Annotated in this window: 115 protein-coding genes, 1 other RNA gene and 1 riboswitch (1 of these 117 cut by a window edge); of the genes, 101 read left to right on the top strand and 15 right to left on the bottom strand. The window is 46.6% G+C overall.

Annotated features, from left to right (window positions below):
* The first annotated feature begins 197 nt into the window (after positions 1-197).
* The 12 genes from MST20_RS07290 (at position 198) to fni (ending at position 12,075) form a co-directional block, all read left to right on the top strand.
* Entirely contained in the window at positions 198-983 is a 786-nt protein-coding gene (locus tag MST20_RS07290) for a metallophosphoesterase (protein WP_243941107.1), read from the top strand.
* 153 nt (positions 984-1,136) lie between these two features.
* Positions 1,137-1,721, top strand: a complete 585-nt coding sequence (locus MST20_RS07285; protein WP_020451981.1) for a genetic competence negative regulator — start codon at positions 1,137-1,139, stop codon at positions 1,719-1,721.
* Between the two features lie 195 nt (positions 1,722-1,916).
* The gene (locus tag MST20_RS07280) at positions 1,917-3,191 is read left to right on the top strand and encodes a Glu/Leu/Phe/Val family dehydrogenase (RefSeq protein WP_243941105.1); all 1,275 of its coding nucleotides are present in this window, start codon (positions 1,917-1,919) and stop codon (positions 3,189-3,191) included.
* An 89-nt stretch (positions 3,192-3,280) separates the two neighbouring features.
* Positions 3,281-4,246 carry a YpdA family putative bacillithiol disulfide reductase gene (locus MST20_RS07275; RefSeq protein ID WP_048350049.1) on the top strand — a complete coding sequence of 322 codons (966 nt, stop codon included), beginning with the start codon at positions 3,281-3,283 and terminating at the stop codon, positions 4,244-4,246.
* A gap of 109 nt (positions 4,247-4,355) precedes the next feature.
* Positions 4,356-5,324, top strand: coding sequence for an asparaginase (locus MST20_RS07270; RefSeq protein ID WP_243941103.1), 969 nt, complete (start codon positions 4,356-4,358; stop codon positions 5,322-5,324).
* A gap of 79 nt (positions 5,325-5,403) precedes the next feature.
* Positions 5,404-6,072, top strand: a complete 669-nt coding sequence (gene prsW, locus MST20_RS07265; protein WP_243941101.1) for a glutamic-type intramembrane protease PrsW — start codon at positions 5,404-5,406, stop codon at positions 6,070-6,072.
* Between the two features lie 185 nt (positions 6,073-6,257).
* Positions 6,258-7,175: a spore cortex-lytic enzyme gene (gene sleB / locus MST20_RS07260; protein WP_481747891.1), complete on the top strand. Its 918-nt coding sequence runs from the start codon at positions 6,258-6,260 to the stop codon at positions 7,173-7,175.
* Positions 7,176-7,191: 16 nt separating this feature from the next.
* Positions 7,192-8,544, top strand: coding sequence for a germination protein YpeB (gene ypeB, locus MST20_RS07255; RefSeq protein WP_243941097.1), 1,353 nt, complete (start codon positions 7,192-7,194; stop codon positions 8,542-8,544).
* A 163-nt stretch (positions 8,545-8,707) separates the two neighbouring features.
* The gene (locus MST20_RS07250) at positions 8,708-8,884 is read left to right on the top strand and encodes a YpfB family protein (protein ID WP_020451974.1); all 177 of its coding nucleotides are present in this window, start codon (positions 8,708-8,710) and stop codon (positions 8,882-8,884) included.
* Between the two features lie 79 nt (positions 8,885-8,963).
* Complete coding sequence (cmk, locus tag MST20_RS07245) at positions 8,964-9,644, top strand: (d)CMP kinase (RefSeq protein WP_165427427.1); 681 nt, start codon at positions 8,964-8,966, stop codon at positions 9,642-9,644.
* A 217-nt stretch (positions 9,645-9,861) separates the two neighbouring features.
* Positions 9,862-11,010: a 30S ribosomal protein S1 gene (rpsA, locus tag MST20_RS07240; protein ID WP_165427426.1), complete on the top strand. Its 1,149-nt coding sequence runs from the start codon at positions 9,862-9,864 to the stop codon at positions 11,008-11,010.
* Between the two features lie 15 nt (positions 11,011-11,025).
* Positions 11,026-12,075 carry a type 2 isopentenyl-diphosphate Delta-isomerase gene (fni, locus tag MST20_RS07235; RefSeq protein ID WP_243941095.1) on the top strand — a complete coding sequence of 350 codons (1,050 nt, stop codon included), beginning with the start codon at positions 11,026-11,028 and terminating at the stop codon, positions 12,073-12,075.
* Positions 12,076-12,103: 28 nt separating this feature from the next.
* On the opposite strand, the gene MST20_RS07230 is transcribed toward fni, so the two are convergent.
* On the bottom strand, positions 12,104-12,235 hold the full coding sequence (locus MST20_RS07230; RefSeq protein WP_003183025.1) for a YpzI family protein: 132 nt from the start codon (positions 12,233-12,235) through the stop codon (positions 12,104-12,106).
* Between the two features lie 72 nt (positions 12,236-12,307).
* Here MST20_RS07230 and MST20_RS07225 point away from each other — a divergent pair, with 72 nt between their 5' ends.
* From MST20_RS07225 to ypjB, 37 genes are all read left to right on the top strand, one after another.
* Positions 12,308-12,910 (top strand): YphA family membrane protein, encoded by a 603-nt coding sequence (locus tag MST20_RS07225; protein WP_243941093.1) that lies wholly within the window; start codon positions 12,308-12,310, stop codon positions 12,908-12,910.
* The gene (locus MST20_RS07220) at positions 12,907-13,806 is read left to right on the top strand and encodes a YIEGIA family protein (RefSeq protein ID WP_243941092.1); all 900 of its coding nucleotides are present in this window, start codon (positions 12,907-12,909) and stop codon (positions 13,804-13,806) included. Before MST20_RS07225 ends, MST20_RS07220 begins: the two co-directional genes overlap by 4 nt.
* Positions 13,803-13,997 (top strand): capping complex subunit for YIEGIA, encoded by a 195-nt coding sequence (locus MST20_RS07215; RefSeq protein WP_243941090.1) that lies wholly within the window; start codon positions 13,803-13,805, stop codon positions 13,995-13,997. The genes MST20_RS07220 and MST20_RS07215 overlap by 4 nt, the downstream gene beginning before the upstream one ends.
* A gap of 163 nt (positions 13,998-14,160) precedes the next feature.
* Entirely contained in the window at positions 14,161-15,471 is a 1,311-nt protein-coding gene (gene der / locus MST20_RS07210; protein ID WP_243941088.1) for a ribosome biogenesis GTPase Der, read from the top strand.
* Positions 15,472-15,486: 15 nt separating this feature from the next.
* Entirely contained in the window at positions 15,487-16,527 is a 1,041-nt protein-coding gene (locus MST20_RS07205; RefSeq protein WP_165427421.1) for an NAD(P)H-dependent glycerol-3-phosphate dehydrogenase, read from the top strand.
* A gap of 322 nt (positions 16,528-16,849) precedes the next feature.
* Entirely contained in the window at positions 16,850-17,053 is a 204-nt protein-coding gene (locus MST20_RS07200; RefSeq protein ID WP_243941086.1) for a DUF2768 domain-containing protein, read from the top strand.
* A 22-nt stretch (positions 17,054-17,075) separates the two neighbouring features.
* Complete coding sequence (locus MST20_RS07195; RefSeq protein WP_165427420.1) at positions 17,076-17,792, top strand: hypothetical protein; 717 nt, start codon at positions 17,076-17,078, stop codon at positions 17,790-17,792.
* A gap of 200 nt (positions 17,793-17,992) precedes the next feature.
* Entirely contained in the window at positions 17,993-19,471 is a 1,479-nt protein-coding gene (gene spoIVA / locus MST20_RS07190) for a stage IV sporulation protein A (RefSeq protein ID WP_020451964.1), read from the top strand.
* Positions 19,472-19,888: 417 nt separating this feature from the next.
* A complete protein-coding gene (hbs, locus tag MST20_RS07185; protein ID WP_003183006.1) occupies positions 19,889-20,167 on the top strand; it encodes a non-specific DNA-binding protein Hbs in 279 nt (92 codons plus the stop codon).
* A gap of 209 nt (positions 20,168-20,376) precedes the next feature.
* Complete coding sequence (gene folE, locus MST20_RS07180) at positions 20,377-20,946, top strand: GTP cyclohydrolase I FolE (protein ID WP_020451963.1); 570 nt, start codon at positions 20,377-20,379, stop codon at positions 20,944-20,946.
* A 27-nt stretch (positions 20,947-20,973) separates the two neighbouring features.
* Positions 20,974-21,204 (top strand): trp RNA-binding attenuation protein MtrB, encoded by a 231-nt coding sequence (mtrB, locus tag MST20_RS07175; RefSeq protein ID WP_023857455.1) that lies wholly within the window; start codon positions 20,974-20,976, stop codon positions 21,202-21,204.
* 144 nt (positions 21,205-21,348) lie between these two features.
* On the top strand, positions 21,349-22,125 hold the full coding sequence (locus tag MST20_RS07170) for a heptaprenyl diphosphate synthase component 1 (protein ID WP_243941083.1): 777 nt from the start codon (positions 21,349-21,351) through the stop codon (positions 22,123-22,125).
* Between the two features lie 2 nt (positions 22,126-22,127).
* Positions 22,128-22,826 (top strand): demethylmenaquinone methyltransferase, encoded by a 699-nt coding sequence (locus tag MST20_RS07165; RefSeq protein WP_165427417.1) that lies wholly within the window; start codon positions 22,128-22,130, stop codon positions 22,824-22,826.
* A gap of 29 nt (positions 22,827-22,855) precedes the next feature.
* On the top strand, positions 22,856-23,818 hold the full coding sequence (gene hepT / locus MST20_RS07160; RefSeq protein WP_243941081.1) for a heptaprenyl diphosphate synthase component II: 963 nt from the start codon (positions 22,856-22,858) through the stop codon (positions 23,816-23,818).
* 124 nt (positions 23,819-23,942) lie between these two features.
* On the top strand, positions 23,943-24,389 hold the full coding sequence (gene ndk / locus MST20_RS07155; RefSeq protein ID WP_243941079.1) for a nucleoside-diphosphate kinase: 447 nt from the start codon (positions 23,943-23,945) through the stop codon (positions 24,387-24,389).
* A 140-nt stretch (positions 24,390-24,529) separates the two neighbouring features.
* Complete coding sequence (locus MST20_RS07150; protein ID WP_165427414.1) at positions 24,530-25,297, top strand: CheR family methyltransferase; 768 nt, start codon at positions 24,530-24,532, stop codon at positions 25,295-25,297.
* A gap of 71 nt (positions 25,298-25,368) precedes the next feature.
* A complete protein-coding gene (gene aroC / locus MST20_RS07145; RefSeq protein ID WP_243941077.1) occupies positions 25,369-26,541 on the top strand; it encodes a chorismate synthase in 1,173 nt (390 codons plus the stop codon).
* Positions 26,541-27,629 carry a 3-dehydroquinate synthase gene (gene aroB / locus MST20_RS07140; protein ID WP_243941076.1) on the top strand — a complete coding sequence of 363 codons (1,089 nt, stop codon included), beginning with the start codon at positions 26,541-26,543 and terminating at the stop codon, positions 27,627-27,629. Before aroC ends, aroB begins: the two co-directional genes overlap by 1 nt.
* Positions 27,626-28,009 carry a chorismate mutase gene (gene aroH / locus MST20_RS07135; RefSeq protein ID WP_165427411.1) on the top strand — a complete coding sequence of 128 codons (384 nt, stop codon included), beginning with the start codon at positions 27,626-27,628 and terminating at the stop codon, positions 28,007-28,009. Before aroB ends, aroH begins: the two co-directional genes overlap by 4 nt.
* Before the next feature lie 246 nt (positions 28,010-28,255).
* Positions 28,256-29,803, top strand: coding sequence for an anthranilate synthase component I (gene trpE, locus MST20_RS07130; protein WP_243941074.1), 1,548 nt, complete (start codon positions 28,256-28,258; stop codon positions 29,801-29,803).
* On the top strand, positions 29,775-30,791 hold the full coding sequence (gene trpD, locus MST20_RS07125; protein WP_243941072.1) for an anthranilate phosphoribosyltransferase: 1,017 nt from the start codon (positions 29,775-29,777) through the stop codon (positions 30,789-30,791). The genes trpE and trpD overlap by 29 nt, the downstream gene beginning before the upstream one ends.
* On the top strand, positions 30,784-31,542 hold the full coding sequence (gene trpC, locus MST20_RS07120; protein WP_243941070.1) for an indole-3-glycerol phosphate synthase TrpC: 759 nt from the start codon (positions 30,784-30,786) through the stop codon (positions 31,540-31,542). Before trpD ends, trpC begins: the two co-directional genes overlap by 8 nt.
* Positions 31,542-32,198, top strand: coding sequence for a phosphoribosylanthranilate isomerase (locus MST20_RS07115; RefSeq protein WP_243941068.1), 657 nt, complete (start codon positions 31,542-31,544; stop codon positions 32,196-32,198). Before trpC ends, MST20_RS07115 begins: the two co-directional genes overlap by 1 nt.
* Positions 32,179-33,405: a tryptophan synthase subunit beta gene (gene trpB, locus MST20_RS07110; RefSeq protein WP_243941066.1), complete on the top strand. Its 1,227-nt coding sequence runs from the start codon at positions 32,179-32,181 to the stop codon at positions 33,403-33,405. Before MST20_RS07115 ends, trpB begins: the two co-directional genes overlap by 20 nt.
* Entirely contained in the window at positions 33,374-34,177 is an 804-nt protein-coding gene (trpA, locus tag MST20_RS07105) for a tryptophan synthase subunit alpha (protein WP_243941064.1), read from the top strand. Before trpB ends, trpA begins: the two co-directional genes overlap by 32 nt.
* A gap of 12 nt (positions 34,178-34,189) precedes the next feature.
* Positions 34,190-35,272 (top strand): histidinol-phosphate transaminase, encoded by a 1,083-nt coding sequence (gene hisC / locus MST20_RS07100; protein ID WP_243941205.1) that lies wholly within the window; start codon positions 34,190-34,192, stop codon positions 35,270-35,272.
* Positions 35,273-35,325: 53 nt separating this feature from the next.
* Complete coding sequence (locus MST20_RS07095; protein WP_243941062.1) at positions 35,326-36,441, top strand: prephenate dehydrogenase; 1,116 nt, start codon at positions 35,326-35,328, stop codon at positions 36,439-36,441.
* 10 nt (positions 36,442-36,451) lie between these two features.
* Positions 36,452-37,738 (top strand): 3-phosphoshikimate 1-carboxyvinyltransferase, encoded by a 1,287-nt coding sequence (gene aroA / locus MST20_RS07090; RefSeq protein WP_243941060.1) that lies wholly within the window; start codon positions 36,452-36,454, stop codon positions 37,736-37,738.
* A gap of 232 nt (positions 37,739-37,970) precedes the next feature.
* Positions 37,971-39,245 (top strand): tetratricopeptide repeat protein, encoded by a 1,275-nt coding sequence (locus tag MST20_RS07085; protein WP_243941058.1) that lies wholly within the window; start codon positions 37,971-37,973, stop codon positions 39,243-39,245.
* A 68-nt stretch (positions 39,246-39,313) separates the two neighbouring features.
* Positions 39,314-39,853, top strand: coding sequence for a ReoY family proteolytic degradation factor (locus MST20_RS07080; RefSeq protein WP_020451944.1), 540 nt, complete (start codon positions 39,314-39,316; stop codon positions 39,851-39,853).
* Positions 39,854-39,935: 82 nt separating this feature from the next.
* The gene (locus tag MST20_RS07075; protein ID WP_165427401.1) at positions 39,936-40,382 is read left to right on the top strand and encodes a YpiF family protein; all 447 of its coding nucleotides are present in this window, start codon (positions 39,936-39,938) and stop codon (positions 40,380-40,382) included.
* A 146-nt stretch (positions 40,383-40,528) separates the two neighbouring features.
* Positions 40,529-41,035, top strand: a complete 507-nt coding sequence (locus MST20_RS07070) for a QcrA and Rieske domain-containing protein (RefSeq protein WP_003182954.1) — start codon at positions 40,529-40,531, stop codon at positions 41,033-41,035.
* Positions 41,036-41,037: 2 nt separating this feature from the next.
* Positions 41,038-41,712 carry a menaquinol-cytochrome c reductase cytochrome b subunit gene (qcrB, locus tag MST20_RS07065; RefSeq protein WP_003182952.1) on the top strand — a complete coding sequence of 225 codons (675 nt, stop codon included), beginning with the start codon at positions 41,038-41,040 and terminating at the stop codon, positions 41,710-41,712.
* A gap of 32 nt (positions 41,713-41,744) precedes the next feature.
* Positions 41,745-42,512: a menaquinol-cytochrome c reductase cytochrome b/c subunit gene (locus tag MST20_RS07060; RefSeq protein WP_165427400.1), complete on the top strand. Its 768-nt coding sequence runs from the start codon at positions 41,745-41,747 to the stop codon at positions 42,510-42,512.
* A 35-nt stretch (positions 42,513-42,547) separates the two neighbouring features.
* Entirely contained in the window at positions 42,548-42,697 is a 150-nt protein-coding gene (locus MST20_RS07055; protein WP_165427399.1) for a hypothetical protein, read from the top strand.
* A gap of 52 nt (positions 42,698-42,749) precedes the next feature.
* On the top strand, positions 42,750-43,334 hold the full coding sequence (lhaT, locus tag MST20_RS07050) for a lipoprotein heptaprenylglyceryl N-acetyltransferase LhaT (RefSeq protein ID WP_243941203.1): 585 nt from the start codon (positions 42,750-42,752) through the stop codon (positions 43,332-43,334).
* Between the two features lie 74 nt (positions 43,335-43,408).
* Positions 43,409-44,209, top strand: coding sequence for a sporulation protein YpjB (gene ypjB, locus MST20_RS07045; protein WP_243941056.1), 801 nt, complete (start codon positions 43,409-43,411; stop codon positions 44,207-44,209).
* A 43-nt stretch (positions 44,210-44,252) separates the two neighbouring features.
* Here ypjB and MST20_RS07040 read toward each other — a convergent pair whose 3' ends face one another.
* Positions 44,253-45,125, bottom strand: coding sequence for a YitT family protein (locus MST20_RS07040; RefSeq protein WP_243941054.1), 873 nt, complete (start codon positions 45,123-45,125; stop codon positions 44,253-44,255).
* Between the two features lie 137 nt (positions 45,126-45,262).
* Here MST20_RS07040 and MST20_RS07035 point away from each other — a divergent pair, with 137 nt between their 5' ends.
* The 18 genes from MST20_RS07035 (at position 45,263) to MST20_RS06950 (ending at position 61,501) form a co-directional block, all read left to right on the top strand.
* Positions 45,263-45,601: a nucleotide pyrophosphohydrolase gene (locus tag MST20_RS07035; protein WP_243941052.1), complete on the top strand. Its 339-nt coding sequence runs from the start codon at positions 45,263-45,265 to the stop codon at positions 45,599-45,601.
* Between the two features lie 12 nt (positions 45,602-45,613).
* Positions 45,614-46,417 (top strand): 4-hydroxy-tetrahydrodipicolinate reductase, encoded by an 804-nt coding sequence (gene dapB / locus MST20_RS07030; RefSeq protein ID WP_243941050.1) that lies wholly within the window; start codon positions 45,614-45,616, stop codon positions 46,415-46,417.
* Between the two features lie 19 nt (positions 46,418-46,436).
* Positions 46,437-46,850, top strand: coding sequence for a methylglyoxal synthase (mgsA, locus tag MST20_RS07025; protein WP_243941048.1), 414 nt, complete (start codon positions 46,437-46,439; stop codon positions 46,848-46,850).
* Positions 46,843-47,544 carry a bacillithiol biosynthesis deacetylase BshB1 gene (bshB1, locus tag MST20_RS07020; protein ID WP_243941201.1) on the top strand — a complete coding sequence of 234 codons (702 nt, stop codon included), beginning with the start codon at positions 46,843-46,845 and terminating at the stop codon, positions 47,542-47,544. Before mgsA ends, bshB1 begins: the two co-directional genes overlap by 8 nt.
* Entirely contained in the window at positions 47,544-48,725 is a 1,182-nt protein-coding gene (bshA, locus tag MST20_RS07015; RefSeq protein WP_243941046.1) for an N-acetyl-alpha-D-glucosaminyl L-malate synthase BshA, read from the top strand. Before bshB1 ends, bshA begins: the two co-directional genes overlap by 1 nt.
* Entirely contained in the window at positions 48,685-49,878 is a 1,194-nt protein-coding gene (locus MST20_RS07010; RefSeq protein WP_243941044.1) for a CCA tRNA nucleotidyltransferase, read from the top strand. Before bshA ends, MST20_RS07010 begins: the two co-directional genes overlap by 41 nt.
* Complete coding sequence (locus MST20_RS07005) at positions 49,863-50,846, top strand: biotin--[acetyl-CoA-carboxylase] ligase (protein WP_243941042.1); 984 nt, start codon at positions 49,863-49,865, stop codon at positions 50,844-50,846. Before MST20_RS07010 ends, MST20_RS07005 begins: the two co-directional genes overlap by 16 nt.
* 249 nt (positions 50,847-51,095) lie before the next feature.
* Positions 51,096-51,929 carry a 3-methyl-2-oxobutanoate hydroxymethyltransferase gene (panB, locus tag MST20_RS07000; RefSeq protein WP_243941040.1) on the top strand — a complete coding sequence of 278 codons (834 nt, stop codon included), beginning with the start codon at positions 51,096-51,098 and terminating at the stop codon, positions 51,927-51,929.
* Positions 51,930-51,931: 2 nt separating this feature from the next.
* Positions 51,932-52,798 carry a pantoate--beta-alanine ligase gene (gene panC / locus MST20_RS06995; protein ID WP_165427391.1) on the top strand — a complete coding sequence of 289 codons (867 nt, stop codon included), beginning with the start codon at positions 51,932-51,934 and terminating at the stop codon, positions 52,796-52,798.
* On the top strand, positions 52,798-53,181 hold the full coding sequence (panD, locus tag MST20_RS06990; RefSeq protein ID WP_003182918.1) for an aspartate 1-decarboxylase: 384 nt from the start codon (positions 52,798-52,800) through the stop codon (positions 53,179-53,181). The genes panC and panD overlap by 1 nt, the downstream gene beginning before the upstream one ends.
* Before the next feature lie 124 nt (positions 53,182-53,305).
* Positions 53,306-56,098, top strand: coding sequence for an ATP-dependent DNA helicase DinG (dinG, locus tag MST20_RS06985; RefSeq protein WP_243941038.1), 2,793 nt, complete (start codon positions 53,306-53,308; stop codon positions 56,096-56,098).
* A gap of 138 nt (positions 56,099-56,236) precedes the next feature.
* Positions 56,237-56,407 carry a YpmA family protein gene (locus tag MST20_RS06980; protein ID WP_003182913.1) on the top strand — a complete coding sequence of 57 codons (171 nt, stop codon included), beginning with the start codon at positions 56,237-56,239 and terminating at the stop codon, positions 56,405-56,407.
* 9 nt (positions 56,408-56,416) lie between these two features.
* Positions 56,417-56,902 carry a cell wall elongation/penicillin-binding protein regulator TseB gene (gene tseB / locus MST20_RS06975; RefSeq protein WP_243941035.1) on the top strand — a complete coding sequence of 162 codons (486 nt, stop codon included), beginning with the start codon at positions 56,417-56,419 and terminating at the stop codon, positions 56,900-56,902.
* 21 nt (positions 56,903-56,923) lie between these two features.
* Positions 56,924-58,108 carry a pyridoxal phosphate-dependent aminotransferase gene (locus tag MST20_RS06970; protein ID WP_243941033.1) on the top strand — a complete coding sequence of 395 codons (1,185 nt, stop codon included), beginning with the start codon at positions 56,924-56,926 and terminating at the stop codon, positions 58,106-58,108.
* Between the two features lie 148 nt (positions 58,109-58,256).
* Positions 58,257-59,549, top strand: a complete 1,293-nt coding sequence (asnS, locus tag MST20_RS06965; protein WP_165427387.1) for an asparagine--tRNA ligase — start codon at positions 58,257-58,259, stop codon at positions 59,547-59,549.
* A 74-nt stretch (positions 59,550-59,623) separates the two neighbouring features.
* The gene (locus MST20_RS06960; RefSeq protein WP_243941031.1) at positions 59,624-60,322 is read left to right on the top strand and encodes a DnaD domain-containing protein; all 699 of its coding nucleotides are present in this window, start codon (positions 59,624-59,626) and stop codon (positions 60,320-60,322) included.
* Between the two features lie 16 nt (positions 60,323-60,338).
* Positions 60,339-61,001, top strand: coding sequence for an endonuclease III (gene nth / locus MST20_RS06955; protein ID WP_243941029.1), 663 nt, complete (start codon positions 60,339-60,341; stop codon positions 60,999-61,001).
* Positions 60,998-61,501 (top strand): YpoC family protein, encoded by a 504-nt coding sequence (locus MST20_RS06950; RefSeq protein ID WP_165427384.1) that lies wholly within the window; start codon positions 60,998-61,000, stop codon positions 61,499-61,501. The genes nth and MST20_RS06950 overlap by 4 nt, the downstream gene beginning before the upstream one ends.
* A 20-nt stretch (positions 61,502-61,521) precedes the next feature.
* Here MST20_RS06950 and MST20_RS06945 read toward each other — a convergent pair whose 3' ends face one another.
* A complete protein-coding gene (locus MST20_RS06945) occupies positions 61,522-64,191 on the bottom strand; it encodes a PBP1A family penicillin-binding protein (RefSeq protein WP_243941027.1) in 2,670 nt (889 codons plus the stop codon).
* 58 nt (positions 64,192-64,249) lie between these two features.
* On the bottom strand, positions 64,250-64,846 hold the full coding sequence (recU, locus tag MST20_RS06940) for a Holliday junction resolvase RecU (RefSeq protein ID WP_003182896.1): 597 nt from the start codon (positions 64,844-64,846) through the stop codon (positions 64,250-64,252).
* Between the two features lie 53 nt (positions 64,847-64,899).
* Here recU and MST20_RS06935 point away from each other — a divergent pair, with 53 nt between their 5' ends.
* On the top strand, positions 64,900-65,859 hold the full coding sequence (locus tag MST20_RS06935; protein ID WP_481747888.1) for a DUF2515 domain-containing protein: 960 nt from the start codon (positions 64,900-64,902) through the stop codon (positions 65,857-65,859).
* 31 nt (positions 65,860-65,890) lie between these two features.
* Here MST20_RS06935 and sspM read toward each other — a convergent pair whose 3' ends face one another.
* Positions 65,891-65,995 carry an acid-soluble spore protein SspM gene (gene sspM, locus MST20_RS06930; RefSeq protein WP_025811234.1) on the bottom strand — a complete coding sequence of 35 codons (105 nt, stop codon included), beginning with the start codon at positions 65,993-65,995 and terminating at the stop codon, positions 65,891-65,893.
* A gap of 199 nt (positions 65,996-66,194) precedes the next feature.
* On the opposite strand from sspM, the gene MST20_RS06925 reads away from it, so the two are divergent.
* Together MST20_RS06925 and MST20_RS06920 are read left to right on the top strand one after the other, a co-directional pair.
* On the top strand, positions 66,195-66,422 hold the full coding sequence (locus tag MST20_RS06925; protein ID WP_243941025.1) for a YppD family protein: 228 nt from the start codon (positions 66,195-66,197) through the stop codon (positions 66,420-66,422).
* Between the two features lie 57 nt (positions 66,423-66,479).
* Positions 66,480-66,851: a YppE family protein gene (locus MST20_RS06920; RefSeq protein WP_243941023.1), complete on the top strand. Its 372-nt coding sequence runs from the start codon at positions 66,480-66,482 to the stop codon at positions 66,849-66,851.
* 234 nt (positions 66,852-67,085) lie between these two features.
* Here MST20_RS06920 and MST20_RS06915 read toward each other — a convergent pair whose 3' ends face one another.
* Entirely contained in the window at positions 67,086-67,286 is a 201-nt protein-coding gene (locus MST20_RS06915) for a YppF family protein (RefSeq protein WP_011198064.1), read from the bottom strand.
* Between the two features lie 178 nt (positions 67,287-67,464).
* Here MST20_RS06915 and MST20_RS06910 point away from each other — a divergent pair, with 178 nt between their 5' ends.
* Complete coding sequence (locus MST20_RS06910; protein ID WP_243941021.1) at positions 67,465-67,911, top strand: YppG family protein; 447 nt, start codon at positions 67,465-67,467, stop codon at positions 67,909-67,911.
* 18 nt (positions 67,912-67,929) lie between these two features.
* Here MST20_RS06910 and MST20_RS06905 read toward each other — a convergent pair whose 3' ends face one another.
* On the bottom strand, positions 67,930-68,349 hold the full coding sequence (locus MST20_RS06905; RefSeq protein WP_243941019.1) for an Hsp20/alpha crystallin family protein: 420 nt from the start codon (positions 68,347-68,349) through the stop codon (positions 67,930-67,932).
* 176 nt (positions 68,350-68,525) lie between these two features.
* Between MST20_RS06905 and MST20_RS06900 the strand changes: the two genes are divergently transcribed.
* The 8 genes from MST20_RS06900 to MST20_RS06865 all read left to right on the top strand — a co-directional run bounded on the left by MST20_RS06900 (position 68,526) and on the right by MST20_RS06865 (position 75,968).
* Entirely contained in the window at positions 68,526-69,032 is a 507-nt protein-coding gene (locus MST20_RS06900; RefSeq protein WP_243941017.1) for a PTS sugar transporter subunit IIA, read from the top strand.
* Between the two features lie 132 nt (positions 69,033-69,164).
* A complete protein-coding gene (locus tag MST20_RS06895) occupies positions 69,165-71,408 on the top strand; it encodes a DEAD/DEAH box helicase (RefSeq protein WP_243941197.1) in 2,244 nt (747 codons plus the stop codon).
* Positions 71,409-71,413: 5 nt separating this feature from the next.
* Positions 71,414-72,727: a ribonuclease H-like domain-containing protein gene (locus tag MST20_RS06890; protein ID WP_243941015.1), complete on the top strand. Its 1,314-nt coding sequence runs from the start codon at positions 71,414-71,416 to the stop codon at positions 72,725-72,727.
* Positions 72,728-72,968: 241 nt separating this feature from the next.
* On the top strand, positions 72,969-73,238 hold the full coding sequence (locus MST20_RS06885) for a CotD family spore coat protein (RefSeq protein ID WP_020451911.1): 270 nt from the start codon (positions 72,969-72,971) through the stop codon (positions 73,236-73,238).
* Between the two features lie 116 nt (positions 73,239-73,354).
* Entirely contained in the window at positions 73,355-73,906 is a 552-nt protein-coding gene (locus MST20_RS06880; protein WP_152847185.1) for an SLOG family protein, read from the top strand.
* Between the two features lie 80 nt (positions 73,907-73,986).
* A complete protein-coding gene (gpsB, locus tag MST20_RS06875) occupies positions 73,987-74,283 on the top strand; it encodes a cell division regulator GpsB (protein WP_003182873.1) in 297 nt (98 codons plus the stop codon).
* Positions 74,284-74,335: 52 nt separating this feature from the next.
* Positions 74,336-74,722, top strand: an RNA gene (rnpB, locus tag MST20_RS06870) — RNase P RNA component class B.
* A gap of 94 nt (positions 74,723-74,816) precedes the next feature.
* Entirely contained in the window at positions 74,817-75,968 is a 1,152-nt protein-coding gene (locus MST20_RS06865) for a THUMP domain-containing class I SAM-dependent RNA methyltransferase (RefSeq protein ID WP_243941013.1), read from the top strand.
* A gap of 128 nt (positions 75,969-76,096) precedes the next feature.
* Here the strand turns inward: MST20_RS06865 and MST20_RS06860 are convergent, their stop codons facing one another.
* Positions 76,097-76,558 carry a hypothetical protein gene (locus MST20_RS06860; RefSeq protein WP_243941011.1) on the bottom strand — a complete coding sequence of 154 codons (462 nt, stop codon included), beginning with the start codon at positions 76,556-76,558 and terminating at the stop codon, positions 76,097-76,099.
* Between the two features lie 515 nt (positions 76,559-77,073).
* On the opposite strand from MST20_RS06860, the gene MST20_RS06855 reads away from it, so the two are divergent.
* The 14 genes from MST20_RS06855 (at position 77,074) to MST20_RS06790 (ending at position 91,395) form a co-directional block, all read left to right on the top strand.
* Positions 77,074-77,436 carry a hypothetical protein gene (locus MST20_RS06855; RefSeq protein ID WP_243941009.1) on the top strand — a complete coding sequence of 121 codons (363 nt, stop codon included), beginning with the start codon at positions 77,074-77,076 and terminating at the stop codon, positions 77,434-77,436.
* Between the two features lie 202 nt (positions 77,437-77,638).
* The gene (locus tag MST20_RS06850) at positions 77,639-77,815 is read left to right on the top strand and encodes a hypothetical protein (protein WP_165427288.1); all 177 of its coding nucleotides are present in this window, start codon (positions 77,639-77,641) and stop codon (positions 77,813-77,815) included.
* 108 nt (positions 77,816-77,923) lie between these two features.
* Positions 77,924-79,837, top strand: coding sequence for an ATP-dependent DNA helicase (locus MST20_RS06845; protein ID WP_243941007.1), 1,914 nt, complete (start codon positions 77,924-77,926; stop codon positions 79,835-79,837).
* 115 nt (positions 79,838-79,952) lie between these two features.
* Positions 79,953-81,455, top strand: a complete 1,503-nt coding sequence (locus tag MST20_RS06840; protein WP_243941005.1) for a carboxypeptidase M32 — start codon at positions 79,953-79,955, stop codon at positions 81,453-81,455.
* Between the two features lie 139 nt (positions 81,456-81,594).
* Positions 81,595-81,694, top strand: a riboswitch (purine riboswitch).
* Between the two features lie 117 nt (positions 81,695-81,811).
* Complete coding sequence (gene xpt / locus MST20_RS06835; protein ID WP_243941003.1) at positions 81,812-82,396, top strand: xanthine phosphoribosyltransferase; 585 nt, start codon at positions 81,812-81,814, stop codon at positions 82,394-82,396.
* Positions 82,393-83,709, top strand: a complete 1,317-nt coding sequence (gene pbuX / locus MST20_RS06830; protein ID WP_243941000.1) for a xanthine permease PbuX — start codon at positions 82,393-82,395, stop codon at positions 83,707-83,709. Before xpt ends, pbuX begins: the two co-directional genes overlap by 4 nt.
* A 73-nt stretch (positions 83,710-83,782) precedes the next feature.
* Complete coding sequence (locus MST20_RS06825) at positions 83,783-84,334, top strand: GNAT family N-acetyltransferase (RefSeq protein ID WP_243940998.1); 552 nt, start codon at positions 83,783-83,785, stop codon at positions 84,332-84,334.
* Between the two features lie 41 nt (positions 84,335-84,375).
* Positions 84,376-85,473, top strand: a complete 1,098-nt coding sequence (locus tag MST20_RS06820) for a type III polyketide synthase (protein WP_243940996.1) — start codon at positions 84,376-84,378, stop codon at positions 85,471-85,473.
* A 7-nt stretch (positions 85,474-85,480) separates the two neighbouring features.
* The gene (locus MST20_RS06815) at positions 85,481-85,984 is read left to right on the top strand and encodes an isoprenylcysteine carboxyl methyltransferase family protein (RefSeq protein ID WP_243940994.1); all 504 of its coding nucleotides are present in this window, start codon (positions 85,481-85,483) and stop codon (positions 85,982-85,984) included.
* A gap of 63 nt (positions 85,985-86,047) precedes the next feature.
* Entirely contained in the window at positions 86,048-86,143 is a 96-nt protein-coding gene (gene fbpC, locus MST20_RS06810) for a Fur-regulated basic protein FbpC (RefSeq protein ID WP_003182857.1), read from the top strand.
* A 144-nt stretch (positions 86,144-86,287) separates the two neighbouring features.
* Positions 86,288-89,851 carry a dynamin GTPase gene (dynA, locus tag MST20_RS06805; RefSeq protein ID WP_243940993.1) on the top strand — a complete coding sequence of 1,188 codons (3,564 nt, stop codon included), beginning with the start codon at positions 86,288-86,290 and terminating at the stop codon, positions 89,849-89,851.
* A gap of 74 nt (positions 89,852-89,925) precedes the next feature.
* Positions 89,926-90,195 (top strand): YpbS family protein, encoded by a 270-nt coding sequence (locus MST20_RS06800; protein ID WP_243941195.1) that lies wholly within the window; start codon positions 89,926-89,928, stop codon positions 90,193-90,195.
* Between the two features lie 78 nt (positions 90,196-90,273).
* Positions 90,274-90,423 carry a hypothetical protein gene (locus MST20_RS06795; protein ID WP_003182852.1) on the top strand — a complete coding sequence of 50 codons (150 nt, stop codon included), beginning with the start codon at positions 90,274-90,276 and terminating at the stop codon, positions 90,421-90,423.
* A gap of 84 nt (positions 90,424-90,507) precedes the next feature.
* Positions 90,508-91,395: a 5'-3' exonuclease gene (locus MST20_RS06790; RefSeq protein ID WP_279599916.1), complete on the top strand. Its 888-nt coding sequence runs from the start codon at positions 90,508-90,510 to the stop codon at positions 91,393-91,395.
* A gap of 179 nt (positions 91,396-91,574) precedes the next feature.
* Here the strand turns inward: MST20_RS06790 and sspL are convergent, their stop codons facing one another.
* From sspL to MST20_RS06775, 3 genes are read right to left on the bottom strand one after another with little or no spacing between them, the layout of a single operon-like run.
* Positions 91,575-91,721, bottom strand: a complete 147-nt coding sequence (gene sspL / locus MST20_RS06785; protein ID WP_003182847.1) for a small, acid-soluble spore protein L — start codon at positions 91,719-91,721, stop codon at positions 91,575-91,577.
* A 42-nt stretch (positions 91,722-91,763) separates the two neighbouring features.
* Positions 91,764-92,162 (bottom strand): reverse transcriptase-like protein, encoded by a 399-nt coding sequence (locus MST20_RS06780; RefSeq protein ID WP_243940991.1) that lies wholly within the window; start codon positions 92,160-92,162, stop codon positions 91,764-91,766.
* Positions 92,152-92,853: a queuosine precursor transporter gene (locus MST20_RS06775; RefSeq protein ID WP_243940989.1), complete on the bottom strand. Its 702-nt coding sequence runs from the start codon at positions 92,851-92,853 to the stop codon at positions 92,152-92,154. The genes MST20_RS06780 and MST20_RS06775 overlap by 11 nt, the downstream gene beginning before the upstream one ends.
* A 93-nt stretch (positions 92,854-92,946) precedes the next feature.
* Here MST20_RS06775 and MST20_RS06770 point away from each other — a divergent pair, with 93 nt between their 5' ends.
* On the top strand, positions 92,947-93,588 hold the full coding sequence (locus MST20_RS06770) for a reverse transcriptase-like protein (RefSeq protein WP_243940987.1): 642 nt from the start codon (positions 92,947-92,949) through the stop codon (positions 93,586-93,588).
* A 14-nt stretch (positions 93,589-93,602) separates the two neighbouring features.
* Positions 93,603-93,788: a zinc-finger domain-containing protein gene (locus MST20_RS06765; protein WP_003182841.1), complete on the top strand. Its 186-nt coding sequence runs from the start codon at positions 93,603-93,605 to the stop codon at positions 93,786-93,788.
* A 69-nt stretch (positions 93,789-93,857) separates the two neighbouring features.
* Here MST20_RS06765 and MST20_RS06760 read toward each other — a convergent pair whose 3' ends face one another.
* Positions 93,858-94,124: a DUF2564 family protein gene (locus MST20_RS06760; protein WP_243940986.1), complete on the bottom strand. Its 267-nt coding sequence runs from the start codon at positions 94,122-94,124 to the stop codon at positions 93,858-93,860.
* A 160-nt stretch (positions 94,125-94,284) separates the two neighbouring features.
* Here MST20_RS06760 and MST20_RS06755 point away from each other — a divergent pair, with 160 nt between their 5' ends.
* Entirely contained in the window at positions 94,285-94,467 is a 183-nt protein-coding gene (locus MST20_RS06755) for a hypothetical protein (protein WP_003182837.1), read from the top strand.
* Between the two features lie 54 nt (positions 94,468-94,521).
* Here MST20_RS06755 and cspD read toward each other — a convergent pair whose 3' ends face one another.
* Positions 94,522-94,722, bottom strand: coding sequence for a cold-shock protein CspD (gene cspD / locus MST20_RS06750; protein ID WP_003230776.1), 201 nt, complete (start codon positions 94,720-94,722; stop codon positions 94,522-94,524).
* 283 nt (positions 94,723-95,005) lie between these two features.
* On the opposite strand from cspD, the gene MST20_RS06745 reads away from it, so the two are divergent.
* A complete protein-coding gene (locus tag MST20_RS06745; RefSeq protein ID WP_065643813.1) occupies positions 95,006-95,695 on the top strand; it encodes an AIM24 family protein in 690 nt (229 codons plus the stop codon).
* Between the two features lie 52 nt (positions 95,696-95,747).
* Here the strand turns inward: MST20_RS06745 and MST20_RS06740 are convergent, their stop codons facing one another.
* Together MST20_RS06740 and metA are read right to left on the bottom strand one after the other, a co-directional pair.
* Positions 95,748-96,899 carry a diglucosyl diacylglycerol synthase gene (locus MST20_RS06740; RefSeq protein WP_243940984.1) on the bottom strand — a complete coding sequence of 384 codons (1,152 nt, stop codon included), beginning with the start codon at positions 96,897-96,899 and terminating at the stop codon, positions 95,748-95,750.
* Positions 96,900-97,169: 270 nt separating this feature from the next.
* Positions 97,170-98,078 carry a homoserine O-acetyltransferase MetA gene (gene metA, locus MST20_RS06735; protein WP_020451889.1) on the bottom strand — a complete coding sequence of 303 codons (909 nt, stop codon included), beginning with the start codon at positions 98,076-98,078 and terminating at the stop codon, positions 97,170-97,172.
* A gap of 151 nt (positions 98,079-98,229) precedes the next feature.
* On the opposite strand from metA, the gene MST20_RS06730 reads away from it, so the two are divergent.
* The 4 genes in view from MST20_RS06730 to MST20_RS06715 are tightly spaced (at most 30 nt apart) and all read left to right on the top strand, a layout consistent with a single transcriptional unit that may run on beyond the window.
* Entirely contained in the window at positions 98,230-99,909 is a 1,680-nt protein-coding gene (locus MST20_RS06730) for a formate--tetrahydrofolate ligase (protein WP_243940983.1), read from the top strand.
* 15 nt (positions 99,910-99,924) lie between these two features.
* Entirely contained in the window at positions 99,925-100,404 is a 480-nt protein-coding gene (locus MST20_RS06725; RefSeq protein WP_243940981.1) for a glutathione peroxidase, read from the top strand.
* Positions 100,392-101,063, top strand: a complete 672-nt coding sequence (locus MST20_RS06720) for an HD domain-containing protein (protein ID WP_243940979.1) — start codon at positions 100,392-100,394, stop codon at positions 101,061-101,063. The genes MST20_RS06725 and MST20_RS06720 overlap by 13 nt, the downstream gene beginning before the upstream one ends.
* A gap of 30 nt (positions 101,064-101,093) precedes the next feature.
* A protein-coding gene (locus MST20_RS06715; protein ID WP_243940977.1) for a conserved virulence factor C family protein crosses the window boundary here: on the top strand, positions 101,094-102,132 show its 5' portion. 98 nt of this gene lie beyond the right edge of the window; the window shows 1,039 of its 1,137 coding nt (coding positions 1-1,039); the start codon lies at positions 101,094-101,096; the stop codon falls past the right edge of the window.

Genomic DNA, 102,132 nt, shown 5'->3' with positions numbered 1-102,132 from the left:
GCGCTGATCTTTAGAGTGCTTAGACAACATGGAAAAACCTCCAAAAACTAGATTTCACTCACATTTTAACAAAAAAAGCTTGTCGATCAAGCCACTTTTTATGGCTTTGTCGACAAGCTGAGACGTTTTCTTATTAAAAGAAACGTCTTTTTGTATAAAGCCGTCTTATGATAAACAAAACAGATTGGAGAATGCACATGATCTATTGGCTCAGTCTGGCTTCGGCCGCTTTCATCGGTTTTGCTGCTTTATTGTGGAAAATGTCAGCCGTCGCCCGCGAAAACCGGGTGTTGAAAACCGAGTTTTCGCTCAGACGCCTGAATAACGAATTAACCGTCTTTTTTATTTCAGATATTCATAGGCGGACAGTCAGTGAAGACATGATTCGTGAAGTGAAAGAACACGGGGTTCAGCTCGTCATGATCGGCGGCGACTTAGCGGAGGGCGGCGTCCCTTATTCGAGAATTGAAGAAAATATCAAAAGGCTTTCAAGTTTGGGAAAAACGTATTTTGTATGGGGAAATAACGATTATGAAGTTGATCAGGAAAGGCTGCAGGAAATATTCAAGGCACACGGTGTAACGCCTTTGCGCAATGCTTCGGTTTTGCATGACCATCAAGGACAAGCCGTCAATATTTGCGGAGTAGATGACATCAGGCTCGAATTGGATGATTACCCGGCAGCGCTCAGAGGCGTGCAGCAGGATTTTCCGACCATCCTTGTGTCACATAATCCGGAGATTCATCATCAAATACAGGAGACGGACGGTATTGATCTCATATTGAGCGGTCATACCCACGGAGGACAGATTCGCCTCGGCAGATTCGGGCTCTGTGAAATCGGAGGAACCGGAACCGTTCATCAGGCGCCGTACTTGATCAGCAACGGCTATGGCACGTCGAAGCTTCCTCTGCGGCTGGGAGCGAGGCCGGAAACCCATCTGATTAAGCTGGTCCCGGGACCCGGCATGGAAGGAAACTGATGCTTTTTCACTGAAAAGGAACGAAAAGGCGGCATTGTGCTTGTCTTCCGCCCAAACACAGTGTAAACTGGTATCAAAATTAAGAACCTATGACTCATCATCTCCATATAATAAGATATATGATGTGTGCAAGAAGAGGCAGGAGGGAACGTTATGCGGCTTGAGCGTCTAAATTATAATAAGATCAAAATCTTTCTGACACTTGATGATCTGACAGACCGGGGGCTGACGAAAGAAGACCTTTGGAAAGACTCATTTAAAGTTCAGCAGCTGTTTAAAGACATGATGAACGAAGCGAATACAGAGCTCGGGTTCGAAGCGAATGGCCCAATCGCTGTTGAAGTGTATTCTCTTCAAGCACAAGGTATGGTCATCATTGTCACAAAAAATCAAGAAACAGATGAAGACGATAATGAGTATGATGAGGACTATATTGAAATGCAAGTCAAACTTGGCGAAAGTGTTGACATTATATATGAATTTCAAACGTTTGAGCATCTGATTGAACTTTCCAAAAACCTGGACCGCATCGGTATTCAAGGCGGGACAGTCTACCACTATGAAGACAGGTATTTCTTAAGTCTCGACGATTTTGACTCCCATGAGGCTGACGGCGTGATTTCGATTTTAGCCGAATATGGGAATCCGACGACTTTAACGATTTACAGGCTTCAGGAATACGGAAAGAAAATCATGGAAAACAATGCCGTTCAGACCATTCAGACATATTTCAAATAGCCCGCATCCAAAAAAGATATTCTGCTGTGTTAAACAGCAGTTTTTTTCTGCCGAAAATAAGAATATAACAAAAAAGATTTTTCTCGAATATTTTCACTAAAAATGGTTGATTGTTCTTTGCATGATTAGTGCAAGGGTGTATACTATTCTCTGAAAGGACAACATGCCAGAAAGACTTTAGGAGGTTAACTTATAATGGTAGCCGATCAAAACACCGGTCATACTGAAGAAAACACACATGACGTTTTGAAATCAACGCAAACGGTGATACATAAGGCGCTTGAAAAATTGGGGTATCCTGAAGAGGTGTATGAATTACTAAAAGAACCGATCCGTTTTTTAACGGTGAAAATTCCGGTTCGCATGGACGATGGATCTGTTAAGATTTTCACGGGCTACCGAGCCCAGCACAATGATGCAGTAGGGCCGACAAAAGGCGGCATCCGTTTTCATCCGGGAGTTACAGAAAAAGAAGTTAAAGCGCTTTCTATTTGGATGAGTCTGAAATGCGGCATCATCGACCTTCCATATGGAGGCGGAAAGGGCGGGATCATCTGTGATCCGCGGGATATGTCCTTTCCTGAACTGGAACGTTTAAGCAGAGGGTACGTCCGGGCGATCAGCCAAATTGTCGGACCGACAAAAGACGTGCCGGCTCCCGATGTATTTACCAATTCTCAAATCATGGCATGGATGATGGACGAATATTCAAGAATCGACGAATTCAACTCGCCGGGCTTCATTACCGGCAAACCGCTCGTTTTAGGTGGTTCTCACGGCAGAGAATCTGCGACAGCAAAAGGGGTTACAATCTGCATTAAAGAGGCGGCGAAAAAGAAAGACATCGACATTGAGGGAGCTTCTGTCGTCGTGCAGGGGTTCGGAAATGCGGGAAGCTACCTTGCGAAATTCATGTATGACGCTGGTGCAAAAATCGTCGGCATTTCTGATGCATACGGCGGCCTGTATGATCCTGAAGGGCTTGACATCGATTACCTGCTTGACCGCCGGGACAGCTTTGGAACGGTCACAAAGCTGTTTAATGACACCATTACAAACAAAGAACTGCTGGAGCTGGAATGCGATATTCTGGTGCCGGCTGCAATAGAAAATCAAATTATCGCGGAAAACGCCCATAACATCAAGGCGAAAATCGTTGTCGAAGCAGCCAACGGCCCGACGACGCTAGAAGCGACGAAAATTCTTTCCGACCGCGGCATTCTTCTTGTACCGGACGTGCTGGCAAGCGCCGGCGGTGTAACCGTGTCCTATTTTGAGTGGGTGCAAAACAACCAGGGATTCTACTGGACTGAAGAAGAAGTTGAAGAACGTTTGGAAAAAATGATGGTCAAGTCGTTCAACAATATTTACGAAATGGCGCACAACCGCAGAATTGACATGCGGCTTGCAGCCTATATGGTGGGCGTCCGCAAGATGGCGGAAGCATCCCGCTTCAGAGGCTGGATATAGGTTTAAACATTTGCAACAACCCAAAAAATCTCCTATCATAAAATAGGAGATTTTTTGATTTGCCGGATATGACAGGAGATGAACGGAACATGAAAGAAGAAAAAGTGATCATTATCGGCGGCGGCCCTTGCGGGCTTTCAGCAGCTATTCACATGCAAGAGATCGGAATAGATGCACTCGTCATTGAAAAAGGAAACATCGTCAACAGCATTTATCAATATCCTACACACCAAACCTTTTTCAGCTCAAGCGAAAAACTGGAGATTGGCGATGTCGCTTTTATTACTGAAAATCACAAGCCGGTCAGAAATCAGGCGCTTTCTTATTACAGGGAAGTCGCCAAGCGGAAAAATTTGCGGATCAACGCGTTTGAGAAAGTTCAATCCGTAACAAAAACAGAGAATAACCAATTTATCGTGGAAACATCAAAGGATACGTATTTGTCGTCATTTTGCGTTATCGCAACGGGATATTATGACAACCCGAACTATATGAACGTCCCGGGAGAAGACCTTCCGAAAGTATTCCATTATTTTAAAGAGGCTCATCCTTATTTTGATAAAGATGTTGCGGTTATCGGCGGGAAAAATTCAAGCGTCGACGCAGCGATGGAGCTCGTTAAAGCGGGCGCAAGAGTGACTGTGCTGTACAGAGGGAACGAATATTCCTCCAGCATCAAACCGTGGATCCTTCCCGAATTCCTTTCGCTTGTCAAGCACGGAAAAATCAGAATGGAATTCCGAGCGGTCGTCAAAGAAATTACGGAAGACGAGCTGATTTTTTCTGTCGACGGAAAAGAGACCAAGATCAAAAATGATTTTGTGTTCGCTATGACAGGTTATCACCCTGATCACGGCTTCCTTCAAAAAATGGGAGTCGAAATTGACGCGGATTCGGGCCGTCCCTCCTTTAATGAAGAAACGATGGAGACGAACGAAGAAGGCATCTTCATCGCCGGCGTTATTGCGGCCGGGAACAACGCAAATGAAATTTTCATTGAAAACGGACGTTTTCACGGCGGCTTAATTGCAGCTGAAATTGCAAAACGAATATAAAAACCGGATATTTTATGATTTGGATCAGGCAAAAGAGAGCATATTCTATATATAGATGTGCTCTCTTTTTTATCGGCACACAGATCAACACGAAAAGAGGCAGCCTGACATGAAAAAGAAAGTAGCGCTTATTACAACGGGAGGAACGATCGCCAGCCGGAAAACCGAAAGCGGCAGGCTTGCGGCAGGGGCGATCAGCGGTCCTGAATTAGCCGAAATGTGCAGCCTGCCGGAAGATGTCCAGATCGATGTCTATCCGGCGTTTCAGCTTCCGAGTATGCATATTACATTTCAGCATTTACTAGAACTCAAACAAACCGTCGAACGCGTTTTTCAGGACGGCAGCTATGACGGCGCGGTTGTGACGCATGGTACGGACACGCTTGAAGAAACCGCTTATTTTTTGGATTTAACCTTGCAGGATGAAAGGCCGGTCGTTGTCACAGGTTCACAGCGAGCCCCCGAACAGCAAGGCACAGATGCATATACAAATATCAGACACGCCGTTTATACAGCGTGCAGCCCAGATATAAAAGGAGCCGGCACGGTCGTTGTTTTTAACGAGAGGATCTTTAACGCGCGCTATGTTAAAAAAGTGCACGCTTCGAACCTGCAGGGTTTTGACGTATTCGGCTTCGGTTACTTAGGGATTATTGATAATGATAAAGTATACGTTTATCAAAAGCCTTTAAAGCGGGATGTTCATCAGCTGCAAAGACCGCTTCCTAAAGTGGACATCGTCAAATGCTATCTAGATGGAGACGGCAAGTTTATCAGAGCCGCCGTCCGCGAGGGTGCAGCAGGGATCGTCCTTGAAGGAGTCGGAAGGGGACAGGTACCGCCGAATATGATGAGCGATATTGAACAAGCATTAAATCAGGGCGTTTATATCGTCATCACGACGAGCGCAGAGGAAGGCGAAGTGTATACGACCTATGACTATGCGGGCAGCAGCTATGACCTCGCGAAAAAAGGGGTCATCTTAGGCAAGGATTATGACAGTAAAAAAGCGAGAATGAAACTCGCCGTCCTTCTTGCAAGCTATGAAGAAGGCATAAAAGACAAATTCTGCTATTAGGCGGCCTGTTCTTTTTCAATTTCAAAACAATCCGAATCATGGTAGGATAGAATGAGATGAAAAGGAAAGAGGTTTCCTCATGTTCGGAATTATCTCAGCAGGCTTAGCTCCCGGAATCGCACTGTTAATGTATTTTTACTTAAAGGAAAAATATGAATCCGAGCCCATTCATATGGTCATCCGCCTTTTTATACTGGGGGTTTTGCTCGTTTTTCCGACGATGTTTATCCAGTATGTATTGGAAAAAGAACACATTTCTGAGGGCAGTTTTGTCGTTTCATTTTTAACTTCCGGCTTTTTGGAAGAATTTTTAAAATGGTTTTTGCTGATGGTAAGCACTTTTCAGCATATCGACTTTGATGAACACTATGACGGAATCGTATACGGGACAAGCCTTTCATTGGGGTTTGCGACGCTTGAAAATATATTGTATCTCATCGGGAACGGGGTGGAGTACGCTTTTATGCGCGCTTTGCTTCCGGTTTCCAGCCATGCCTTATTCGGAGTGATCATGGGCTTTTACATCGGCAAAGCCCGGTTTTCTGCAAGTAAAACAAAGATGAAATGGCTGTTATGCTCGCTTTTTATTCCGGCTTTGCTTCACGGTCTCTACGATTATATTCTGCTCGCCTTAAAAAACTGGATCTATTTTATGCTGCCCTTTATGGTGTTTCTTTGGTGGTTCGGCTTGCGCAAAGCAAAAAAAGCCCGTTCCGTCAAAGCCGGCGGGCAGTCTCTTCAGCAATAACCGCCTCGAGCAAGGGCGGTTTTTTTATTTTCTTGTCAGGCATATTTGCCTAAAGATGAAACAGAAAGGAAAGCGTGTATAAAATCTGCCTCGCTACAAAAGATATGGGTACAAAAATGCTGGAGGAGGCTTAAAACATGAAGTCGAAAGGTTCTTTTTGTTTGAATGTCATTTTATGTACCATTATGGCAGCCAGTCTTTCACTTCCATTCAGTCAAAAAAGCGCTGCCTTTTCTGAACAGGTGATACAGCGGGGGGCGACAGGGGATGATGTGATTGAACTGCAGGCAAGGCTTCAATATAACGGCTATTACAATGGCAGAATTGACGGAGTATACGGGTGGGCGACATACTGGGCCGTCCGTAATTTCCAAAATCAGTTCGGCTTAAAGGATACAGACGGCCTGGTCGGGCCGAAAACAAAACGATTTTTAATCAATCATACTAAATATTACAGCGACTACGTGCACAGACAGCTTCGAAAAGGAAACCAATTTACACATTACGGCGGGATGCCGCTGAAGTATCAGACGAAACCTTCAAAAGAAGTGCAGCAGCAGGCTAGAAAAAAGGCGGAAGCAAGACAGCAGCAGGGCGCACAGCAGCAAGGTACTGCCCAAAAGCAGCCACAGCAAAAGCAGCAGGCCGCTCCTGCACAGCCGAAAAAACAAGCGCAGCCAAAGGCAGTACCTAAACAGCAGGCGCCTAAAAAACAGGATGCCGTTGCAGCCAATATGCCGGGCGGCTTCTCGAACAACGACATCAACCTGTTGGCCCAAGCGGTTTACGGTGAAGCGCGCGGAGAACCGTATGACGGCCAGGTTGCTGTTGCAGCCGTTATTTTAAACAGACTCGACAGCCCTACCTTCCCGAACACGGTGGCTGGTGTTATCTTTGAACCGCTTGCATTTACAGCTGTCGCGGACGGACAGATTTACATGACGCCGGATGAAACGGCGAAAAAAGCCGTTCTTGACGCCATCAATGGCTGGGATCCGTCAGAAAGTGCCACTTACTACTTTAACCCTGACACGGCCACTAGCTCATGGATTTGGGGCAGACCGCAAATTAAAAGGATCGGTAAACACATTTTCTGTGAATAAAAGCGAGGTGCTATAAATGATCAGAGGAATTTTAATCGCCCTTTTAGGTGTCGTCATCGTCGGAACAAGCTATTGGGGCTATAAAGAACATCAGGAGAAAGACGCCGTTTTGCTTCATGCCGAAAACAACTATCAAAGGGCATTTCACGATTTAACGTATCAGGTGGATCAGCTGCATGACAAAATCGGGAGCACACTTGCGATGAACAGCAAAAAAACGCTGTCTCCCGCCTTGGCGGAAGTCTGGAAGACGACTTCTGAAGCGCATAACAATGTCAGCCAGCTGCCGCTGACCTTAATGCCGTTTAACAAGACCGAAGAATTTTTGGCAAAGGTCGGAGATTTCAGCTACAAAGCAGCCGTGCGCGACCTTGACAAAGAGCCGCTTAATAAAAAAGAGTACGCTTCTTTAAATCAGCTATATGAAAATTCAAAGGATATACAAAATGAATTGCGTAATGTCCAGCATTTGATTATTGACAAAAATCTGAGATGGATGGATGTAGAGCTTGCGCTCGCGTCCGGCCAAAAACAAAGCGACAATACGATTATTAATGGATTTAAAACCGTTGAAAAAAGCGCAAGTGCATTTTCGGATACGGATTTAGGCGCGACAGAGATGACGAACAAGAAAAAAGAGCAGCAAGGGTACGACCATTTAAAAGGCAGGAGAATAACCGAAAAAGAAGCGCGCAAGATTGCCCAAAAATTCGCTCAGGACAAAAATTACAATATCAAAGTGTCGAAAAGCGGCAAGAAAACGAACAGGGATGTATACAGCATCAGCATGCAGGACCCTGATCAAAAAGCGGATATTTATATGGACATTACCGAAAAAGGCGGATATCCGGTTTATCTGATCCAAAACAAAAAAATTAAAGATGAAAAAATCAGCCTGAACGACGCGTCGAACAAAGCCCTTCAATTTTTGAAAAAAAACGGCTATAAAACCGAAGACTTGAAGATGGATGAAAGCTCGCAATACGATGGCGTCGGCGTGTTTTCGTTTGTTCCGGTCCAGGACGGCGTCTGGCTCTATCCGGACAGCATCCGCATCAAGGTCGCGCTTGACGACGGCGAAATTACCGGATTTAATGCAAAGGATTTCTTAATCTCCCATAAGAAAAGAGACTTGCCGAAGCCGAAATTAACGCTTGAAAAAGCAAAAGCAAGCCTGAATCCCAACGTAAAGGTTCAGGAGACCCGTCTTGCTTTAGTCACAAACGAGCTTTCACAAGAAGTGCTCTGCTACGAAATTCTCGGCACGATTGAAAACGATACATTCCGTATGTTTATCAATACCGAAGACGGCACGGAAGAGAAGGTCCAAAAAATGAAAAGCGCAGAACCGATATATAACGATTTGTAAAACGATAGATCAGAGGGAAAAGGCGGATAACACGCCTTTTCCTTTTTAGCATTCGGAATAATTCGTTCTAAACATTTCCATACTGAACGTATGGGCGGAACGTCCGCCGGTGAAAATTAAACATGCCCTACGCAATAAATTTTCCGGGCAGCGGAGGAACGATATGAAAACAATTGAACGGTTATTATTTAAGATTCTTGTCGTACAGGCGGTCATATTAATCTGCGTGCAGCTTCTTTTTCATTTCTCCAAGGCTGAGCCTTATCTGTCAAAAGTCGTGCAGTATGAAGGCGTGAACAACATGAAAATCGGCGAATGGATCGAGACATTTAAGCCGTAATTCACGCTAAAATCTCCCCTTTTTCACCTAATACATGATACAATCCTATAAGGAGTACCAGATAGCAAGGAGAGGAATTATGGAAAAGAAATTATGCATTGCAATAGACGGCCCAGCGGCAGCCGGAAAAAGCACCGTGGCGAAAATCGTGGCCGGAAAAAAGTCGTATATTTATATCGATACGGGTGCCATGTACAGGGCGATTACGTATTTAGCGCTGAAAGAGGGCGTCGATTTAAACGACGAAGCGGCTTTGACGGCCTTGTTAAAAGAATCTGCCATCGATCTCACGGTTTCGCCTGAAGGAGAGCAGAAGGTTTATATCGCAGGCGAAGATGTAACAGAGGCGATCCGCACGGATGACGTGAGCAACCAGGTTTCAATCGTCGCCAAACACGCCGGGATCCGCGAAGAAATGACGAAAAGGCAGCAGCAGCTGGCTGAAAAAGGCGGCGTCGTCATGGACGGTCGCGACATCGGAACGCATGTTCTCCCGAATGCGGAAGTGAAAATATTTCTTTTGGCGTCCGTTGAAGAGCGGGCAAAACGCCGCTTTGAAGAAAACGTCAAAAAAGGGTACAATGTAAACTATGAAACGCTTGCAGAAGAAATCAGGCGCCGCGACAAACTCGATTCAGAGCGCGAGATTTCGCCGTTGAAAAAAGCGGACGACGCGCTTGAAATCGACACGACTTCACTGACGATCGATGAGGTGGCCGAAAAAATCCTGCAGGTTGTAGACAAAAAGGCTCAAAAATAAAAAATCCGGGCAAATTACTTATTGTCTGCATGTTTTGACTTGACAAACACAGGCTTTTATTAGAAGTTAGTAATAATAAATCATGTTTTAGAACATTCAAATATCCATTTTTGAATGGTTCTTTAATACATATCGGCTGTCCGGATCGGATATCAATTCGTCCGGAATAACCGTTTTTACAAAAGCTGTGTAGGTTTGGACCAAGGAGGTTATTGAAATGACAGAGGAAATGAATCAAATTGATGTTCAAGTACCAGAGGTTGGAGATGTGGTGAAAGGTATTGTAACGAAAGTTGAGGACAAGCATGTCGATGTTGACATCCCCAACTGCAAGCAAACCGGAATTATCCCAATCAGTGAATTATCAAGTCTTCATGTTGAAAAAGCATCAGATGTCGTCAATGTTGACGATGAGCTTGAATTAAAAGTGACAAAAGTGGAAGACGATGCATTGATTTTATCAAAACGTGCTGTTGATGCAGACCGCGCTTGGGAAGACCTAGAGAAAAAGTTTGAGTCAAAAGAAGTGTTTGAAGCCGAAGTAAAAGACGTCGTCAAAGGCGGTCTGGTCGTCGATATCGGCGTGCGCGGATTCATCCCCGCATCGCTTGTAGAGGCGCATTTTGTTGAAGATTTTACAGATTATAAAGGAAAGACGCTTACTTTAATCGTCGTTGAGCTTGACAGAGATAAAAACCGCGTGATTTTGTCACACCGTGCGGTTGTTGAAAAAGAGCAGTCAGAAAGAAAACAGGAGTTTCTTCAAACGCTGGAAGCCGGACGGGTGCTTGAAGGAAAAGTGCAGCGCCTGACAGACTTCGGTGCTTTCGTTGACATCGGCGGCATTGACGGTCTTGTTCACATCTCCCAGCTGTCGCATTCACACGTTGAAAAACCGTCAGACGTAGTCGAAGAAGGCCAGGATGTCAAAGTCAAAGTGCTGTCCGTTGACCGCGACAATGAACGAATTTCGCTATCAATCAAAGAAACGCTTCCTGGGCCTTGGTCCAACATCGGCGAAAAAGTGAAGCCTGGAGACGTATTGGACGGAAAAGTCCAGCGCTTGGTGAGCTTCGGTGCATTTGTCGAAGTGCTGCCTGGAGTTGAAGGTCTCGTCCATATTTCGCAAATCTCGAACAAACACATCGGTACGCCTCATGAAGTCCTTGAGGAAGGCCAGGACGTAAAAGTGAAAGTTCTTGACGTCAACGAAGAGGAAGAGCGCATTTCTTTAAGCATGAAAGAGCTTGAAGAAAACACCGATAAAGCAGAGCAGGAAGATTACCGTCAATACCAGGCTAAGGAAGAGTCTTCAGGATTCCAGCTTGGTGAAATGATCGGAGACAAACTGAATAAATTAAAGTAAAATTTGGTGATGATGGTGACGCGAGCGAAAAGAAAAAAAGAACACATTGATCATGCCCTGTCCACAGGACAGATACGTCAGACCGGGCTTGATGATATTACGTTTGTTCACGTCAGCCTTCCGGAAACGGAATTGTCACAAGTTGATACTTCAACCAAAGTAGGCGAACTGTTTTTAAGTTCGCCTATTTTTATCAATGCGATGACAGGCGGGGGCGGGAAGGCGACGTTTGAGATCAACAGGGCTTTGGCGAGGGCGGCTGCACAAACGGGCATACCGGTCGCAGTCGGTTCGCAAATGTCCGCTTTGAAAGACCCTGGTGAACGTCCTTCATACGAGATCGTCAGAAAAGAAAATCAGAAGGGTCTTGTATTCGCCAATTTGGGGAGCGAAGCGACGGTGGATCAGGCAAAGCGGGCGGTCGACATGATTGAAGCCGACATGCTTCAAATTCACCTCAATGTGATTCAGGAAATCGTCATGCCTGAAGGCGACCGCAGTTTTACTGGGCGCCTGCGCCGGATTGAAGATATCTGCCGACATGTCAGCGTACCCGTCGCCGTAAAAGAAGTGGGCTTTGGCATGAGCAGGGATACCGCGGCCCGGCTTTTTAACGTCGGGGTTCAGGCGGTCGATGTCGGCGGTTTCGGAGGAACGAATTTTTCGAAGATCGAAAATTTGCGCAGGGATAAAGCGGTTCAGTTTTTCGATCAATGGGGCATATCGACAGCAGCCAGTCTGGCCGAAGTCAGCTCTCTGTTCGGCGATCAGCCGATTATCGCATCCGGAGGCGTACAAGATGCCCTTGATCTGGCCAAATCGATAGCGCTGGGCGCGTCTGCGGCGGGGATGGCGGGCTATTTTCTCCAAGTGCTGACAGCTTCGGGAGAAGAGGCGTTAGCCGCCGAAATCGAGAGCCTGATTGAAGATTTCAAAAGGATCATGACTGTCTTGGGGTGCCGGACGATTGAACAGTTGAAAAAAGCACCGCTCGTCATCAAGGGTGATACATATCATTGGCTGAAAGCGAGGGGTGTTGACCCCTTTGTTTACAGCAAGCGCTAAAAAACCGGCTTCTCATGAGCCGGTTTTTTTACGGATTTCGCTTCCGCGCGTCCTCCGCGCTTTCGAGAGAAGCTGCACCATTGTAGCTGATGGACTGATCACGGTCGGATTCCGTTCGCTTCTGCTGTTTCAGCTTCTTTTCCTGCCTGTCTTTTCCCAACGCTGTTCCCTCCTTGTCAGACGTTTAAAAAATCTCAAGTCACTCCATACTGAAAATGGAGGACGAAAACATATGGAAGAATTCTATTATTATTGGTCAATGTGGTTTTTATGGGTGTTGACGACTTTTATCCTTGAGAAAAACAGCTTTCGCTTTTATGCGTCAGCATTTATTCTGCTCAACATCATTTTAAGTATGTATCAGGTTCAGCTCTTTCTGCATTTTAATGCCGCCTATTTGTCGTTTTATATAGGAGCTTTCATGCTGTGCGGTTATTTAAGGCTTCATAAAAGCATCAAGCGGCTGCTGCTTCATTTGTCGATGGTGTCCGCTTACGGTTTTTTGTTTCTGTTTGCATTATATGACCCTGTTTGGTTTATCCTAAAGCCTGAATGGCTGATCATCATTCTGTTTGTCATCATGACGGCGGCTTTTGAAAAAAGCTTCGCCGCCCGTCTCGGGCTGTTTGTGCTCGGTGCGTGCCAGGGGGAGCTCTTGTATACGTTCGTCATCAGAAAGCTTTATGGAGACATTGCAGCCGGAGGTTATTCATGGCTGTCAATGTGTGCAGCGGGGATCGTTCTCGTTTACGGAATCTCCCAGTATGAACGGCTGATGCATCAGTTCTATCACAAATGGAAGCGATTGAATAAAGGAGCAGCAAAAATGTCATGAGCCAATATACTTATCCGATTATCTTGGGAATTATCGCCGGTATTGTTGTCAGAGTGTACATGCTCCGAACCGACTACCGCCAGTACCCCACATACCTTCATGGGAAAACGATACATATTGCGCTGGCTTTGATCGCTGCCAGCATTGGAGCGATCATTATTCCGTCGATCTTAAAATCGGATTATACAGCGATTACGTTTTTAACGCTGGCTGCAACCCAATTCAGGGATGTCCGGAATATGGAACGCGAAACATTGACGCAGCTTGACGGCTATGAACTCGTTTCGAGAGGCAGCACGTATATCGAAGGAATTGCGATCGCCTTTGAAAGCAGAAATTACATTGTCATATTCACATCGCTCCTGACGACCCTCGCATACATTCTGTTTTCATCGGTATGGGCAGGCCTTGCTGCAGCTGTCATCTGTTTTATCTCGGGCAGGATCTTAATGTCCGGAAGCTTTATTAAGGACATCGTCGATATAGAATATAAAAAGCCTCATTTTGACGGGGCCGGCCTTTATGTCGACAATATTTACATTATGAATATCGGGCTTCCCGAAAAACAGAAGCTGATTTTGGAACACGGCATGGGTTTTATTTTAAAACCGAAAAATTTTAATTCCGCAGTAACCATTGCCAATCTCGGGCAAAGGCAAGCGATTTTATTCGACGTTTCCAATGTGCTCGGCGTGTACCGGGATTCTGGAGAACCCTCTCTTTCGCCGCTGGCGAAAAGGGATTTGAATGACGGGCGGGTCGCGGTTTTTGTCCTTCCGGTCATCAAGGACAAGGAGACGGCGATCAGGGTGATCGGCGATGTTCCGACGCTCGAAAACGCCATCCGCATACCGATGGAATTTATTAAAGAAAAGCACAGCAAGGTGATAAAATGAGCGAATCAATCGAAAATTTCATTCTCGCCGTCGTCACAACAAGGCGCGACCGGGTGATTGGCGGGACGGCTGTATTTTTCTGCGACACCCCCGAGGAAATGAACACGTACGCGAAAAACCTTGAAGCCATTCTCGACGGAATCGCCCACGGGATAGGAGATGACCTTTATTTGATTGTGAAACATTTTTAATTACAGTTGTGATCTTTTTAGAAATTGATATAATATATGAGTTAAGCCCTTCTGCATGGAATAAGAAGGGTTTCTTTCTTCAAACTGATTTTTTGAAAAAGAGAAACAAATGATGATTCATTTAAAGATGGAAAAGCTTTACTGAATTGAAAGGAAGGGTACTATGGGAAAACCTGTCGTAGCCATAGTTGGAAGGCCCAATGTGGGGAAGTCCACGATCTTTAACAGGATCGCTGGCGAAAGAATTTCGATTGTGGAAGATACACCTGGCGTGACGCGGGATCGGATATACAGCTCTGCCGAGTGGCTGAATCACGACTTCAACCTGATTGATACAGGCGGAATCGAAGTCGGCGATGAGCCGTTTTTGGCGCAGATTCGCCATCAGGCCGAGATCGCCATGGAAGAAGCAGATGTGATTATTTTCATGACGAACGGCCGCGAAGGCGTCACGGCTGCTGATGAAGAAGTGGCAAAAATTTTATACCGTACAAAAAAACCCGTCGTTCTGGCGGTTAATAAAGTGGATAATCCTGAAATGAGAGCAAGCATATACGATTTTTATGCCCTCGGCTTTGGCGAGCCGTACCCGATTTCAGGGACGCACGGCCTCGGTCTCGGCGATCTGCTTGACGCGGTCAGCGAACATTTTAAAAACATACCCGAAACGAAGTATGAGGATGAGGTCGTTCAATTTTGCCTCATCGGCCGGCCGAACGTCGGAAAGTCCTCTCTTGTAAACGCCATGCTTGGAGAAGAGCGCGTGATCGTCAGCAATATTGCGGGAACAACGCGCGACGCCATTGACACGAGGTTTACATACAATCAAAGAGACTTTGTCATCGTTGATACAGCCGGGATGAGAAAAAAGGGAAAAGTGTATGAGGCAACTGAAAAATATAGCGTCCTTCGGGCTTTAAAGGCGATCGACCGCTCAGAAGTCGTCTGCGTCGTCTTGGACGGCGAAGAAGGCATCATCGAGCAGGACAAGCGGATTGCCGGCTATGCGCATGAAGCGGGAAAAGCCGTCGTCATCGTCGTAAACAAATGGGATGCAGTCGAAAAAGACGAGCGGACGATGAAAGAATTCGAAGAAAAGGTTAGAGACCATTTTCAATTTTTGGACTACGCGCCTGTTTTGTTTATGTCCGCTTTGACGAAAAAGCGCATCCATACGCTGATGCCTGCAGTCATGACGGCAAGCGAAAACCATTCGATGAGGGTGCAGACCAATATTCTTAATGATATCATTATGGATGCAGTGGCTATGAACCCGACGCCGACGCATAATGGCAACCGCTTAAAAATTTATTATGCGACACAAGTGGCTGTGAAGCCGCCGACATTTGTCGTATTTGTCAATGATCCTGAGCTGATGCATTTTTCTTACGAACGCTTTTTGGAAAACCGGATACGCGACGCCTTCGGATTTGAAGGAACACCAATCAAGATTTTTGCAAGAGCAAGAAAATAAAGAGGTGTAGTAAAAATGACAAAAGTATCGATTTTGGGAGCCGGAAGCTGGGGAACAGCCTTGGCGCTCGTTTTGGCGGACAACCAGTACGATGTGTGCATTTGGGGCCATCGTGAAGAACTGATTCAGCAAATCAATGAACACCATGAAAACAAAGATTATCTGCCGGGTGTCAAACTTTCTGAAAACGTGCATGCCACAACAGATCTCGAAGCTGCAGTGGCCGATGTCAAGACGATCATCGTCGCCGTTCCGACAAAAGCGATCCGCGAAGTTCTCGCACAGGCTGTTTCCTTCATCGACCAAAAGGCGATTTTTGTACATGTTTCAAAAGGAATTGAGCCTGACACACTGCTTCGCATTTCTGAAATGATGAAAGAAGAAATTCCGGCTGAATTAAGGGAGGACATCGTCGTTCTGTCCGGGCCGAGCCATGCGGAAGAAGTCGGTTTAAGACACCCGACGACGGTAACCGTATCTGCCGACAGCAGCATTGAATCAGCACAGGCGATCCAGGATATGTTTATGAATCAGAATTTCCGCGTGTATACCAATCCGGATATGATCGGCGTAGAGATCGGCGGCGCCCTGAAAAACGTCATTGCGCTTGCCGCGGGCATTACAGACGGTTTGGGATACGGAGATAATGCGAAGGCCGCGCTGATTACAAGGGGCTTGGCAGAAATCGCCCGACTCGGCACGAAAATGGGCGGAAACCCGCTGACATTCTCGGGGCTTACGGGAATCGGGGATTTGATCGTCACCTGCACGAGCGTCCATTCACGAAATTGGCGAGCCGGTAATATGCTGGGTAAAGGCTTCAAACTGGATGAAGTTCTGAAAGAAATGGGGATGGTCGTTGAGGGGGTCCGCACGACAAAAGCCGCTTATCAGCTTTCAAAGAAATTTGATGTGAAAATGCCGATCACCGAAGCATTGCACAAAGTATTGTTTGACGGCGAAAAAGTTGAGACGGCAGTCGAATCATTGATGGCGAGAGTCAAAACGCACGAGATGGAAGATCTTGTGAACACATTCGAAAATCAAATAAAATGACCACCCCATCACCAACTTTTATACTCTCCTCTAAGTTCGTTTAAAAAAACCGAAACATTTTGGAGACTTAGGCAAGAGAGGATACATTTGTCCGAAGACTTGCATAAAATAGAATCGAAGTCTGGAAGAGCTGTATCTTACCAATTGGGTTATATAGTCACAATCGTTATGCCTGAAGCAAAGCCCCCCTCTTTGCTTCAGGTTTTTTTTGCGCCTTTTTCCGTTTCGAAATATTGGAAAAGCTGTTGAACTTCTGGTTTTTCTTATATAAAATGAAATATAACGCTTACATCACAAGAAAAGGTAGAAGGAGGGCTTCAATGTGAATGTCGGTCTGTTAAAAATGTGGTTTGCCTTGGGATCAATGGGCCTGATGTTCTTAGCGGTGATTGCCATATACATAAGCAGATATAAATTTAAAAACCGTTTATTAAAAGTGATCACGTCGTTCGTCGCCTATACATGTATGCTCATCTCCGGCGTGATCGTCTTTTTTGTCGTCTTCAGCGGTCCCGTCAACGAATAAAGCATAAAAAAGGAAGATTCATATGAAAATCGTAAACGCACTGCTTGTTACTGTATTGACCGCAATCATGTTAAGCGGCTGTTTGTACCCTGAAGAAAGAAAGGCGAAAAACAGCGTGCCGTATCAGCACCAGCTCAAAGAAGTGCAGGCGGCCGTTGATGAATTCAGGGAGGCGACGGGAGGGCTTCTGCCGATTAAGACAAGGGATATGAGCGTGCCAATCTATCAAAAATACCCTATCGATTTTAACAGGCTGTCCCCCCGGTATATGGCTGAGCCGCCGGGCACTTCCTATGAAAGCGGCGGAGAGTACTTGTACGTCCTTGTCGATGTAGAAAAAAAGCCGACGGTCAAGCTCATTGATGTAAAAATGTCGGAAATGATCAGGGAGTTAAAGCTTCGGGTCGAAATGTATAAAGATCAGCACAAGTATCCGCCGTATAAAAAAGTCGTATCCAATCACTTATTCATGCTTGACCATGAAAAGCTCGGACTGAAAGAGGCGCCTTCTGTGACGAGTCCGCTTTCCGGCACCTCGCTGCCGCTTCTCGTCGATGAAAAAGGCGACATCCAAGTGGATTACCGAATGGATTTGGCCAACCTGATGAAGCGGTCGAAAAAAACGGTAAAGCCGGGTGAGGAAATCCAGGATTTGATGTGGGAAGAAACGCCATTTGTTCCGGCATTTTCGGTAAAGTATACAGTGAATGACAAACAGGAACCTGTTTTTCTCGAATAGATATCGGTCAAAATGCAAGTATCAGTCATGAACCTTTCTCCTCAGCATACAATGAGGAGAAAGGTTTTTTCATGTATGCCGAAAAAATTTCCCTAAGCTGTCATATTGAAATAGGACAACGTCATACACTATAGTGTCCTGTTTTTGATTGATGAAGAAGTAAAAAATTGAAAAGGATTGGAAGTCCGGGAGGGGATCACTTGGAAAAGGTCGATATTTTCAAGGATATCGCTGAACGAACAGGAGGCGATATATACTTAGGTGTCGTAGGAGCTGTACGTACAGGAAAATCTACGTTTATCAAAAAATTTATGGAGCTAGTGGTGCTCCCGAATATCAACAATGAAGCAGACCGGGCGCGCGCACAAGATGAGCTTCCCCAAAGTGCCGCTGGCAAAACCATTATGACAACTGAACCGAAGTTTGTTCCGAATCAGGCAATGTCAGTTCATGTCAGTGACGGACTCGATGTGAATATAAGGCTTGTCGACTGTGTCGGCTATACTGTACCCGGAGCAAAGGGATACGAGGATGAAAACGGGCCGAGAATGATCAACACTCCTTGGTATGAAGAGCCGATTCCGTTTCATGAAGCTGCCGAAATCGGCACGAGAAAAGTCATCCAGGAGCACTCCACCATCGGGGTTGTCATTACGACTGACGGCACGATTGGAGAAATCGCCAGACAGGATTATATCGAGGCTGAAGAACGGGTGATCGATGAGTTAAAAGAGGTTGGAAAACCGTTTATCATGGTCATCAATTCCGTAAGGCCGTACCATCCGGAAACGGAAGCGCTCAGGCAAGAGCTGATGGAGAAATACGACATTCCGGTGCTGGCGATGAGCGTTGAAAGCATGAGGGAAGCGGACGTTCTGAGCGTTCTCAGAGAAGCGCTTTACGAATTCCCTGTACTCGAAGTCAACGTCAATCTTCCGAGCTGGGTCATGGTGTTAAAAGAGAATCATTGGCTCAGGGAAAACTATCAAGATTCCGTTAAAGAAACCGTCAAAGATATTAAAAGACTGAGAGATGTCGACCGCGTCGTCGGACACTTCAGCGAATTTGATTTTATCGAGCGCGCCAGCCTCGCCGGAATTGAAATGGGCCAGGGGATCGCCGAAATCGATTTGTACGCGCCGGATTACCTGTACGATGAAATTTTGAGGGAAGTCGTCGGCGTAGAAATCAGAGGAAAGGATCACCTTCTTCAGCTCATGCAGGATTTTGCCCATGCCAAGACCGAATATGATCAAGTATCAGATGCGTTGAAAATGGTAAAACAAACCGGCTATGGAATCGCTGCTCCCGCATTAACCGATATGAGCCTTGATGAACCGGAAATCATCAGGCAGGGGTCTAGATTCGGAGTCCGGCTGAAAGCGGTGGCGCCGTCGATTCATATGATCAAAGTCGATGTGGAGAGCGAGTTTGCGCCAATCATCGGAACAGAGAAGCAGAGCGAAGAGCTTGTCCGCTATTTAATGCAGGACTTTGAGGATGATCCGCTGTCAATCTGGAATTCCGACATTTTCGGAAGGAGCCTGAGCTCCATCGTCAGAGAAGGGATTCAGGCGAAGCTGTCACTCATGCCTGAAAATGCAAGATATAAGCTGAAGGAGACGCTCGAACGCATCATCAATGAAGGCTCAGGCGGCTTGATTGCGATCATCTTATAAAAGGGAAGGCCTCTTATCATACGGGAGGTCTTTTTTTCATGCCTGAAACAGGCTGAACAGGCGCCGTGAAAGGGATTGAGGCGGCAGGGGCAAGCGGCTGGAAATATAGGAAAGATTATGATTAAAAAAGGAAAAACAGGAATATTTGTTCGTTTCATTCTGCTTAAACCTTGACGAATAAGGGATCATCGCTTTAAAATGCTTGATATGGTTATTCAGATGTGTTAATCTACATACAGAAAATCTTCACTTTACTGGACAAACGTTCCTCTCAAAGTGAAATTTTCACTGATAGCCGTGAAATGCCTTTTCTATATTTATTTGAAATTTCTGTTCAAACAGGTATAGAAACAGGTTGAACTGTGAAGAAATGATGATAATCTATTGTTTGATACCTTTTGGGAGGAGGTGAAAGGCATGAACAAGACAGAACTAATCAATGCGGTTGCAGAAGCAAGCGAACTATCTAAAAAAGACGCTACTAAAGCAGTTGATTCTGTTTTTGATACAATTTTAGATGCACTTAAAAACGGTGAAAAAATTCAATTGATCGGTTTTGGTAACTTTGAGGTTCGTGAGCGCTCAGCTCGTAAAGGACGCAATCCTCAAACAGGTGAAGAAATCGAAATCCCTGCAAGCAAAGTACCTGCTTTCAAACCAGGTAAAGCGCTTAAAGACGCTGTAGCAGGAAAATAATTGTATGTATATATGCCGTTTTCGCGCGTAATACATACCATGTTGTTTCTTCACAGGAAAGCCCCTTTTCAAAGGGGCTTTTCATAATTTTAAGGCTTTTTTTCAGACGGAAAACATTTTGCCGGCAAAAAACCTTTCATTTTGCTTTTATAAGCTGAAGTGTGCTAGAATCTGAATTAAATGTATGCGTTTCTGGAGGATATAAAACAATGAGAGAAATCAACAAAGAACAAATTGAACAAGCTGTCCGGCAAATATTGGAGGCGATCGGAGAAGATCCGAACCGTGAAGGCCTTCTTGATACACCGAAAAGAGTCGCGAAAATGTATGCCGAAGTATTTGCGGGCTTAAACGAAGATCCGAAAGAGCATTTCAAAACGATTTTCGGCGAGGATCACGAAGAGCTTGTTCTTGTTAAAGATATTCCCTTTTATTCAATGTGTGAGCACCATTTAGTCCCTTTCTACGGGAAAGCCCATGTAGCCTATATCCCTAAAGGGGGAAAAGTGACAGGGCTCAGCAAATTGGCGAGAGCCGTTGAAGCGGTGGCAAAGCGCCCGCAGCTGCAGGAGCGGATTACGTCAACAATCGCCGACAGCATTGTTGAAACGCTGACTCCGCACGGTGTCATGGTTGTTGTTGAAGCCGAGCATATGTGCATGACGATGCGCGGCGTGAAAAAGCCGGGTTCAAAAACTGTCACTTCAGCCGTAAGAGGAACTTTTAGACAAGATGTAGCCGCTCGCTCTGAGGTGTTGGAGCTTATCAAAACATCATGATTAAAAATGAGAAGGTGTGCGATGAACATGACCAATAATCAATCGAATGATTTTGTCGTTATCAAAGCCGTTGAAGACGGCGTCAACGTGATCGGCCTGACGAGAGGCACGGACACAAGATTTCATCATTCAGAAAAGCTTGATAAAGGAGAGGTGATGATCTGCCAGTTTACCGAGCACACCTCTGCGATCAAGATCCGGGGCGAGGCCCTGATTCAGACGGCAAACGGCGAGATGAAAAGCGAGTCGAAAAAATAGAAAGCCGGCCTTTTATGGCCGTTTGCGTGGCATAAGACAATATCTTTCAACATAATTATGGTATAATTAAACTTTCTCCGCTCAAAAAAGATACATAATCAATCAAAAAGAAAAACTGCGAATTTTGGGACAAGGGTGATATCTTTGCAAGACATCTACGGACAATTATCTTATTTGAAAATCAAGCTGAATCAAAAGCTTTCACATCCATATTTGGCGAAGCATTTGACTGCGCCGAAAGTTGATGAGGATAAGCTGTTTCTTTTCTACGCTCTGTTTGAGGAAACGGATTTAAAAGAAGCTGACAAGGAAAGTTACATCTTAACGGCGATGCTTGTTCAAACAGCCCTTGATACCCATGATGAAGTTACGACCGCAGCTTCAATTAAGCAGGACGACTATAAAAACCGCCAGCTGACCGTATTGGCCGGTGATTATTTCAGCGGCATGTACTACTCGCTGTTATCGGGTATGAAGGATATTTATATGATTCGGACGCTCGCTGCGGCCATCAAAGAAATAAACGAACATAAAATCAGGCTTTACGACCATTCCGCAAAAGATGCGGACAGCCTGAAAAAAAGCGTCAGCATAGTGGAAGCTGCACTTTTTCACCATCTCGCCGACCACTTTTACCTGCCTCACTGGAAAACAGCCGCCAATGACTTTCTTGTGTTTAAAAGGTTTGCGGCCGAAGAAAAAGCTTCAGATTCCAGGCTGCTGGAGACGATCATAAAGAAAGAGTTTCCGGAAGGCCAGGCTTCATGCGGACAGCTGGCTGCTGCGGCTTATGAAGAAGCCAAGCTTGCGATCAACCAGTCTCTTGCTGCAAAGCCCGCCGTCCAAAAATGGCTTCTGAAACGCCTGCAGGAAATTCGGCCTGAAAAACGAACTTATCATCAGAAAGTGGAAGAAGGGTAATCATGGTGCAGTCAAAAGAACAGCGCGTACACGGCGTGTTTGAAAAGATTTATAAAAATTACGACCAGATGAACTCCGTCATCAGCTTTAAACAGCATAAAAAATGGCGCGACAAAACGATGCGGCTCATGAACGTACCAAAAGGAGCCAAAGCGCTTGACGTCTGCTGCGGGACCGGCGACTGGACAATCGCGCTCGCTGATGCGGCCGGAGAGACAGGGGAAATCAAGGGCCTTGATTTCAGCAAAAACATGCTGAGCATCGCGGAACAAAAGACCGACAGCTACAGCCAGATCGAATTGATCCACGGCAACGCGATGGAACTGCCCTTCCCGGACAATACGTTCGACTATGTCACCATCGGCTTCGGGCTTCGCAATGTCCCCGACTATTTAACCGTATTAAAAGAGATGGCGCGCGTGGTAAAACCCGGCGGCCAGGTTGTATGCCTTGAGACGTCCCAGCCTGAAATGTTCGGGTTCAAACAGCTGTACTTCCTGTACTTCCGTTTTATTATGCCCATGTTTGGAAAGCTGTTTGCCAAAAGCTTTAAGGAGTATTCATGGCTTCAGGAATCGGCCAGGGAATTTCCTGGTATGAAAGAGCTTGCCGCATTGTTTGAAGAGGCTGGATTAGAAAATGTTCAATATCATCCGTTCACAGGCGGCGTAGCGGCTACACATGTCGGCTGGAAGCGATGATGACTACAGAAATACTCGGGTGAATCGATATGAAATTGACAACGTTTTATTCTTTTTTGAATGACGATATTGAATTGATAGAAAAAGAGCTTGAAAAGACCGTGCACTCCGACTATCCATTGCTAAGTGAAGCGAGCCTGCATTTGCTGCAGGCCGGAGGCAAGCGGATTCGTCCTGTGTTTGTCCTGCTTTCCGGCATGTTCGGTGAATACGATATTAACAAAATTAAAAATGTCGCTGTTTCATTGGAATTGATACATATGGCTTCGCTCGTACACGACGATGTCATCGATGATGCGGAGCTGAGAAGGGGACAGCCTACAATCAAGGCGAAGTGGGATAACCGGATTGCAATGTACACAGGTGATTATTTGTTCGCTCGCTCGCTTGAAGCGATGACGAAAATAAACGAACCGAAAGCCCATGAAATCTTGTCCAAGGCGATTGTCGAAGTCTGTCTTGGAGAAATTGAACAAATCAAAGATAAATATAATATGGAGCAAAACCTCAGAACCTATTTGAGGAGAATCAGGCGCAAGACAGCCCTTCTGATCGCGTCGAGCTGCCAGCTTGGCGCCATTGCTGCCGGTGCAGGTGAAAACATTCATAAAACGTTGTACTGGTTTGGCTATTATGTCGGCATGTCCTATCAAATTATTGATGACATCCTCGATTTCACCTCAAGCGAAAAGGAGCTTGGCAAGCCTGTGGGCAGTGATCTGCTTCAGGGGAATGTCACGCTTCCCGTATTATATGCACGGAAATCGCCTGAATTAAAAGCGCGGCTGATGCTGGTCAACAGTGAAACGACTCCGGAACAGATCAAACCAGTGATCGAAGAACTGAAGAAAACCGATGCCATAGAACAATCGTTCAGAATCAGCGAAATGTATTTGAACAAGGCTTTTGAACTGCTTGAGACGCTCCCGAAAAACAGGGCGCGGAAGGCACTGGGCCAAATTGCGAAATACATCGGCAAACGAAAGTTCTAAAAAACGTCAAATGAGTCGAAAGTATGAATATTCTCCACCCTTTATTGATTAATTGTTTGAAAAATGCTATATTTCTGTTGTAGTGTTGAAAGCCTATACATATTAGCGGGGTGGAGAATCGACTATGGAAAAAACCTTTGTGATGGTAAAACCTGACGGCGTTCAGCGTCAGCTGATCGGCGAAATTTTGTTAAGATTCGAACGTAAGGGCTTACAATTAATCGGAGCCAAGCTGATGAAGGTCTCAGAAGAGACGGCAGGCGAGCATTATAAAGAACATAACGGGAAACCGTTTTTCGGCGAGCTTGTTGACTTTATTACTTCAGGCCCGGTATTCGCCATGGTGTGGGAAGGCGAGGACGCAATCGCGGTCGCCAGACAGCTGATCGGGAAGACGAACCCTAAGGAAGCGCTCCCAGGAACAATTCGCGGAGACTTCGGCATGTTTGTCGGAAAAAATATCATTCACGGTTCAGATTCTCTTGAAAGTGCAGCACGCGAAATCAACTTGTTTTTTAAAGAAGACGAACTTGTTGAAGGCGAGAAGTTAATGAATCAATGGATTTACTAAAAATCAGCTGAAAAGCTGATTTTTTTATATGGATCTGAATGGCTGCCGCCGGGCAGGCTTTTTTCTTTTTAAAGATACAAATTTAAAAGAAAACAAGCTATAATTGTACTCATATCAGCACGACGATTAGGAGAGAAAACATGGACAATTACAGTTTCTTTGTTGATAAATGGAAAAAAATAACTGGTGTGGATTTGGCATTGTACAAAGAGGCGCAAATGAAAAGAAGGCTAACATCTCTTTATGAAAAAAAGGGGTACGGCGATTTCCGCGAATTTGCGCTCGCTTTAGAAAAGAATGAAGCTCTTCTGCAGGAAACGCTGGACAGGATGACGATTAATGTTTCAGAATTTTACAGAAACTATAAGAGGTGGGAGGTACTCGAAAAAACCATCCTTCCGCTTTTAAAGCCTGCGAAAACATTGAAAGTATGGAGTGCGGCGTGTTCAACCGGTGAAGAGCCATATACATTATCGATGATTTTAAGCAGACAGAAAAGCCTCTCAGACTATCAGATCATCGCAACAGATATCGATGACAAAGTTCTTGCGAAAGCGAAAGAAGGCGTGTATCAGGAAAGATCTCTGCAGGAAGTGCCGAAAGAGATAAAGGAACTTTATTTTACGCAGGACGGAAACCGGTTTGCCGTCAAAGACGAGATCAAGAAAAACATTCGCTTTCAAAAACACAATTTACTGGCTGATGCATATGAGAAAGATTTTGATATCATCGTATGCCGCAATGTTCTCATATATTTTACAGAGGAAGCAAAAGAGAAGATCTATCATAAGTTCAGCGGCAGTTTGAAGAATAAGGGAGTTTTGTTTGTCGGAAGTACGGAACAGATCTTCAATCCGGAAAAATACGGTTTTCAATCGACAGATACGTTTTTCTATCAAAAAAGTTAGCTGACTTTTTATAAAAGGTTATGTTATAGTTTTACTTAAAAGCGTTAATGTGATGAAGGGAGAACGAAAGCATGAGGTATTTAACAGCCGGTGAATCTCACGGTCCGCAGCTTACGACAATTATCGAAGGAGTCCCAGCAGGGCTTTATATCACAAAAGAAGACATTGATTACGAGCTTCAAAGACGTCAAAAAGGCCACGGCCGCGGACGCCGGATGCAAATCGAAAAAGATCAGGCGCGGATCACAAGCGGTGTAAGGCACGGGCGTTCTCTTGGATCGCCGATCGCTCTCGTCGTCGAAAACAATGACTGGAAACACTGGACGAAAATCATGGGATCAGAGCCGATCACAGCTGAAGAAGAAAGCGAAATGAAACGACAGATTTCAAGGCCGAGACCGGGTCACGCCGATTTGAACGGCGCGATCAAATACGGGCACAGAGATATGCGCAACGTGCTTGAACGTTCATCTGCCAGAGAAACGACCGTCCGTGTGGCGGCAGGAGCCGTCGCCAAAAAGATCCTTTCCCAGCTCGGCATCCAAGTGGCCGGCCACGTGCTGGAGATCGGCGGAGTAAAAGCCGAAAAGACAAATTACGAATCGATCGAAGACTTGAAAAAAGTAACCGAAGAGTCCCCTGTCAGATGCTATGACGAAGAAGCGGGCAGAAAAATGATGGACGCGATCGATGAAGCAAAAGCAAATGGCGATTCGATCGGCGGAATCGTCGAAGTGATTGTTGAAGGGTTGCCGGTCGGAGTCGGCAGCTATGTCCATTACGACCGCAAACTCGACAGCAAGCTGGCTGCCGCCGTGCTGAGCATCAATGCTTTTAAAGGTGTTGAATTCGGCATCGGCTTTGAAGCTGCACGCAAAAACGGCAGTGAAGTCCATGACGAAATCATTTGGGACGAAGAAAAAGGCTATACGCGCGCTACAAACCGTCTCGGCGGCCTTGAAGGCGGGATGACAACGGGAATGCCGATTGTCGTCAGAGGCGTGATGAAGCCGATTCCAACCTTATACAAACCGCTCAAAAGCGTTGATATTGAGACAAAAGAGCCGTTTACAGCAAGCATCGAGCGTTCCGATTCCTGCGCTGTCCCTGCCGCAAGCGTGGTGGCTGAAGCGGTTGTTGCATGGGAAATCGCAAAGGCGATCGTCGAGCAGTTTGGCGTTGACCAAATGGACCGGATCGCTGAAAATGTTGAGAAAATGCGAAAGCTTGCGAGGGAGTTTTAATGAAATCACTTCAAATCGAAACCGCTTCTTTGGCCTACCCGGTGTTCATCGGGGGAGGCATTAGAAAAAACGCGGCAGAGCTCTTGTCATCCTTGAACCTTCCGATGACGAAAGTGCTATTGATCACCGACGAAGAAGTTGATAAACACTATGGAGAAGAACTGTTCAGCCTTCTCCGCAGCAAATGGCCCGTCAAAAAGGTCGCGGTGCCAAGCGGTGAACAGGCCAAATCAATCGATATGTTTATGAAGCTCCAGACGGAAGCCATTCAATTTCACCTTGACCGTTCGTCATGCATTGTGGCGCTGGGCGGCGGCGTTGTCGGCGATCTTGCAGGGTTTGTCGCTTCAACTTTTATGAGGGGCATCGATTATGTGCAATTCCCAACGACTCTGCTGTCTCATGACAGCGCGGTCGGAGGAAAAGTTGCCATTAATCATCCGCTCGGAAAAAACTTAATCGGCGCTTTTCATCAGCCGAAGGCGGTGGTTTATGATACCGAGTGCTTGAGCACGCTTTCTGAAAAAGAAATGCGCTCAGGTCTTGCGGAAGTCATTAAGCACGCATTTATCCGTGATGAATCTTTCTTGAACGAATTGCTTAAAATTGATTCAATAAAAGCGATTACGACCGGCCAGCTCAGTGAAATGGTGTACAAAGGCATTTCGATTAAAGCGGAAGTTGTCTCACAAGACGAGCGCGAACAGGGAATCAGGGCCTATCTGAACTTTGGGCACACGCTTGGCCACGCCGTTGAAGCCGAATACGGCTATGGAGAGATGACCCATGGCGATGCCGTCGCTTTAGGCATGCAATTTGCTTTATTTGTCAGTGAGAAGGTGCTGAATTGTCCTGTTGACCGCACAAAAATCGCCGCCTGGCTGAAAAGTCTCGGCTATCCGGAAAGCGTAAAACGAGAAGTGTCGACAGAAGCTCTGATCAACCGAATGATGAACGATAAAAAAACACGCGGAGGCATCATTCAGTTTGTCTTGCTGGATAAGATCGGCAGTGTGCAGCTGCACTCCTTTAAAGCCGAAGAAATCGAACGATGGCTGAATATGTGGAGATTGGAGGGAGACAAATGATGATGCGCGGAATTCGGGGAGCGACGACAGTTGACCGGGATACAGAAAAAGACATTACGGAGCGGACGAAGCAGCTGATCGGAAAAATGATCGATGAAAATCAGCTCAAACCTGAACAAGTCGTGCAGATTTTAATTTCTGCTACTTCTGATATTCACGCTGCTTTTCCCGCGAAGGTCGTCAGAATGTTTGACGGCTGGCAGCATGTGCCCGTCATGTGCATGCAGGAAATGGATGTTGAACACGCCCTTAAAAAATGCATCAGAGTGATGATGACGGTTCAGACGGATATGCGGCAGGATGAAGTCCGCCACGTTTATTTAGAAAATGCCGTAACGCTCAGGCCCGATTTATCATTGACAAAAAATACTGAATTGTAATACGATTGTAGAAACCTTGAAATACACAGGAGTGTGTATGGGGTTTTAGTTTAGAAAAGCTGAGTATGAGACTAGGGTAGATTGAGAATGAGCTGAGATGAGCTGAGTTGAGACAAAACGTTTATTCATTCTACCCAAAAGACATGTTCTTTTGGGTTTGTTTCGTTTTCCCCTCTTCAATTCAATCATTTGTCCTCTAAAGGCCTTCTTCTCATTCTCTCCGCCTCAATAAGGAGTGAGAGATTGTTGAGTCTGCAAACCGATTTTGCCTCTTTTTCAGAGGATACTTCACACTTTAAAACGATACCGATAATCGAGAGTTTTTCCGTCGATACGCTGACGCCCGTTCAATTGGTCGAGAAGCTGCAGGAAAACATCGTGTATTTGCTGGAAAGCCAGGATGAAACCTCCGCATGGTCCAGATATTCTTTCATCGGCTTAGACCCCTTTTTAACGATCAAAGAAGAATGCGGCCGGTTTCACGCTTGCGATCAAAAGCAGAAGAAGCTTTATTCAGCTTCACAGTTAAAAGAAGTTCTCGAATGGATGTCAGAGACGTATTCGATCAAAGCGCCTGAGCTCGACATCCCGTTTACAGGGGGGGCGGTCGGCTATTTAAGCTACGATTTAATGCCGCTCATTGAACCGTCGATCAAAGGGCACAACAAAGAAACGGAGATGGAAAAATGCCTCCTGTTTGTCTGCCGGACGATGATCGCCTATGATCACGAGCTGAAAAAGCTGCATTTCATCCACTATGCAAGGCTTGAAGGCAGTGAAACAAGTGAGGAAAAACAGCGCATTTTCAAAAAAGGGAAAGAAGAGCTCAAACAGCTTACACACAGGCTGTCAGACCGGAAAGCGCCGAAAGAGCTGTTTCTCCCGCAAGGCCGGCACACGGCCCCCAGCTTTGAAGGGGTTCAATCAACATATGAGAAATCCCGGTTTTTGGCCGATGTCGATCGCTTGAAAGAGTACATTAAAGCGGGAGACATTTTTCAAGGCGTCCTTTCGCAAAGGTTCGATATTCCGGTGAAGGTCAGTTCTTTTGAGTTATACAGAGTGCTGAGAATGGTCAACCCGTCCCCGTACATGTACTACATGAAGCTTCCTGACCGCGATCTTGTCGGCAGCTCGCCTGAACGCCTGATCCATGTTCAAAACGGTCATCTTGAAATTCATCCGATCGCCGGTACGAGGAAAAGAGGCGCTGATCAGGCTGAGGATAAACGGCTCGAAAAAGAGCTTTTGGCTGATGAGAAAGAAAAAGCGGAACATTACATGCTCGTCGATTTGGCGAGAAATGATATCGGCAGAGTAGCTGAGTACGGATCTGTCCAAGTGCCCGAGTTTACGAAAATCGTTTCCTTTTCACATGTCATGCACATCATTTCGATCGTAACCGGCTCTTTAAAAGCGGGCGTTCATCCGGTAGACGCTTTAATGAGCGCATTTCCGGCCGGAACTTTGACCGGCGCTCCGAAAATCCGCGCGATTCAGCTTTTGAATGAGCTCGAGCCCGAACCGAGGGAAACCTACGGGGGATGCATTGCTTATATCGGATTTGACGGAAATATCGATTCATGCATCACGATCCGGACGATGAGCGTGAAAAACGGAGTGGCGTCCATCCAGGCCGGAGCAGGCATCGTAGCCGATTCAGTGCCTGAAAAAGAGTGGGAAGAGACGTGCAATAAAGCGGGGGCTCTGTTAAAAACGATTCAAATCGCAGAAGAAATGTTTCTCGAAAAGGGGGAGGACGGCAATGAACGAACTGCTGAAATCATGCGTTAACGGAGGAACAATGAATGAAACCGAGGCACACAGCATCATGCGTGACATGATGAGCGGCTCGCTGAGCGCCGCGGAAATCGGAGCCCTCCTGTCCGTTCTCGCCTACAGGGGAGAAACGGCTGAAGAGATTGCGGGATTTGTCAGAGCCATGCGGGAGCAGGCACATACAATAGACGGGCCGGAACATGTTGTCGATACGTGCGGAACCGGAGGAGACGGAAGCTCCACCTTCAATATTTCCACAGCGGCGGCGATCATCGCTTCATCAGCCGGGGCAAAAATCGCAAAACACGGTAATCGTTCGGTTTCTTCAAAAAGCGGGAGCGCTGATGTTCTCGAATATCTCGGCGTTTCAATTCAGACGTCGCCTGAAGAAACAATTCAAAGCATTGAACACCGCAACATGGGGTTCCTGTATGCGCCAAGCTATCACTCTTCCATGAAGCACGTGGCCGGCGCAAGGAAGGATCTGGCTTTCAGAACCGTATTCAATCTGCTCGGCCCGCTCAGCAACCCGATGAAAGCCAAACGCCAGGTGATCGGTGTCTACTCGATCGAAAAAGCAAAGCTTATGGCCCGCGCTCTTGAAGCGTTTGAAACGGAACACGTATTGTTTGTTTCGAGCAGGGACGGCCTTGATGAACTGTCGATCACATCGCCGACAGATGTGATTGAACTGAAAGGCGGCAAAACATACGAATACACCGTTGAGCCTGGCGATGTCGGTCTGCCGCTCGGCAGGCTAAGCGACATTCAGGTGGCGACGCCTGAAGAAAGCGGTCGTCTCATCGTCGATATTTTGAAAAACCGCGCTCCGGATTCGGCTGTTCATATCGCGGCGTTTAACGCCGGAGCCGCTTTATACGCCGCAGAACAGGCAGCGGATTTAAAAGAGGGCGTTGCGCTCGCTTTAGAAGCTGTTGCTAGCGGTGAAGCGCTCAATCAGCTGGAGCGATTAAAACAGAAAGAGGAAGAGTTGTATGCTTAATCAAATTATTGATAGAAAACGAGAAGACATTCTGAAAATCGAACTGCCGGAAGATTTAAAGCTGCCAAAGCGGTCATTTAAAAAGGCGCTCCTTTCTCCGAACCGGTTTGTCGCTTTAATTGCGGAGGTGAAAAAAGCTTCTCCGTCAAAAGGTGTGATTCAGGAAGATTTTGAGCCCGTAAAGATCGCTAAACAGTACGAACAGGCTAAAGCCGACTGTTTGTCTGTTCTGACAGATACACCTTTTTTTCAAGGGAAGAACAGTTATTTGTCAGATGTGAAACGCTCGGTTTCCCTGCCAGTACTGCGCAAGGATTTTATCATTGATTCCATTCAGGTTGAAGAAGCGGACCGCATCGGAGCGGATGCGATCCTGCTGATCGGAGAAGCGCTTGAACCGCAAAAGCTGTTTGAACTCTACCAGCAAGCCGCTGAAAAAGGCATGGATGTGCTTGTCGAAGTTCATGGCGAAGAGACGCTTGAGGGTATTTTAAATGTCTTTACACCCGAAATCATCGGCGTAAACAATCGAAATCTAAAAACCTTTGAAACATCCGTCGGGCAAACAGAGCGTATGGCAAAACTCGTTCCGTCAGGGACCGTTCTCATCAGCGAAAGCGGTATCGGAAAACCGGAAGACCTCGCATTTGTAAAAGCGTGCGGAGCCAGGGCCGTGCTTGTCGGCGAATCGTTGATGAGAGAGCCGTCACAGCTGAAGGCTGTCCATGCGTTATTCGGAGAGAACGGATGATGGAGAAACCGAGCTTAAAATATTGCGGGATTCATTCATTGGAAGATTTAAAGGTGACAGCCCGCTCGAAAGCCGATTATCTCGGATTTATTTTCGCCGAAAGCAAACGATCGGCAGACCCGGAGGATGTGAAACTTTGGTGTGGCAAAACGGATACAGCAGGTAAAAAGCTTGTCGGCGTCTTTGTTAATGAGAACATTTGCAGAATAGCAGAAATCGTAAAAGATGCCGGTTTGGACGTGATCCAGCTTCACGGAGATGAAACAGCGGCAGACATCAAGCAGCTGAAAAACATGACAGACTGCGAGATTTGGAAGGCACTCCATCATAGGGACGATACCGTTCAGCGTATGGCATCTTTCGCACCTTACATCGACGGGTATGTCATCGACTCATCTGTTAAAGGGATGAGAGGAGGAACGGGCGTTTCGTTTTCGTGGGACAGCGTCCCAAAGTATAAAGATGCAGCACAAAGAGAAGGAAAACGCCTGTTTATCGCCGGGGGCGTGAACCCGGATACAATCGCAGATCTTGTAAAGCGGCGCCCGCCGGGAATCGACCTGGCAAGCGGAATTGAAGAAAGAGGCAAGAAAAGCGAAAAGCTGATCAGCCTTCTAGAAGAAAGGATGTTCGAACATGTATTCATATCCGAATGAACAAGGCAGGTTTGGTGATTTTGGCGGGAAATTCGTCCCGGAAACACTCATGCAGCCTTTGGAAGAAATCGAAAAAGCGTTTCTTGAACTGAAAGACGACCCTTCATTTCAACAGGATTATCAAAAACTTTTAAATGACTACTCAGGCAGGCCGACGGCTTTGACATTCGCAGACCAGCTCACAAAACAGCTGGGCGGAGCGAAGATTTACTTAAAAAGAGAAGATTTAAACCATACAGGCGCCCACAAAATCAACAATGCCCTCGGCCAGGCGCTCCTGGCCAAGAAAATGGGGAAAACAAAGCTCATCGCTGAAACCGGCGCAGGACAGCACGGCGTGGCTGCGGCGACGGTCGCTGCAAAGTTCGGCTTGTCATGCATTGTCTTTATGGGTGAAGAAGATGTTGCCAGACAATCGCTGAACGTGTTTCGGATGAAGCTCTTGGGAGCGGAGGTCGTTCCGGTGTCAAGCGGAAACGGGACATTAAAAGATGCTACAAACGAGGCGATCCGCTACTGGGTTCAGCATTGCCAGGATCATTTTTACATGATCGGTTCCGTCGTCGGGCCGCACCCGTATCCTTATATCGTCCGCGAATTTCAACGGATGATCGGCGAAGAGGCGAAAGCGCAGTTTTATCAATTGGAGCAACGCCTCCCAGATAAAGTTGTCGCCTGTGTCGGAGGCGGCAGCAATGCGATCGGGATGTTCAGCGCGTTCATTGAAGAAACTGTTGAACTGATCGGAGTCGAAGCTGCGGGAAAAGGTGTCGACACCCCCCTTCATGCGGCAACGATCACAAAGGGGACAAAAGGCGTCATCCACGGTTCTTTGACCTACTTGATCCAAGACAAGTACGGACAGATCATTGAGCCTTATTCCATCTCAGCCGGACTTGATTATCCGGGGGTCGGCCCCGAGCACGCGCATCTTCATCAAACAGGGCGCGTCACGTATGAATCTGTCACAGATGATGAAGCGGTCTCGGCATTAAGGCTGCTGACAGAGACTGAAGGCATTTTGCCGGCTATTGAATCCGCCCATGCATTGGCAAAAGCATTTGACATCGCTAAAGAACTGCCGAGAGAGAAAAGTGTTCTCGTCTGCCTTTCAGGCAGGGGAGACAAAGACGTCCATACCTTGATGAAGGTGTTGGAAGAAGAGGTGAATCAAGATGTTCAATCTGAAAAATCAGCCGTCCGATAAGTTATTTGTTCCGTTTATTACAGCTGGAGACCCGCTGCCTGAAATCTCGATCGAGCTGGCGAAATCCCTTCAGGAGGCGGGGGCGTCCGCCCTTGAACTCGGGGTTCCGTATTCTGATCCGCTCGCTGACGGCCCGGTGATTCAGCGCGCGTCCAAAAGGGCGCTTGACAACGACATGAACATCGTAAAAGCGATCAGGCTTGGCGGTGAAATGAAAAAAAACGGCGTCCATATTCCGATTATTCTCTTTACGTATTATAATCCTGTGTTACAATTAGATACAGATCACTTTTTCGCTTTACTGCGACAAAATCGGCTAGACGGACTCCTTGTACCGGACCTTCCTTTTGAGGAAAGCGTATATTTGCAGCAGCAGTGTAAAAAACACGGGATTACCTATATTTCGCTGGTCGCGCCGACAAGCGAATCGCGCATTCAAAAAATAACACAACAGGCGGAAGGTTTTGTGTATTGCGTTTCTTCGCTCGGTGTGACAGGTGTGCGCAATGAATTCGAAGATTCTGTTTCTTCATTTATCAGGTCTGTTAAAGGAATGAGCTCCGTCCCGGTTGCCGTTGGGTTTGGGATTTCCAGCTCCAAACAAGTGGAGATGATGAATGAACTGGCGGACGGTGTTGTCGTGGGAAGCGCCCTTGTCAGAAAAATCGAAGAGCTGAAAGACGAACTCATCGCCCCTGAGACAAGGGAACAAGCCTTAAAGGCGTTTGAGGCATACGCTAAGACATTTAGCGGATCGTACATGGTAAAATGAGGTGACAGAATGTTGCAAATTAAAGAACAGTTAAAACAATTAACGCCTTACAAGCCGGGCAAACCGATTGAAGAGGTCAAAAAAGAATTCAACCTCGACCGGGTCGTCAAGCTTGCTTCAAATGAAAATCCTTACGGCTGTTCGGAAGCGGCAAAAGCAGCGCTCCAGACCGAAGTGCAGCAAATGGCTCTCTATCCTGACGGCTATAGTGCGGCATTGAGAACAAAGCTTGCCTCCCATCTCGGCGTAAACGAAACGAACATCATCTTGGGAAACGGAACAGACGAAGTCATTCAAATTATTTCCCGGTCTTTGTTGGACCCTGTCTCAAACACTGTAATGGCGAATCCGACATTTTCACAATACAAACACAATGCTGTCATCGAAGGAGCGGAAGTCAGGGAAATCGGCCTGCTTGAAAACGGCTGCCACGACCTTGATGCAATGCTGGAGGCGATCGATGAACAGACGAAGGTTGTCTGGGTTTGCAGCCCGAACAATCCGACCGGAACGTATGAATCCGGCCGCAACCTGATCCGTTTTCTTGAAAAAGTCCCTGAACATGTCCTTGCTGTCGTCGATGAAGCTTATTACGAATACGTAACGGCTGAAGACTACCCTGAGACCATTCCGCTTTTAGAACGCTTTCCGAACCTGATGATTCTCAGGACGTTTTCAAAAGCTTACGGTTTAGCGTCTTTGAGGGTCGGCTACGGGATTGCCTCTGAACAGCTGATTCAGGCGGTTGAGCCGGCGAGACAGCCGTTTAATACAAACCGGCTCGGCCAGGCTGCGGCGCTTGCCGCCCTTGGCGATCAGGCATTTATCGACGATTGCGTGAGAAAAAACAATGAAGGGCTTAAACAGTACTACGATTTCTGTGATGAGCACGGACTAACTTACTATCCTTCACAAACGAACTTTGTGCTGATTGATTTTAAACGGGATGCAGACGAACTTTTCCTGGAGCTGCTGAAAAAAGGCTATATCGTCAGATCGGGGAATGCGCTCGGCTTTCCGACATTCCTTAGAATATCGATCGGTACGAAGGAACAGAACGAAGGCTTGTTGAAAACGTTAGCCGGCATGTTGTAAGAGGTGATGATTCAGTCACCTCTTTAGTCTATTGATGAACTAGGTGATAAAAAATGACTCAACCAAATGAAACGATTTTATTGGCCGGTTTGGGCTTAATCGGCGGATCGATCGCCCTTGCCATCAAAAAGGAACACCCCGGCAAACGGATCATCGGGTTTGACGTGTCAGAAGAGCAGGCAAGAGCTGCACAAAAGCTTGGCGTTATTGATGCTCCGGCTGCTTCTTTTTTAGAAGGGGTGAAAGAAGCGTCAACCGTTTTTTTAGCGGCGCCGGTCGAACAGACGCTTCACATGCTTGATGAACTTGCCGCTTCAGGCATCAAAAAAAAGCTGCTCATTACAGATGTCGGCAGCACGAAACAAAAGGTCGTCAGCCATGCCGAGAAAGTGCTGCCGGATGAATACAGGTTTATCGGGGGCCATCCGATGGCCGGATCGCATAAATCGGGCGTCGCAGCCGCCAAAGACTTCCTTTTCGAGAACGCGTTTTATATTTTGACGCCTTCCGGCTCCGCCGGCAAAGAAGCAGTTGCTTCCTTAAAAGATCTGCTCAAGGGAACAAATGCAAAGTTTGTGGAAATGTCTCCGGCTGAACACGACGCCGTTACAAGCGTGATCAGCCACTTTCCGCACGTCGTAGCGGCCAGTCTCGTCCACCAGACCGTCAAATTCGAAGATCAGTACCCGCTCGTCAAGCGTTTTGCCGCAGGGGGCTTCCGCGATATTACGAGAATTGCCTCAAGCAGCCCGGCGATGTGGCGCGATATTCTTTTACACAATAAAGATAAAATATTGGAGCGGTTTGACGAATGGAAATATGAGCTGGACAGAATTCAGTCTTTTGTCGAAAATGAAGATGCAGACGGGCTGTTTGAATTTTTTCGGCAGGCCAAGGAATACCGCGACGGTCTGCCTTTGCGGCAAAAAGGCGCGATCCCTTCCTTTTACGATCTTTATGTCGATGTCCCCGACCATCCCGGGGTCATCTCGGAAATTACGGCGATTCTCGCTGACGAGAAAATCAGCATTACGAACATCCGGATTATTGAAACGAGGGAAGACATAAACGGTGTTCTCAGAATCAGCTTTCAATCCGATGAAGATCGAAAACGCGCCGAAAAATGCATTCAAACCCGCGCAAAATATGAAACATTTTATGCTGATTGAGGTGGAACACATGAAAAGAGGAAAAATCAGTTCACTAAAAGGAGAGCTTCATATTCCGGGAGATAAATCCATCTCTCACCGCTCTGTTATGTTCGGAGCCATAGCAGAAGGGAAAACGGTCATCAAAAACTTTTTGCCAGGGGCCGACTGCTTGAGCACGATCGCCTGCTTTCGGAAAATGGGCGTGGAAATCGAACAGAATGGCAGTGATGTCACCGTCCTCGGCAAAGGGCTCGATCAGCTGGCTGAGCCTGCGGAGCTCCTTGACGTAGGGAATTCCGGAACGACGATCAGGCTGATGCTCGGCATTTTGGCGGGACGCCCGTTTCACAGTACAGTCGCCGGCGATGAGAGTATCGCCAAAAGGCCGATGAAGCGTGTCACAGAACCGCTTCGAAAAATGGGAGCGAAAATCGACGGCCGCGCCGGAGGGGAATACACACCGCTTTCTGTCCGCGGCGGACATCTGGCAGCGATCGATTTTCAGTCGCCTGTTGCAAGTGCGCAAATCAAATCTGCCGTTCTGCTTGCGGGTCTGCAGGCCGAAGGCGCCACAACGGTGACGGAGCCTCATAAATCAAGAGACCATACGGAACGGATGCTGTCGATGTTCGGCGTCAGCCTTCAGGAAGATGAAACAAGCGTAACGATTGAGGGCGGGCAGCACCTGAAAGCGGCCGAAGTCTTCGTGCCGGGTGATATTTCATCAGCTGCGTTTTTCCTGGCAGCGGCATCGCTAGTTCCTGACAGTGAAGTCGTGCTTCGCAATGTCGGACTCAATCCGACCAGGACGGGAATCATCGATGTCTTGAAAGAAATGGGAGCCGATCTTGACATCGAAGAAAAAAATGCCGGAAACGCCGAGCCGTACGGCGATCTGAGAATCAAAACGTCCTCCTTGAAAGCCGCTGAAATTTCGGGCGATTTGATCCCGCGCCTCATCGATGAAATACCGATCATCGCTCTTCTCGCTACACAGGCTGAAGGAACGACGGTCATCAAAGACGCGGCTGAGCTCAAAGTAAAAGAAACGAACCGAATCGACACCGTCGCCTCAGAGCTGAAAAAAATCGGTGCGAACATCGAGCCGACAGAAGACGGGATGAAGATTCACGGCAGGACGCCTCTTACAGGCGGCGCGAAAGTCTCAAGCCACGGGGACCACCGGATCGGAATGATGCTGGGAATCGCCGCCTGCATCTGCAAGCAGCCGATCGACATTTTACAACCTGAAGCTGTGAGCGTCTCATATCCTTCGTTTTTTGAACATATCGAAAAGCTTGCAAAAAAAGCCTGAAGCCTTGTGCTCAGGCTTTTTCAGCCCGGAAAATCATGAAAGCCGGGCGTTTGAACATAAAACGAATGTCTCCCGCATAGCTTGTCTTAACAGAATCAATCTGCTTCACACAGGTGTGCGGGCAACATATTTGCCGGAAGCCGCCGCGTGAATTATGATAGTAAGTAACTCACCGCGATATGCCGGCTGATACGGCAGGCGATGAATTGACGAAAGAAAGGGACGTTAAGATTTGAATACTTCGATTCAAGAAGCCATAAAATTAGTTGAAGCAGGCCACACGGAAAGCGGATTGAAAAAGCTTGCTGATATCGAGTCTGACCTTCATGATGAAGACAAAGCCATAGTAGCTCAGCTGTATTACGAATGGGGAATTGTCGATAAGGCTATCGCCATCGCGAATGATCTCCATGAACTGTATCCGGATGAAACGGAACTGACATGCTTTTATGCCGAACTCCTCATCGAAACCGATCAGGAAGAAAAAGCGCTCAGCGTGCTTGAAACGATTCCGGAAACAGACGAAGCGTACCCGCAGTGCCTGCTTTTAATGGCTGACCTCTATCAGATGCAGGGTCTGTTTGAAGTCAGCGAGCAAAAGCTGTTGAAGGCGCAAGCCATTTTGCCGGATGAGCCGGTAATCGATTTTGCTTTGGGAGAGCTGTATTTCACTCAGGGAGCTTACGGCAAAGCGGTCCGTCAATTCAAAAAAGCGGCCGAAGAAGAAGCCGTCATCGGCGGCGTCAAGGTGTACCAAAGGCTGGCGGAATCATTGAGTTCGTCCGGCGCGTTTGAAGAAGCGCTTGAATGGTATGAAAAAGCCGTCAAGGAGAACCCGGAGCCCAACACACTGTTCGGGTTTGGTTTTACGGCGCTGAAAGCGGGGTATCCTAAAACTGCGATTAAACAGCTGACAGAGCTGAAGGAAATGGATCCCGCTTATTCTTCACTTTACAAGCCTCTGGCAAACAGTTTTGAAGCAGAAGGGCTTTATGAAGAAGCATTTGAAACGGCAAAAGAAGGAATCCGCTTCGATGAATTCAACAAAGAGCTTTATCTTTCCGCTGCAAAAGCAGCCTTAAAAACGAAAAGGCATTCGGAAGCGAAAGAGCTGCTTCGTGAAGCGCTGGCGCTGGACCCCGGGTATCTGGAAGCCGTCCATATGCTGCTTGCCCTGTTTCTTGAAGAAGAAGACGATGAGAGCATTATTGAACTCGTACAGGAAGTGCGCAAATACGGAGAGGATGATCCGAAGTTCAGCTGGCATCTGGCATCGGCGTTCGCCCGGACAGAGGCGTACGACAAGGCGCGTGAGGAATATGAGAACGCATTTATGCACTATCGGGATGACGCCGATTTTCTTTACGAATATTCAATGTTTCTGCTTGAAGAAGGACGGCGGAAAGAAGCGCTGCCTCTGCTGAAAAAACTGGCAGAGCTCGACCCGGCAAACGAGGAAGTCCAGGAGACGATTTTCAGAATCGAAGATGAAAATTCCTTTGAATAAGCAGGATATGATCGGTTTGTGTGGAATTTATAAAGTAATACACAAGATGCGATAGAGGAGGGAATAACATGCAGACCCCTGTTTCTGTCAATGAAAAAAAAGATTTTATCCGCTGGTTTCTCAACCATTATCAGCTGAAACGAAGAGAGTGTGTATGGATTCTGAATTATTTAATGAGCCATGACTCGCTGATGGAAAAAGTGCATTTTGTCGAGCAGGCCGAATTTTGTCCGAGGGGCATTATCATGTCTACCCACTGCGTTGAGGAAGTGCCTTTTCGTTTTTATAAAGAAAATGTCATGACGACCGATGCAGAAAAATCATTTCATGATATCAGGCTGAATAAGCAGCAGGATCTCTTTATCCAGCTGAACTTCCGCTCAGCCTATAATTCTCCGGAATATGCGGCTGTACTCGAAGCCAATCCCCATATTCCGAAAGACCTATATGAAAATGAAAAAGATAAAATTGTCGCTGAACAGATTTTGGAGCATTCCATTTCCACTTTTCAGAGACAAAAGCTGCTGCGGGAAATCGATGAAGCGCTTGACCGCCAAGATAAAGAAAGCTTCGAAAAACTAGCTAAACAACTGAGCCAGCTGCGATAATCCGCAGCCAATCAAGCCTTGCCGAGAGCAAGGCTTGTTCAGCTCCGGAGAAAGCGCTGTCAAAATGAGGAGGCCGGGAGCCGTGAAATGGAATACGCACGATGCGGATGTTTACTTGAACGCGAAAGAATACATCGATACAGCTGTCATCCCTTTAATATCGGTTGATTTGGGAGATCAGTTTAAATCAGCCGTATCAAAAGGGGAATTTACGTCTATACTTGCAGAAGAACTTGAAAGGCAGCTGAAGGGCAGAATCTATTTGTTTCCGCCCTGTACATATTTAGATGCGGATGAAAAATCGGCGCAGCATATCGCCGATTTAAAAGAAATGGCCGGAAAACATTTCCGCCACATCGTGTTTTTAACGACGGATGAACGCTGGAAGCAGGTGCTCGAAAGCGAGCAAAAGCTGCTGTGGGTTCCGGCGATTCCGCTCGAACATATGAAGGATTCGTTAAAACAGAAGCTGCTGGAAGACCAAATTGAGCAAATATTGAACATTTTGTTACAATATTGGAACTCTTAATAAAAACACTTACATTTCCTTTGTATAATGATTTTGGGAATGTTGACCTTCCTAAAATATTGATATATTATGAGGGTGTCCTAGTTTCATGAATTTTTTTCTATTTCAGTTATATTGTAGCTGGGGACTTGAGGGGGGATATGAAGATGAGCGAAAAAAGACATCGGGTATCCAGACGTCAGTTTTTAAACTATACGCTGACCGGAGTCGGCGGCTTTATGGCGGCGGGGATGCTCATGCCTATGGTTCGCTTCGCGCTCGATCCGGTTTTAAGGCCGACTGAAGATCAGGACATGGTTCAGGTTGTCAGCGTTGATGAATTGACAAATGAACCGCAGCGCTTCGATTTTAAAATCAAACAAGTGGATGCCTGGTACGAATCGGAAGAATCGAGATCAGCGTGGGTTTTCAAAAGTGGGGACGAAATTGTAGCTTTATCACCGGTTTGTAAACATTTGGGGTGTACGGTCAACTGGAACAGCGATCCTAAAAATCCGAATAAGTTCTTTTGTCCGTGCCATTACGGACTTTATGAAAAGGATGGTACCAACGTGCCCGGAACTCCGCCGCTTGCTCCTTTGGACCGCTATGAGCAAGAGGTTAAAGACGGCTACCTTTACTTAGGGAAAGCCAAGCCGAGGAAGGATGGGTGATCATGCTAAACAAAATTTATGACTGGGTGGACGAAAGACTTGACATTACGCCGCTCTGGCGGGACATCGCCGACCATGAAGTTCCTGAACACGTGAACCCGGCTCACCATTTTTCAGCTTTCGTGTACTGCTTCGGGGGATTGACGTTTTTCGTTACGGTGATTCAGGTGCTGTCCGGCATGTTTTTGACGATGTATTACGTTCCGGATATTAAAAATGCCTGGGAATCTGTTTATTATTTGCAGAATGAAGTGGCATTCGGACAGATTGTAAGGGGAATGCACCACTGGGGTGCAAGCTTGGTCATTGTGATGATGTTTCTTCATACGCTCAGGGTTTTCTTCCAGGGGGCCTATAAGAAGCCGAGAGAGCTGAACTGGATTGTCGGCGTTTTGATCTTCTTTGTCATGCTCGGTTTAGGTTTTACAGGCTACCTTTTGCCTTGGGATATGAAAGCTCTGTTTGCGACAAAAGTAGGTTTGCAGATTGCTGAGGCGACGCCGCTGATCGGCTCGGAAATTAAAACGCTGCTTGCCGGTCATCCGGATATTGTCGGCGCTCAGACGTTGACGCGCTTTTTTGCCATACACGTCTTTTTCCTGCCAGCCGCTCTGTTCGGACTGATGGCTGCACACTTTATCATGATTCGCAAGCAAGGAATTTCTGGGCCGCTGTAAACGAGCGACTCAATTGAGAAGGAGGGGATGGCATGAAAAGGGGAAAAGGGATGAAGTTTGTCGGTGATTCACGGATCCCGGCGGAAAGAAAACCGAATATTCCAAAAGATTATTCCGAATTTCCAGGGAAAACGGAAGCGTTCTGGCCGAATTTCCTGCTGAAAGAATGGATGGTCGGGGCGGTTTTCCTTGTCGGTTTTCTCGTGCTGACCATCGTCCATGAGCCTCCGCTCGAGCGGATGGCAGATCCGACCGATACCGGCTACATACCTTTGCCAGACTGGTATTTTCTATTTCTTTACCAATTGCTGAAATACGAATATGCTGCCGGACCGTATACCGTGGTCGGCGCAATTATTATCCCGACAATTGCATTCGGAGCGCTTTTATTGGCGCCGTTTCTTGACAGAGGCCCTGAAAGAAGGCCGTTTAAACGCCCGGTTGCCGTAGGGTTGATGCTTTTGGCCATTTCAGCGACTGTTTTCTTAACATGGCAGTCCGTTGCAACTCACGACTGGGCCGCTGCTGAAGAGCAGGGTAAAATCAAGGAAGAGGCCAATATTGATACGAGTGCAGCAGGGTATAAGATTTATCAGGAGCAAGGCTGTATCTCGTGCCATGGAGACAACATGCAGGGAGGAGCGGCAGGCCCGTCTCTCGTTGACAACGGCTTGTCTCCGGAAGAGATTGCGAAAATCGCCAAGGAAGGAAAAGGCGAAATGCCTGCTGGCGTTTTTAAAGGATCTGATAAAGAGCTTAAAGAACTGTCTAAATTCATCTCCGAAACAACGGCGAAATAAAACGGTTGTCAAGTTGATGAAGGCAGGCTATACTCTTGATAGAGCTGAAGCTGACGCCAAGTCAGCCTCTCGGGCTGTCGACGATGTCGATGGCCTTTTCAATTTTGACCGCTGCTGATCGTGAACCGTACGGAAGCCGGAAATGCCGCTGCTTCTTGGCGCACGTTTCTGCGGTCAGTCTGTGAAGCTGACTCGGCGGCGGCTTTTTTTATTTAAAGAGACTGTGAGTTGATTGCTTTGAAACTGATTTCCTACATGCTCGCTCAAAAGCCGCTGCTTCTGCTGCTTTTGATCATTAATTTCTTCGGTACGGTTTACGGGTATTATTGGTACCTTCCGCAGCTGACGAATACGCCTGCGAAATTTCTGATTTTCGTTCCCGACAGCCCGACGGCGACATTGTTTTTTTTATTTGTTCTCATCGGACTTTTATTGGGAAGGAATGCTCCTCTCTTTGAGGCGCTTGCGCTTGTTACGCTCGTCAAATACGGGCTGTGGGCGGTTGTGATGAATATCCTCGTGCTTGCGGTGTCCGGAAGCCTCCATTGGACGGGCTATATGCTGATCGCGTCGCACTTCGCAATGGCTGTGCAAGGCGTGCTGTATGCCCCTCATTACCGGTTTAAAGGGTGGCATTTGGCGCTTGCGGCTGTGTGGACGCTGCATAACGATGTCATTGATTACTTGTTTGGCATGATGCCGAATTATTCAATGCTCGATCAATATATGCCGCAGATCGGCTATTTTACATTTTGGCTCAGCATCGTTTCGATCGGTTTGGCCTATTACTTGGTTTTGTCCAGGAAAGCTTTTAAGCTGTAACACGGATTCACAATCTTGGTCTAACCTTGTCCCTCTCTTCATACGCTTTAATAGAAGGAGTGGGAGGGACCGTAATGATACGAAAGGTGATCCTTTGCATGATGCTTGCGCTTGTTTTTCCTGCGGCCGGTTTAAAAGCGGAAGAATCATCGGCTTTGCAGGAATTGACGGAACTGTCAGATACGGTATTCCAGCTAACAAGGCAGTCTCAATATGAGGAAGCGGTACAAATTCTTCAATACTTTGAAAAACGGCTGAAAGCAGCGGAGAAAGGCGAAACAGAGGGTATTATGACAGGCTCGGAAATCCGCCAGGTCAGTCTGGCCTACCATGATACGCTGAAAAGGCTGGAAAGCGAAGAGGTCGCACAGCAGGAGAAATTTAAAGCCGCCGCCCAGTTTAGAATGCTGATGGACGCCATAGAATCTGACCATGATCCGCTGTGGAGCAGTTTGAAAAAGCCGATCATGGATGCTTTCAGCGCTTTGAAGGCCGGGATTCAGAAAGAAGACAACCTGACATTCAGGGAAAAGTGGAATCATTTTTTATCCTTGTATGATACGATTTATCCAAGCTTAACGATTGATGTTTCGCCAAAGCAGTTAAAAAGCGTCTCCAACCATATTGCAGTCGTGGAGAACGGGGGCTTTCAGCAAATGACGGAGAGCAGCAAGCTGGAAAGGCTGACGCTTTTGGAAAAAGATTTGGAAGATGTGTTTGATCAAGTAGAAGAAGATGATGCAGACCCTTCACTGTTATGGGTCATCCTGACGACGGGAAGCATTATCCTCTCGACGCTGACATATGTCGGGTTCAGAAAGTATAAAGCCGAAGAGGACAGGCGCAGAAAAAGAGAAAAAGATTGGCCGAAATAAGAAGCTCCGCTGATCGCGAGCTTCTTTTTTTGCTGACCTTCAATCAGCGGGTGATGGGATTTTTGTTCTCATCAAGCGTAAACCCTTCTCCCAGAACGTCGTGGACGTCGCTTACGGCTACAAAAGCGTGCGGGTCGACCGAGGTAATCACATTTTTCAGCTGGAAAACTTCATTTTTCGGAACGACGCAGTAGAGAACGTCCCGCTCTGTTTTCGTATATGACCCCTGACCTTTTAAAACCGTGACGCCTCTTTCCATTTCTTCAATGATTTTGCGCTGGATCTGGTCGTTCTTTTCAGAGATGATGGTGGCGCCTTTTGCGGCATAACCGCCTTCCTGCATAAAATCGATGACTTTTGAGGCGACAAATACGGCAACAAGCGTGTACATCGCTTCCTTATAAGAGAGGTAAAAAATAAGGGATAATGTAATGACGCAGGCGTCAAACACAAACATGGCTTTGCCCATCGGCACTTGAAAATATTTGTTGATCAGCCGCACAATAATATCGACGCCGCCCGTCGTTCCGCCGTATCTGAAAATAATGCCCAATCCGGTACCGATAAACACGCCTGCAAAAAGAGCCGCGAGCGCAAGATCGTTCTGTAGCGGCATATGAATCTGGAAGCGCTGAAAAATCCATAAAAACACCGACAGACTGACTGTGCCGAGAATGGTATATGAGAAGACCGTTCTGCCGAGGAGTTTCCAACCGATGAAGAAGACCGGGATGTTCAGCACCAGATTGGATATGGAAGGATCGATGTTAAACAGGAAATAAAGCAGCAGGGTAATGCCGGTAAAACCGCCTTCCGACAAGTTGTTCTGCATATTAAAATGAACGAGTCCAAAGGAAAAAACTGCGGCGCCTGCTAAAATCAACAGGACGTTCTTCATTCTGATGTCTCCGAACATAAAAAAACTCCTTTCCTTCCATAAGCTGGCGTTAATATTATAGTGTATCCGTTTTAAAACAGCAAACCCGTCTTAAACATTTGTCAAACTTGTTTGAATTCGCTAACATGTAAGAGATGACAGGAGGTTTTGTCAGCATGACGAAAGAAAAAACGATGAAAGATATACAGCGTGAGGTTGACGAATATATCGGCCAGTTTAAAGAAGGCTATTTCAGTCCGCTTGCCATGATGGCCAGGCTGACGGAAGAGCTTGGCGAACTGGCGAGGGAAATCAACCACCATTACGGTGAAAAACCGAAGAAAAAAACCGAATCGGAAAAAAAGATCGATGAAGAAATGGGCGACGTATTGTTCGTTTTAGTTTGTCTTGCGAATTCGCTTCATATATCATTGGATGAAGCGCATGATATGGTCATGGAGAAGTTCAACACCCGTGACAAAGACCGCTGGACAAGAAAAGAAGAAGGAAAGTAGAGGAGAATGAAGATGCAAAAGGAGACCATTAAAATCGCCATAGCAGGACCGCGCGGAAGAATGGGAAGCGAAGCGGTCAAACTTGTTGAAGATACCGCACATTTTGAGCTGGTCGGTGCAATCGACCGTACATATAACCGTGAAAAGCTGTCAGACGTGATGATGTCAAGTTCAGATGCCGTCATTTACACCGACATTGCCGAATGCTTTTCAGAAACGGCTCCGGACGTTCTAATTGATTTGACAACGCCGGAAATCGGCAAGCTCCATACAAAAATCGCGCTCGAGCACGGCGTCCGTCCTGTTGTGGGAACGACAGGATTTTCTGAGAGCGACTTGAACGAGCTTATGGAACTGACCGACGAGAAGGGGATCGGAGCCATCATCGCGCCAAACTTCGCGCTCGGAGCCGTGCTGATGATGAAGTTTTCGCAAATGGCTGCCAACTATTTTACTGATGTCGAAATCATTGAACAGCACCATGATCAAAAGCTTGACGCACCAAGCGGAACGGCCTTGAAAACGGCGGAAATGATTTCGGCTGTTCGCGAAGCGAAAACGCAGGGACATCCGGATGAAAAAGAAATTCTGCCGGGAGCAAGAGGCGCCGATCAAAACGGAATCCGTCTCCACAGCGTTCGTCTGCCGGGATTGATCGCCCATCAGGAAGTGATGTTCGGCGGAGACGGCCAAACCCTGAAAATCCGTCACGATTCATACAACCGCGCATCTTTTATGTCTGGTGTGAAACTGGCTGTTGAACAAGTGATGAAAATCGATCAGCTTGTCTACGGCCTTGAAAATATCATAGAGTAACAAAAAGGGGGAAATCGCTTTGAAAATCGCCTTAATTGCCCATGACCGAAAAAAACAGGACATGATTCAGCTGACGACCGCTTATAAAGACATTTTAAAAAAGCACGAGCTGTTTGCGACAGGAACGACCGGTTTAAAAATCACCGAAGCGACAGGGCTGCCTGTCGTGCGCTTTCAATCGGGGCCGCTTGGCGGAGACCAGCAGATCGGCGCTTTGATCGCGAAAAACGACATCGATCTTGTGATTTTTCTGCGAGACCCGCTGACGGCCCAGCCGCACGAACCTGATGTGTCAGCTCTTATCCGCTTGTCTGACGTTTACGCCATTCCGCTCGCCACCAACATGGGAACGGCGGAAATCTTGATCCGCTCTGTCGAGGAAGGCGCATTTGAATTCAGAAACATTGTCCACGGCGGGGAGCGAGATGCTTGATATACTGGCTTTCGGCGCGCACAGCGATGATGTAGAAATCGGCATGGGAGGAACCATTGCCAAATATACTAAAAAAGGCTTTCAAATTGGAATTTGCGATTTAACCCAGGCTGAACTGTCTTCAAACGGAACAGTTGAAACGAGAAAAAGCGAAGCGGCGCTGGCGGCCGACATTCTCGGCGCCAGTTCGCGGATTTCCCTCACGCTGCCGGACAGGGGGCTGTTTCCCAGCCAGGCGGCGATCAGGGAAGCGGTTGCCGTCATTCGGAAACATAAGCCGAAGCTTGTTTTTGTTCCTTATCCGAAGGACCGGCATCCCGATCACGGGCACGCAGCGGAAATCGTCGAAGAAGCGGTCTTTTCCGCTGGAATACATAAATATGAAGATGCAGAAAAACAGCCGGCCCATAAAGTCCAAAACGTGTACTACTATATGATCAACGGTTTTCATAAACCTGAATTTGTCATCGACATTTCCGAAACGATCAATCAAAAAAAGGATAGCCTTGCTGCTTATCAGAGCCAGTTCACCCGTTCCCGGCAGTCGGTTGAAACGCCGCTGACGAACGGATATATTGAAACGGTCGAAGCAAGGGAAAAGCTTTTGGGAAAAGAGGTCGGCGTCGCATACGCGGAAGGGTTTTTTTCAAAGCGGACTCTTCTGTTAAACAACGATTTATTTGGGGGCGGATGATGAAACAGTTAAAAATCGGAATCACATGTTATCCGAGTGTCGGAGGATCAGGAATTATCGCTACCGAGCTCGGCAAGCTCCTTGCGGAAAAAGGACATGAAATTCATTTTATTACATCAAGTGTTCCGTACAGGCTCAATAAAGTGTATTCCAACATCTATTTTCACGAAGTCGAAGTCAATCAATATGCCGTGTTTAAGTACCCGCCGTATGATTTGGCTTTGGCCAGCAAAATGGCGGAGGTGGCGAAGCGGGAACAGCTTGATGTTCTGCATGCCCACTACGCGGTGCCTCACGCGATTTCCGCTTTTTTAGCAAAGCAAATGCTGAACGGAAACATTAAAACGGTCACAACGCTGCACGGCACAGATATAACCGTGCTCGGCTATGATCCGTCTTTAAAAGACCTGATCAAGTTTGCGATCGAGTCGTCTGACCGCGTAACCGCGGTTTCTTCAGCTCTTGCCGCGCAAACGTATGATTTGATCAAACCGAACAAAAAAATCGAAACGATCTATAATTTTGTGGATGAGCGCGTGTATTTAAAAAAGCAGGAGCATCATTCGCTGAAAGAGCAGTACGGCATTGCCCCTGATGAAAAAGTGATCATCCACGTATCCAATTTCAGACAGGTGAAGCGCGTACAGGACGTCATCCATGTCTTCAGCCGCATTGTCAAACGAATGAAATCGAAGCTGATTCTTGTCGGCGACGGGCCGGAAATGACCGTGATCTGCCAGCTTGTCAGACAGCTCGGATTAAAAGACGACGTTCTTTTCCTGGGCAAACAGGACAGCGTAGAAGAGCTTTACGCCATCAGCGATTTAAAGCTGCTCTTGTCCGAGAAGGAAAGCTTCGGTTTAGTGCTACTGGAGGCGATGGCCTGCGGCGTTCCGTGCATCGGCACCAATATCGGCGGGATTCCCGAGGTGATCAAAAACGGTAAATCCGGTTACTTGGTCGATGTAGGAGATATTGAAGGCGCAACTCGTAAGGCGCTCCATTTGCTGACTGATGAAAGCCTGCAGCGCCAGTTTGCGGATGCGGCGCTGGAAAGCATCAAGGCGCGCTTTTCTTCCAGTAAAATCATCGCGCAATATGAAGAAATTTATCAACAATTAACAGACGGGGAGTGTGACAATGGAGGATCTCTTTTTGAAGGCTCTTCCTCTCCTTCGTGAGCTGAAAAAACACGGCCGGCAGGCCTACTTTGTAGGCGGAGCCGTCAGGGATGCCCAAATGAACCGGGATGTCGGTGATATTGACATCGCTACAGATGCATCCCCGGAAGAAATTGAAGCCATTTTTCCGAAAACCGTTGATGTCGGAAAGGAACACGGAACCATCATCGTCCTCTTTGAGGGAGAATCTTATGAGGTGACGACCTTTCGGGCAGAGCTTGAGTACGAGGATTACAGAAGGCCGAGCGGCGTTCAGTTTATCAAATCGCTGAAAGAAGACCTGAAGAGGCGGGATTTGACGATTAATGCCATGGCGATGGATGAACAGGGGAGACTGATCGACTATTTCGGCGGACTCCGCGACATACAGGAAAAATTGATTCAAACGGTCGGCGACCCGGCGGAGCGTTTTCACGAAGATGCGCTTCGCATGCTGCGGGCGCTCCGTTTTATGAGTCAGCTCGAGTTTGAGCTTTCTCCAAATACAAAAGAGGCGATTTGCGAAAACCGTCTGCTCTTGGCTCATATTTCTACAGAGAGGAAAACGGTTGAATTCGAAAAACTTTTAAAAGGAAAAGCAGCGGACAGGGCTTTGGAAGCGGCGGCTGAAACAGGGCTTTACAAGGAGCTTCCGGGGCTGGACGGCAAAAAGGAGCGCGTTCTGGCTGCCCGAGCTTTTCCTTTTTATCAACTTCAAAAAAGAGCGGATATATGGGCGGCTTTCATTCACATGATATCGATCGATCCCGCTGAAGCGCACCGGTTTTTAAAAGGGTGGAAGCTTCCGGGGAAAGTCATAAAACAGGCGCTCCTGACGGCAGAGCGAATCGATCAAAAATGGGACGCCGTCTCAATGTATGAGGCGGGGGAAGAGACGCTGCTGTCCGCTTCCGCCATCCGCAGCTTAAGGGATAAGCAGGCAATCGATGAAAAGCGGCTGGCTGAAATCAGACAGTCGTACCATGCGCTTCCGATTAAAAGCCTGAAAGACCTGGCGGTGTCTGGAAGCGATTTACTGAACTTCAGAAAGAAGCCGGCCGGGAAATGGGTGTCCGATGATTTGAAACGGATTGAGCGGGCCGTGTTAAACGGGGAGCTTGCCAATCAAAAAAAAGCCATAGAGGAGTGGCTGGATTCATGCAGTCAAATTTAAGAAAGAAACTCATTCAATTGTTTACAGAAGCCGATGGCGAATTCATTTCAGGACAGAAAATCAGTGAAGAGCTAGGATGCTCAAGGACCGCTGTGTGGAAGCATATCGAAGATCTGAGAAAATCGGGATATGAACTTGAAGCGGTCCGAAAGCTCGGCTATAAAATGATAAAAAAACCTGACAAAATCACCGAAGATGAAATCAGGCTCGGGTTAAAAACGAAAAAAATGGGACAGACCATCCATTTTCAGGATGTCGTCTCATCAACTCAAAAAATCGCCCATGAGCTAGCAAACAACGGTGCGCCGGAAGGAACGATCATCGTTGCCGACAAGCAGACTGAAGGAAGGGGAAGAATGGCGAGAGCATGGCATTCCCCGGAAGGAAACGGCATTTGGATGAGCATCATTTTAAGACCTGAAATGCCCGTGCAAAAAACGCCGCAACTGACGCTTTTAGCCGCAGTCGCGATCGTTCAGGCAATCGAAGAGCAAACCGGCATCGCAGCCGAAATCAAATGGCCGAACGATATTTTGATCAACGGCAAAAAAGTCGTCGGGATCTTAACCGAACTGCAGGCGGAAGCCGATCAGGTCCATTCCGTCATCGTCGGAACGGGGATCAACGTCAATCAGATAGCTGACGACTTTCCGGAAGAATTAAAAGAAACAGCGACAAGCCTTCGTCTCGCAAGCGGCGAAAAAATTGACAGAGCGGCTTTGATTCAAACGATAATGGCGATATTTGAAAAAAGGTATGAAGACTATCTCGCCTACGGTTTCGAACCGATCAAGCTTTTATGGGAGAGCTACGCTCTGAGCCTGAACCGCGAATTGACGGCCAGGACGCTGAACGGAACGTTTCACGGCAAAGCGCTTGGAATAGACGAAGAAGGCGTCTTGATTCTGGAAACGAGTGACGGCATCAAAAAAATATACTCCGCCGATATCGATATAAATCCGTCATAGTTGGAAGGATCCATGCGTTTTTGGTATACTTCGGATGGGCAGTATCCTGTAGGAACTGCACCTGGTAAACATGCAACTGATAAAAAAACAGTCTGCCTTGATCCAAAAAGGACTGGGACAGAGGGATGATTCTTGCCGAACACGGACGATTCGAAATCCTTCTCCTTGCCGGAAGGTTTTTTTGCTGTCCGAAAAGATGCACATGCAAGCACGGCAGCTCATCTCCTCTGAAAAAGAGGAGGAGAAAACATGAAGACAAAGATTGATTTTCTAAAAATGAAACAAGAGGGAGAGCCGATCGTCATGCTGACGGCCTACGATTATCCGGCGGCAAAGCTTGCCGAACAGGCCGGCGTCGATATGATTCTTGTCGGCGATTCGCTCGGCATGGTGGTGCTCGGCCTTGATTCGACCGTATCTGTGACGGTCGCTGATATGATCCACCATACAAAAGCCGTCAAACGCGGGGCAAAAGATACGTTTGTTGTGACGGATATGCCGTTTATGTCTTATCACTGCTCTTTGGAAAGCGCTCTGAATCATGCTGCGGCGATCGTTCAGGAAAGCGGAGCCGATGCTTTGAAGCTTGAAGGCGGCGACGGGGTGTTTGAGACGATCACGGCTTTAACACGCGGCGGAATACCAGTTGTCAGCCACTTAGGCTTGACTCCTCAATCCGTCGGTGTCTTGGGAGGCTATAAAGTTCAGGGGAAAGATGAAGAAAGCGCCCGCAAGCTGATTGAAGACAGCAAGCGCTGTGAAGAAGCAGGCGCGATTGCGCTCGTTCTCGAATGCGTCCCGGCAGCGCTCGCTGAACAGATTTCAAAGGAGCTCACGATTCCTGTCATCGGCATTGGAGCAGGCCCGGGTACGGATGGACAAGTTCTCGTATACCATGATGTTGTCGGACACGGAGTGAGCCGGACGCCTAAATTTGTAAAACAGTATGTGCAAATCGATCAGCCGCTTGAAAAAGCGCTTCGAGGATATGTTGAGGATGTCAGAAGCCGCGTGTTTCCTGAAGATGCTCATTCATTCCGTATCGATCAGCAAGTTCTTGAAGGATTATACGGAGGGAAATAAGCATGATTCAGATCCATTCAGCAAAAGATATACAAAATGTAACGAAAAATTATCGCAAAGAAGGCAAAACGATCGGTTTTGTGCCGACAATGGGCTTCCTTCATGAAGGCCATATGTCGCTTGTGGAAAAAGCGCGAAAAGACAACGATATTGTCGTGATGAGCATTTTTGTCAATCCTATGCAGTTCGGTCCGGGTGAAGACTATGAAGCGTACCCGAGAGATATCGAAAGGGACCGGCAACTTGCGGCCGACGGCGGAGTGGACATTTTGTTCACTCCTGAGCCTGAAGAAATGTACGGCCAGGAGCCGACGGTTACCGCAAGCGTGAAAAAGCGGACAGACGTCCTTTGCGGCCGTTCAAGGGAAGGTCATTTCGACGGTGTCGCAACAGTGCTCACAAAGCTGTTCAATCTCACCTTTCCGACAAGGGTTTATTTTGGCATGAAAGATGCGCAGCAGGTTGCCGTTGTCGACGGGCTGATCAACGACTTTTTCATGGATATTGAGCTGATCCCGGTTGAAACAAAACGGGAAGAAGACGGGCTTGCCAAAAGCTCAAGAAATGTCAATCTGCGAGCTGAAGAACGGCAGGAAGCACCCGCTCTCTATCAAGCCCTTCAGCGCGGCGCCGAGCTGATCCGCGATGGAGAGAGGGACGCGGCAGCTGTTAAGCGAGAGGTTCGGAGCATTCTTGAAAAAACGAGCGGTGTCATTGATTATGCGGATATTTATTCATATCCCGATCTGGAGATCAGGGAGCCATTGACTGGAAAAGTCATCATAGCGGTTGCCGTTCAGTTTTCCAAAGCCCGCTTAATTGATAATATCATCGTCGATATCCCGGCAGATCAAAAGGAGGATTTGTGATGTACCGTACCTTAATGAGCGCAAAACTTCACAGAGCGAGAGTGACGGAGGCCAATTTGAATTACGTCGGCAGCGTGACAATTGATGAAGATTTGCTGGATGCCGTCGGAATGATGGCAAATGAAAAAGTGCAAATTGTAAATAATAATAACGGGGCCCGGCTGGAAACGTACATTATACCCGGTGAAAGGGGGAGCGGCGTCGTTTGTTTAAACGGAGCTGCCGCCCGCCTTGTCCAGGTGGGAGATGTCGTCATCATCGTTTCTTATGCCATGATGTCTGAAGAGGAAGCCAAGACCCATAAGCCGAAGGTTGCCGTTTTGAACGAGAGAAACGAAATCGAGGAAATGCTGGGTCAGGAGCCAGCCCGTACCATTCTGTAGCCCCCTTGCCTTTAGGGGGCTTTCATATCGTTTAGAAAGCGTAAAAGGTGAAGCTTTTCCCCCCGCACCTTTCTAAAACGTGTTACACTTTTGTCGAAGGTATCGAAATTGAGGTGTCCATTGAATGAACAATCAACGATATGTGGTCATTGATGTGGAAACGACAGGTAATTCGCCGAAAAAAGGCGACAGAATCATTCAAATTGCAGCGGTTGTGATTGAAAATGGACAAATGACCGAACGTTTCTCCAAATATGTGAATCCTAATCAGCCGATTCCCGCTTTTATCGAGCAGCTGACGGGAATTTCAAATGAAATGGTTGAAAATGAAGAACCATTTTCGGCGATTGCCGAAGATATTTTTGAGTTGCTTCAAGACAGCTGTTTTATCGCTCATAACATTCATTTTGATCTTGCTTTTGTAAAGCATGAGCTGCAGCAGGCCGGTTTTGGCGAGCTTGAATGCAGCGTTCTCGATACGGTGGAGCTTTCGAGAATCGTTTTTCCGGGTTTTGACGGCTATAAATTGACTGAACTGAGCGAAGAGCTTCAGATTCGCCATGAAAACCCGCACAGGGCTGACAGCGATGCAGAAGTGACCGCTTTGATCTTTTTACATATGATGGACAGACTGAAAAGGCTGCCGATTCCTGTTTTGAAATCGATCAGACGTCTATCCTGGCATTTGATCAGCGACGCGCAGGAGCTTTTTGACGGCTTGATCGCTGAAAAAAGCGCCGATGCTGAGCTTGAGGCAGGCTTTATGAAGGTCGGTTCCTTTGTGATCAGGACCCCTGAAGACGAGGATGAAGAGGCCGGTCATAAGAGCCGGATCTCGCAGACAGAGCCGCTTATTTGGGAAAAAGACGGCGGGCTTTCTTCATTGGACGACCGGTTTGACAAGAGAGAAGGACAGACGGAAATGATGCGGGAGGTCTGGACCGCTTTTCAAAATCATGAGCATGCTCTGATCGAAGCCGCCACTGGAATCGGAAAAACGCTCGGATATCTCGTGCCGGCTGCAATCCATGCCAAGCAAACAGGCAAGCCGGTCGTGATCAGTACATATACGACATTGCTTCAGCAGCAGATGATCAACCGCGATATCCCGCTTTTGGAAAAGATTTTTCCTTTTCCGGTCAAAGCCGCGGTTTTAAAGGGTCGCTCCCATTATTTATCGATTCGCAAGTTCAAGCATATTTTACAGGAAGATGATGACAATTATGATAGCGTCCTTGCTAAAGCGCAAATTCTCGTCTGGCTGACAGATACAGAAACAGGAGATTTATCGGAAATTAATCTTCCGTCAGGCGGAAAGCTTCTCTGGGACAGACTGGCATATGATTCGCATTCATATGCAGAAAACAGCAGCATAAGGAAATTGTGTTTTTATGAGAGAGCCAAAGCGCGGGCGCAGAAGGCTGATATGATCATTACCAATCATGCGCTTCTGTTGACTGACGAAGCCAATCAGCGAATTCATACCGGTGATGCCGATACGTTTGTTATAGATGAAGCCCATCACTTTGAACGCGCGGCGGGTGAGCAGTATGGAGCAAGAGCAGACTATGTCTTTCTCCATAAAAGGTTGATGCGGCTCGGCACCCTCAAGCAAAGGGGGATTTTAAAAAAAGCCGAACGCCTCTACCGGTCCGCAGGCATTTCATCAGAATCTTTTTTCCAAATGGACGAATGGCTCGCTCAGCTTCTTGAAGAAAGCGATCTGTTCTTTACGGCTGTTCATTCTTTTGTCAAGCGGAGGAAACCAAGAAACGATCTAAACCGTCTCTTATATAAGATCGGCGAAACCGATGAAAGCAGGGCGTGGAGCAGACTTGAAGAAGGCGCGAGAAGACTGTGTTCCTTGCTGTATGACATGCACAGGCTGTTTACGGATCAAAAGAAAAGCCTCGCTGAAAAACAGGCTTCTTTTACCAGCCGCCAGGCGTTTTTGTTAGACGAATACGATTCATGCATGAACGACCTTGAAGAATATCGAAAGACGCTGGCCCGCTTGATGTTTGACCCTGTCGAAGATGAGGTCGTCTGGATTGAAATTGACGCGAAGGGCGCAAAAAACGCCGCGGCCATTTACGCTCAGCCGCTTGATACAAGCGAAATTCTGGCCGACCGGTTTTTTACCGAGAAAAAAAGCGTTGTGCTCACATCGGGGACGCTTGTCGTCGAGAATTCATTTGACTATATGATCAAAAAGCTCGGTTTAAGCGATTTCTATCCGAGGACCTTGCAAATCGAGGCGCCTTTTTCTTATGATAAGCATATGAACATCATGATTCCGACGGATGTGAGCCCGATTCAAAACGATCCTGAAGACTATATTCAGGATGTCTCACGTTATGTCAAGGCGCTTGCAAAACAGAAAAACGCCAAAGTGCTCGTCCTGTTTACGTCTCATGATATGCTGCGAGACGTCTACCATGCAATAAAACATGAGGAAGACTTTCCTTGTCAGCTCCTTGCGCAGGGGATTTCCGGCGGAAGCCCCGTCAAGGTCATGAAATTGTTTAGATCGTATCCCCATGCGGTTCTCCTCGGAACGAACCATTTTTGGGAGGGCGTTGACTTTCCGGGTGACGAGCTGACGACGCTTGTCATCGCAAGGCTGCCGTTCAGGCCACCTGACCACCCTGTTGAATCAGCCAAGTGCGACCGGGCAAAGAGAAGGGGAGAAAGCCCGTTTCAAGCGGTATCTCTGCCGGAAGCTGTCCTGGCATTCAGGCAGGGGATCGGCAGGCTGCTCCGCTCGGAGAAAGACAGCGGAACGGTCGTGATTCTCGACCGCCGCATCCGCACCTCTTCCTACGGCACGGTGTTTATGAAGGCTCTCCCCCCTGCAAAAGTCATGGAGCCTACATTCCTTGAGCTTGAAGCCTACATAGCCGGGAAAAACGGCTAAAAGCCGCATAAAGCGGCTCTTAAATGGTGTGGATTAAGGTTTTATATTTAAACGGTTATCCCGTTGTAACAACTAGTATGGCTTTAGGCACAAAGAGTATGAATTACAATTATTGTTTCGTTCGGAGGGATTTGAAAAATGGAAAACAAAATCGAAATTTTATCTACCGTAAGCGTCGAGCATTCAGAAGACCTGTATAAAATCGTCGACCTTTTGAACCGCACGCTCAAACGCGATGATCTTATGTTCGGCCTCGCTCTCGATGAAGAAGATCAAAAACAGGCCATTTTTACGATTTATCGTACTTAGGAGCAGAAAATGGGCAAAAAAACATTAATTTTCATACTGATATTTGGTATTATCTTTTTAACAGCACTTCTTGCGGGAGCGAATGTCTACCGTACGGCAATGGATCAGAAAAAAAGCGGCCACGAGCAGGCTGCCGAAACAGCCAAGCAGGAAGCAGGCTTAAAACAAGTTGACAGCGTGGAGACGTTTGTCGGCAAAGAAAAGCAGTACATTGTCACAGGGACGGACAAAAAAGGCAACAAAATGTATGTTTGGGTGCCTGCTGACAAAAAGCAGAAAACGATTTACAAAAAAGCGGCAGACGGCATTACCGGCCGCCAGGCTTCAAAAGCGGTTCAGGATGAAGGCCTTGTGTCTGAGCTTAAAGAGGTGCACCTTGCAAGGGAAGGCAATGTTCTATTGTGGGAAGTTACATACTTAAATAAAGATGGGCAGTACAGTTTAAGCTATGTGGACTTTATAAACGGAAAAATTCACAAAAATATTACGCCTTAGACGAAACAGGGGGAAATCAAGTTGAATCTAGCTAAAAGAGTATCAGCGTTAACACCATCTGCAACATTGGCAATCACTGCAAAAGCAAAAGATTTAAAAGCGGCAGGGCACGATGTCATCGGTCTTGGGGCGGGTGAACCGGATTTTAATACGCCTGAGCACATCATTGAGGCGGCTGTCCGTTCGATGAATGAAGGACATACCAAATACACGCCTTCCGGAGGTCTTGCGGCGCTGAAAGACAGCATCCGCGAAAAATTCAAGCGCGATCAGGGAATCGAGTACCGCCAATCTGAAGTTATCGTCTGCACAGGTGCAAAGCATGCTCTTTACACCCTATTTCAAGTGCTCCTCGACGAGGGGGACGAAGTGATTATTCCGACTCCGTACTGGGTCAGCTATCCTGAACAAGTCAAGCTTGCAGGCGGCAAACCGGTATTTGTAGAAGGCCTTGAGGAAAACAGCTTCAAAATTTCTCCGGAGCAGCTTGAAAAAGCCGTCACGGAAAAAACGAAGGCTGTGATCATCAATTCCCCAAGCAATCCGACAGGCATGATGTATACGGAAGAAGAGCTTAAAGCGCTCGGTGAAGTATGCCTTCGCCGCGACATTTTAATCGTATCTGATGAAATATATGAAAAGCTGATATACGGCGGAAAAAAACATGTATCCATTGCACAGCTTTCTCCAGAACTTAAAAACCAAACCGTGATCATCAACGGGGTTTCCAAGTCACACAGCATGACCGGCTGGAGAATCGGGTATGCGGCAGGCAGCGAACCGATCATTAAAGCGATGACGAACCTTGCCAGCCACAGCACGTCAAATCCGACATCTGTCGCACAATACGGAGCCATTGCCGCTTACAATGGACCAAACGAGCCTGTTGAAGAGATGAGAAAAGCTTTTGAAGACCGGCTGAACAAGGTGTATGAACTGCTTGTTGACATTCCGGGATTGACATGCCTGAAGCCTGAAGGGGCCTTCTACTTGTTCCCGAATGCAAAAAAAGCGGCAGAATCATGCGGCTTTTCAAGCGTTGATGAATTCGCCGAAGCGCTTTTGGAAGAAGAAAAAGTTGCGATCGTTCCCGGTTCAGGGTTCGGCGCACCGGACAACATCCGTCTGTCGTATGCGACATCCCTGTCACTTTTGGAAGAAGCGGTCACACGGATTCGCCGCTTTGTCGTGAATCGCAGCCGCTAGAAGCAAAAAGCGTCCGCAGCTGGACGCTTTTTGCATGCACGCAAGCTGCATTGACCTGAACGATTCAAAAAAGGTATAATATACGTTATGGACGTCAGAAAGAATGAGGGCTTGACCGAATTCTTTCGTGTTTTGGAGGGAAACGATAGTGAAAACAACAATAAACCAAGTGTACAAGCATGTTGGTGAAGAAGTAACAATCGGCGCTTGGATCGCCAACAAACGCTCAAGCGGCAAAATTGCGTTTTTGCAGCTAAGAGACGGGACAGGCTTTATCCAAGGAGTCGTCGTCAAAGCGGAAGTGGATGAAGAAACATTTCAAGCCGCTAAATCTGTCACACAGGAAACATCGCTATATGTAAAAGGCGTCGTCAAAGAAGACGAGCGTTCGCCACTCGGCTACGAGCTTGCTGTCACATCGCTTGAAGTCATCCATGAAGCGACAGATTATCCGATTACACCAAAAGAACACGGAACAGAATTTTTGATGGATCACAGACATTTGTGGCTCCGTTCAAAACGGCAGCACGCAACGATGAAAATCCGCAATGAAATCATTCGCGCTACATACGAATTTTTCAATAAGGAAGGCTTTGTTAAAGTCGATCCTCCAATTTTGACGGGAAGCGCACCTGAAGGAACGACAGAGCTTTTTGCGACAAAGTATTTTGACGAAGATGCCTACCTTTCGCAAAGCGGCCAGCTTTACATGGAAGCTGCTGCAATGGCTTTAGGAAAAGTCTTTTCATTCGGGCCGACTTTCAGAGCCGAGAAATCAAAAACGAAGCGCCATCTGATCGAATTCTGGATGATCGAACCGGAAATGGCGTTTGTCGAATTCAATGAAAACCTTGAAGTTCAAGAGAACTATGTCTCTTTTGTCGTCCAAAGCGTGCTTGAAAACTGCAAAATCGAACTGAATACGCTCGGCAGAGACACTTCAAAACTAGAGCTTATCAAAGCGCCTTTCCCAAGAATCACATATGATGAAGCGCTTCAGTTCTTAAAAGAGAAAGGCTTTGACGATATTGAATGGGGCGATGATTTCGGCGCTCCTCACGAAACGGCGATCGCTGAAAGCTATGACAAGCCGGTATTTATTACACACTATCCGACATCATTAAAGCCGTTTTATATGCAGCCTGCCCCTGACAGGGAAGATGTCGTACTTTGCGCTGACTTGATTGCGCCTGAAGGCTACGGTGAGATTATCGGCGGATCTGAACGGATCCATGATCTTGAGCTTCTCGAAGCACGCCTGAAAGAGCACGGTTTAGAATCGGATGCTTATCAATGGTATGCAGAGCTGAGAAAATACGGATCAGTTCCGCATTCAGGATTCGGACTCGGACTCGAACGGACGGTTGCCTGGATCTGCGGCTCTCCGCACGTCCGCGAAACGATTCCGTTCCCAAGACTATTAAATCGCTTATATCCTTAAGAAAAAAGTCTCCTGATTGCAGGAGACTTTTTCACAGTCATCCATGATATACTGGAAGGTAAGAGGTGTATCGAATGAAAAAACAGCACTTTATTAAGATGCAGGAGATGGGATCTGTCACCATTCCGAATCTGCTTTTTTTGAACTATCGGGAGCTTGGCTTAAACGAGACAGAATTCATGCTGCTCTTAAACATTAAAATGCATGTTGAGAGAGGTTCATTTTTTCCGACCCCGGAGGAATTAAGCAAGACGATGTCGATTGAAACCGAACAATGTATGAACATGCTGAGAATGTTCATTCAAAAAGGCTTCATCTATATAGAAGAATGCGAAGACCAGAACGGCATTAAGTTTGAAAAGTATTCGCTCGAACCTCTCTGGGGCAAGCTGTTTGAGCATCTTGAAATGGCCGAGCAGAAGCAACTTGCTGAACAGAATGAAGGCGAACAGAAGAGCCTTTATACGGTCTTTGAAGAGGAATTTGCGCGGCCGCTGTCTCCGCTGGAATGCGAGACGCTCAGCATCTGGCTTGACCAGGATCATCACGATGCACAGCTGATCAAACAAGCTCTCAAAGAAGCCGTCATATCAGGAAAACTAAATTTCCGATACATTGACCGGATTTTGTTTGAGTGGAAGAAAAACGGCGTTTCAACCGTCGAACAAGCCGCAAACTACAGCCAAAGATTCAGGCGGAAGACCGCTCCGCGGCAAAATGAGCAAAAGGAGTATACAAGACAAGTTCCTTTTTACAATTGGCTTGAACAATAAAGTGAAAGGTGAAGACATGCTGACAAAAAAACAGATCGAGTTTTGTTTAGAAACAATCGGTGAAATGTTTCCGTATGCTGAATGCGAATTAGTCCATGACAATCCGTTTGAACTTGTCATCGCCGTCGCTTTATCGGCCCAGTGCACAGACGCGCTTGTCAATAAAGTGACGAAAACGCTTTTCAAAAAATATAAAAAGCCTGAAGACTATCTTGCCGTTTCGCTTGAAGAGCTGCAGCAAGATATCAAATCGATCGGCTTATACCGGAACAAAGCCAAAAATATTCAAAAGCTCTGCAAAATGCTGCTGGAAGAATACAGCGGTGAAGTGCCGAAAGACCGGGATGAGCTGGTGAAACTTCCGGGCGTCGGGAGAAAAACCGCCAATGTCGTCGTTTCCGTTGCATTCGGTGTTCCTGCCATTGCAGTCGACACCCATGTGGAAAGGGTCTCAAAAAGACTCGGCATTTGCAGATGGAAGGATTCGGTCGCGGAAGTCGAAAAGACGCTGATGAAAAAAGTGCCTGAATCAGAGTGGTCTGTTACTCATCACCGCCTGATCTTTTTCGGACGCTATCACTGTAAGGCGCAAAGGCCGAAATGTGAAGAATGCCCGTTGTTTTCTCTGTGCAGGGAAGGACAAAAACGATATAAAAAAGGGCTGGTGAAGTTGCCGTGACAAGCGTTTCACTGTTGGACGAATACGAAAAAACGCTGCGGAAGAGAAGACCGGAATCCGGCGAAAGGCTTGACGTTCTTTCGGAAAATCCGCTCTGCTATGATTTTTTTCAGGACATAGAAGAAGACAAGCCGTGGGAGCATGCGGAAGAATGGGTCCCGCTTCTGTTTGCGGCTTGGGAGCGTACAAAAGAAAAGCTTCTGCCCGTCTTTAAAACGAGAAAGTCAAGGTGCAGCCAGGATGATATGCTAAACGGGGTGTGCTGCTTGATCGCAAGCCTCCACTGGACGATGGGGGAGCCTGTCAAAAGTCTCAACTGGGAGATCATCACCCGTAAGGATTTTGGAGCCAAGCCGATGAACTGGACGGAACGCCTCGAGTTTATCCTCCAGAAACCAACGCAGTACCATTGTTTTATTCAGCTTGACGAATTGTTTACGGAAATGAAAAAGCAATTTTATAAATATGTTGCCATCAATCATAAAAAAGCCACTCACTAAACTGTGAGTGGCTTTTTAGATTAATGGTTGCCGGTTGATTGACCGTTGGAATTTGTTTGTTGATCATCTGTGTTGCTGTCTTGATCCGGTTTTTTGTCTTTGTCTTTATTCTGATCTTTGTTTTGATCATCGGCGTCATCATCTTTTCTGCCGTCTGTATTACCCGGATTTTGATTGTTTTGATCCGTATTGCCTGAATTTTGATCATCCGGCTGATTTGAGTTGCCGTTATTTTGTTTGTCTTTGTCCTGATCATCATCAGCATCTTGCTTCTTCTCGTCATCCTCGTCTTTCTTTTTATCGTCCGCTTTTGACTCATCATCTTCAGCAGCGTTGACTTTAAGCGTCACAGAAGCAGGGTCGCTTTCGCCATCTTCAGTAACGGCCGTGACTTGGAATCTGTAGACGGATCCTTCTTTTGCATTCGGTATGACGGCTTCTTTCGCGCTGCTGCTTTGAACTTCGCTGTATCCGCCTCCGTCAATTGATTGTTTGACTTTAAAGGATACATCACCGTCTCCGGAATATGACCATGAAAGCTTGATGCTCTTTGATGCTTCATCATATTCTGCACTCAACCCTGTCGGCTTGTCGGCATCTTCTTTTTCCTCAAATTTTTTCGAAACAGTCGTCGGCTGTGTGCCTTTTACAAAGTACTCAGTGACTTTTTTATCGCTAGGCGTGTTGCTGCTGGCGAGCACCGGCGGATTCGAGCCTTTTAGAACGGTCGCTTCAACGACGCTGTCAGGCTTTTCAAATGAGCCGCTGCCGTTGTCCACCTTGGCAATCAGTTTTTTGAACAGGAGCTTGGCGACTTGCTGTTCGTTTGCGCTCAGCGAATTAAAGCCTTCTTTACCGGTCCAGACCGCTGCCGTATATTGCGGCGTATAGCCGACGAACCATGAATCCCTTGCTCCGTTTCGATTTATGCCGTGTTTTCTAATGTCGTCCTCGGTAAAGTTCGTCGTACCCGTTTTACCTGCTACAGTAACGCCATTGACTTGTGCGGCTGTTCCTGTTCCTCGCTGAACAGCACTTTTCAGCATATCCGTTATCATAAACGCGGTATAATCGCTCATGGCTGCCTTTGATTCAGGCGTCAAATCAAGCTTTGTGCCGTCATTGAATTCCACAGCGGTAACGGTATGCGGCTCATTATAGTAGCCATTGTTCCCGAATGCGCTGTACGCTCCGGCCATTTGCAGAGGCGACACACCGTTTCCGAAGCCGCCGATTGCGTAAGCTTCCACTAAATCATCTGAATTTATGTTAAGACCAAGATTGCCTGCGAATTTTACAATATTGTCTTTTCCGGCTGCCTGGAATGCTTTCAAAGCTGGAACGTTTCGAGAATCGACAAGTGCCTCTCTCATCGATATCCAACCTCTGTGTTTTCTGTCATAGTTGTTAATCGGATCTCCGGTCGTATACGTGTATGCTTCATCGTTAATCTGTTCATACGTCGACCATTTCTTGTTCTCAATGACAGGGCCGTAGTCAAGGATTGGCTTAATCGTTGAACCTGGTTGACGTTTCGTATCTACTGCATAGTTAAATTCGCCTGCTTTCCGGTCGCGTCCGCCGCCGAGCGCGCGGATTTCTCCGGTCTTCGTATCAAGCAGGGTGAGGCCGGCCAGCATTTTCTCGGTATACGGGATCGAATCGCCGTCCATCAGCTCATCCACATAATCTTGTGCGTCTGTATCAATCGTCGTGTAAATCTTCAGTCCGTCCGTTCCCGGAGTGACGTTCGCTTTTTCTTTCACTTCGGCGACGGCCTGCTCGATAAACGCGCTGTATTTGTTGGACGTTGATTTTGCGTACTCCTTCGGAGAGACAAGGCCTTTTGTGACGGCTACTTTTTTCGCTTTGTTGTACTCTGCGTCAGAGATAAAGCCGTGTTTGTTCATCAGGCTCAGCACGACGTTGCGCCGTTTCTCGGCTTTTTCCGGATGTTTGATCGGGTTGTAGTTATTCGGGCTTTGCGGCATGCCGGCAAGCGTTGCGGCCTGCTCGACCGTCAAGTCGTTTAGATCTGTAACCCCGTAGAACTGCTCAGCCGCTTTTCCGACACCGTAGGCCTGCGGCGAGAAGTAAATCCGGTTTAAATACATTTCAAGAATCTCGTCTTTTGAATATTTTCTTTCAAGCTGGAACGACAGCCAGACTTCCTGGACTTTCCGTTTCAGCGTTTTTTCATGTGACAGAAGGGAGTTTTTGACGACCTGCTGTGTGATCGTACTTCCGCCTTCAGAACCGAATCCGCCTTCGAAGTTTGCCAGAAGCGCTCCTCCGATCCGGATCGGGTCGACGCCGTGGTGGTCATAGAAACGCGCGTCTTCCGTTGCAAGAAATGCGTTTTTGACGGAATCAGGGATGTCTTTAATCGACACGTATGTCCGTTTTTCCGAACCAATTTCGGCGATTTCTTTTCCGTTTTTGTCATAGATTGTGGAAGAGTACGGTGTTTTCAGTTTTGCTTCATCAAGGGACGGCGAGTCCGCTACCATCACCGCAAAAGTGACGCCCCCGGCAATCAAGCCGATAACACCGATGATTAAAATGGATAAAAGAATTTTCTTGAACAATCCTGCTTTTTTCTTTTTCTTGGGTTTAGAATGAGTATTAGACCTGCTTTTGCCCTGCTGGGCTTTTCGCCGTTCCTGGCGGCTGTTAAATTGATCTGACATAACATCTCAACCTTTCGTTAGTTAAACCTTTCCGCTCACATGACTTTAAAATCATAATTTATGATGGCGAAAAATACAACTGATCAATAATCTTAATATAATCAATTCTTGGCGAGTATCCAAGTGAAATGGGGTGAGCGGCTTCCTGAAGCTCGTCTTTTCGGATCGATTTTCGGCCGTTTTGTTTTTTGCGCTCCCAGAAATAAAATAATTTTTCTGCTTCCAAAAAATAAATTTCTTCAAAAGCGGATATGATAACAAAACAAATGCCGTCTTGCGCCACAACCTGCTTCATATGCTCGATCTGATGATCGTGGAAATTCTGAAGCGGAAAGGAGGTCCGGCTCTTCGTTTCTTTCGCTTCAAAATCGATGTAGCGGCCTTTATAAACCCCATTATAATCAGTAGTTGACGACTGCTTGAAATATGCTTCCTTGATCACCGCAGCGCTTCGCTTCGGGTAATCGACCTGAACAATCTGTACAGGTGTCGGTTTTTTATGGATGACCGCAATCGAATGAGATTGATAATACATATTCGTTTCATTCAGGTCATCTTCGAGGGTCATGCCGCGATTGGAATACGACGGCTTCTTTTGCAAGGATGAGGCAGCTGTTTTCGGCTGATACGATTTGCCGTTCGGGTAACGAATCACTTTCTTCATCCTCCTTTTACAAAAAATCTGGATACTAACGGAAGTGGCTGATCTTGCACAACACATTTTCCGCGGCGGAGCTGACGAGCCGCATTCAAGAGCTGACCGCAAAACTGAACAAGGACAATATCTCACGGACAAATGCCTACAAACGCTACTTTGACCGCCATCCTGAAATCAAGTGGTCGCTTTTGGCTTCATTTGTTTCCAGGAATGCCGGCTGGTCAATGACCGATTTAAAAGGGCGTTTATTCGAGCTCGGACTTACGGCTTTTCAGCAGAAATGGCTGTTTTTAACGTATGAGAGAGCGAACTGGCTGATTTTTTCGGACGCCTATCCGCAGCTCCTGTTATACCAGTGGTCCAAGCAGCTTGGCCAGCCGCTGTTTCATTTGCTCTCCTCATTTGGCGTGTCTTCATTTATGAAAACGGAATGGGAGCGGTTCTGGCATGAGCGCGATCAAAAGCGGCTCATGTATGCTCTCATTATAAATGAACAAAACACTATCCAAACTCCTATTATACAAAATCCTTTGTTTAAAAAGAATGTTTTTCAGACGATTCCTTTTCAGCTATGTGAATGGTTTCACTTCAATACGGTCATTTTTCCGACGGTTGAAGGCGTTTTTTACGGCGTGTCTGTCAAACGCTTCACTAGTTTAAAGGAAAGGATCAAGCTCGGCAAGCAATTAAGCGAGCTGCTGTTTTCGCCTGAGCTTTTCCCCGGTTTTTTCCACTTTACATCACGTGTTCCGCATACCGGGTCGCGCTTTGATATGGAGCGCTGGGCAGGGGTTAAAATCAGAACTTCGCCGTTTTTGAGAACATGTTATCCCGTTGTTGCCCATTCATTAGACGGATTAAAATGCGATTGGTTTCGCGGAGGAAAGAGAGAGGCGATGTTCAAAGATGAAAAACTGCCGAAAACGATCGAAATCACCGATTGGTATTTCCAAAAAAGAAGGCAGCTGCAGGCATTGTTTTCGCTGGAGCATTGGCTGAATAAGAGGTAAAACAGAAAAAAGCAAGGGTTCTCCTTGCTTTTTAAGTGGACGGGCGGTTAGGTCCGCCTAATTTCTTATCCAGTGTGTCTGTTTGTTTAGCATCAGGTTTTGTTTTCGCAGGTGTTTTCTTTTTGTTGTTTTCCACAGCGGGCACCTCCTTACCTTTTTAGATTTTGCAAAAAAGCGCTGATCATACCATTTTTCGCAAGATCACTTGTCGAAAGCGGCGCGTTTGGCTGGAAAATGAGTTTCTTTGGCGGTTTGCTTCTAGTTTTGTCAGCTGCGGAGGAGAGGGGGCGCATAGGGGAGAATGCATAGAAGGCGATCAAAAAGGAGGGAAGCAAATGAACGGATGTGCAAGCAAAGACTCGGTCCTTCAAATGCTTTTGGAAACGGAATCAGCCATGTCGTCTGCTGAGAAGGCTTTGACAGAAGCCGTACGCCGGGCGGAGCATGAAAAGCAGGCTGCATGGAACGAACGGCTCGATCTGATTGAAAAAGAACTGGCAGAGCTCTTGGCTTGTTTAAACAGCACGTTAATGGGAGTGGAGCCAAGAGGAGAGACGGCATAAGCCGGATTCGTTGTAACGGTCGTCTTCCTTTGGTACGATAAACCCGAGGTGAAAAAATTGGATAGACAATCTCTTCTTAAACAGACACGGGAATTAATCCGCCTTGTAAAAGAAGCGGAAGAACGATACAGTAAGGGAAAAGAGGAAGGGACGGAATACGATTTTTTCGAAGTTGTCAAACCTTCTGTCGAGAGATTCGAACAAACAGTGAAAAGCTGGCTGGCAGAAAGCCTGTCTTATATCAAGGCCAGTCGGCCAAAATACATTTACGGAGAACAGCTCAACTCGGTTGAGGAAAATGCAAATGAAATTTTCATGCAGTCCTATTTTTGCAAAATCCATAAAAAACGCTTTAAAGATCTGACGGAATCCGTCCTTTATACGCTGAAAAACGTAGAAGACGATATATTAAAAGAAGACCGGGCCTAATCCCGGTCTCAGCGTGCTGACAAACCCTCGCATTCGTTGTCAGGTCTGCGCGTCGGTGCTCACGAATTCCAACATTCGCTGCGCTCCGATGCTCGACCTTCCTAGACTGCAAGGGTTTTCATTCACGCTGAAAAGATGACAAAATCCCAAAACTAAGAGCAGTTTTGGGATTTTGTCAATAATCTGAGAAGACCGGGCCTAATCCCGGTCTTCTTTTTTAATAGGGCTGTTTGTTTAGCTGGCGTCGGTATTCATATCATAAGCAGGGTGCTGTGCGCCATTCGCTTCAAGAACTTTCATACTTGTGCGAAATTCGTTTAATGTCAGATGTCCCTGGATATACAAAAACTTGGCGAAATCCATCAGTTTGTTCATGCAGTCTGTCTCATACTGTTTCATCTCGGCAAAACAATTTCTTAAGTATGATACGTTCATATGGTGCATCCCCTCTCCTTTATATTAATAATATCGTACCATAACAATTCGACTTTTTTCTGTTTTTCAAATATTAAAATTTTCGACACTTTTTGACAAACCTGTGACAGAACCTTTGGAACAGGAAATGCCTTTATATCATACACATATAAAAAAGGGCTTTAGGAGGAGAGGAAAGATGGGAGAGAGGAGAACCGCCGTATATCCTTATTCCGGCCCCGGTGCGTATGTTCAAGCCGATCAGCAAAACCATTATGCCTATCATCCCGTTCAGCCGTACTACAGTCAGGAAACCGTCCCGTACGCTCATCCAGTTCAGCGGCCGCAGGCATATCAGCAGCCGATTGAGCAGAATGTGGACCCGTTTTCAGTCCATCATCAGCCTGTTCAGCAGCAAATGCAGCCGCCGCTTCCGCCGTTTCAGGCATTTCCTTATCAGCATCCATATCCCTCGCCGCGGCCGAATCTCCACCAGCCATCACAGTTTCAAAGCTTTCTGTCGCAATTCAAAAAAAAGAACGGGCAGTTTGATTTCAGCAAAATGATGGACACCGCGGGCCAGATGGTGAGCACGGTCAACCAGGTCGGAGCGCTGGCCAAAGGGTTTATGGGATTCTTCAAATAAAAAAAGCATGGATGAAGGTCATTCATGCTTTTTTTGCTCCGGAAATGAGACTGTGAGGATATTTCGGTTCCACGACGTCTTCATTGTTTCTTCGCGGACGGGATATGGGAGCAGAACGGTTCTGGACAGGCTTGTAAATGATGAAGATCCGCCGCTTTCTTGTTTCTCCTTCAAGGCGATATGAAGATACCTTGATTTCGCTTCAATCATGATATCTCCGTTTTGAAACGTTTCAGGAACGGCGATGTCGACGTGAAGCGCCTCATTCTCCTCTCTGATGTTCATAGAAATGGTGGAATTCTGAAGCTGGTCTGATATCAGTTTTTGGAATGAATTTAAAATATCGTGGAAAGGTGAATTGTAAAATAACTGTTCAACCGCTTCTTGAATTTCGTCTTTCTTGCTTAGCGAATGATTGTCGTTTTCCTTGAAATCCATTCTTCATCACCCCGGTTTTTTTATTTTCAGCTTATGCAGGGGCTCTTGGTATGGTTATTCATTGATGGGAATTTGAAAGTGTGGTTAAATAGTGGGGAATCCAAAGATTTGATATTTAACCTGTTCCTCTTTTAATAGCCATCATAAAGAGGCGTTTTGAAAGGAGCCCAACTGTATTGCTGAAAAAATTATTCGGTATTGGTCAGAAACAAAATGATGTGAAAGAAGAAACCGTTTTTTCACCGGTTGACGGACAAGTTTTGGAACTTTCAAAAGTCCCTGACCCCGTTTTCTCCCAAAAGATGATGGGTGACGGAATGGCTGTCGAGCCTTCCGCAGGCGAGATCGTATCACCTGTCGACGGGGAAGTGATCCAGCTGTTCCATACAAAACATGCCATCGGCATCCGTTCACTGTCCGGCGTGGAACTCTTGATTCATATCGGTCTGGAAACCGTAGCGATGGAAGGCGAAGGTTTCACAGCCCATGTCAAAGAAGGAGACAAAGTCAAAGTCGGCGATCCTTTGATAACGTGCGATTTGGAACTGATCAAGGAAAAAGCGAGCAGCACCATTACGCCGATCGTCATTATGAACGGCGATGTGTTGGAGCGCGTCACAAAACATGAAGAGGCAAAGGCGAAAAAAAGCGAGACAAAGCTCATGGAGCTTAAAGTTAAGTAACAGCAAAAAAGCAGAGAGCGATTCTCTGCTTTTTCATTTTCTCAGGAAATCACCTCTTTCAGAACGAACGGACATTCGCTAAAATAGAAGGGAGAGGTGACAGCGTTGTTTCAAAATCGAAATTTGACAGATATGATTCAGCTTCTGAAAGAAGACCAAGCTTTCAGCAAGCAAATTGTTCATTGGCATACAATTGCGGAAAAAGAAGCGGATTACCGCGATTTTCCTGAAGGTTTAGATAAAAGAATCGTGCATGCTTTACAGCAAAGAGGGATAGAAAAGCTGTATTCCCATCAGGCTGACGCGTTTCTGAACAGCGCCGCCGGCAAAAACGTGACGCTTGTGACGCCGACGGCATCTGGGAAGACGCTTTGCTACAATCTGCCCGTCATTCAGCGGATCACAGAAGACCAAGATGCGCGCAGCTTATATCTTTTTCCGACAAAGGCATTGTCACAGGACCAAAAAAGCGAACTGAATGAATTAATTGATGAAATCGGTGCGTCGATCAACTGTTATACATATGACGGAGATACGTCGCCTTCGATCAGGCAGAAAGTCAGAAAAGCAGGACATATCGTCATTACAAACCCGGATATGCTGCACTCGGCGATCTTGCCCCATCATACAAAATGGGTGTCATTGTTTGAAAATCTGAAATATATCGTCATCGATGAGCTTCACGTATACAGGGGAGTCTTTGGCAGCCATGTAGCCAATGTCATCAGGAGGCTGATGCGGATCGCTGAATTTTATGGAAGCAAGCCGCAGTTTATCTGTACATCCGCGACGATCGCCAATCCATTGGAGCTCGCTGAGACGCTCACAGGGCAGCCGATGCATCTGATTTCAAACAACGGCGCCCCGTCGGGAAGAAAGCACTTTTTATTTTACAACCCGCCGATGGTCAACCGTTCGCTTAACATCAGGAAAAGCGCGACCCTTGAAGTGAGAAAGCTCGCATCCGAATTTCTGAAAAACGGCATTCAGACGATTGTGTTTGCAAGAAGCAGAGTCCGGGTTGAAATTATATTGACATACTTGCAGGAAGTGATGAAGCCGATTGTCGGTCCTCATTCGATTCAGGGGTACAGGGGCGGCTATCTGCCGAACGAGCGGCGCGTCATTGAAAAAGGCCTTCGCAGCGGGGACATTAAAGGTGTTGTCAGCACGAATGCGCTTGAGCTGGGCGTTGACATCGGACAGCTGCAGACATGCATCATGACCGGATATCCGGGAACGATCTCGAGCGCCTGGCAGCAGGCCGGCCGTGCCGGAAGAAGGCACAACGAAGCGCTGATTGTCATGGTGGCAAGCTCCGCCCCGCTCGATCAGTACATTGTACAGAATCCGGACTATTTCTTTAAACAAAATCCCGAGACTGCTGTCATTAATCCGGATAACCTGGTCATTCTTGTCGATCATATCAAATGCGCAGCCTTTGAATTGCCTTTCAAAAGTACGGACACATTCGGCGGTGCCGAAATCGAGGATATTCTTGACTACCTGGCAGAAGAAAGAGTCCTCCATTTAACCGGGAACACGTATCACTGGATGAATGACGCTTTTCCGGCGCACGGCATCAGCTTGAGGTCGGCTTCTCAGGAAAATGTTGTCATTGTTGATCAGTCAAAGCGCGAGAAGGCGAAAGTAATCGGGGAAATGGACAGGTTCAGCGCCATGACGCTGCTGCACGATGAAGCCATTTATTTGCATCAAGGCATCCAATACCAGGTGGAAAAGCTTGACTGGGAGGAGAAAAAGGCGTTTGTCCGTGAGGTTCAAGTTGATTACTATACGGATGCCAATCTTGCCGTCCTATTGAGAGTTCTCGAAGTTGACAAGGAGAAAAAGACGGAAACCGCAGCGTTCGGTTTTGGGGATGTGACCGTTCAGGCAAAAGCGACGATTTTTAAGAAAATAAAATTTGAGACGCATGAAAATATCGGTTCAGGACCGATTCATCTGCCTGAAGAGGAACTGCATACCAATGCGGCTTGGGTGCAGGTGAACGATGACGAGCGGCTAAATTGGAATGACATCAAATTGGAAGAGGCTTTGCTTGGAACTGCAAACGTCCTCGGACATGTCGCCGCCTTAAAAGTGATGTGCGATCCGTCTGACCTGCACGTTTTTCCGCAAATTAAAGCCGTTCATAACGAAAAGCCGACGATCTTTTTGTATGATCGCTATCCCGGCGGAGTGGGGCTGTCTCAGAAAGTGTATGAACAAATGCCTGAGATCATCAATGAAGCGCATCGGCTGATTTCAAGATGTCCGTGTGAGTCAGGATGCCCTTCCTGCATAGGAGTGGGCGGCAGCGGCGATCAGACAAAAAACAATGCGCTGCGCCTTTTAAAAGGCTGGAAAGGTTGAGCGGCATGTCTTTAAAACGAAAACTTAACCGCTATAAGCATCACCTGGGAAATCAAGCGAAAGAAGAAAAAACGGATCCTCCGGCAGAAAAGCGGACTTCCATGTCCGTCGGTTTTGAGAAAGAATGGGCCGAACTCGGTGTTAAACCGTATGTGTTTGAGGAATGCTATTGCCTAATCAGGGAAATCGTTTATCCGTTGACACATGTTCATGGCCATTACGCGTTTTCTGAGCTGCATGAGACGGTTCGGCGCTGGAACAACAGCGCCGTTTCCCATTCGCTTTCAAGCAAAGGATATACACCGAGCCAGCTTTTTTTCTTTGACACGGAAACGACCGGTCTCGGAGGAGGAGCCGGCAATGCGATCTTTTTGCTCGGCCATGCACGGGTGTATGACGACCGCGTAGTCGTTAAACAGCATCTGCTGCCAAAGCCGGGGCACGAAGCCGCCCTCTATCACAGCTTCCTGAGTGAAGTCGATATTCAGTCTCTTGTCACCTATAACGGGAAAGCGTTCGACTGGCCCCAGGTGAAAACGAGGCACACGCTGATCCGCGACAGGGTCCCAAAGCTGCCGGATTTCGGCCACTTTGACCTGCTCCACGGATCACGCCGCCTTTGGAAGCATAAATTTGACCGCGTCTCTTTGGGGACGGTGGAAAAGGAAGAGCTGGGCGTTGTAAGAACTGAAGATACGCCGGGCTACCTGGCGCCGATGATGTATTTTCATTTTTTAAAGGAGGAACGTCCGGAAATCATTGAAGGCGTTTTGCACCACAATGAGCTTGACGTGCTTTCTTTAATCTCTCTTTACATCCATTTATCGAAAAAAATCCTCGCCCCGGAGCAGACAGCAGAGGCAAATGAAAAGTATGCGATGGCAAAGTGGCTCCTCGCCAACCGGGAGACAGAGCTTGCGACAGCGCAATTGCAGGAGCTTGAAAAAAAGCCTTTTGAGCAGTCTGAACGCGCATCATTCGATTTATCCATGCAGTACAAAAAACAAGGCATGCTAAAAGAAGCCGCAGCCCTTTGGCTGAAGCTCCAAAATGGAGAATATGGAAAAATCGCCTGGCGCGCAGGCATCGAACTCGCCAAATACCTTGAACATCAAAAGCGTGATATCCGGGCCGCTCTCGAAGTAACGGATAACCTGCTCAAGCAGCACAGTTCACAAAAGTTTGAACTGACCGAAAAAGAAATGGCCGGCCTCTTGAAACGGCGCAAGCGGCTAGAGAGGAAATACGGACGAAATATTCCCCGGGCAAGCGCAGAAAACGACGATCTTCGAAAGCCAAACATTTCAAGCATGTTATGAATTGTAGAAACCGATCGCTTCTTGTAAAATAGCGTTAGAATGGTGTGAAGGGAGCGTCGATATGTATAAGGGGCTGTTTTATCTGTTTTTTGTCGTCGTACTGTTTATCGTATTGATCATGACGAATTTCAAGGAAAGCTTTATGGCTTACTTTTAAAATAGGTTTTTATATTAGTACATGTTTACCCCTTGCTTCATAGTTTAATAGTGTATATAGAAGCTTAAAGAAAGGGGAATTTTCATGCACTGTAAACCGCATGTAATGGCGCCGATTGTTCATCCTACTCAATGCTGCTACAACCATACGCAAAGCAAAACCGTCGTACCGCACATTCACCCGCAGCACACAACGAATGTCAACCATCAGCATTTTCAGCATGTTCATTACTTCCCGCAAACTCAATCAGCTGTCAACCAGGCATCACACCAGCACTTCGTGAGCCCTGGCGCAGGAATGATGCCCGGGCCTGGAGCGATGCCGGGACCTGGAATGGGTATGGGCCCTTACTAAAAAGGATTTTCGGAAGTTTTGTCAGGATGAACGAGCGCCGGATTGAACGTGAGCAACAGAATATCTTTTAAAAAAATGGGGCGGAATACGGCCCCATTTTTTAGCAGGTGATTATGATGAAAGTATTGGCCGTTACAGGGTACAAGCCGTTTGAACTCGGGATTTTCAAACAGGATGACAAGGCCCTGTTCTACATAAAAAAAGCGCTTGAAAACCGACTGATCGCCCTGCTTGAGGAAGGCCTGGAATGGATCCTTATCTCAGGCCAGCTCGGTACGGAACTATGGGCGGCGGAAGTCGCGTTTTCGCTGCAGGAAGAATATCCCGACTTGAAAGTGGCGGTCATCACTCCGTTTTTGGAACAGGAAAAGAAGTGGAACGAGAAAAACCAAGAGCAGTATGAAGCTGTGCTCGCAGCCAGCGATTTCACTGAAAGCTTGACACACAGGCCGTACGAAAGCCCGGTCCAATTTAAACAAAAAAACCGGTTTTTCATCGAAAAGGCGGATGGCTTATTGATTCTGTACGACGAAGAAAGAGAAGGTTCGCCTGTGTATATGCTGAATGAAGCAAAAAAGGCTCAGGAAAAACGCGATTTTCCGATTTACACGATTACGATGGATGACCTGAGAGTTACCGTTGAAGAATGCAGCTTTTATGAAGAGTAAAAAGTGCAAGAGAAAATTTGACATTGCACACGTTTTCTGAAAAAATATAAGATGATGATTCACGATATGAGGTGAAAAAGATGCTTGCTGATAAAGTGAAGCTTTCTGCTAAAGAAATTTTAGAAAAAGAATTCAAAACAGGAGTCAGAGGCTATAAACAGGAAGATGTTGACAAATTCTTGGACATGGTCATTAAAGATTATGAAGCCTTCCATCAGGAAATCGAAGAATTGCAGCAGGAAAACCTGCAGTTGAAAAAACAGCTTGAAGAAGCCAACAAGAGACAGCCGGCTCAATCAAATACGACCAATTTTGATATTCTAAAACGGCTTTCCAATTTGGAAAAACATGTGTTTGGAAGCAAATTATACGATTGATGAAAACCGCTTGCCCTTTAGAACAAACTAAGTTATAATAGTTGATGTCTTAACGTTCGGGTAATCGCTGCAGATTTTAAATCTGTAGAGGAAAGTCCATGCTCGCACGGTGCTGAGATGCCCGTAGTGTTCGTGCCTAGCGAAGTCATAAGCTAGGGCAGCCTTGCAGAAGGCTGACGGCAGGAAAAAAGCCTACGTCCTTTATGGATATGGCTGAGTATCCTTGAAAGTGCCACAGTGACGAAGTCTCACTAGAAATGGTGAGAGTGGAACGCGGTAAACCCCTCGAGCGAGAAACCCAAATTTTGGTAGGGGAACCTTCTGGACGGAAATGAACGGAAAGAAGGACAGAGTTGACTCTGTAGATAGATGATTACCACCCGAGTACGAGGCTTAGCAGCCGACAGCAGTACGACGGAACAAAACATGGCTTACAGAACGTTACACACTATTATGATGATGACAATGTATAAGCTCTCCGCAGGTAGGAGAGCTTTTATCATGTAAAAAACATACATAAAACAGGTGATATGATGAAAACCTATACATTAATTGCAACAGCGCCGATGGGAATTGAAGCGATCGTTGCCAAAGAGGTGCGAGATCTTGGATATGATTGTACGGTTGACAACGGCAAAGTCGTGTTCGAAGGTGATGCCCTCGCCATCTGCAGAGCCAATCTGTGGCTGAGAACCGCTGACAGGGTGAAAGTGCAGGTTGCCGAATTTACGGCCAAGACCTTTGACGAGTTATTCGAGAAGACAAAAGCGATCGACTGGAGCGCCTATCTTCCTGAACACGCCTCATTCCCCGTGACGGGAAAGTCTGTTAAATCAGTGCTCGCAAGCGTGCCGGACTGCCAGCGCATCGTCAAAAAAGCGATCGCCGAGAAGCTCAAATCAGCGTATCAGACACAAGGCGGGTGGCTTGAGGAAACAGGCCCGGAATATAAAATCGAGGTCTCCCTTTTAAAAGACAAAGCGGTTATTACGCTTGATTCATCCGGAGCCGGGCTTCATAAACGGGGATACCGAACAGGCCAAGGGGAAGCGCCGCTGAAAGAAACCCTTGCTGCAGCATTGATTCTATTGACAAATTGGACGCCTGACAGACCTTTCGTCGATCCGTTTTGCGGTTCGGGCACGATACCGATCGAAGCGGCTTTGATCGGCCAAAATATCGCGCCGGGTTTCAACAGGGATTTTGCATCCGAAAGATGGGAATGGATCGGCAAAGAAGTGTGGGATCAAGCGAGGCTGGAAGTCGAAGACAAGGCGAATTATGACCAGCCGCTTTCAATTTCGGGGTATGACCTGGATCATCGTATGATCGAGATCGCCAAGGCGAATGCCGAGGAAGCGGGACTCTCCGATTTCATCGAATTTAAGCAAATGCAAGTAAAGGATTTCCGGACGAAAGAGGAATACGGCGTGATCGTCGGAAATCCGCCGTACGGGGAACGCCTCGGAGAAAAGAAAGCGGTCGAAGCCATGTATAAAGAGATGGGCGAAGCATTTGCCGGACTTGATACGTGGTCTGTTTACATGCTGACATCAAACGAGCGTTTTGAAGAGTGCTACGGGAAAAAAGCGACAAAAAAACGGAAACTTTTTAACGGTTTTATTAAGACGGACTATTACCAGTATTGGGGGAAAAGGCCGCCAAAATCGAATAAAGAGAAGTGAAGTTAAAAGGCTGCCATGAAACGGCAGCCTTTTTTTCTTTCCATAGCCGGAAAGCCGCCGAACGGCGTTTTTAAATTCGCGCCCCCTCGGGTTTAATCGTTAAAAGCGCATGGTAAAACATCGATTCACTAGTAAATCCATGAATCATTTTTCTTTTTATAAGACGAGTCATAGCATTTTTTGCGCGGCTCGTAATAGCAGTCTTTCCTGCAAGGTTTGTGGTAATCGTAGTCTTTTTTGCAATCATCATGGTAGTAATAGTCCTTTTTGCAATAATCGTAATCCTTCTTGCAAGGCTTGTGGTAATCGTAGTCTTTTTTGCAATCATCATGGTAGTAATAATCCTTTTTGCAATAATCGTAATCCTTCTTACAAGGCTTGTGGTAATCGTAGTCTTTTTTGTAATCATCATGGTAGTAATAATCCTTTTTGCAATAATCGTAATCCTTCTTGCAAGGATCATGGTAATAAAAGTCTTTCTTGCAGGGCTCATGATAGTAAAAATCTTTTTTGCAATAATCGTGATCCTTTTTGTAAGGATCATAATCATAATCCCAATAATCTTTCTTTGCCGGTTCATAATAGTACATAAACTCTCCACCTTTAGTCTATAAATTTTTAAGTCCCTACAGGGTATGATAGAAAAACAGAATAGACTGGGTTTTTATTGTGGATAAAGCGCACATTGTCTAACACAGTCCTTGCTATCTGATGTTAAGGTTGCGTTTGACTGACAAAAGGGTGTTTGACCACTGTGAAAACGGTTAAACGTAATTGTTGATATTTGATAACTTCCCCGAAATTTTGATACAATCCAGATAAGAACAAACATTCGATGGGAAGTTATCTAGGTGAGCCAAGCGTTTAGTACCGGCAAATTACCACACACCCAAAACAAGATGTCGCTACGAAATATCTTGGTTTTTATTTGTTGATAGTCGAATGACAGAGACATATGACAGTTTACGCCTCGCAAAAATGAATGTGCAGTCCTCATTCAACCATTAAGCGGGATTGTTAAAAGGTGGTAATGCTGTTTTCAACAATCGAACTGAATAGAGATTATAAAATGTTGAAAAATAAAAACGAAAAGTGAGGTTTGTATATGAATCCTGTCAGCCAAGAAATCCAAGATTTGTCCATTCAATCTTTGGAGTCAACTTTTAATAAACTAACAAATGCTTATAAAAGCACGACAGAAAAAGGTTCAAACACAACTCTTGTCAAAAAGAGGCTAAACGCAGTAAAAATTGGTTTAGAAAGCCTAAAAGGTACTTGGAATGGAGAAGATTTTGGCTATAACGAAGAAATCATATTGACTTCTAAAGAAGTTTTACAAGGTATCATTCCATCTATTGAAAAACAAATAGCAAAAGCAAAAGAAGGCAGTCCCCAAAAAACATTAAATGAGCGTCGCTTGATTGCACTAAAACTGGCAATCGAATCTTTGGAGAACCGTCTTATATAAGACGGTTCTTAAATTTTTTAATTGTTCCGGAATCGGGTGAGTTACATAACAAGATTGAAGGAAAGGCCCTTTATTTTTGCGTATTTATCAACACCCAAATTTAGCAGAGCCTCAAAGAAAGAAAAAACATAAAATCAGCCTGTATAAAAACGATTCATCCTGCATATACTCGGGATTATTGATTTTGAAAAGGGGTGATTTCATGTTGAACAGCGATCACATTCAAATGATTCAAAAAGCGCTGGAGACGTCAGAAAACCAGCTCGAGGACATTGGCGATGAGCGGCTTACATATGCGAAGGAAGAATTGAAAAACGCGATCAGCCATATGGAATCGACGGATCATCCGTTTTTGACGCATTCGATTTACCGGAAATAGTTGAGAGAGGCTTCCTGCTCCTTTTTTCAAATCTTTCTTGTTGAATTTCCCGAATCATAGTGATAGGATAGAAGTTCTGAAAACTCGATAGTTGGGGGTTGGAGCAGGGTGACAGCATCTCGTCTGCCTTTTTCATTAACAAAAACAAAAAATTTTTATGAAGAACTGAACAATTGGATCGGTGATGTATTTTACGATATTCTTCCTGAAAAAGGCTTTGATTTGCGCGATGAGCAAATATTCATGGCTTTTCAATTAGAGCGTGCATTTAAGGAAAAGAAGGTCATGTTTGCAGAAGCCGGAGTCGGAACCGGAAAAACGCTCGTCTATCTTCTGTTTGCCTTGAGCTATGCCAGGTATACGGGCAAGCCGGCGGTCATCGCTTGTGCGGATGAGACGCTGATCGAACAGCTCGTCAAAAAAGAAGGCGATATTTACAAAATTTCCGAGCATTTGGGCTTGACGATTGACGCAAGGCTCAGCAAATCGCATGATCAATATTTATGTTTGAAAAAACTGGAGAAAACGATGCAGCGCTCTGATGATGAGAAATGGCTTGACCTTTACGAAAGTCTGCCGTCTTTCGTTCACGAATCGCAGGGCATGCAGACTTTTTATCCATACGGCGACCGCAAAGAGTATTCGTCTTTATCAAATGATGAATGGTCTGAAATCGGCTACGATTCTTTTCAAGACTGTCTCACGTGTGATATGAGGCACCGCTGCGGACTCACACTGTCAAGAGACCATTATCGAAAATCAACCGATTTCATCATCTGTTCCCATGATTTCTATATGGAGCACGTTTGGACAGAAGAGGCGAGAAAACGCGAAGGCCAGCTTCCGCTTTTACCGGAACACAGCGCTGTGGTTTTCGATGAAGGGCATCTGCTCGAGTTTGCGGCGCAAAAGGCACTGACGTACAGGGTGAAGCAATCGACGCTCGAAATGTTTCTCGAGCGCCTGCTCGGCAATGATATCAGAGAAGAATTCGCAGAGCTTGTCGAAGAAGCGCTTCGCGCCAACGACGAATTTTTCGGTTTGCTTTCGGAAAATGCCGAAAAAGCAGAAGGCTCTGAGCGCATGCGCATCAAAGATCATGCCAATCTGAAAAAAGCGGCCGCCGAGCTGTATGATTTGCTTGAAAAAATCGGGGAGGCGCTCGTTTTTGAAGGCGAGCTGTACACGATCGACCAATACGCTTTAACCGTTGTCGAGGAGTATCTCGAACAGATGGCTTACTCCCTTTCGCTCTACAGGAAAAATGCGATCAGCTGGCTTGAGCAAAAAGAGCTTGAGTCGACATTCGTCGTCATGCCGAGAACCGTCTCCGAAGTTCTCGGAGAAAAAGTGTTCTCTAAGCAGATTCCGTTTATTTTCTCATCGGCGACATTATCGGAAAACGGATCGTTCGATTATTTGGCGACAAGCCTTGGGATCCGCGACTACTTATCATTTACTGTTGATTCGCCGTACGATTATGAAGAGCAGATGAAAGTGTACATCCATCGAATTAGAGAAGCGAAAGAAAAAGCGGCAATCCGTGCAATCAAAGAATCGGGCGGGAAGACGCTGATCCTGTTTCCGTCTTTTGAGGAGCTTCTGTCCTTCAAGCGCCGGACTGCACAGGAATCATTTTCGTTTCCTGTTTACTTTGAAGGGGATGAAGAAATCAGTACAATCGTTGAAAAGTTTCAAACGGTTGAAGAATCCGTTTTGTGCTCTGTGCATCTATGGGAAGGGCTCGATATTCCCGGAGACCCGCTGCAACATGTCATCATCTGGTCGCTTCCTTTTCCGCCGCATGATCCTGTGTTTGAAGCGAAGCGGAGCGGTTTGGAAAACGCCTTTCGCGAAGTAGACCTCCCTTACATGCTGCTAAGACTGCGCCAAGGCGTCGGACGTCTGATCAGATCAAACGGCGACCGCGGCACGATCAGCATTTTTGCGGGCGATGAACAAGAATGGAATGTAATAAAAGAAGTCGAATCTGTGCTTCCTGTTCAGCCGGTCTATGTATAAAGAAAAGCGGACATTCCGCTTTTCTTTTTTTTGCCCGCATAAAAGTTGACTTTCGTAAATATTTCCATTAGTCTGATTACAATTCGCATCATATAAGGGAAGAGGAGGATGAATGATGTCGATCAATACATATGAAAAAGAGTTTTTAGAAACATTAAAGAAAATCAGCCGGTATGAGCAGGCGATTAACGTGATGTATTGGGATATGAGAACGGGCGCGCCGAGAAAAGGCGAAGAAAGCCGCGCCGAAGCGATCGGCCAATTGTCGGCAGACGTCTTTCAGATGAGAACGTCCCCGCGGATGAAGGAGCTTTTGGATACCCTCGCCGAGCAAAAACAGGATCTGCCTGCCGATACACAGAAAGCGGTTGAGGAAGCGAAAAAAGAATACGATTTAAACAGCAAGATTCCGGAAGAGGAGTTCAAAGAATATACGACGCTGACATCCAAAGCGGAATCCGTCTGGGAAAAAGCGAAAAAGGCGTCCGATTTTTCTCTCTTTGCTCCGTATTTAGAAAAAATCATCGACTATAAAAAACGGTTTATCTCGTACTGGGGATATGAAGGCCACCCTTATAACACCCTTCTGGATCAATACGAGCCAGGCGTTACAGTCGAAAAGCTCGACGGCCTTTTTTCTGAATTGCGGGAGGCGATCGTTCCGCTTGTGCAAAAGATTGCCGCCAGTGATCAAAAGCCTGATACGAGCTTTGTGCACGAACGTTTTCCAAAAGAGCGGCAGCGCGATGTATGCCACTTTTTCTTAAAAGAACTGGGCTATGATTTTGAGGCGGGGCGCCTGGATGAGACGGTTCATCCTTTCCAGGTGACGATCAGCCAAGGGGATGCCCGGGTGACCACAGCTTATAATGAAAACGATTTTCGCTCGGCTGTTTTCGGAACGATTCATGAATGCGGCCATGCCATTTATGAACAGAACATTGATGAAGCGCTGGGCGGAACCAATTTAGCAGACGGCGCATCAATGGGGATACATGAATCCCAATCCCTTTTCTATGAGAACTTTATCGGCAGGCATCAAGGCTTTTGGAAGCGGTATTTTGAGAAAATAAAAGAAGCAAGTCCTGACCAGTTTGCAGGTGTTACTGCCGAAGGGTTCTACAGGGCCGTTAATGAATCAAAGCCGTCGCTGATTCGGATTGAGGCTGATGAGCTGACATATCCGCTGCATATTATGATTCGCTACGAAATTGAAAAAGCGATTTTCAGCGGGGAAGTATCGGTCGGAGACCTTCCGAAACTATGGAATGACAAATATGAAGCATATCTGGGCATTACGCCTCCCGACGATGCTAAAGGAATTTTACAAGATGTCCATTGGTCCGGCGGTGATTTCGGTTATTTCCCTTCATATGCGCTTGGATATATGTATGCGGCTCAACTGAAATCAAGCATGCTGAAAGATTTCCCTGAGTTTGACCGCCTGATTGAAAACGGCGAATTTCAACCGATCAGAAAGTGGCTGACAGAGCACGTTCACATCCACGGCAAAAGAAAAAAACCGCTGGACATCATTAAGTCTGCGACAGGCGAAGAATTAAACGTCCGTCATTTAATCCGCTACCTGAAAGAAAAATATACAACACTCTATTTGTAAAAAAGAAATCCCTCCCGTGTGCCCGGGAGGGATTTTCAGGTCAGAATTTTCTGTTAAATACGAACATTCAACTGAAAAAATGTGTGCAGGTTCGTCTTTTTTTGTTTTATCCCTTTTCATTCAGATCGAAAGTTGATATAATTTGATACATTATATCACTCATATAATCGCGTGGATATGGCACGCAAGTTTCTACCGGACACCGTAAATGTCCGACTATGAGTGGGCGCTGAGAAAACGAACGTCTTTTAGTGAAACAGACGGAATTCGTCTTTTTAAGCATTGCCCGCTCGCATTCAAAATCCGAGCGGACAATGCTTTTTTTTATGAAGGCAATTGATGAACGGAGGGGTTTAATGGAAAAGCTAAAACGAAAAATTGCAGAGCATGGCACGGTGTTGTCTGACGAAGTACTGAAAGTTGATTCATTTTTAAATCATCAAATCGATCCGGAATTAATGCTTGCTGTGGGCGAAGAGTTTGCCTCGCTTTTCCGGGAGGAAGGCGTCACGAAGATTGTGACGATTGAATCCTCAGGGATAGCACCTGCCGTGATGGCAGGCTTGAAGCTGGGTGTGCCGGTAGTATTTGCAAGAAAGCGTCAATCGCTTACCTTAACGGAAAATCTGTTGACGGCCTCTGTCTATTCCTTTACAAAGAAAACGGAAAGTACGATCGCCGTATCAGCCAGCCATCTTTCAAAGAATGACAAAGTTCTGATCATCGACGATTTTTTGGCAAATGGACAAGCGGCGAAAGGGCTTGTTTCCATCATTGAGCAGGCCGGCGCAAAAGTGTGCGGAATCGGAATTGTCATCGAAAAATCATTCCAGACGGGCAGGGAGGAGCTTGACAATCTTGGAATCAGAGTTGAATCCCTTGCGCGTATTGCATCTCTTGCCGATGGAAAAGTTACCTTTTTACAGGAGGTTGGGTCATGAAACTTACGGCCGGTAAAACCGTTTCATTAAGCATTCAGCACGTCCTGGCCATGTATGCAGGAGCCGTTGTCGTGCCGCTGATCGTCGGCGGCGCTCTCGGCTTGACGCCGGCTGAGCTGACATACCTTGTGTCTGCCGACATTTTGATGTGCGGTGTGGCGACACTGCTGCAAGTTTGGAAAAATCGCTTTTTCGGAATCGGCTTGCCTGTTGTATTGGGGTGTACGTTCACAGCCGTTTCCCCGATGATTGCGATCGCTTCGAAATACGGTATTCCAGCGATCTATGGAAGCATCATAGCAGGCGGTGTGATTGTCGTTATCGTTTCTTTTTTCTTTGGAAAGCTTGTTAAGTTTTTCCCTCCCGTGGTCACAGGATCGGTCGTCACGGTGATTGGGATCACCTTGATTCCCGTTGCGATGAACAACATGGCCGGCGGTGAAGGCAGCAGCGATTTCGGTGAGCTGTCCAATCTTGCATTAGCTTTTTCCGTTTTGCTGGTCATCGTCCTTTTATATCGTTTTACAACAGGATTTATCAAATCAATTTCCATTTTAATCGGTTTAATCGCAGGAACAGCCGGCGCTGCTCTGATAGGGAAAGTTGATTTTACAGAAGTGGCAAACGCAGGCTGGGTGCAGATGATCCATCCGTTTTACTTCGGCGCTCCTGTTTTTGAGGTCACACCGATCTTGACGATGTCTCTCGTGTTGATCGTCAGCCTTGTCGAGTCTACAGGTGTCTACTTTGCATTGGGTGATTTGACGGACCGCCGCCTGACAGAAAAAGATTTGGCAAAAGGATACCGCGCTGAAGGGATTGCCGTACTGCTGGGCGGGATTTTCAACGCCTTCCCTTATACGGCCTATTCGCAAAACGTCGGCCTCGTTCAGCTGACAGGGGTTAAGAAAAACAGCGTGATCGCGCTTGCTGGAGCTTTTCTTATTCTGTTGGGGCTGTTTCCGAAAGCCGCTGCTTTAACGACGATCATTCCTAAACCTGTGCTCGGCGGCGCTATGGTCGCGATGTTCGGCATGGTGATCGCCTACGGGATCAAAATGCTGAGCCGGGTTGATTTCGGAAAGCAGGAGAACTTGTTGATCGTAGCGTGTTCAGTCGGAATCGGCCTCGGCGTGACAGTCGTACCGCAAATGTTTCAAAACCTTCCTGATGCCGTCAAGCTTTTGACAGAGAACGGAATTGTCGCGGGAAGCTTTACAGCCATTCTTTTGAATGCGATCTTTCATATCCATCCGTTTTCTCGTCATGCTGAACAGCCTGAAGCAGTTCCAACTGAAAAATCCGCCGTTTAAAACCTCACAGATTGTGAGGTTTTTTTGCGTTGCGGATTAGCCATACTACCGGTATAAAGAGGAGGCATAACGAATGGAAACTGTGAATGAGCTTGTCGAACGCATCTGCACGAAAGACGGCGGTGAAGCCGTCATCCGTCCCGTCAAAATGGCGGATGCCCCCGACATCATTGAAGCGGTAAAAGATGTGATTCAAACCGGTGTTTACATTCAAAAAGAACGGCCGCGCATACTTGAGGAAGAGCGGGCATTCATCAGCGATATGATGGAAAAGGATAACATGTATGCGGCGGTTGAAATCGATGGTGCGGTGTACGGAATTGCCCGGGTCATTCGCGGCGACCTCAAAATGAAGCGGCACACGGGGCTGTTCAGAACATGGCTTCACAGCAAAGCGCAAGGGCTTGGGATCGGCAGGGAAATCATGTCCTACACCCTCAACTGGTGCAGGCTGCATCGTCTGCATAAGCTCTGCCTGACCGTATTTTCCGCAAATCAAGCAGCGCTGTCGCTCTATGAGAAAAGCGGCTTTATCATTGAAGGGGTTCAAAAGGAGCAGGTTTTGGCGGACGGGAAATATGAAGATGAAGTGCTGATGGCCTATTTTTTCGAGAGGTCCACATAAGGCCGGGCGATTCGGGAGACGCTGTAAATAGAGGTGGTGTTATGGCCTATGTCATTTCGGCGGGGACAAGCCTTCCCCGCTTTCATGTCGACCAGGAGAAAGCGGCCGTTTTTGCGAGGGAGATGTTCAAAGATTCATTTAAAGACATTGACCGGCTGCTGTCAGCTTTCCAAAATGGAGAAATCGCTTCAAGACAATTTGTCATGCCTTTGGATTGGTATAAAGAAACCAGGAGCTTCAAAGAAAAAAATCAAGCGTACATTGAAATGGCTGTCAGACACAGTGCAGAAGCCGTTTCGAATTGCCTGTCAGACGAACGGTTTTTGAAAAAAGAAATCCCTTTTGAAAAAATTGAAGCGATTTTTTTTATATCTTCTACAGGCATCTCGACTCCCGGCATTGAAGCGAAGCTCATGAACATTCTGCCTTTTTCAAAACGGACGAAGCGGATTCCGATTTGGGGGCTCGGCTGTGCAGGAGGAGCTTCAGGTATAGCGCGGGCATTCGAATACTGCAAAGCGTTTCCAAAAGCCCATGTCCTTGTGATTGCGGCGGAGCTGTGCAGCTTAACGTTTCAAAAGGATGATCAATCGAAAAGCAACCTTATCGGCACATCTTTATTTGGCGATGGAATCGCCGCGCTCTTAATGTGCGGCAAGGAAGCGGATATCTCATCAGCCGGATTGGAGGTTCTTCCGGAAGTAGTGAGCTCACAATCAGCCACCTTGGAAGATTCGGAAGATGTCATGGGCTGGGAAATCAATGACAACGGTTTCCGGGTCGTTTTTTCCAGGGACATTCCGACATTGATCAAAACACATTTAAAGAACGATGTCGAAGCATTTCTCCATAAGGAACAAATCGCTTTGGAGAACATTCAAGTATTTCTGGCCCACCCGGGCGGTAAAAAAGTTCTCGACGCTTATTTGGAAAGCCTCGGCTTTTCCGAATTGCACATCGACTGTTCACGAAAAATTTTGGCCAGGCACGGCAATATGTCATCGGCCACTGTGATGCATGTTTTAAAAGAATATTGCTTGCATAGCAGTCCCGTGCCGGGAAAATACGGTCTCTTAGGGGCGCTCGGTCCGGGCTTTTCATCGGAGCTGCTGCTCTTGAAATGGACAAAAAGAGAGTGACTGACACATGTTTTGGACGATTTTAAGCATTTTTGCCGCCCAGCGCCTGCTTGAGCTGGCAGTCGCGAAGTTCAATGAAAAAAACGCTCTGAAAGAGGGAGCGGTCGAATACGGGAGACGTCATTACCCTTACATTGTCGCGATGCATGTTTTGTTTTTCATATCTTTGATTTGGGAAACGATCGCGTTTCAACGCGGACCCCTTCCGATGGCGCTTGTCGTCTTAACAGGCCTCATCTTCACTCAGACCCTCCGGTATTGGGCGCTCTTTTCTCTGGGGAGATGCTGGAACACGAAAATCCTTGTCATCCCTGGAACGAACCTTGTCCGAAAGGGGCCTTATCAATGGTTCAAACATCCGAACTATGTGGCGGTGGCTCTTGAATTTCTGCTTTTGCCCTTGCTTTTCCAGGCATACGCCACCGCACTTTTATTTACGGTGCTCAATGCTGCTGTCATGTACATCCGCATCCGCACGGAAGAACAGGCATTAGAAAAATTACACCATTGAAAATGATTATCATTTCATTTATAATGATGATAAACATTCTCATTATAGGATGGTGAGTCGCGTATGACGATGTTTTTTTTGCTGGCGGCGGTCAGTACATACAGTTTATTGATTGGTTATGTTTTAAAAGGTATCGCAGGAGCGAATCCGCAAAAATAAATAAATACACGTGCTGAAGCTGCCGAAACCGGCAGCTTTTTCTCGTTTTTTCTTTCAGATTGTGAAGAAAAATACAGCAAGGTTGTGTAAAATGGGAGAAAGGGCTAAGATGGCAAACAACAACGCATAAAAGGGGTAGGAAACATGGCACAAATAAACACGAAAGACGATCTGATGAAAAGAGCCGGAGCGGTTTTCGGGGAGCTCAGGAAGAACGGGGATGACAAGCGGTCGGCACAGCTTGCCGGAATCATCCGAAAATGGCTGAGAAAAGAAGTGTACATCGCGTTAACCGGACATTATTCAGCAGGAAAATCATCGCTATTGAACGCGCTGCTTCAGGAAGACGTCCTGCCGACAAGTCCGATACCGACGAGCGCCAATCTTGTGCTGGTCCGCCGGGGGGAAATGAAAACAACACTCCATACGATCGATGGAAGGTACGCCCGGATGGATGGCTCTTATGATAAAGAAAAAGTGCAGGCGTACTGCAGGGACGGCAGCCAGATTGAAATGGTGGAAATCGAGGGGCCTTTTTCAGGAATCGCGCCTCAAGCCGTCTTAATTGACACGCCCGGAATTGATTCGACGGACGATGCCCATTTTTTATCGGCGTCTTCGATTCTTCACCAGGCGGATGCCTTGTTTTATGTCGTGCATTACAATCATGTCCATTCCGAAGAAAATGTGAAGTTTCTTCGATCAATAAAAGATAAGATACCCAATATTTTTTTCATCGTGAACCAGATTGACCGTCATGACGAAGCGGAAACAGGCTTCCATGTCTATAAAAAGCAAGTGCTTGATATGCTGCTGAAAGAAGGGATCAATGAAGACCATCTCTTTTTTACATCTGTCACCGAAGCCGGTCATCCGCTGAACGAATTCAACCGGCTTCGCGCTGTGCTGGAAAGGCTGCAGCATCAATCCGAACAGCAGCTAAAGGCATATACGGAGCAAAAAATCAGCAGTCTGATTCATGAACATATCAAAATGCTGATCAGTGACGAAGATACGGCTTTGTCTGAAGAAACCGCTTCCTCAAGAGAAAAAGTCGAGGCTGTAAAAGCGCGGCTTGCCGATTTGACAGAACAGGAAAAACGGGCGGAGGAACAAATCAAAAAAGACATTCAAACGATTGCCCAAAACGCGAATTTAACGCCGTTTGAGATGAGAGAGCTGGCCAAATCGTATTTGGAATCAATCGAAAAAGGTTTTAAAAAAGGATTTCTTTTCAGTAAGGCCAAAACGCTTGAAGAAAAACAAAAACGAAAAGAAGTGTTTCTTGCTGACGTCCAAAAAAGGGTTCAAGCCGAAATTGACTGGCATGTCATTGAAGCAATCAAGGCTTTCATGAACCGCTTTAACGTCCAGAATGATGAACTGCTTCGGGACGTTGTTCAATTTCGGACGGAGGTAGATGAAAATGAACTGCTTCGTTCCCAGAAAAAAGGGGCTGAGCTTACTCCGGAATACGTGCTGAACTATACGAAAGAACTGGCTGAAAACATCAGAAGAAAGGCAAAAAGACAAGCGCAGCCGTTTATCGACCAGCTCAAAACGTTCATCAAAGAAAGAATCGGCCTGCAGGCGGAAGCGATGAAAGCCGAATATGAAGCGGAACAAGCGCAGCTCGCCGAGCGCGAAAGCCGGTTGATCGAACAGCAGAAGTCATATGAAAAAGCAAACCGTCTCTGGGATCAATGGGAACACGGCGATCTGAGCGAGCTTCCAGAAAATTGGTATGCCGCCGAAAAAAAGCCTCTTGAAAAAACGCTTGATGCCCGACGGGCGGAACCGGTCCGTGTGCAAGAGGAAAACAGCAGCCGTAAAGGTGAGGCGCTCCAACCGAAAAAGGGCGTTACTGAATACATTGAGCAATTTTTCGAACTGGCCCGGTTTTTGGCGGATATCCCGGTTTTGGAAAAGCAGCGAAAAGCATTCCTGGACAAAACGGAACGCCTACATACTAGGAAGTTTACCCTGGCGCTCTTCGGCGCATTCAGTTCCGGCAAATCGTCTTTTGCAAATGCGCTTTGCGGGAGGAAAGTGCTACCGTCATCGCCGACGCCGACAACGGCAACGATTAATAAAATAACAAAACCGTCGGGAACCAAAAGGGATGGGACAGCAGAAGTCGTTTTTAAAACGGAAGAGGAAATCAGAGTGGAACTGGATCAGCTTTTGGAGGGGAAAATGGCTGCGACAAAAGGCTCCGCTTTTGCCGAAAAACTTGGAAACCTCTTGAAAAAAAGAGAACTGGATGATGATGAACGGCTGCTGATCAAGAACTTCCTCAAAGCTTATGAGCGCTATGGTTCATATATCAACAATCAGGAAATCCTGACGATTTCCGCTGACGATCTGCATCCGTATGTCGCTGAAGAACAAACGGCCTGTGCCGTCCGTGAGGTTACCGTTTATTTGAGCACACCGGTCACGGAGAAAGGAATCACGATCGTCGATACACCGGGGGCCAGCAGCATGAATAAACGGCATACAGAGCTTGCGTTTCAATACATGAAAGATGCCGATGCTCTGCTTTACTTAACATACTACCAGCATGCATTTTCCAAAGCGGACCGGTCGTTTTTGCGCAAGCTCGGGCTCATTAAAGACGCTTTCAGCATGGATAAAATGTTTTTTATTTTAAATGCGGCTGATCTCGCGGAAAGCCCGGCCGAATTACAGACGGTTGAAGACTATGTAAGGGGAGAGCTCTTGAAAGAAGGCATTCAAAATCCGCACCTGTACCATGTATCGAGTAAACAGGAGCTCAGCAAGAAAGCTTCGCCGTACAACGACTTCAGCAGATTGAAGAAGGAGCTCGACGATTTTATTGAAAACGGTTTGGCCAGAACAGCTGTCGAAGAGCTGCTTGATGAAGGCAAAAAACTGTGTGAAACCGTCTTTCAGCTCCGCCGTTCACTGCACCGTTCCGCTGAAGAAACGGAAGCGGAGCAAAAGCGGATCGCCAAAGCTTATCAAGAGGCTTTGACTGCCATTGAAGAAGCAGAGAAGGGATCATCAATCCTTCAACTGACCGAAAAGGATGTGGAAGAGCAATTTTACCACATGAGGCAGCGCTTGGCCTTTTATGCACACGACTTATTTAAAGCTGCGATCCATCCCGGGCTTCAGAACGGAGATTGGCGCGCCAATCTGCAAACCGCTTTGAAAAGCTGCTTAAAGGAGTATGAATTCGAATTTTTGCAGGAACTAAAAGCGCTTGATATCAGAATGGAAAACATCATGCTCAAGTATGCGGGCGAACAGTGGGCCAATTCCGTAAAAGAGCGGCTTGCCGATAATCCTTATTTTTCGGTTCACATCACAGCTGACCGGCCTGAGACCGACAGTTGGGAAACGGCTGAAGTGTCAGCGGATGAAAGGGAATTTGCAGATGAACTGAAAATGTTCAAAACGCCTAAAACGTTTTTTCAACAAAATGGAAAAGCCCGGCTTGTCGAGGCGTTTACTGCAAAGCTTTCGGCCATCACGAACGAATGGATTCAACGTGAAAAGCGGACATTTTTAAACCGCTGCAAAACGAGCGCCGGACAATTACAGAAAGCGGCTGTTCTGTCTGCAAAAGCTCAACTCGAAGAACAAAAAGAAGCGTACTTTCATGAGCCGTTGGAAAGCGCAGAGCGTGAAAGCATTGAAAAAGCGCATGCCTTGGCTGGCGAATGGCTCCGCTCAAGTTGAATCAGATTGATATGGGTATGGATATCTGGCTGGCAGACATGATAGACTGTATAAAAAAAGAAGGGAATTAGATGATGACAAACGTTCATGAAGCAATTACAGCACATTCCAAAAAACAGCACCAGCACATCAAGCAGTTCGTGCGTCTCGAACAGGAGAGGGAAAAAGCGATCGATGAAGCGGTTGACAAGTGCCGGCGAAATGAAGCATTTTCAACCGACCTCATCAACCAAATTACCGTGCAGATGAACGAATTGGCCAAAAAAGGCATCGTTCCTACGAGACGGCTCGTCTCGAAAGAAATGGTCGCCGAATACGTCAGCCGAAAATATCCGCAGGCCTAGCTGGTGAATCCTTCCGCGTGTGGCGTCATGTTTTTTTGCAAAACATAAACATGAACCGCCCGCTGGAGGTGAAGTGTAATGGGAAGAACAAAGCTTGGCAATGCGAATGCACAGCGAAACAACAACGCTAAAAAGAAGAACGGCTTTAACACTGAATTTGCGACTGAATCCTATTCGCAAATGGAAGCCGCAAAATTAATTTCTAGCAAAAAACAGCACCAAAAATAGAAACAGCGTCGATTGACGCTGTTTTCATCATTTTTGCTCCTGTGGTACAATAAGTGCATTGTATGATGAAAGGAAGTTTCCATAATGAACAAGAAGCTGCTGCTTATAGACGGGATGGCTTTATTATTCCGGTCTTTTTTTGCGACTGCGGTGCACCGCAATTTTATGCTGAATGACAGAGGCGTGCCGACAAACGGGGTTCACGGCTTTTTAAAGCATCTGTTAACCGCGGTGTCTGCGTTTGAACCGAGCCATGTCGTCTGCTGCTGGGACATGGGGAGCAAAACGTACCGCAACGATTTATTTAAGGACTATAAAGCGAACCGGAGCGAGCCGCCTCTAGAATTGATTCCGCAATTTGACATGGCAAAGGAAGCGGCGGAAGAGCTCGGGATTTTAAATATCGGCCTTGCGGGCTATGAAGCCGATGACTGCATCGGCACGCTGTCAGCGATGTTCAGCGAAGAAGCGGAGATCACGATCGTCACCGGTGATAAAGATTTGCTTCAGCTTTTAACAGTCAATGTTAAAGTCGCCCTGCTTCAAAAAGGAATCGGCAATTATAAAGTATACACGGAAGAATCATTCAGTGAAGAGACCGGTGTCGAGCCGAAGGCTTTGATTGACATCAAAGCGCTGATGGGCGATACAAGCGATAACTACCCGGGTGTAAAAGGCATCGGCGAAAAGACGGCCTACAAACTGATCAAGGAATATTCGACTGTTGACCGGCTGCTGGAAAACATCGGTCAGCTGACAAAAGGCCAGCAGACGAAAATAACCGAATGTCTTGAAGACCTGAAGCTGTCCAGAATCCTTGCAGAAATCAAATGCGATGTACCGCTTTCCTGCTCATTGGACGACGCAGACTTCACCTTGATGCATGACAGGGCGAAAGCGATGCTGAGACTTCATCAAATACGGGGAATCGAACCGCTGCTGATGAAATTCGAAAAAAGAGAGATCGGATAACCGATCTCTCTCAGCGTGCTGCCAAACCCTCGCATTCGTTGTCAGGCCTGTGCTCCGGTGCTCAGCCTTCCTAGACTGCAAGGGTTTTCATACACGCTGAATGGGATGACAAATTCCTAAAAATAAAACCTTTTAGGAATTTGTCAATCATCTAAAGAGAGATCGGATAACCGATCTCTCTAATGTTTTGTATTGCTTTTTTTCGCCCGGTTTTCAAGCTCGGTTTTTGGGTCTGTATGCCGGTTATCCCGGTTCAATACAATATCTCCCTGGGGCGTGACACCGCCTGTCAGGCGGCCTCTTCCTGCTGAATGCTGTTTTTCCACATGAACCACCTCACTCGTTATGATGTGCAGAGGGAATGGATTTTACTCGGGGTGGTTCAGCAATATCGCCTTTTTCGCAAGCTTGTCAGCCGCCTGATTAGACTTCGAAGGAATCCACTTGATAAAAAATAAATCAAAATCCCTTTTTAAGCGGATGATTTCATCCAGATAAGGCTTAAATGCCTGATTTTTGACAAACTCCGAATCCGCCGTGCGCTCAACGATCTGCGAATCGGTCCGAAACGAAACGATCCGATAGTTTCGTTCGGCGCACAGCTTCATTCCTTCGATCAGCGCCTTGAATTCCGCTTCATGGTTGCTCAGTAAGCCGGAGGGAAGGGAGAAGGACTCGGTCTTCTGACCGTCTTTGATGAAAATGCCAAGTCCGGACGGTCCGGGATCACCCGCGCTTGCTCCGTCGATATAGACCTCAACCGGCATTGTTTTCACTCCTTTCATCCAAAGGGATGATTCTTTTAGCGGCATAAGCGTACGGCGCTGCGAAAACGGCGACAACGAATTTCAAGACGTATGTCGTGATGAAAATCTGAATCCATACATCGAGCGGATAAGCGCCCATAAATGCGACGCTTGTAAAAATTAACGTATCGAGCAGCTGGCTTAGAGCTGTGCTGCCGCTGTTGCGAAGCCACAGTGCCCGATCGGAAGGAAATAACCTTCTGATTCCCGAATATACATAAACATCAAGCGTTTGGCTGATGATATAGGCGAGCAGGCTGCCGAGGGCCACGCGGGGCAAGAAGCCGAATATCGTCTCCAGCGCAGGCTGTGCGATGTCTTCCGGATGCGGCTTGAACAGAAGCGCTCCCTGCATGACGAGCGTCAAGGCAATCAGAATGAAAAAACCGATTGAAACGGCTTTTTTCGCTTCTGCCTTTCCGTATCTTTCATTGATGACGTCGGTCGCAAAAAATACGCTTCCGTACAGGATGTTGCCGAGTGTCGCGGTCAACCCGAACAGCTCGACCGTTTTGACCACCTCGATATTGGCGGCGGCTGTCGCAAAACCGATCCAGACAAATAAACCGGTTTTGCCAAATCGTTTAAAAAAGAAGAGAACAATGATAAAATTAATGATCGCAAAACTAATCCATAATATTTCGTTAAACAAGAACGGGTACTTCCTTTCTGAATAAACTGTTTTGATTATAGCATAACAAGCCATAATTTGAATAAAGGTGATTTTGTGAAACTGAGAGCAGGTATGAAAATCAAGATTAAAGGGTCTTCACCCATTCCATTTACAGCTGATGAATGGATCGAGGTAAAAGAGGCAGTGGCGGCCGGGCGTCAGCTTTCTCAAAGTCCGTATGTCACTGAACTTGAGTTTGAAGATGAGAAGGGCAGCTTTTGGACTCTGAAAGAGCTGGAAAAGCTGAAAGAAGAGCTTGCGGCTGAACCGGATGAGATCACCGTCTATTTTGACGGCAGCTATGATAAAGAAAGTCAGCTCGCTGGTTTAGGCATTGTGATATATTACTCCCTCGGCGGGGACCGGTATCGATTGAGAAAGAACAAGAGCTTTCGGCTGACAACGAATAACGAGGCGGAATATGCGGCTCTCTCTGAAGCCGTTAAAGAGCTTAGAGATCTCGGGGCAAGCAGGAACTCCGTCGTCATTAAAGGGGATTCGCTCGTCGTGCTTAACCAGCTTGAAGGGAACTGGCCATGCTATGACCCCGTTCATTCGAAATGGCTGGACAGAATCGAAAGCCAGCTTCAAAAATTAAAGCTTACGCCCACCTATATTCAAATCAGCCGCAAAGACAACAAGGAAGCGGATCAGCTCGCAAAAAAAATGCTTGAGCATACCATTGTGGAAAGCCAAATCAAACTAGATGAATAACGGAGATGAACGTTTTGGATAAGAAAGAGATCTTTAAGGAACTCACACATTTGCAGGACACCTACTGTGAAGGGTGCTTCATCAAAAAACACTTCAGAAAAGAATACGGAAAAACGTATGCCCACGCATTTTGCATTTCAAAATGTACGGTCGGGGAAAAGCTCCGCACCTATGGAGACGTGCTGACAAATAAAAATTGATCCCTTTACCATTCCCCAATAGGCCATCATCCTTGGGCCGAGCTAAAAAAACCGCTGAACGCGGTTTTTTTAATGCTGTGATTCGTCAAGCTGGTGCTGGCAATCATTTAATATGTTGAGCTGTTCGTTTAAAAAGTCTTCATCCAGTGCGGATAGTTCCTCAGCCTGTGACAGCTGTCTGGCATCTTCGATCGATTGATACGCCGATTTCAGCAAAGTGGAGCTTTTTTGCCTCGTCGCCATTCCCGTCGTCCTTTGGGCGGTTTCTACGGCTATTTCAAGCTGCTTGCGCTGATTAAATCCCGTTACAAGATCATCGCGATGTTCTGAGTTCATGATCATACACCTCCGACAAGTATTTTTTCTAAAAAAGGCATTTTTATGTGTGAAATAGAAAAAATAAAGCAAAATTAATCCGATATAACTATTGAACCTAAAAAATATAAGTCTTTATTACTAATTTAGGTAATCATGAAAAAAAGGAGTCTGAGGAACAGTGGAAAGCAATGAACTGCAAACCGTTCTTCACAAGACATTTGTGGAGGTATATAAAGATCTTGAACAGCTCGTTGATATCGCGAAAAAGGGGCGTCCATCTCTCGAGAAGAACATTGAGGAAATCGAGCAAAGGCTGAAGCAAAATATACTGGCGATCGAAATTCAGCTGAAAATTAAATAGGAGAGGCAAAAAATGCCTCTCCTCTTATTTGAAGTCTCAATTGTCTTGATTTTGTTAAAGCTTTACAACGTTAGATGCTTGAGGTCCACGATTACCTTCAACAATTTCGAAAGAAACTTCTTGTCCTTCTTCTAGAGATTTGTATCCGTCACCTTCGATTGCAGTGAAATGAACGAATACATCGTCTCCTCCTTCAACTTCGATGAAGCCGAAGCCTTTTTCATTGTTAAACCATTTTACTTTACCGTTTTGCATATTGCTTAATCCTCCTAGTACTGTAGCACAATGTGCTAAAAAAAATTTTCATCATCTAACGGTGTTCTGCTAAATGATGGTTTCACTATACACTATCTATGGAGGCTTCGTCAAGCTGTCAAGAGAAAAAAATGAACTTTAATGCTTTTTTAAGGAATTTCTTTGAAATCGTTTTCAATTTATGGTTATTGATCATTATTTTTCGCAAAGCGGACGAAACATTTTAAGCGTCAGCCCGTATATAATAAAACCAATTCAGGAATGTGAAGAGGAGTGTTGATAGATGAACCGTTATTCGGTTGATGAGTTTGTATCCAAAACCCAGCAGGAAGACAAAGGGGAGGGGCTGTTTGAAATGGAAACGCCCCGTCTCTTGGAAGTTAATCTCGATGGAAAAGTGTGGGCAAAGGCCGGTTCGATGGTTTCCTACAGGGGAAGAGTCAAATTTAAGCGTGAAGGGGTATTTGAACACGGAATTGGACGGATGGTGAAAAAAGTATTCAGCGGCGAAGGGGCTGCACTGATGAAAGCGGAAGGAAACGGAAAGGTGTACCTCGCGGATCAAGGAAAGAAGATCTCCATCTTAAACTTGAAGGGGGACTCCATATTTGTGAACGGGCACGATCTGCTCGCATTTGAGCCGTCGATCGATTGGGACATCAAACTGATGAAAAGAATTTCCGGCATGCTGGCCGGCGGATTGTTTAACATTAAGCTTGAGGGTACTGGAATGGCTGCAATCACAAGCCATTACGAGCCGCTCACTTTGATCGTAACCCCGGAAAGCCCAGTCTATACCGATCCAAACGCAACGGTTGCCTGGTCTGGAAGCCTGCAGCCTGAATTTGTGACAGATGTATCTTTTAAGACGTTCATCGGCAGGGGAAGCGGGGAATCGATCCAAATGAAGTTTTCAGGGAACGGGTTTGTCGTTGTACAGCCGTTTGAAGAAGTTTATTACTCGGAATCTTAATATTAGACGAAAAAAACACTTGCAGAGCAAGTGTTTTTTTGAACGAATTCTTTTAGGAAAGCGCCCGGACAGTCTGTTTTTTGTTCATGATGATTTCAGACTGCTCGATAATGTCTGTCAGGATGACTTCAGATGAATTGGATAAATGCAGGCTTTTAATGTTTTTCTTCATTTCGTTTAATTTTTTCTCATCAGCCAAAAGGGAAGAGACTGATTCAAGAATTTCCTCATGCCTGTTGACGACGATGGCAGCTCCTCTGTCTTCGAAGAACAGGGCATTTTCCTTTTCCTGCCCGGGAACAGGCTTGTAAAGGATGACGGGAACGCCGATTGCCGTGGCCTCTGTCAAGGTAATTCCGCCCGGCTTTGTGATCATGCAGTCAGCCACCCTGAACAGCTCGTCAATTCTTTCGATATAACCGAGCGATTTCAGCTTGTTTGGATAAAGGGCTTCAATGTCTTCCAGTGAAGATTTCAGCATCGTATTTTTTCCGCACACAACGACGACTTGAACATCTTCTTCCGTCACCAGAGATTCGCACAGTTCTTTTACGTTTTTCAGAACCCCGTGTGCGCCTGCCATGATCAGCAATATCTTCTTGTCGGGAGACAGCTGATACTTCTCGTAGATTTTATCTTTGTCCATTTCTTCTTCAAACTGCCTGCGGATCGGAATACCCGTGATCTTGACGTTGCTCGGGTGAGTGCCGATTTCGAGCAGTTTTTCCTTCACATAATCAGTTGCTACGTAATATTTATCAATATGTTCGTGGACCCAAATTTTATGAAGACAGAAATCTGTCATGACGTTAAAAGTCGGAATGACTTTTCCCATTCTCCGTCTGTATTCGGGCACGACAATCATTGGAAACGTATTGATGATGATGTCTGGCTGATGTTTTTTAACCAGTTGGTCCAGCCGTTTATTTCCCATTTTAAAATAAATATTAAACTTTCTTTTATTGTAAATTTTATCGACCCCATAGTAGAAAAGGCGATAAAACTGTTTACCGATTGAGAAACTTTTCAGGTAGAGATACTGTGTGATCTCTGACACAATCGGGTTTGATTCTTGATACAAATTCGAAACAGTTACATTCTTAAAACCGAGCCGTTCGCACTCTTGGTAGAGCGTTTTGGCTACTTGAACATGGCCATTTCCGTAATTTGCAGTCAAAATTAATATTTTTTTATTGGTATTCAAGCATATTCACCTCAATTAATTCAAACAGCAAGAGCTAAAATGGTAAAAAAACAGGAGTCAATGTCCACACATACCATACCATAAATATTATTTTAATTATAAATGAAGAACAAAAATTAAGGTATTTTTAAAGTATGGATCGGCAGGAAAGCACTGGGTTCCTTATTATTCCTGCTTTCGCGGCAAAGCCGAAACCCCCTTATGGAAGGCTAACCCAACTGTATTTTAACACATTTTGAAGGTCGTGCATCAGACCAGGGCATGAGAATTTCATTTCCACTCATATGGTGTTTCCTGGTAAACGTAATAGTTCAGCCAGTTCATGAACAAAAGAGTCGCATGAGCTTTCCAGCGGTTTACAGGCGCCGCGCCGTCCGGCCCGTCTTTAAAATAATTCACCGGCGGATCAATGTCCATGTTCCTGGCCAAATCCCTTTCATACTCTTCTTTAAGAGTATCTGTATCATACTCAGGATGTCCAGTTAAAAAAACTTGTTTTTCATCTTTTGAAGCAATTAAACAGACGCCCGCTTCATCGGATACGCTGAGCACTTTTAAATGGGAAACGGCTTTCAGGTCATCCATATTAATATCTGTATGCCTCGAATGCGGGACATAGTAGAACTCTTCAAAGCCTCTGACAAGTCTTTCGTTTTTCTCCATTATTCTGTGTTCGAAAACGCCAAATGTTTTTTTCGGCAGTTTGACTTTGCGAATTCCGTAGTGATGATACAGTCCCGCCTGCGCTCCCCAGCAGATGTGAAGCGTTGACGTGACATGCGTTTTGCTCCACTCTAAAATCTCCTGGAGTTCTTTCCAATAGGACACCTCTTCGTACTCTAGGTGCTCGATCGGCGCACCGGTAATAATCATGCCGTCGAATTTTCGGTTCCTGATCGAAGAAAAAGTTGTATAAAACTGTTCCAAATGCTGCCTTGGTGTATGTTTTGGCGTGTGTGTAGACGGTATTAAAAAAGTGAAATATACCTGTAAAGGAGAATTTCCGAGCATCCTGAGCAGCTGTGTCTCAGTCCTGATTTTCTGCGGCATCAGATTAAGAATCACAATATTTAATGGTCTGATGTCCTGATGAAAAGCCCGTTTTTCATCCATGACAAAAATATTTTCACTTTCAAGAATCTGCTTCGCTGGCAAATTGATAGGTATGTTGATAGGCAACACGCCACCTCCGGTTTTCTCCGCTGATTTTTCTTCATTATAGGAACTTTTTGGCGATATTTCAATGTGTGAATTGTGTTACAATGAAAGAAGTGTGTGAAAAATATGGAAAATCATCGTGTGATGAACCAAAAGGAGGCTCCTCTTGCAAATGAAATCCCATTTATCAGACATAGAAATCGCCCAAAGTACGGAATTAAAACCGATTGCCGAAATTGCACGGAAGCTCAATATAAATGACGATGAAATAGAGTGTTTTGGTTGCACAAAAGCAAAAATTTCTTTAAAAATTTTTGAGCGTTTGAAAGAAAAAAACGATGGACAGGTGATTTTGGTAACTTCCATCAACCCGACCCCGGCCGGCGAAGGGAAGTCGACTGTCACCGTCGGATTGAGCCAGGCGCTCTGGCAGATTGGCAAAAAATCGATCGTTGCACTTAGGGAACCTTCACTCGGTCCGACAATGGGACTGAAAGGCGGGGCTGCCGGAGGAGGGTATTCCCAGGTTCTTCCGATGGAGGATATCAACCTCCACTTTACGGGAGATATGCATGCGATCACAGCTGCGAATAACGCTTTGGCGGCTTTTATAGACAATCATATTCATCAGGGAAACGAATTAAACATCGATATTAGAAAAATCGTCTGGAAAAGGACGCTTGACCTCAATGACAGGGCGCTGCGCGAAACCGTTGTCGGCTTGGGCGGAAAAGCGAACGGATTTCCCCGGGAAGACGGCTTTGACATTACTGTCGCATCGGAAATCATGGCCGTTTTATGCCTGGCCGGAGACTTGGCTGATTTAAAAAGGCGCTTGGCGGCAATGATCGTTGCCTACACTGTTGACGGACAGCCGGTGACGGCCGGCATGCTCGGTGTCCAGGGAGCGCTCGCCCTCCTGTTAAAAGATGCCATCAAACCAAACCTTGTTCAGACTGTTGAAGGAACACCGGCGCTCGTCCACGGTGGCCCGTTTGCAAACATCGCTCACGGGGCAAACAGTTTGATCGCGACGAAAACGGCGGCGAAACTGGCTGATTATGTCGTGACTGAAGCGGGATTTGGCGCGGATTTGGGTGCGGAAAAATTCATGCACATCAAAACGAGAGCCGGCGGGTTCACCCCGGGAGCGGTCGTGATCGTCGCCACCATCAGAGCGCTGAAAATGCACGGCGGGACGCCTCTCGCCGATTTGAAGCAAAAAGATGTAAAAGCATTAAAAAGCGGAATCGCAAACCTTGCGAAGCATATCGAAACGATAGACGCCTTCGGTCTTCCGTACGTTGTGGCCGTCAACAGATTTGTACACGATGCGGAGGACGAACTTGAGACGGTTCTTGGCTGGTGCAGGGAAAACGGACATCCGGCTGCACTGTGCAATGTTTGGGAAGAAGGCGGAAAAGGCGGGACTGACCTGGCAAGGGAAGTCATTCGTGTCATGGAACAAAAGGACAATCATTTTTCCTATTTATATGAATTAACCGACTCGATCGAAGACAAATTAACCAAGATTTCCCGCACCGTTTATGGAGCCGAAGGGGTAGAGTTTACCGAAAAGGCGAAAAAGCAGCTGCTGGAATTGAAAAAGAACGGATTGGACGGGCTGCCAGTATGCGTGGCCAAAACTCAGTATTCTTTATCAGATGATCCGGGGAAAATCGGCAGGCCGAAAGGTTTTAGCATCACCGTCCGTGAATTAAAACCATCGAGGGGCGCGGGATTTATCGTCGCTTTAACTGGCAGCATTTTAACAATGCCCGGGCTGCCGAAACATCCTGCTGCACTTAAAATGGATGTCGGTGAAGACGGCAGGGCCAGAGGGTTATTCTAAAAAGGAGGGATCGTCATGTCCATATATGATATCAGTGTCAAGACGATTAAAGGCGAGGACACGACACTGCGGCCGTATAAAGGCAAAGTGCTTCTCATCGTCAACACGGCCTCAAAGTGCGGATTTACACCTCAATATCAACAGCTTCAAGACTTGTATGAAACATATAAAGACCGGGGGCTTGAGGTTCTTGGCTTTCCCAGCAACCAATTCATGAATCAGGAGCCCGGCGATGAAAAAAGCATAGAAGAATTTTGCAGCGTAAACTACGGTGTCACGTTTCCGATGTTTTCGAAGGTGAATGTAAAAGGAGATCAAATCCACCCGCTGTTCCGCCACTTGACGAACAAGGCGAAGGGCATGCTTGGAACAAAAGCGGTCAAATGGAATTTCACAAAATTTCTCGTTGATCGAACCGGGGAGAACGTCGAGCGTTTTTCACCGCAAACCAATCCAAAGGAGATGGAGGAGGCCATTCAGAAATGGCTCGGCTGAATCAGGAACAAACAGAACAGATCCGCTTGATGTCCGAATGGGTAAGAAAAAAGCTCGCAGACGAAGGTACAGGACATGACTGGCTGCATATCGAAAGGGTTCGGAACGTAAGCCTTCAGATTGCAAAAGAAGAGGGGGCAGACCTGTTTATGACCGAAGCTTGCGCCCTTCTACACGATGTGATTGATGTAAAGCTTGCCGATGAACACCGGGTTCCGCTTCATGAGCTGAAAAGGCGCCTGTCAGAAGACTGGAAGGTCGATCCGGAAACGGTTGACGGGATTCTTGCCATCATCACAAGAATTTCATTTAGAGACAGAGAAAAATATAAAGACGAACCCCTTTCAAAAGAAGGTATGGCAGTTCAGGATGCCGATCGGCTTGATGCGATCGGCGCCGTCGGGATCGCCAGGGCTTTGATGTATGCGGGGGCAAAGGGCCATCTCCTCTATGGGAGCGCCAATGCCCCTACTGCTGTCGGCCACTTTTACGAGAAGCTTCTCCTTTTAAAAGATTTGATGAATACAAAGACGGGACGGATGCTCGCGGAAAAAAGGCATCAGCTGATGCTCGAATTTCTCGGCGAACTGGAAAATGAATGCGCCTTCTCCGGAGAAAGCCGCCTTGATAGATCAGGGCCGGGGGTTATGGTAGAATAAGACCGGATCTTTTAACAGAGGGGGACAATGATGAAAATTAAATCGATAGAACCGACACCGAGCCCGAATACAATGAAGGTGATTTTGACCGAAGAACTGCCGGGCGGAAAAAGCAATAATTATAAAAAGGACCATGCGGAAGGCGCGCCTCCCGTCATCCAAGAGGTTTTAAACATAGACGGAGTAAAAGGCGTCTACCATGTGGCCGATTTTATCGCTGTCGAGCGCAATGCGAGATTTGACTGGAAAGACATCCTTCCTGCTGTGCGTGCTGCCTTCGGAATGGACGAAGCCAAAGAGGCGGGGGCCCGTTCCGAAGAAAAAGAATCGTTCGGCGAGGTTAAAGTCTTCGTGCAAATGTTCAGCGGGATACCGATGCAGGTGAAATTGACCGACGGCGAGCGCGAGGAGCGCTTCGGTCTCCCGGAACGTTTCCAGGAAGCGATCCTGAAGCTTAAAACCGCGTCTTCCAACGTCGTGCTCGAACGGTCATGGAAAGAGCAAGGCGTCAGATTCGGCGATTTTTCAGAAATCGGCCGTGAAGTAACGGAAGAGCTTGAGGCGGCTTACGATGAGGAGCGCCTGCGGAAGCTGACGGAATCAGCCGCATCAAGCGATGCTGAGGATAAACGCGCGGCTGTGCAGCGAAAGTCTTACCGGGTAACGCTTGAAATGATGGATGAGGAAGATTGGCAAAAACGTTATGCCCACCTCGAACAAATGGACCCGGATGAAAAGGACATTCCAGTACTCGAAAAAGCGCTCAAGGACCCGAAAACATCGATCAGAAGGCTTGCTGTCGTTTATTTGGGCATGATCGAAACGCCTGCGGTGCTTCCTCTTTTATATCAAGCGCTCGAAGACAAAACGATCACGGTCAGAAGAACAGCCGGTGATTGTCTGTCAGACATCGGAAACCCGGAAGCGATTCCGGCAATGATCAAAGCGCTCAAGGACGCGAGCAAGCTTGTGCGCTGGAGAGCCGCCATGTTTCTGTACGAAGTCGGCGATGAGCGCGCGCTTCCCGCTTTAAAAGAAGCTGAAAACGATCCCGAATTTGAAGTCAGCC

It is taken from the genome of Bacillus sp. B19-2, from assembly GCF_022832475.1.
Classification (GTDB): domain Bacteria; phylum Bacillota; class Bacilli; order Bacillales; family Bacillaceae; genus Bacillus; species Bacillus paralicheniformis.
This window is presented reverse-complemented; position numbering and strand designations above follow the sequence as displayed.

Bases quoted from the DNA above. Each gene is read 5' to 3' on its own strand.
- MST20_RS06850 (WP_165427288.1), top strand. From the start codon at position 77,639: ATGTTGAACAGCGATCACATTCAAATGATTCAAAAAGCGCTGGAGACG.
- panB (WP_243941040.1), top strand. From the start codon at position 51,096: ATGAAGACAAAGATTGATTTTCTAAAAATGAAACAAGAGGGAGAGCCG.
- MST20_RS06780 (WP_243940991.1), bottom strand. From the start codon at position 92,162: ATGCCGGTTGAGGTCTATATCGACGGAGCAAGCGCGGGTGATCCCGGA.
- MST20_RS06760 (WP_243940986.1), bottom strand. From the start codon at position 94,124: ATGAACTCAGAACATCGCGATGATCTTGTAACGGGATTTAATCAGCGC.
- ndk (WP_243941079.1), top strand. From the start codon at position 23,943: ATGGAAAAAACCTTTGTGATGGTAAAACCTGACGGCGTTCAGCGTCAG.
- MST20_RS06840 (WP_243941005.1), top strand. From the start codon at position 79,953: ATGTCGATCAATACATATGAAAAAGAGTTTTTAGAAACATTAAAGAAA.
- ypjB (WP_243941056.1), top strand. From the start codon at position 43,409: ATGATACGAAAGGTGATCCTTTGCATGATGCTTGCGCTTGTTTTTCCT.
- rpsA (WP_165427426.1), top strand. From the start codon at position 9,862: ATGACAGAGGAAATGAATCAAATTGATGTTCAAGTACCAGAGGTTGGA.
- MST20_RS07195 (WP_165427420.1), top strand. From the start codon at position 17,076: ATGAAAATCGTAAACGCACTGCTTGTTACTGTATTGACCGCAATCATG.
- MST20_RS06820 (WP_243940996.1), top strand. From the start codon at position 84,376: ATGGCCTATGTCATTTCGGCGGGGACAAGCCTTCCCCGCTTTCATGTC.
- MST20_RS06795 (WP_003182852.1), top strand. From the start codon at position 90,274: ATGGGAAGAACAAAGCTTGGCAATGCGAATGCACAGCGAAACAACAAC.
- MST20_RS07035 (WP_243941052.1), top strand. From the start codon at position 45,263: ATGACGAAAGAAAAAACGATGAAAGATATACAGCGTGAGGTTGACGAA.
- MST20_RS07095 (WP_243941062.1), top strand. From the start codon at position 35,326: ATGACTCAACCAAATGAAACGATTTTATTGGCCGGTTTGGGCTTAATC.
- MST20_RS06945 (WP_243941027.1), bottom strand. From the start codon at position 64,191: ATGTCAGATCAATTTAACAGCCGCCAGGAACGGCGAAAAGCCCAGCAG.
- MST20_RS06910 (WP_243941021.1), top strand. From the start codon at position 67,465: ATGGGAGAGAGGAGAACCGCCGTATATCCTTATTCCGGCCCCGGTGCG.
- MST20_RS07070 (WP_003182954.1), top strand. From the start codon at position 40,529: ATGAGCGAAAAAAGACATCGGGTATCCAGACGTCAGTTTTTAAACTAT.
- MST20_RS06825 (WP_243940998.1), top strand. From the start codon at position 83,783: ATGGAAACTGTGAATGAGCTTGTCGAACGCATCTGCACGAAAGACGGC.
- MST20_RS07060 (WP_165427400.1), top strand. From the start codon at position 41,745: ATGAAAAGGGGAAAAGGGATGAAGTTTGTCGGTGATTCACGGATCCCG.
- aroC (WP_243941077.1), top strand. From the start codon at position 25,369: ATGAGGTATTTAACAGCCGGTGAATCTCACGGTCCGCAGCTTACGACA.
- der (WP_243941088.1), top strand. From the start codon at position 14,161: ATGGGAAAACCTGTCGTAGCCATAGTTGGAAGGCCCAATGTGGGGAAG.
- MST20_RS06725 (WP_243940981.1), top strand. From the start codon at position 99,925: ATGTCCATATATGATATCAGTGTCAAGACGATTAAAGGCGAGGACACG.
- trpA (WP_243941064.1), top strand. From the start codon at position 33,374: ATGTTCAATCTGAAAAATCAGCCGTCCGATAAGTTATTTGTTCCGTTT.
- nth (WP_243941029.1), top strand. From the start codon at position 60,339: ATGCTGACAAAAAAACAGATCGAGTTTTGTTTAGAAACAATCGGTGAA.
- MST20_RS07225 (WP_243941093.1), top strand. From the start codon at position 12,308: ATGGAAGAATTCTATTATTATTGGTCAATGTGGTTTTTATGGGTGTTG.
- MST20_RS06790 (WP_279599916.1), top strand. From the start codon at position 90,508: ATGAACAAGAAGCTGCTGCTTATAGACGGGATGGCTTTATTATTCCGG.
- MST20_RS06885 (WP_020451911.1), top strand. From the start codon at position 72,969: ATGCACTGTAAACCGCATGTAATGGCGCCGATTGTTCATCCTACTCAA.
- MST20_RS07040 (WP_243941054.1), bottom strand. From the start codon at position 45,125: ATGTTCGGAGACATCAGAATGAAGAACGTCCTGTTGATTTTAGCAGGC.
- MST20_RS06960 (WP_243941031.1), top strand. From the start codon at position 59,624: ATGAAAAAACAGCACTTTATTAAGATGCAGGAGATGGGATCTGTCACC.
- MST20_RS07115 (WP_243941068.1), top strand. From the start codon at position 31,542: ATGGAGAAACCGAGCTTAAAATATTGCGGGATTCATTCATTGGAAGAT.
- folE (WP_020451963.1), top strand. From the start codon at position 20,377: ATGAGAGAAATCAACAAAGAACAAATTGAACAAGCTGTCCGGCAAATA.
- bshA (WP_243941046.1), top strand. From the start codon at position 47,544: ATGAAACAGTTAAAAATCGGAATCACATGTTATCCGAGTGTCGGAGGA.
- MST20_RS06865 (WP_243941013.1), top strand. From the start codon at position 74,817: ATGAAAACCTATACATTAATTGCAACAGCGCCGATGGGAATTGAAGCG.
- prsW (WP_243941101.1), top strand. From the start codon at position 5,404: ATGTTCGGAATTATCTCAGCAGGCTTAGCTCCCGGAATCGCACTGTTA.
- MST20_RS07285 (WP_020451981.1), top strand. From the start codon at position 1,137: ATGCGGCTTGAGCGTCTAAATTATAATAAGATCAAAATCTTTCTGACA.
- xpt (WP_243941003.1), top strand. From the start codon at position 81,812: ATGGAAAAGCTAAAACGAAAAATTGCAGAGCATGGCACGGTGTTGTCT.
- dinG (WP_243941038.1), top strand. From the start codon at position 53,306: ATGAACAATCAACGATATGTGGTCATTGATGTGGAAACGACAGGTAAT.
- MST20_RS06770 (WP_243940987.1), top strand. From the start codon at position 92,947: ATGAAAATCAAGATTAAAGGGTCTTCACCCATTCCATTTACAGCTGAT.
- MST20_RS07080 (WP_020451944.1), top strand. From the start codon at position 39,314: ATGCAGACCCCTGTTTCTGTCAATGAAAAAAAAGATTTTATCCGCTGG.
- aroA (WP_243941060.1), top strand. From the start codon at position 36,452: ATGAAAAGAGGAAAAATCAGTTCACTAAAAGGAGAGCTTCATATTCCG.
- ypeB (WP_243941097.1), top strand. From the start codon at position 7,192: ATGATCAGAGGAATTTTAATCGCCCTTTTAGGTGTCGTCATCGTCGGA.
- MST20_RS07220 (WP_243941092.1), top strand. From the start codon at position 12,907: ATGAGCCAATATACTTATCCGATTATCTTGGGAATTATCGCCGGTATT.
- MST20_RS07290 (WP_243941107.1), top strand. From the start codon at position 198: ATGATCTATTGGCTCAGTCTGGCTTCGGCCGCTTTCATCGGTTTTGCT.
- gpsB (WP_003182873.1), top strand. From the start codon at position 73,987: ATGCTTGCTGATAAAGTGAAGCTTTCTGCTAAAGAAATTTTAGAAAAA.
- trpD (WP_243941072.1), top strand. From the start codon at position 29,775: ATGAACGAACTGCTGAAATCATGCGTTAACGGAGGAACAATGAATGAA.
- sleB (WP_481747891.1), top strand. From the start codon at position 6,258: ATGGCAGCCAGTCTTTCACTTCCATTCAGTCAAAAAAGCGCTGCCTTT.
- MST20_RS07150 (WP_165427414.1), top strand. From the start codon at position 24,530: ATGGACAATTACAGTTTCTTTGTTGATAAATGGAAAAAAATAACTGGT.
- tseB (WP_243941035.1), top strand. From the start codon at position 56,417: ATGGGCAAAAAAACATTAATTTTCATACTGATATTTGGTATTATCTTT.
- bshB1 (WP_243941201.1), top strand. From the start codon at position 46,843: ATGCTTGATATACTGGCTTTCGGCGCGCACAGCGATGATGTAGAAATC.
- MST20_RS06855 (WP_243941009.1), top strand. From the start codon at position 77,074: ATGAATCCTGTCAGCCAAGAAATCCAAGATTTGTCCATTCAATCTTTG.
- cmk (WP_165427427.1), top strand. From the start codon at position 8,964: ATGGAAAAGAAATTATGCATTGCAATAGACGGCCCAGCGGCAGCCGGA.
- MST20_RS06890 (WP_243941015.1), top strand. From the start codon at position 71,414: ATGTCTTTAAAACGAAAACTTAACCGCTATAAGCATCACCTGGGAAAT.
- aroH (WP_165427411.1), top strand. From the start codon at position 27,626: ATGATGATGCGCGGAATTCGGGGAGCGACGACAGTTGACCGGGATACA.
- MST20_RS07275 (WP_048350049.1), top strand. From the start codon at position 3,281: ATGAAAGAAGAAAAAGTGATCATTATCGGCGGCGGCCCTTGCGGGCTT.
- MST20_RS07280 (WP_243941105.1), top strand. From the start codon at position 1,917: ATGGTAGCCGATCAAAACACCGGTCATACTGAAGAAAACACACATGAC.
- MST20_RS07205 (WP_165427421.1), top strand. From the start codon at position 15,487: ATGACAAAAGTATCGATTTTGGGAGCCGGAAGCTGGGGAACAGCCTTG.
- MST20_RS07250 (WP_020451974.1), top strand. From the start codon at position 8,708: ATGAAAACAATTGAACGGTTATTATTTAAGATTCTTGTCGTACAGGCG.
- qcrB (WP_003182952.1), top strand. From the start codon at position 41,038: ATGCTAAACAAAATTTATGACTGGGTGGACGAAAGACTTGACATTACG.
- trpB (WP_243941066.1), top strand. From the start codon at position 32,179: ATGTATTCATATCCGAATGAACAAGGCAGGTTTGGTGATTTTGGCGGG.
- MST20_RS07005 (WP_243941042.1), top strand. From the start codon at position 49,863: ATGCAGTCAAATTTAAGAAAGAAACTCATTCAATTGTTTACAGAAGCC.
- MST20_RS06925 (WP_243941025.1), top strand. From the start codon at position 66,195: ATGAACGGATGTGCAAGCAAAGACTCGGTCCTTCAAATGCTTTTGGAA.
- MST20_RS06730 (WP_243940983.1), top strand. From the start codon at position 98,230: ATGAAATCCCATTTATCAGACATAGAAATCGCCCAAAGTACGGAATTA.
- cspD (WP_003230776.1), bottom strand. From the start codon at position 94,722: ATGCAAAACGGTAAAGTAAAATGGTTTAACAATGAAAAAGGCTTCGGC.
- MST20_RS07010 (WP_243941044.1), top strand. From the start codon at position 48,685: ATGGAGGATCTCTTTTTGAAGGCTCTTCCTCTCCTTCGTGAGCTGAAA.
- MST20_RS06745 (WP_065643813.1), top strand. From the start codon at position 95,006: ATGAACCGTTATTCGGTTGATGAGTTTGTATCCAAAACCCAGCAGGAA.
- MST20_RS06815 (WP_243940994.1), top strand. From the start codon at position 85,481: ATGTTTTGGACGATTTTAAGCATTTTTGCCGCCCAGCGCCTGCTTGAG.
- MST20_RS06720 (WP_243940979.1), top strand. From the start codon at position 100,392: ATGGCTCGGCTGAATCAGGAACAAACAGAACAGATCCGCTTGATGTCC.
- MST20_RS06880 (WP_152847185.1), top strand. From the start codon at position 73,355: ATGAAAGTATTGGCCGTTACAGGGTACAAGCCGTTTGAACTCGGGATT.
- mtrB (WP_023857455.1), top strand. From the start codon at position 20,974: ATGACCAATAATCAATCGAATGATTTTGTCGTTATCAAAGCCGTTGAA.
- dynA (WP_243940993.1), top strand. From the start codon at position 86,288: ATGGCACAAATAAACACGAAAGACGATCTGATGAAAAGAGCCGGAGCG.
- MST20_RS06895 (WP_243941197.1), top strand. From the start codon at position 69,165: ATGATTCAGCTTCTGAAAGAAGACCAAGCTTTCAGCAAGCAAATTGTT.
- pbuX (WP_243941000.1), top strand. From the start codon at position 82,393: ATGAAACTTACGGCCGGTAAAACCGTTTCATTAAGCATTCAGCACGTC.
- MST20_RS07270 (WP_243941103.1), top strand. From the start codon at position 4,356: ATGAAAAAGAAAGTAGCGCTTATTACAACGGGAGGAACGATCGCCAGC.
- MST20_RS06980 (WP_003182913.1), top strand. From the start codon at position 56,237: ATGGAAAACAAAATCGAAATTTTATCTACCGTAAGCGTCGAGCATTCA.
- hepT (WP_243941081.1), top strand. From the start codon at position 22,856: ATGAAATTGACAACGTTTTATTCTTTTTTGAATGACGATATTGAATTG.
- dapB (WP_243941050.1), top strand. From the start codon at position 45,614: ATGCAAAAGGAGACCATTAAAATCGCCATAGCAGGACCGCGCGGAAGA.
- MST20_RS06905 (WP_243941019.1), bottom strand. From the start codon at position 68,349: ATGGATTTCAAGGAAAACGACAATCATTCGCTAAGCAAGAAAGACGAA.
- MST20_RS07215 (WP_243941090.1), top strand. From the start codon at position 13,803: ATGAGCGAATCAATCGAAAATTTCATTCTCGCCGTCGTCACAACAAGG.
- MST20_RS06915 (WP_011198064.1), bottom strand. From the start codon at position 67,286: ATGAACGTATCATACTTAAGAAATTGTTTTGCCGAGATGAAACAGTAT.
- aroB (WP_243941076.1), top strand. From the start codon at position 26,541: ATGAAATCACTTCAAATCGAAACCGCTTCTTTGGCCTACCCGGTGTTC.
- MST20_RS06800 (WP_243941195.1), top strand. From the start codon at position 89,926: ATGACAAACGTTCATGAAGCAATTACAGCACATTCCAAAAAACAGCAC.
- hbs (WP_003183006.1), top strand. From the start codon at position 19,889: ATGAACAAGACAGAACTAATCAATGCGGTTGCAGAAGCAAGCGAACTA.
- trpC (WP_243941070.1), top strand. From the start codon at position 30,784: ATGCTTAATCAAATTATTGATAGAAAACGAGAAGACATTCTGAAAATC.
- panC (WP_165427391.1), top strand. From the start codon at position 51,932: ATGATTCAGATCCATTCAGCAAAAGATATACAAAATGTAACGAAAAAT.
- MST20_RS07165 (WP_165427417.1), top strand. From the start codon at position 22,128: ATGGTGCAGTCAAAAGAACAGCGCGTACACGGCGTGTTTGAAAAGATT.
- panD (WP_003182918.1), top strand. From the start codon at position 52,798: ATGTACCGTACCTTAATGAGCGCAAAACTTCACAGAGCGAGAGTGACG.
- fbpC (WP_003182857.1), top strand. From the start codon at position 86,048: ATGACGATGTTTTTTTTGCTGGCGGCGGTCAGTACATACAGTTTATTG.
- MST20_RS06860 (WP_243941011.1), bottom strand. From the start codon at position 76,558: ATGTACTATTATGAACCGGCAAAGAAAGATTATTGGGATTATGATTAT.